Source organism: Thalassoroseus sp., assembly GCF_984380535.1.
Map to the genome: position 1 here is coordinate 115,344 of NZ_CFHRBF010000009.1, position 115,343 is coordinate 230,686.

General features: G+C 54.7%; 91 protein-coding genes and 1 pseudogene (2 of these 92 cut by a window edge). 55 read left to right on the forward strand and 37 right to left on the reverse strand.

The window, feature by feature from the left end; translation table 11 throughout:
* On the reverse strand, window positions 1–53 hold the 5' portion of the coding sequence (locus tag AC5DDB_RS14015) for a hypothetical protein (RefSeq protein WP_491740352.1). The gene continues 127 nt to the left of window position 1, outside the view; only the first 53 of its 180 coding nucleotides appear in the window; it begins with the start codon at window positions 51–53; its stop codon lies off the left edge, out of view.
* A gap of 85 nt (window positions 54–138) precedes the next feature.
* On the opposite strand from AC5DDB_RS14015, the gene AC5DDB_RS14020 reads away from it, so the two are divergent.
* The 3 genes from AC5DDB_RS14020 (at window position 139) to AC5DDB_RS14030 (ending at window position 2,963) form a co-directional block, all read left to right on the forward strand.
* A complete protein-coding gene (locus AC5DDB_RS14020; protein ID WP_491740353.1) occupies window positions 139–1,452 on the forward strand; it encodes a homoserine dehydrogenase in 1,314 nt (437 codons plus the stop codon).
* Window positions 1,452–2,297, forward strand: coding sequence for an SDR family oxidoreductase (locus AC5DDB_RS14025; protein ID WP_491740354.1), 846 nt, complete (start codon window positions 1,452–1,454; stop codon window positions 2,295–2,297). The genes AC5DDB_RS14020 and AC5DDB_RS14025 overlap by 1 nt, the downstream gene beginning before the upstream one ends.
* A 78-nt stretch (window positions 2,298–2,375) precedes the next feature.
* On the forward strand, window positions 2,376–2,963 hold the full coding sequence (locus tag AC5DDB_RS14030; protein ID WP_491740355.1) for a hypothetical protein: 588 nt from the start codon (window positions 2,376–2,378) through the stop codon (window positions 2,961–2,963).
* A 388-nt stretch (window positions 2,964–3,351) separates the two neighbouring features.
* On the opposite strand, the gene AC5DDB_RS14035 is transcribed toward AC5DDB_RS14030, so the two are convergent.
* Window positions 3,352–4,269: a YdjY domain-containing protein gene (locus AC5DDB_RS14035; protein ID WP_491740356.1), complete on the reverse strand. Its 918-nt coding sequence runs from the start codon at window positions 4,267–4,269 to the stop codon at window positions 3,352–3,354.
* A 177-nt stretch (window positions 4,270–4,446) separates the two neighbouring features.
* Between AC5DDB_RS14035 and AC5DDB_RS14040 the strand changes: the two genes are divergently transcribed.
* Window positions 4,447–5,175: a dioxygenase family protein gene (locus AC5DDB_RS14040; protein WP_491740357.1), complete on the forward strand. Its 729-nt coding sequence runs from the start codon at window positions 4,447–4,449 to the stop codon at window positions 5,173–5,175.
* A gap of 57 nt (window positions 5,176–5,232) precedes the next feature.
* Here AC5DDB_RS14040 and AC5DDB_RS14045 read toward each other — a convergent pair whose 3' ends face one another.
* From AC5DDB_RS14045 to AC5DDB_RS14060, 4 genes are all read right to left on the reverse strand, one after another.
* The gene (locus AC5DDB_RS14045) at window positions 5,233–6,093 is read right to left on the reverse strand and encodes an alpha/beta fold hydrolase (protein WP_491740358.1); all 861 of its coding nucleotides are present in this window, start codon (window positions 6,091–6,093) and stop codon (window positions 5,233–5,235) included.
* Window positions 6,090–6,629, reverse strand: coding sequence for an O-acetyl-ADP-ribose deacetylase (locus tag AC5DDB_RS14050; protein WP_491740359.1), 540 nt, complete (start codon window positions 6,627–6,629; stop codon window positions 6,090–6,092). Before AC5DDB_RS14050 ends, AC5DDB_RS14045 begins: the two co-directional genes overlap by 4 nt.
* A 77-nt stretch (window positions 6,630–6,706) precedes the next feature.
* Complete coding sequence (locus AC5DDB_RS14055; protein ID WP_491740360.1) at window positions 6,707–7,762, reverse strand: hypothetical protein; 1,056 nt, start codon at window positions 7,760–7,762, stop codon at window positions 6,707–6,709.
* 182 nt (window positions 7,763–7,944) lie between these two features.
* The gene (locus AC5DDB_RS14060; RefSeq protein WP_491740361.1) at window positions 7,945–9,270 is read right to left on the reverse strand and encodes a 3-keto-disaccharide hydrolase; all 1,326 of its coding nucleotides are present in this window, start codon (window positions 9,268–9,270) and stop codon (window positions 7,945–7,947) included.
* Window positions 9,271–9,460: 190 nt separating this feature from the next.
* On the opposite strand from AC5DDB_RS14060, the gene AC5DDB_RS14065 reads away from it, so the two are divergent.
* The 4 genes from AC5DDB_RS14065 (at window position 9,461) to AC5DDB_RS14080 (ending at window position 13,602) form a co-directional block, all read left to right on the forward strand.
* A complete protein-coding gene (locus AC5DDB_RS14065) occupies window positions 9,461–10,912 on the forward strand; it encodes a DUF1501 domain-containing protein (protein ID WP_491740362.1) in 1,452 nt (483 codons plus the stop codon).
* A gap of 244 nt (window positions 10,913–11,156) precedes the next feature.
* Window positions 11,157–12,173: a DUF1559 domain-containing protein gene (locus AC5DDB_RS14070; protein ID WP_491740363.1), complete on the forward strand. Its 1,017-nt coding sequence runs from the start codon at window positions 11,157–11,159 to the stop codon at window positions 12,171–12,173.
* A 100-nt stretch (window positions 12,174–12,273) separates the two neighbouring features.
* Entirely contained in the window at window positions 12,274–12,720 is a 447-nt protein-coding gene (locus tag AC5DDB_RS14075; protein ID WP_491740364.1) for a carboxypeptidase-like regulatory domain-containing protein, read from the forward strand.
* A 177-nt stretch (window positions 12,721–12,897) separates the two neighbouring features.
* Complete coding sequence (locus AC5DDB_RS14080) at window positions 12,898–13,602, forward strand: alpha/beta family hydrolase (RefSeq protein WP_491740365.1); 705 nt, start codon at window positions 12,898–12,900, stop codon at window positions 13,600–13,602.
* Here the strand turns inward: AC5DDB_RS14080 and AC5DDB_RS14085 are convergent.
* Window positions 13,591–14,244, reverse strand: coding sequence for a cyclic nucleotide-binding domain-containing protein (locus AC5DDB_RS14085; RefSeq protein WP_491740366.1), 654 nt, complete (start codon window positions 14,242–14,244; stop codon window positions 13,591–13,593). The two genes, AC5DDB_RS14080 and AC5DDB_RS14085, sit on opposite strands and share 12 nt — an antisense overlap.
* Window positions 14,245–14,428: 184 nt before the next feature.
* Between AC5DDB_RS14085 and AC5DDB_RS14090 the strand changes: the two genes are divergently transcribed.
* The 9 genes from AC5DDB_RS14090 (at window position 14,429) to AC5DDB_RS14130 (ending at window position 25,527) form a co-directional block, all read left to right on the forward strand.
* Window positions 14,429–15,853 carry a neutral/alkaline non-lysosomal ceramidase N-terminal domain-containing protein gene (locus tag AC5DDB_RS14090; protein ID WP_491740367.1) on the forward strand — a complete coding sequence of 475 codons (1,425 nt, stop codon included), beginning with the start codon at window positions 14,429–14,431 and terminating at the stop codon, window positions 15,851–15,853.
* Window positions 15,854–15,980: 127 nt separating this feature from the next.
* Window positions 15,981–16,454 (forward strand): SRPBCC family protein, encoded by a 474-nt coding sequence (locus AC5DDB_RS14095; protein WP_491740368.1) that lies wholly within the window; start codon window positions 15,981–15,983, stop codon window positions 16,452–16,454.
* A 113-nt stretch (window positions 16,455–16,567) separates the two neighbouring features.
* Window positions 16,568–18,301 carry a metal-binding protein gene (locus tag AC5DDB_RS14100; protein WP_491740369.1) on the forward strand — a complete coding sequence of 578 codons (1,734 nt, stop codon included), beginning with the start codon at window positions 16,568–16,570 and terminating at the stop codon, window positions 18,299–18,301.
* 132 nt (window positions 18,302–18,433) lie between these two features.
* The gene (gene mog / locus AC5DDB_RS14105; protein ID WP_491740370.1) at window positions 18,434–18,970 is read left to right on the forward strand and encodes a molybdopterin adenylyltransferase; all 537 of its coding nucleotides are present in this window, start codon (window positions 18,434–18,436) and stop codon (window positions 18,968–18,970) included.
* A 12-nt stretch (window positions 18,971–18,982) separates the two neighbouring features.
* Complete coding sequence (locus tag AC5DDB_RS14110; protein WP_491740371.1) at window positions 18,983–19,765, forward strand: SprT-like family protein; 783 nt, start codon at window positions 18,983–18,985, stop codon at window positions 19,763–19,765.
* A 135-nt stretch (window positions 19,766–19,900) separates the two neighbouring features.
* Window positions 19,901–21,217: a c-type cytochrome gene (locus AC5DDB_RS14115; RefSeq protein ID WP_491740372.1), complete on the forward strand. Its 1,317-nt coding sequence runs from the start codon at window positions 19,901–19,903 to the stop codon at window positions 21,215–21,217.
* Window positions 21,218–21,617: 400 nt separating this feature from the next.
* Window positions 21,618–23,528, forward strand: a complete 1,911-nt coding sequence (locus AC5DDB_RS14120; RefSeq protein ID WP_491740373.1) for a protein kinase domain-containing protein — start codon at window positions 21,618–21,620, stop codon at window positions 23,526–23,528.
* A gap of 514 nt (window positions 23,529–24,042) precedes the next feature.
* On the forward strand, window positions 24,043–25,005 hold the full coding sequence (locus AC5DDB_RS14125; protein ID WP_491740374.1) for a DUF1559 domain-containing protein: 963 nt from the start codon (window positions 24,043–24,045) through the stop codon (window positions 25,003–25,005).
* A gap of 60 nt (window positions 25,006–25,065) precedes the next feature.
* Complete coding sequence (locus AC5DDB_RS14130) at window positions 25,066–25,527, forward strand: carboxypeptidase-like regulatory domain-containing protein (protein ID WP_491740375.1); 462 nt, start codon at window positions 25,066–25,068, stop codon at window positions 25,525–25,527.
* A 255-nt stretch (window positions 25,528–25,782) separates the two neighbouring features.
* Here AC5DDB_RS14130 and AC5DDB_RS14135 read toward each other — a convergent pair whose 3' ends face one another.
* Entirely contained in the window at window positions 25,783–26,544 is a 762-nt protein-coding gene (locus tag AC5DDB_RS14135) for a hypothetical protein (RefSeq protein ID WP_491740376.1), read from the reverse strand.
* Window positions 26,545–26,758: 214 nt separating this feature from the next.
* Here AC5DDB_RS14135 and AC5DDB_RS14140 point away from each other — a divergent pair, with 214 nt between their 5' ends.
* The gene (locus AC5DDB_RS14140) at window positions 26,759–27,559 is read left to right on the forward strand and encodes a tetratricopeptide repeat protein (RefSeq protein WP_491740377.1); all 801 of its coding nucleotides are present in this window, start codon (window positions 26,759–26,761) and stop codon (window positions 27,557–27,559) included.
* A gap of 106 nt (window positions 27,560–27,665) precedes the next feature.
* Window positions 27,666–29,168 (forward strand): SDR family oxidoreductase, encoded by a 1,503-nt coding sequence (locus tag AC5DDB_RS14145; protein ID WP_491740378.1) that lies wholly within the window; start codon window positions 27,666–27,668, stop codon window positions 29,166–29,168.
* Window positions 29,169–29,325: 157 nt separating this feature from the next.
* Here AC5DDB_RS14145 and AC5DDB_RS14150 read toward each other — a convergent pair whose 3' ends face one another.
* Together AC5DDB_RS14150 and AC5DDB_RS14155 are read right to left on the reverse strand one after the other, a co-directional pair.
* Entirely contained in the window at window positions 29,326–30,114 is a 789-nt protein-coding gene (locus AC5DDB_RS14150; protein ID WP_491740379.1) for a hypothetical protein, read from the reverse strand.
* Window positions 30,115–30,296: 182 nt separating this feature from the next.
* A complete protein-coding gene (locus AC5DDB_RS14155) occupies window positions 30,297–31,787 on the reverse strand; it encodes an amidohydrolase (protein ID WP_491740380.1) in 1,491 nt (496 codons plus the stop codon).
* A gap of 284 nt (window positions 31,788–32,071) precedes the next feature.
* Between AC5DDB_RS14155 and glgP the strand changes: the two genes are divergently transcribed.
* Window positions 32,072–34,219 (forward strand): alpha-glucan family phosphorylase, encoded by a 2,148-nt coding sequence (gene glgP, locus AC5DDB_RS14160; protein ID WP_491740381.1) that lies wholly within the window; start codon window positions 32,072–32,074, stop codon window positions 34,217–34,219.
* A 92-nt stretch (window positions 34,220–34,311) separates the two neighbouring features.
* Window positions 34,312–35,496, forward strand: coding sequence for a HEAT repeat domain-containing protein (locus tag AC5DDB_RS14165; protein ID WP_491740382.1), 1,185 nt, complete (start codon window positions 34,312–34,314; stop codon window positions 35,494–35,496).
* On the opposite strand, the gene AC5DDB_RS14170 is transcribed toward AC5DDB_RS14165, so the two are convergent.
* On the reverse strand, window positions 35,487–36,734 hold the full coding sequence (locus tag AC5DDB_RS14170) for a TIGR02996 domain-containing protein (RefSeq protein ID WP_491740383.1): 1,248 nt from the start codon (window positions 36,732–36,734) through the stop codon (window positions 35,487–35,489). The two genes, AC5DDB_RS14165 and AC5DDB_RS14170, sit on opposite strands and share 10 nt — an antisense overlap.
* Before the next feature lie 323 nt (window positions 36,735–37,057).
* Between AC5DDB_RS14170 and AC5DDB_RS14175 the strand changes: the two genes are divergently transcribed.
* Window positions 37,058–39,001: a divalent metal cation transporter gene (locus AC5DDB_RS14175; protein WP_491740384.1), complete on the forward strand. Its 1,944-nt coding sequence runs from the start codon at window positions 37,058–37,060 to the stop codon at window positions 38,999–39,001.
* A 98-nt stretch (window positions 39,002–39,099) separates the two neighbouring features.
* Here the strand turns inward: AC5DDB_RS14175 and AC5DDB_RS14180 are convergent, their stop codons facing one another.
* On the reverse strand, window positions 39,100–39,894 hold the full coding sequence (locus AC5DDB_RS14180) for a Nif3-like dinuclear metal center hexameric protein (protein WP_491740385.1): 795 nt from the start codon (window positions 39,892–39,894) through the stop codon (window positions 39,100–39,102).
* A 232-nt stretch (window positions 39,895–40,126) separates the two neighbouring features.
* Between AC5DDB_RS14180 and AC5DDB_RS14185 the strand changes: the two genes are divergently transcribed.
* The 4 genes from AC5DDB_RS14185 (at window position 40,127) to mgtE (ending at window position 44,944) form a co-directional block, all read left to right on the forward strand.
* Window positions 40,127–41,995, forward strand: a complete 1,869-nt coding sequence (locus AC5DDB_RS14185; protein WP_491740386.1) for a polysaccharide biosynthesis protein — start codon at window positions 40,127–40,129, stop codon at window positions 41,993–41,995.
* A gap of 273 nt (window positions 41,996–42,268) precedes the next feature.
* Window positions 42,269–42,763 (forward strand): 50S ribosomal protein L13, encoded by a 495-nt coding sequence (rplM, locus tag AC5DDB_RS14190; protein WP_491740387.1) that lies wholly within the window; start codon window positions 42,269–42,271, stop codon window positions 42,761–42,763.
* A gap of 82 nt (window positions 42,764–42,845) precedes the next feature.
* The gene (gene rpsI / locus AC5DDB_RS14195; protein ID WP_491740388.1) at window positions 42,846–43,457 is read left to right on the forward strand and encodes a 30S ribosomal protein S9; all 612 of its coding nucleotides are present in this window, start codon (window positions 42,846–42,848) and stop codon (window positions 43,455–43,457) included.
* A 146-nt stretch (window positions 43,458–43,603) separates the two neighbouring features.
* Complete coding sequence (gene mgtE, locus AC5DDB_RS14200) at window positions 43,604–44,944, forward strand: magnesium transporter (protein WP_491740389.1); 1,341 nt, start codon at window positions 43,604–43,606, stop codon at window positions 44,942–44,944.
* A gap of 79 nt (window positions 44,945–45,023) precedes the next feature.
* Here the strand turns inward: mgtE and AC5DDB_RS14205 are convergent, their stop codons facing one another.
* Window positions 45,024–45,476 (reverse strand): hypothetical protein, encoded by a 453-nt coding sequence (locus AC5DDB_RS14205; RefSeq protein ID WP_491740390.1) that lies wholly within the window; start codon window positions 45,474–45,476, stop codon window positions 45,024–45,026.
* A 410-nt stretch (window positions 45,477–45,886) separates the two neighbouring features.
* Window positions 45,887–47,647 carry a hypothetical protein gene (locus tag AC5DDB_RS14210; RefSeq protein ID WP_491740391.1) on the reverse strand — a complete coding sequence of 587 codons (1,761 nt, stop codon included), beginning with the start codon at window positions 47,645–47,647 and terminating at the stop codon, window positions 45,887–45,889.
* A 344-nt stretch (window positions 47,648–47,991) separates the two neighbouring features.
* Between AC5DDB_RS14210 and AC5DDB_RS14215 the strand changes: the two genes are divergently transcribed.
* Window positions 47,992–49,935 carry a DNA gyrase/topoisomerase IV subunit B gene (locus AC5DDB_RS14215; protein WP_491740392.1) on the forward strand — a complete coding sequence of 648 codons (1,944 nt, stop codon included), beginning with the start codon at window positions 47,992–47,994 and terminating at the stop codon, window positions 49,933–49,935.
* An 8-nt stretch (window positions 49,936–49,943) separates the two neighbouring features.
* Here the strand turns inward: AC5DDB_RS14215 and AC5DDB_RS14220 are convergent, their stop codons facing one another.
* Together AC5DDB_RS14220 and AC5DDB_RS14225 are read right to left on the reverse strand one after the other, a co-directional pair.
* A complete protein-coding gene (locus tag AC5DDB_RS14220) occupies window positions 49,944–50,147 on the reverse strand; it encodes a hypothetical protein (RefSeq protein WP_491740393.1) in 204 nt (67 codons plus the stop codon).
* 144 nt (window positions 50,148–50,291) lie between these two features.
* Entirely contained in the window at window positions 50,292–50,693 is a 402-nt protein-coding gene (locus tag AC5DDB_RS14225; protein ID WP_491740394.1) for a VOC family protein, read from the reverse strand.
* Window positions 50,694–50,806: 113 nt separating this feature from the next.
* Here AC5DDB_RS14225 and AC5DDB_RS14230 point away from each other — a divergent pair, with 113 nt between their 5' ends.
* Window positions 50,807–51,556 carry a DUF4058 family protein gene (locus AC5DDB_RS14230; RefSeq protein ID WP_491740395.1) on the forward strand — a complete coding sequence of 250 codons (750 nt, stop codon included), beginning with the start codon at window positions 50,807–50,809 and terminating at the stop codon, window positions 51,554–51,556.
* A 10-nt stretch (window positions 51,557–51,566) separates the two neighbouring features.
* Here AC5DDB_RS14230 and mqnE read toward each other — a convergent pair whose 3' ends face one another.
* A complete protein-coding gene (gene mqnE / locus AC5DDB_RS14235; protein WP_491740396.1) occupies window positions 51,567–52,709 on the reverse strand; it encodes an aminofutalosine synthase MqnE in 1,143 nt (380 codons plus the stop codon).
* 160 nt (window positions 52,710–52,869) lie between these two features.
* Complete coding sequence (locus tag AC5DDB_RS14240) at window positions 52,870–54,402, reverse strand: RNA polymerase sigma factor (protein ID WP_491740397.1); 1,533 nt, start codon at window positions 54,400–54,402, stop codon at window positions 52,870–52,872.
* A 233-nt stretch (window positions 54,403–54,635) separates the two neighbouring features.
* Between AC5DDB_RS14240 and AC5DDB_RS14245 the strand changes: the two genes are divergently transcribed.
* Window positions 54,636–56,801, forward strand: a complete 2,166-nt coding sequence (locus AC5DDB_RS14245; RefSeq protein ID WP_491740398.1) for an arylsulfatase — start codon at window positions 54,636–54,638, stop codon at window positions 56,799–56,801.
* Between the two features lie 1,005 nt (window positions 56,802–57,806).
* Here the strand turns inward: AC5DDB_RS14245 and AC5DDB_RS14250 are convergent.
* The gene (locus tag AC5DDB_RS14250; RefSeq protein ID WP_491740399.1) at window positions 57,807–61,427 is read right to left on the reverse strand and encodes an acyl-[ACP]--phospholipid O-acyltransferase; all 3,621 of its coding nucleotides are present in this window, start codon (window positions 61,425–61,427) and stop codon (window positions 57,807–57,809) included.
* A 419-nt stretch (window positions 61,428–61,846) separates the two neighbouring features.
* On the opposite strand from AC5DDB_RS14250, the gene AC5DDB_RS14255 reads away from it, so the two are divergent.
* Window positions 61,847–62,305 carry an endonuclease domain-containing protein gene (locus AC5DDB_RS14255; RefSeq protein WP_491740400.1) on the forward strand — a complete coding sequence of 153 codons (459 nt, stop codon included), beginning with the start codon at window positions 61,847–61,849 and terminating at the stop codon, window positions 62,303–62,305.
* 133 nt (window positions 62,306–62,438) lie between these two features.
* Here AC5DDB_RS14255 and AC5DDB_RS14260 read toward each other — a convergent pair whose 3' ends face one another.
* Window positions 62,439–63,461, reverse strand: coding sequence for an ROK family protein (locus AC5DDB_RS14260; protein ID WP_491740401.1), 1,023 nt, complete (start codon window positions 63,459–63,461; stop codon window positions 62,439–62,441).
* 56 nt (window positions 63,462–63,517) lie between these two features.
* Entirely contained in the window at window positions 63,518–64,363 is an 846-nt protein-coding gene (locus AC5DDB_RS14265; protein WP_491740402.1) for a sensor histidine kinase, read from the reverse strand.
* Between the two features lie 413 nt (window positions 64,364–64,776).
* Between AC5DDB_RS14265 and AC5DDB_RS14270 the strand changes: the two genes are divergently transcribed.
* From AC5DDB_RS14270 to AC5DDB_RS14300, 7 genes are all read left to right on the forward strand, one after another.
* Window positions 64,777–66,204 (forward strand): phytoene desaturase family protein, encoded by a 1,428-nt coding sequence (locus AC5DDB_RS14270; protein WP_491740403.1) that lies wholly within the window; start codon window positions 64,777–64,779, stop codon window positions 66,202–66,204.
* A 150-nt stretch (window positions 66,205–66,354) separates the two neighbouring features.
* Window positions 66,355–66,789, forward strand: coding sequence for a 3-hydroxyacyl-ACP dehydratase FabZ family protein (locus AC5DDB_RS14275; RefSeq protein ID WP_491740404.1), 435 nt, complete (start codon window positions 66,355–66,357; stop codon window positions 66,787–66,789).
* A gap of 286 nt (window positions 66,790–67,075) precedes the next feature.
* Window positions 67,076–68,080, forward strand: coding sequence for a HEAT repeat domain-containing protein (locus tag AC5DDB_RS14280; protein WP_491740405.1), 1,005 nt, complete (start codon window positions 67,076–67,078; stop codon window positions 68,078–68,080).
* Between the two features lie 184 nt (window positions 68,081–68,264).
* The gene (locus tag AC5DDB_RS14285) at window positions 68,265–69,608 is read left to right on the forward strand and encodes a 6-phosphofructokinase (RefSeq protein ID WP_491740406.1); all 1,344 of its coding nucleotides are present in this window, start codon (window positions 68,265–68,267) and stop codon (window positions 69,606–69,608) included.
* Window positions 69,609–69,704: 96 nt separating this feature from the next.
* Window positions 69,705–69,998: a hypothetical protein gene (locus AC5DDB_RS14290; RefSeq protein WP_491740407.1), complete on the forward strand. Its 294-nt coding sequence runs from the start codon at window positions 69,705–69,707 to the stop codon at window positions 69,996–69,998.
* A gap of 71 nt (window positions 69,999–70,069) precedes the next feature.
* Window positions 70,070–70,525 carry a hypothetical protein gene (locus AC5DDB_RS14295; protein WP_491740408.1) on the forward strand — a complete coding sequence of 152 codons (456 nt, stop codon included), beginning with the start codon at window positions 70,070–70,072 and terminating at the stop codon, window positions 70,523–70,525.
* Between the two features lie 217 nt (window positions 70,526–70,742).
* The gene (locus tag AC5DDB_RS14300; RefSeq protein WP_491740409.1) at window positions 70,743–72,392 is read left to right on the forward strand and encodes an alpha-keto acid decarboxylase family protein; all 1,650 of its coding nucleotides are present in this window, start codon (window positions 70,743–70,745) and stop codon (window positions 72,390–72,392) included.
* 86 nt (window positions 72,393–72,478) lie between these two features.
* On the opposite strand, the gene AC5DDB_RS14305 is transcribed toward AC5DDB_RS14300, so the two are convergent.
* A complete protein-coding gene (locus AC5DDB_RS14305; protein ID WP_491740410.1) occupies window positions 72,479–72,748 on the reverse strand; it encodes a hypothetical protein in 270 nt (89 codons plus the stop codon).
* A gap of 226 nt (window positions 72,749–72,974) precedes the next feature.
* Window positions 72,975–73,577, reverse strand: coding sequence for an MT-A70 family methyltransferase (locus tag AC5DDB_RS14310; protein ID WP_491740411.1), 603 nt, complete (start codon window positions 73,575–73,577; stop codon window positions 72,975–72,977).
* Window positions 73,578–73,663: 86 nt separating this feature from the next.
* Here AC5DDB_RS14310 and AC5DDB_RS14315 point away from each other — a divergent pair, with 86 nt between their 5' ends.
* From AC5DDB_RS14315 to AC5DDB_RS14325, 3 genes are all read left to right on the forward strand, one after another.
* The gene (locus AC5DDB_RS14315; protein ID WP_491740412.1) at window positions 73,664–74,692 is read left to right on the forward strand and encodes a lysylphosphatidylglycerol synthase transmembrane domain-containing protein; all 1,029 of its coding nucleotides are present in this window, start codon (window positions 73,664–73,666) and stop codon (window positions 74,690–74,692) included.
* A gap of 1 nt (window position 74,693) precedes the next feature.
* Window positions 74,694–75,680 (forward strand): glycosyltransferase family 2 protein, encoded by a 987-nt coding sequence (locus AC5DDB_RS14320; protein WP_491740413.1) that lies wholly within the window; start codon window positions 74,694–74,696, stop codon window positions 75,678–75,680.
* Window positions 75,681–75,890: 210 nt separating this feature from the next.
* Window positions 75,891–77,240 carry a Gfo/Idh/MocA family protein gene (locus AC5DDB_RS14325; RefSeq protein WP_491740414.1) on the forward strand — a complete coding sequence of 450 codons (1,350 nt, stop codon included), beginning with the start codon at window positions 75,891–75,893 and terminating at the stop codon, window positions 77,238–77,240.
* A gap of 69 nt (window positions 77,241–77,309) precedes the next feature.
* Here the strand turns inward: AC5DDB_RS14325 and AC5DDB_RS14330 are convergent, their stop codons facing one another.
* Complete coding sequence (locus AC5DDB_RS14330) at window positions 77,310–78,338, reverse strand: AI-2E family transporter (protein WP_491740415.1); 1,029 nt, start codon at window positions 78,336–78,338, stop codon at window positions 77,310–77,312.
* 226 nt (window positions 78,339–78,564) lie between these two features.
* The gene (locus AC5DDB_RS14335) at window positions 78,565–79,608 is read right to left on the reverse strand and encodes a glucose 1-dehydrogenase (RefSeq protein WP_491740416.1); all 1,044 of its coding nucleotides are present in this window, start codon (window positions 79,606–79,608) and stop codon (window positions 78,565–78,567) included.
* Between the two features lie 355 nt (window positions 79,609–79,963).
* Here AC5DDB_RS14335 and AC5DDB_RS14340 point away from each other — a divergent pair.
* The 4 genes and pseudogenes from AC5DDB_RS14340 (at window position 79,964) to AC5DDB_RS14355 (ending at window position 85,181) form a co-directional block, all read left to right on the forward strand.
* A pseudogene (locus AC5DDB_RS14340) lies at window positions 79,964–81,288 on the forward strand (high affinity choline transporter 1).
* Between the two features lie 36 nt (window positions 81,289–81,324).
* Window positions 81,325–82,140, forward strand: a complete 816-nt coding sequence (locus AC5DDB_RS14345; protein ID WP_491740417.1) for a 2-keto-4-pentenoate hydratase — start codon at window positions 81,325–81,327, stop codon at window positions 82,138–82,140.
* A 227-nt stretch (window positions 82,141–82,367) separates the two neighbouring features.
* Window positions 82,368–83,666 (forward strand): tagaturonate epimerase family protein, encoded by a 1,299-nt coding sequence (locus tag AC5DDB_RS14350; protein WP_491740418.1) that lies wholly within the window; start codon window positions 82,368–82,370, stop codon window positions 83,664–83,666.
* Window positions 83,667–83,771: 105 nt separating this feature from the next.
* Window positions 83,772–85,181, forward strand: coding sequence for an arylsulfatase (locus tag AC5DDB_RS14355; RefSeq protein WP_491740419.1), 1,410 nt, complete (start codon window positions 83,772–83,774; stop codon window positions 85,179–85,181).
* Window positions 85,182–85,253: 72 nt separating this feature from the next.
* Here the strand turns inward: AC5DDB_RS14355 and AC5DDB_RS14360 are convergent, their stop codons facing one another.
* The 5 genes from AC5DDB_RS14360 to AC5DDB_RS14380 form a co-directional block, all read right to left on the reverse strand.
* Window positions 85,254–86,036 carry a 3-keto-disaccharide hydrolase gene (locus tag AC5DDB_RS14360; RefSeq protein WP_491740420.1) on the reverse strand — a complete coding sequence of 261 codons (783 nt, stop codon included), beginning with the start codon at window positions 86,034–86,036 and terminating at the stop codon, window positions 85,254–85,256.
* A 37-nt stretch (window positions 86,037–86,073) separates the two neighbouring features.
* Window positions 86,074–86,856 carry an NYN domain-containing protein gene (locus tag AC5DDB_RS14365; protein WP_491740421.1) on the reverse strand — a complete coding sequence of 261 codons (783 nt, stop codon included), beginning with the start codon at window positions 86,854–86,856 and terminating at the stop codon, window positions 86,074–86,076.
* Window positions 86,857–86,985: 129 nt separating this feature from the next.
* On the reverse strand, window positions 86,986–87,372 hold the full coding sequence (locus tag AC5DDB_RS14370; RefSeq protein ID WP_491740422.1) for a hypothetical protein: 387 nt from the start codon (window positions 87,370–87,372) through the stop codon (window positions 86,986–86,988).
* A gap of 32 nt (window positions 87,373–87,404) precedes the next feature.
* Complete coding sequence (locus tag AC5DDB_RS14375; protein WP_491740423.1) at window positions 87,405–88,790, reverse strand: DUF1552 domain-containing protein; 1,386 nt, start codon at window positions 88,788–88,790, stop codon at window positions 87,405–87,407.
* A 97-nt stretch (window positions 88,791–88,887) separates the two neighbouring features.
* Entirely contained in the window at window positions 88,888–91,191 is a 2,304-nt protein-coding gene (locus tag AC5DDB_RS14380) for a DUF1592 domain-containing protein (protein ID WP_491740424.1), read from the reverse strand.
* Window positions 91,192–91,433: 242 nt separating this feature from the next.
* Here AC5DDB_RS14380 and AC5DDB_RS14385 point away from each other — a divergent pair, with 242 nt between their 5' ends.
* From AC5DDB_RS14385 to AC5DDB_RS14435, 11 genes are all read left to right on the forward strand, one after another.
* Entirely contained in the window at window positions 91,434–92,564 is a 1,131-nt protein-coding gene (locus AC5DDB_RS14385) for a glycosyltransferase (protein WP_491740425.1), read from the forward strand.
* Window positions 92,564–94,519 (forward strand): asparagine synthase (glutamine-hydrolyzing), encoded by a 1,956-nt coding sequence (gene asnB, locus AC5DDB_RS14390; RefSeq protein WP_491740426.1) that lies wholly within the window; start codon window positions 92,564–92,566, stop codon window positions 94,517–94,519. Before AC5DDB_RS14385 ends, asnB begins: the two co-directional genes overlap by 1 nt.
* 13 nt (window positions 94,520–94,532) lie before the next feature.
* Window positions 94,533–96,863: an efflux RND transporter permease subunit gene (locus AC5DDB_RS14395; RefSeq protein WP_491740427.1), complete on the forward strand. Its 2,331-nt coding sequence runs from the start codon at window positions 94,533–94,535 to the stop codon at window positions 96,861–96,863.
* 8 nt (window positions 96,864–96,871) lie between these two features.
* Window positions 96,872–97,420: a bifunctional phosphopantothenoylcysteine decarboxylase/phosphopantothenate--cysteine ligase CoaBC gene (coaBC, locus tag AC5DDB_RS14400; protein ID WP_491740428.1), complete on the forward strand. Its 549-nt coding sequence runs from the start codon at window positions 96,872–96,874 to the stop codon at window positions 97,418–97,420.
* Between the two features lie 40 nt (window positions 97,421–97,460).
* Window positions 97,461–98,087, forward strand: a complete 627-nt coding sequence (locus AC5DDB_RS14405; RefSeq protein ID WP_491740429.1) for a phosphopantothenoylcysteine decarboxylase domain-containing protein — start codon at window positions 97,461–97,463, stop codon at window positions 98,085–98,087.
* 299 nt (window positions 98,088–98,386) lie between these two features.
* A complete protein-coding gene (locus AC5DDB_RS14410) occupies window positions 98,387–100,861 on the forward strand; it encodes a DNA translocase FtsK (protein ID WP_491740430.1) in 2,475 nt (824 codons plus the stop codon).
* 118 nt (window positions 100,862–100,979) lie between these two features.
* Window positions 100,980–101,855, forward strand: a complete 876-nt coding sequence (locus tag AC5DDB_RS14415; protein ID WP_491740431.1) for a DUF1559 domain-containing protein — start codon at window positions 100,980–100,982, stop codon at window positions 101,853–101,855.
* Between the two features lie 100 nt (window positions 101,856–101,955).
* Entirely contained in the window at window positions 101,956–102,417 is a 462-nt protein-coding gene (locus AC5DDB_RS14420; protein ID WP_491740432.1) for a hypothetical protein, read from the forward strand.
* 310 nt (window positions 102,418–102,727) lie between these two features.
* Window positions 102,728–104,380 (forward strand): citramalate synthase, encoded by a 1,653-nt coding sequence (gene cimA / locus AC5DDB_RS14425; protein WP_491740433.1) that lies wholly within the window; start codon window positions 102,728–102,730, stop codon window positions 104,378–104,380.
* Window positions 104,377–105,018 carry a Uma2 family endonuclease gene (locus tag AC5DDB_RS14430; protein ID WP_491740434.1) on the forward strand — a complete coding sequence of 214 codons (642 nt, stop codon included), beginning with the start codon at window positions 104,377–104,379 and terminating at the stop codon, window positions 105,016–105,018. Before cimA ends, AC5DDB_RS14430 begins: the two co-directional genes overlap by 4 nt.
* 27 nt (window positions 105,019–105,045) lie before the next feature.
* Complete coding sequence (locus AC5DDB_RS14435; RefSeq protein ID WP_491740435.1) at window positions 105,046–108,171, forward strand: valine--tRNA ligase; 3,126 nt, start codon at window positions 105,046–105,048, stop codon at window positions 108,169–108,171.
* Window positions 108,172–108,179: 8 nt separating this feature from the next.
* On the opposite strand, the gene AC5DDB_RS14440 is transcribed toward AC5DDB_RS14435, so the two are convergent.
* The 7 genes from AC5DDB_RS14440 to AC5DDB_RS14470 form a co-directional block, all read right to left on the reverse strand.
* Complete coding sequence (locus tag AC5DDB_RS14440) at window positions 108,180–108,443, reverse strand: MoaD/ThiS family protein (protein ID WP_491740436.1); 264 nt, start codon at window positions 108,441–108,443, stop codon at window positions 108,180–108,182.
* 57 nt (window positions 108,444–108,500) lie between these two features.
* Window positions 108,501–109,316: a hypothetical protein gene (locus tag AC5DDB_RS14445; protein ID WP_491740437.1), complete on the reverse strand. Its 816-nt coding sequence runs from the start codon at window positions 109,314–109,316 to the stop codon at window positions 108,501–108,503.
* 142 nt (window positions 109,317–109,458) lie between these two features.
* Entirely contained in the window at window positions 109,459–110,376 is a 918-nt protein-coding gene (locus AC5DDB_RS14450) for a TIGR02996 domain-containing protein (RefSeq protein WP_491740438.1), read from the reverse strand.
* 5 nt (window positions 110,377–110,381) lie between these two features.
* Window positions 110,382–112,700 carry a xanthine dehydrogenase family protein molybdopterin-binding subunit gene (locus AC5DDB_RS14455; protein ID WP_491740439.1) on the reverse strand — a complete coding sequence of 773 codons (2,319 nt, stop codon included), beginning with the start codon at window positions 112,698–112,700 and terminating at the stop codon, window positions 110,382–110,384.
* Between the two features lie 2 nt (window positions 112,701–112,702).
* Window positions 112,703–113,173 carry a (2Fe-2S)-binding protein gene (locus AC5DDB_RS14460; RefSeq protein ID WP_491740511.1) on the reverse strand — a complete coding sequence of 157 codons (471 nt, stop codon included), beginning with the start codon at window positions 113,171–113,173 and terminating at the stop codon, window positions 112,703–112,705.
* A 76-nt stretch (window positions 113,174–113,249) separates the two neighbouring features.
* Window positions 113,250–114,146 carry an FAD binding domain-containing protein gene (locus tag AC5DDB_RS14465; RefSeq protein WP_491740440.1) on the reverse strand — a complete coding sequence of 299 codons (897 nt, stop codon included), beginning with the start codon at window positions 114,144–114,146 and terminating at the stop codon, window positions 113,250–113,252.
* 125 nt (window positions 114,147–114,271) lie between these two features.
* Window positions 114,272–115,343, reverse strand: partial view of an outer membrane protein assembly factor BamB family protein gene (locus AC5DDB_RS14470; RefSeq protein ID WP_491740441.1) — the 3' portion only. 3,869 nt of this gene lie beyond the right edge of the window; the window shows 1,072 of its 4,941 coding nt (coding positions 3,870–4,941); the start codon falls outside the window, past its right edge; it ends in the stop codon at window positions 114,272–114,274.

Sequence of the window (115,343 nt, forward strand, 5' to 3'; positions counted from 1 at the left end):
GGGCGGTTCCGATCGCGTGGCAATCCGCTGTCCCAGCGATTACTATGCGTCACCAGTTAACCGTGTATTCTCCTCCGGATTAACAGGCTTCTTGGGAAAAAGCAGCCGACCGGATTTTTTTGAGCATTTCCAAAATTTATGACCAATCCCATCTCCGTTGCAATCGTCGGCTTGGGAACCGTTGGCACCGGTGTGGCGAAATTGCTGCTCCACAATGCGGATCGGTTGAAAACGCGGTCCGGGCGGGAAATTCATCTTCGCCGGGCAGTCTGCCGAGATCTCTCCAAACCGCGTGAAATCGATCTTCCCGAGGGTGTGCTGACCGACGATTGGCGGACCGTCTTAGATGACGAGGAAGTCTCGGTCGTCGTGCAATTGGTCGGCGGGACGACAATCGCCCGGGAAATGATGGCCGCTTTCCTGCAGGCCGGCAAAGACGTCGTCACAGCGAACAAAGCGCTCTTGTGTGAACATGGTGAAGAACTGTTCCAACTTGCGCGGGAACACAATTGCACTATCGCCTTTGAAGCCGCCGTCGCCGGTGGGATTCCGATTATCGCTGCGATCGGGCAATCGATGACGGCGAACCAGATTCGTTCGATTGAAGCCATTCTCAACGGCACGAGCAATTACATTCTGACCGAAATGCTTTCGCAGGGACGGTCGTACGAAGACGCACTGCGACAGGCCCAGGACCTCGGGTATGCCGAAGCCGATCCGACGATGGATGTCGACGGCACCGATGCCGCTCAAAAGTTGACGATTCTCGCTCGGTTGGCGTTCGGGACGACGGTTTCGCTCGATGAATTTCCCCGGCAAGGCATCGATTCGGTAGCGCTCGCCGATCTTCAATATGCGGCTGAATTGGGGTATCGGATCAAATTACTCGGTGTGGCGAAGGTCGTGGACGGGCATTTGGAGATGCACGTTCAACCCACGCTCGTGAAACAAGACCGACCGGTGGCGCAGGCGGACGGGGCGTTTAATATTATTGCGGTGGATGGCGATGCCGTCGGACGAACTTGGTACACCGGCCCGGGAGCCGGTCAAATGCCGACGGCTTCGGCAGTCGTGGCGGACTTGATTGACACCGTCGCCGGTCGCACACGGCTGACGTTCCCGTTGCTGGATCTGTGGGGCGAACGTCCACCGTTGCCGGTGCAGGCTTCCGATGACATTACCAGCCGATATTTCTTGCGGTTCAACATGGAAGACCGTCCGCACGTGTTCGCGGAGATCGCGGATATTCTCGGACGCAACGGCATCAGCTTGGCATCGATCATTCAACACGAAGCGCCGGAGTCTGAACCGCAAGCGGGTTCGCAGCCGATGGTTCCCGTGGTCGTGATGACACACCGCACGACACGCGGACGGATGCAGGCGGCCGAACGGGAGTTCTCAGAATTGAACACGTTGCAACCGCCGTGGATTCTGTTACCGGTTGCCGATTGATGGCTGCCCGTCGGATTCTCATCACCGGTGCGAACGCGGGCATCGGTTACGAGACGGCACTTGGGTTGGCTCGCACCGGGGCTGAGGTGGTGATGCTGTGTCGCAGCGAAGATCGCGGCATGGCGGCTCGGAATCGGATTCGCTGGGAAAGCCGGAACGAATCCGTTGAACTGATGCTCTGCGATTTGTCCTCGCAAGACTCGATTCGAAAGTTTGCTGCGGAGTTTCAGACGCGTTATTCGTCGTTGGATGTGCTGATCAACAATGCTGCCGTTTTGCCTGCGACCCGGCAACTCACGGTGGACGGCATCGAATTGCAGTGGGCGGTCAATCAGCTTGCACCGTTCTTGCTCACGCATTTGCTGCGGGAGAGTTTGCTCGCTGCGAAGTCTGCGCGAGTTCTAAACGTCTCTTCGGGAATGCATCGACGGGGAACGATCGACTTCGAAAACCTGCAAGGTGAGCGGAGGTATCATCCACGGACAATCTACGCCCAAACGAAACTGGCGAATGTGTTGTTCACCGTCGAGTTGGCAGAGCGTTGGCGAGAAACCGGAATCACGTGCAACGCACTTCATCCCGGCACGATTGCAACGGGCTTGTACCAAAAATTTCTCGGTTTGCCGAAGGCGTTGGGTTTTGTTTCTCGCTGGTGGGGCAGGAGTCCCAAGAATGGTGCGGAGACGTCAATTTACCTGGCGACCGCGGACGAAGTCGCTGGGCAAACCGGCCAGTATTTTCGGAACTGCCGACCGGCGGCGATGAATCCCATGGCAAGCGATCCCGATTTGCGGACGCGACTGTGGGACGTGTGTTTTTCGATGACCGGATTGGAATCGTCTTAGATACTGAAAGTTCTGGATTTTCAAGCGTCGCAAAGGATATGATTTGTAGGAACAACACCTCTGAAGCGAATCGCGATCATGTCCAACCGCATTCAACTAGGACACGCCGACCAACTTTACGTGCGGAATCTTTATTTGTGCGTCTATCTGTACGGTCGCAATACGGACGACGAACCGTGCTACGCTTATTTCGGCATCTTTCTAGACACCTTCTTGACGATGTGGGCGGACATCCAAGATGGGCAAGCGGTAAACCCGAAAGATCACCAAGCCTTGGTGCTTTCGCGTGGTATCGGTTTGCCATCGCCAGATGTGCAAGACTTCATGAGGCGGAAATTTAGTTTTCGCCACGCCCCTGAAGAGGTTGTGCTGGAAATCTCTCGTCCGGAGTCTCGGTTCTCGAGCCAACTCCCGCGGAAAGAGAAACTTGTGCCGAAGTCGTCCCATGCGGAAGCCGAAAAACGGGACGACGATTTCGATGAAGACGAGAACGACTTTCCCTTCGCTGCCGACTCAATCACCGAAACACGCATCGGCTCTGCCCATGCCGAAATTAGCACAAGTCAAGAAGACGCGATCTATAGCCTCATGCAGAAGCTCATCAACACCGTCAACGACTCCCTCGAGATTGCAACAGATTTCCAAATCCGAGTACTTCACAAGTGACTCAGAAAGCGATCCTCGCGACCGATCTGCTTGAAGCGTCGTCTCGTATGCAGGGTGTCCGGAATGTAGGGTGCGTGAAGCACGATTGCGCATCTGTGGGATTGCAGAGGAACACAACCCATTGGACGCCAGCAGGGCAGGAAATTGCATGTATTAGAGACAATATTACGTAACATTCAATGCAGTTTATACTTGGGTGGCATGCCCACTGTTTGGGGTGGGCATGGGCCAGCGATGTTTGAATGTCTAATCATGCCCACGTAAAACCGTGGGCATGCCACCCACGACGCTATATCGATGCAATTTCCTGCAGTGGCAGCCGTTAACGCTGACAAATGCGAAATCAGAGAAGCGAAGCGTAACGCACCGACACCAACCCTTACATCTTCTAATTCTTCTGAATTTCCAACTTGCCTTTGGGGATGATTTCCAAGGTTACGACGGTGTCTTTCGCGGGAATGCGTTCGGTCCAGGCTTCATAGAGTAAGCTGCTTGCGCCGCTGGCGGAACTTTCTTCGTTGATGTCGATCATGGCGGTGGCGAAGTTGGCGACACAGATGAAGTCGCCGCCCTCGGCCTGATAGATACGTTTGCCCTTGTCCGGGCCTTCCGGCACCACATAGAACCCACTGCCGCAGAACACCCATTCGGCGTCCATCTGTCGTGGTTGACTCTCTTCGTAGAACCGTCGAATGGCTGCTTGGAACGGTTTGTTGTCTGTCATTTTGAGAAACTCGTCACGTTGTTTCTCGGTCATTGGGCCGTACCAATAGAGTTCCTTAATCTTCGGGTCATACCGCAGTTCTCCGCCTTTTGGCAGCGTCACTCCCTTTGGCAGCGTTTCCATCTCAGCCACGTAGAACCGGTGAATGGCTCGACGAATCCAAGTTTTGACGTTCACCCGGTGAATCTTGTCTTTCTCGTCGGTCCAGGTGGCAAAGATGTCGAGTTTTTCGCCAGTCGGTGGATAGAACGTCTCGTTCTCGTACCGCACGGGTTTGCCAGCTTCGGCTCCCAATGCGAGGAGACCGGAGTGAATCATATAAGCGTCAGCATCGACGGAAAGAATCGACTCGTGTTCCTTCGTTTGCTGTTTACATAACAGCATTTCGAGCGTGCCTTCACGAAGGACAACTTTCGTTTTCACAATAATCTGCTTGTCATCGCGGTCGAGGAGGACCGTTTTCTGTTTGTTCAGCGGAACCGGCTTGGCGGCGGACGTTTTTAGCTTGTCGTCCGCACGACCAATGAGCGGGAAAAGCGATAACATCATCGAAAGAAAGCAGCAACCGAGCACGGGATTCATATCGAGTTTCCTTCTGAAGACGTGGTGTCGCCCGCAAGCTAAACGCGGGAAACCGCAACACGGTCGATCGATTTCGACGGAACTTTTTCCGGAATTCGGGGTTAGTACTCTCACGATACTACGTATCGTTTGATAGTCAGACGAATTGAGCGCTCGAATCCCACAGGAATCCTGGACATGACGAACAAATATCAATTCCACGTGAGCCGACGGCATTTCCTAGGCGGCTTGACGGCTCTAGGAGTGACCGCCTGGACCACGCCGGGTGCGTTCGCGGACGAATTGGCCCGTACACCCCGCATGACCGAAGGTCCATTCTACCCTGACAAGTTGCCGCTCGATACTGATAACGACCTGATTGTCCTCAACGACAAATTGACACCAGCAGTCGGAGAAATTACCCATCTTTCGGGGCGAATCTTGGGGCCGTCCGGCGAACCACTTCGCAATGCGGTCATCGAAATTTGGCAAGTCGACCACAACGGCGCCTACCTGCACTCTGGCACAAGCAACGCTGACAAACAGGACAAAAACTTCCAAGGGTTCGGGCGGTTCACAACTGGTAGCGATGGCCGTTATTACTTCCGCACCGTGAAACCCGTGCCATATCCTGGCCGTACGCCGCACATTCACTTTCTGGTACGCAAGGGGGAAAGTCGACTGTTGACGAGTCAGTTCTTCGTCAAAGGTCATGAGCAAAATCAACGCGACGGTATTTATCGCAGCATCGATCCCAAAGTGAAAAGCCTCGTCGACGTCGAATTCAAACCGATGCCAGACAGCAAGCATGGCGAATTGTTGGCTCAGGCTGATATCGTCGTCGGTTTGACGCCCGAAGAAACAGAACGTCGTAGACCGGGTGGTCGGCGTCCCGGTGGTCCGCCACCGCGTCGTCCGCGTCAGTAAACCGGCAGAAATGGAATTCGTTACCCGCGTGGCAATGTCGCTTTTGACCGGTCTTGTTCAAGCACGAGCTGCGCGGGCGACCTGCGTTTCGAGCCACTTCTGCCAATCTATGATAAAGGGGCAGTCGTGTTCAAATTCCAACGTGTGGGCGGCATTCGGGTATTCGATGAGTGTTTTCTCGTTGGTCGGCAGTCGCGTGAACCAATCTCGCGTTGCCGGGTTGTCGATGATGCGATCGGTTCCCGCGAGCATCAGGAGCGTCGGGACTTGAATCGAATCGGCCGCCGCCTGGGCCTCACGTTCGAGGATGATTCCGGCAACGACCAGGGAAGTCGTGATCTCCCGCAAAGTGTTTTCATCCGTGCGAATGAACTCTTGCTGGTCAGGTTCGTTGGTAAACAACGCGGGATCAGCCAGGGGAATCTTGACGCGATGGTGTATCTTGCCGACTGCCATCGCCGCTTTCAATGCTAGCCGTTGATACCACCGCGGACCGACGCGTCCGTAGATGCCGGGACAAAGCAGGGTGAGACCGGCGATCAAATCCGGTCGTCGTTTCGCAATCACCGCCGCTAGACGCGCTCCCCAACTGATGCCGGTTAGAAAGATCGGCTCGTCGCCTCGGATTGATGTCAGGAACTGCACGACATCGTTGACCAGACGCTCGGCGTGTACCGTGTGGCCGCGATCGCGTTTGTTCAAGCCGGAACCGCGACGGTCGAGAAATCGCACATCAAAACCGGCTTTGGCGAGTTCGGCACACGACTTCCCATACCAACCTGCATGGCTTTGAATGCCGTGTAGACACACCACGACTCCCAGCGGCAGGGTGTTTAGTTGCCAATGGTGAATGAAGAACGAATAACCGTCGGAAGCTGTGAACGTCTCGGTCGTCTGAACAATGGAAGAATCCGTCACGCGGTCATCGACTCCAGCACACGGGCGAAGGCACCGTAGGCACCGGCTCCGAAGAGAACAAACCGCACATGGGCCGGTTTTTGATGTTCGATGAGAAAATCTCGCACGGTCGTTAGCGAATGTTCGGCTGCAAGGTCCATTGGGTAACCGTAAACACCCGTGCTGATTGCAGGGAAGGCGATCGATCGGCAAGCCCGTTCGGTCGCTAATTCCAAGCACGAGCGGTATGCGGAGACGAGCAGTTCCGGCTCGCCGTTTTGACCGCCACTCCAGATCGGTCCGACGGCGTGGAAGATGTACGTCGCGGAGAGTTTCCCCGCACCGGTTGCCACCGCTTTTCCAGTCGGGCAACCGTTGGGGTGTTCTCGGTCCGTTTCTTCCATAATCTGCGGACCACCCGCACGGTGAATCGCGCCGTCGACACCACCCCCACCCGCAAGCGCCGAGTTAGCGGCATTCACAATAGCATCGACTTCCTGGGTCGTAATATCACCCTGAGCGAGTTCGATCCGACACGATCCGAATTGCACTTGCATGGAATACGATCCCGATACCGGAGTCAAAGCTTCAGCAAGATTCCGAAAATGCATTCTGACTCGGGGTTATCACTGCGTCATTTCGTATTAGCAGCAGCGTCTTTAGCTCGCTGCCTGGCTATCTCTTGCAATGTATTATAGATGTCTTCGATGCGGTCGACGGAAATCGGTACAAACCGTTCCTTTGAGTTGCGATACAACGTTTTTGCTGTTTTTGGATTCACACCATCATAGTATTGCGTCGAGTTTGGCAGTGAGATCGATAAGTCTTCCGGCGTTGGCTTGTACGACAGATCTAGTTCTTCGACTTTCATCTCGTGAACTTCTACATACGCAGTGTCATCCGCCGACGGAACCGGATCTATGAGCATCGCGTGGGTCGGGAAATAGGCGTTGTTCTCTTCGTGCACATCGAGTAGGTACATCTGACTGCTGAGTTCGCCTGTGCGGGGCCGGATATAGTCGGTCCGGAAACTTAAGTACCCTCGAGAAGGGTCGATCCAACGGACTACGTTGATTGAGTCATAATCGGCGGCCTGCGTCACGCGAATGTATGATCGATCGTCGAGCTTGACCTGGTCGATACGAAAATTTGCTCCTTCAAAGTTTCGTGCGGAGGCATAGTCAACCGAACTAGCCAACGACACGTCGGCATCTCTGGCCAAGTTGAAAGGATGGTACCTAACGTGCAGTTTGTCGTTCTTTGGCGAATACACGATAGCATTGTTGACTAGACCGTCATGGTGAATCGCGTAAGCGCCTTTGGCCGCAACCGTCTCTGGAACTAGGAGTCCGTCGTCCGACTGAAGTTCTTTTGCGAGCTTCTCTCTGTCTAGGTCGGTCTTGATTGTGAAGCTGTCTTTGTCGAAGAAGAATGTGTACTCGCGGTTGAGACGTGGTTTCTTGTCATTCCATTTGCTCGCGAGAGCATCAGCCTCGGAATCTGCACTCGTTCGGGTATACCGAAAGCGACACTTCCCATGCTCAAACGCGGATCGATTGGCTAGATAAGCTTCTTTCAACTCTTTCAACTGCGATCGCACGTCATTCGCTGTCGCCGGTTCAATTGGAATTAGCAACCCGCATAAACTGCAGATTGTCAAGCTAGTCGCGAATGCTTTACTGAGAGACATTTCGGACACTCCCTTGAACAGAAATATTAGTCAGTCCGGCTGTGTCTGACGACTTTGCAGATGTTAGGTGCAGCTTGGCCTGCATCGTCTAAGCATGAGTGCCCATCAGTACTGGTTGCAGAAGATGTGTAGTGGGACAGACATTCCTGTTTGCCCCACTACGTTGTCAGTGATATCACGAATTATTCTTCGCTAAGCGAACGGATGCGGATGTTGCGGAAGGCGACGGGGTCGGAGTGACCGGCGAAGCCGAAGTGTCCGCTTTTGAGATCTTTGCCAGGGTGCGGCGAGTTGGCCATGTACTCGGTGATTTTCGACAGATCGGTATCGAGAATCTTAGTACCGTTGAGCACAACTTTGATGGTGGAACCTTTCACGGTCACTTCTTGGAAATTCCACTCGCCGACAGGACGGAGGTATCCGCGGGTGGCAGCGGCCATTCCGTAGGCGGAACCGTGGTACTGACGTTTGTCGAGCTTAGCGTACTTCGCGGCGGTGTTATCGAGAACTTGAAGTTCCGTCATCCCTGCATAAGCCGGGTTGCCGTTTCCAGGGTAGCGGATCGCGAGACCGTTATTTCCACCAGGTGGCAAACGGAACTCGACTTGGGCGACGAAATCGCCGTATTCTGCTTCAGTGAATAGCGTGCCGCCTTTGCCAGGTTTACAGAGAATCGCACCGTTGGCCACTTCGTAGTTCTCTTTGGCACCGAACCAACCCTGGAGGTCTTTGCCATTGAAGACGGATTTGAATTCGCCTTCCGATTCCTGCTTGAGAATCTCGTTGGCCTCTTCGGCAGGGATTTCACGAACAAAAATGTTTCGCCAACGGATTTCACCACCGTGAGTTTGCAGTTGAATTTTGCCGGTCGCAAATAGTGGTTGGCTACGGTCCCAGTAGTTGTGCATCGGGGCGTTGTCGACGACTTTCTTGTCGTTGAACCACACGGTGGTTAATTCGCCAATTTGCCGAATTCGGAAGCTGTTCCATTCGCCGAACGGTTTGTCGGCGTGCACGAGTGGCAATTGGCCGGGGCTGCCTTTCTCGTTGTTGAACAGACCGCCGGAACCTTTGTCGGCATTGCGATCCCATTTGCCGCCTTCTTTGGTGGTGTCCCAAATTTGCACCTGTGGCGTGCCACGGAGATAGATGCCGCTGTCGGCTTTGGCGACGGTTTTGTACTCGATGAGCAATTCGATATCGCCGTAATCTTTATCGGTCGTCAAATAGGCACCGTGACCGTCATTGACGAGTTCACCTTTGTCGACAGACCAGTGTTCCCAGGCATCTTTGGTCCATTTTTCGATGTGTTCCTCGCGTTCTTCGTCGTCCATGGCGGCGAGTTTACGAGGGTCAAAGTGTGGCTGGCCGTGCCAACCGGAGAGGTCTTTGCCGTTGAAGAGGGCGGTGAACCCTTGAGGCGGAGTGTTGTGGTCGTCAGCTTGCAACGGTGTTGCAACGGAAACTGTCAGCAGGGCCAACAAACCAAGAACAGAACGACGTGTCATCGTGGTCTTTCTCTGAAATCTACGCAACAAACAAGTGAGTGAGGCTTTCCCAAAGATTAACCAATGCTGATGCTTTCGCAATGCTGTTCTAGAAATTAGACTTCGTTGATGTGTTGTCGGTGGTCAGTTGTGCGTTGCGTGAAACTGGTCACTTGCATCTGTTTGTGGAAGGTCGTCGGTAGAGGAGTCAATGATGCATGGGCCATTGCAGTGTTCTCAGCCGATTCATCCTCCAATAAGCCGCCGGACCGCCGTGCAAGCGGGGGCAATTGGGTTACTCGGGTTGGGAATGAATCACCAGACGGCTCTTGCGGAAGCAACCTCGAGTTCCGGGGGGACGGCGAAGTCGTGCATCTTTATTTTTCTTTCGGGTGGCTTGGCTCAGCATGAGAGTTTCGACATGAAACCGGATGCCCCCGACACCGTTCGCGGGGAATTCCAGCCGATTTTCACCGAGACACCCGGCGTTCAAATCTGTGAGCATCTACCGGAGTTAGCCAAGCGAAGTCGATTGTGGTCGCTGTGTCGTTCGATCACGCATCGGTCGAACGAGCACTCAGAAGGGCACCACATTATGTTGACTGGACGCTCGGATATCCCGCCCGGATTCCAAGCGAACAAACCGATGCCATCCGATCACCCCGCGATCGCCAGCATTGTCGGCGACTTGACGACTCCGCGAAACAATCTTCCCCCGGCTGTTGTGTTGCCGGAGCGGTTGGTGCATCGCACGGGGCGTGTGATTCCCGGTGCGTTCGGCGGACAAATGGGACCACAACGCGACCCATGGTTTGTGAACGCTTCGCCGTTTCATACAAAGTCCTACGGGGCGTTTCCCGAGTATGCGTTCGACCATCAGGAGCGGGGCGGAAACGACGAGCGGGTCTTTCAAGCACCGAATTTGACGCTGCCACACGGACTCACCCAGTCGAAGTTTGCCCGACGAACGGATTTGCTCGCGAGTTTGGAACAGCAACGCCGATCGTTGGAACAACACGCCGAGACCCAGGATTTCGACCGTTTTCGTCAGGGAGCGATTTCGCTGCTGAGTGAACCGTCCATTCAACACGCCTTCGATGTCACAAAGGCGGACGATCACACTCAAGATCGCTACGGTCGCAATGCGTTTGGGTGGTCGCTTTTGATGGCTCGGAGATTGGTGGAGTCGGGCGTCAATTTGGTGCAGGTCAATCTGGGTAACAACGAGACCTGGGACACACACGGAAATGCGTTTCCGCATCTGAAAGACAAGTTGTTTCCGCCGACCGATCGGGCCGTATCGGCGTTGTTGGATGATTTGAGTGAATCGGGTCAACTCGATGACACTCTCGTCGTGATGGCCAGCGAGTTCGGTCGGACCCCCAAGATTTCTCTGCTCGCGAACGCGTATGAACTTCCCGGTCGTGATCACTGGGGAGCCGTTCAGAGTGTGTTCTTCGCTGGGGGGGGTGTGCCCGGTGGTGCTGTGGTCGGTTCATCTGACGCTCACGGCGGATACCCGGAAGAATCCCCGCATACGCCGGAAGACTTCGCTGCCACCATCTACGAAGCCCTCGGTATTCCCCGTGTGGCGGCGTGGAAGGATGTCGTCGATCGCCCCCACCATGTCTACCATGGCGATCCGATTTTTACATCGACATAGTGATCGTTTGTCTGTGTCTTTCGGCTTGTCAACCTGGCGTGTGCACTTGTGTTTTTGTGTACAATATGGGGTCTACCAGGTTTGCGTGTTCACTTCGTCGATTCGAATATGAATTCTTTGTCCGACGCTAAGAACGCCCCTCGTCTTTTTTCAGGGAATCTCATACAATTGCCACCGTTATCGGGCCAGCCACTTTTCTTGTGGTGCCGTCAGTATTTCTACTTACAACTCTGTGAGGCAATTGATGAAACAAACGAAATCCCGAGGTTTTACTTTGATCGAATTGCTGGTGGTCATTGCCATCATTGCAATTTTGATCGCATTGCTTTTGCCTGCTGTACAGCAGGCCCGAGAGGCTGCTCGGCGAACGCAATGCAAGAACAATCTGAAGAACCTGGGTTTGGCTTTGCACAACTACCATGACGTTAATAACAGCTTCCCCGCGCGACAGTCAGGCACGGGAAGTAATACGGTTGGCGGAGCCCAACGCGGGCGAATTTCGGCTCATGTGCCGTTGGCACCGTTCTACGAACAACAGAACTTGCACGATCAAATCCAAGCTGCCAACAATGCGCCCTGGAGCAACGTGGCCCACTGGAATACCGAATTGAGCATTCTGATGTGCCCATCGGACGGTGGTGACGTTTCTCCAAGTGGAACCGCACGTGGTCTGAACAATTATGTTTACTGTGGTGGTGATGCTCTGCTCGATAGCGATCAGAACAATAGTCCGATTGCATCGCGTGGGTTGTTCGGTGTCTGGACGACTTACGGCTTTCGTGACATGACCGATGGTTCCAGCAACACGATTGCGATGTCGGAACGACTTCGCCCGGATGCCACGAACAAATTGGGAATGGTTTCGACCGCCGGCGGGAGTTCGCCAATTAACTGTCGAGCTCAATTTGCAAACAATACGCTCAACAGCCCGTATACGAGCGATACCTCACCTGGTTTTCGTTGGGGTGACGGGGCCGCTTACTTTGCAGGCTTCAACACCATTATGCCGCCGAATACGGCATCGTGTTTCAACGGTGGTGCGAACCACTGGGAAACCGGGTACTACACCGCCTCGAGCGCTCACCCAGGTGGCGTGCATGTCTTGATGGGCGACGGTGCAACCCGCTTCATCAGCGAGAACATCGATACCGGCGATCAAAGCGTTACACCACCGGCAGCAACCGCAGGTGGCCCGAGCCCGTATGGAGTTTGGGGAGGGATGGGGACCCGCGCCAGTGGCGAGGTTGTTCAAATCCAGTAAAGGATCAAACCGAGATTACTATCATCACGCTCCCGTTTCTGGATTTCAGAAGCGGGAGTGTTTTCGTTCAAGTCATTTCTGAAAAGTCGAAAGGAACAGAATGCGTATCTTGCTTGGATTGGCACTAGTTGGGTTGGCATTAGGATGTGGCGATAGCAGCGACGATCAATGGACGAAAGATCGGCCGGCAGTTGCCGACGCGGAAGGTGTCGTCCTCTACAACAACGAACCGGTCGAAGGAGCAACGGTGGTGTTTGCTCCGGCGGGCGGGAAGCATGCCGCTTCGGGACTAACCGATTCCAGCGGGCGGTTTTCCGTCAGTGCGTTTCCGAATTCGGAAGGAGCCGTGCCTGGTAGCTACAAAGTGACGGTGACAAAACTAGAGACGCCAGTCGCAGCCGGCGGAGGCGACGGTCATGGCGAGTCCGTCACGGCGCCCCCGAAAAATCTGCTTCCGTCGAAGTACGCCGAGACCTCACAAACTCCGCTCACGGCCGAAGTTCCCGAGTCCGGCAAAACTGATTTCGAGTTTCAATTGGCCGACTGATTCAACGTGAGGGAACAACGAAGATCGTTCCGAGCCGTCATTACCTCGTATATCGATCCATGCGAGGTATTGACGGCTTTCCCACGATTGATGTATTGGAACGGAATCCCGAACTCAATCATGCACATAATGTAGCTCTTAAGCGCAGCGGCGGTTTCTTCTTGGAAGGGATTCTAGTTGCAACCTTCAGCCACGGTCGTTTTAGTTGGTCGCGATAGCTCGCAACGAGATGAAGTTCTCAACCATGTGTTAGTTCGATTTCTGCAAGCTCAGGGTGTGCGAATTCTCTGGGAAGATCCGGCCGGAGCGTGGCTTTACGCTTTGCGGAGGTTTCAGTTCTCCTATGCATGGCTGCCAAGTTTGCTTCGCGTGTTAAGCCGTCGCGTCGTGCAGTTTGCTTTCATTTTGCTGCACCCGTCATACTTGAAGTACTTGTACCACCGTTCTCGCCTAGCTGTGGAACAACGGGCCGATTTGCTGAAATCTCGACTGAAATTTCTGAAACCCGATCCACCCTTGGTGTTGCTCGGTCGTTCTTCCGGAGCAAGAATCTCGACACTGTTGGCCGACGAACTAGCGGTGTCGAAAGTGATCTGTCTCGGTTATCCCTTTCAACACCCCGAGATCGGCGACGAACCGGCGCGGTATCGGCATCTCGAATCCCTACGCACACCAACGCTGATTATCCAAGGCACCGCCGACGAGTATGGCGGTCGCGACGTGATTACTCGTTACCCTGTCAGTGGTGAAGTCGAGTGGTGTTTCATCGAGACCGATCACAACTTCGACTTAGCCGAAGCGGAATCGCAGTTTGTGTTGCAGCGGATTCGCGACTTTATTCAGAAGTCCTCGACACACACAATTGCTAGTTCAGTTGGCTGATTTCGAGCTCAATTTGCGGGCCATGTCTTGGCCGAGTGTGTTCTGCAGTTTTTGCCCCACAACTGGCGAACGCTGGAACAACTCTTGCAAGTCGTTACGTCGCCAAACCGCAGTGACCGTTTCCGTGAGTGCGACGACATCCGCCGTTGTCGGTCCACCGGTCAGGTAGCTGATTTCCCCGATGAATTGCCCGTCCCGAAGCGTGGCGATTTCGTCGCCGTCGATGCGGACTCCCGCATGACCACGGTACAGCACGACCAATTCTTCCGAAATCACGCCGGCTCTGATGATCACATCACCTTCCGAAAACGATTTCCACTCGGCTTTTGAAAGCAAATGATGGGCTTCCCGCGGGGAGAGGTCTTGGAAGACGAGCAGCCGAAGTCGTTCTTGGTCTGCCGACAGGGGAATCACGCGGCGTTCACGCAAAAGCAGAAACAGATTCCAACCATTGATCAAAATGTAAACGACTTGCCAAAAAATCGGCGCGTTCTGACAACCCTTCGGTCCAATGAGAAAGTAAGGCAGCAACGAAAACCCGGCAATCACACTGAGCAATCGCAGCCACAAAATATCGCGGACTGCATAGCTCAGGCAAAACAGGACATTCGCCAGTTGAAAGAGACCGAGAGTCCAATTCATAAGTTGACCCAGTTGAACTGCGACACGGGCTCGTTCCCGTCTGCGCTTGACAGTCGCATCGAACCGTGTTTATCTAATCGGTGCGGGAATGGAACCAGCCGTTGCATTCAAATTCGGCGTTGTTTCTTCAAACACTTGTGAAAAAGTTACGTAGATTGTAGCACCGTCAAAATCGGATCGACGCATGAAATCGCCTACTCTGAGAATTGTCCTACTCGTCACGATCATCGCGTGGATGTGCGACGACGGTCGTGCCGACGATGCACGCACCTTTCGGGCAGGGGCCGCGATCGCGGACATCTCTCCGCCATTAGGGGAGATGGTCGTCGGCGGTTTTGCACCGTTTCCTGCGACGAACATTCACGATCCGCTACATGCTCGCAGTTTGGTCCTTGATGACGGACAACGGCAGATCGCCATCGTGATCTGCGATATCCTCTACATTCAGCGGGAGATTTGTGACGAAGCCCGCAAGCAGATCGCGGAAAAAACGTCGTTGCCTGCCGATCATATTTTGATCGCCGGCACGCATACGCACTCGGCCACACGAGCCTCGAGTGAGAAATACACGCCGATTCTGGTGGCCGGAATTGTCAAATCGGTGCAGTCTGCGCTGAAGAATCTTGAACCGGCTCGCATCGGTTGGAGTAGCGTGGACGAACCCCGCGAATTGTTCAATCGGCGTTGGTATGTGACCGATCCGAAAATGCGACGGAACCCGTTCGGCGGTGTCGATGCGGTCCGCATGAATCCGCCCCGTGGCAATGCGGCATTGGTGCGGCCGGCAGGACCGGTGGACCCGGAAGTGTCTTTCATCAGTGTGCAATCCAAAGACGGACGTCCGATTTCGTTGTTAGCGAACTATTCGCTGCACTACGTCGGCGGTGTGGATAAGGGGGACGTCTCGGCTGATTACTTCGCGATTTTCTCCAATCGGATCGGGGAGATGGTCAGCAAAGGGAATGACAATGGCGATCATCCATCGTTCGTTGGGATGCTCAGCAACGGCACCAGCGGTGATGTCAACAACATCAACTTTCAGGATCGCTCATCGAAACGCTACGAGAAGTACGAGAAAATGGCCGAAGTCGCCGAGAACGTCGCCAAGGCTGTGTATGCCAGCTATGACAAAGTGACGTACCATGATTGGGTTCCGGTCGCCGCCGCCATGAAAGACCTGACTTTGCAAGTCCGTAAACCTGACGAGAAAATGCAGGAATACATTGCGACTCTCGCCAAGAAACCCAAGGACGCCGAACCGTTTCATCGTTATGAGACGAACTACGCCGAACGTGTCACGAACCTGCTGAACGGGCCGGATACGTATACCGTCCCGCTGCAAGTCTTGCGGATCGGCGATCTGGGAATCGGTGCGATTCCGTTCGAGGTCTTCACCGAAATTGGTCTAGAGCTCAAAGAGCAAGCCCCGTTTCGCGATGCTTTCACAATCGAACTTGCCAACGGTGCTTACGGATATCTTCCGACACCCGCACAGCACAAACTCGGTGGCTACGAAACTTGGATGGGCACGAACCGTGTCCAACTCGACGCATCGGAACACATCACGAAAGTCGTGCTGGAACTCATGCAGGGACTGAAAACGGAATAGGGGTGAGGATTTGGGATTTAGGGATTAGGATTTAGGAGCAGGAGTTGGCAACGATTTACAAATACCAAAGTTTTCCCTCTAACCTCTAACCCCTAACCCCTAATCCCCTTTGTCATCAGGAAACACGATGCCCGACTATCGCAATAGCATCGAGATCGAACGACCGATCGACGAGGTTTTCTTTCTGACCTGCAACCATGTGCCGGAATGGAGCAGTGTGGTTGTCGAGGAGGAAGTTCTTCACGAGGAAGAGGGCGGTGTCGGCACACGGTTTCGCAGCATTACCGAGAGTCACGGGAAACGCATGGAGTTTGACGGCATCGTCACACACTACGATCCCCCGTACGCCAACACGGTGGAGTTGAAGGGCGAGCAGTTCGATCTGCATGTGGAATACGAATTCGAAGACCTCAATGGCAGCACCCGCGTCACACAGCGTAGCCAAGTGAAGGCGAAAGGGTTGTTCAAGTTGATTTTCATCTTTCTTGGCCCGATCCTTCGCAAATCTCAGTGCGACGCGACCTACAAAGAATTGCAGCGACTGAAAACATTCTGCGAGAACGCCCCCACGGAGTCGACGCAACCGTCTCCGGAATCCTGACGGGGTTGGGTTGACGAAATCGATGGACTCTGACAATTGTGGCCAGTGTCCGCGTGAGGTTTGGTTATGATGACCGAATCGCATGCCCCTGATTTCCCGATTTCAAGACCGTCATGAACCTGACCGTTTCTTACAAGTCGCCAAGCGGATTCCACTCAGCCGCTGGCAAACGCATCTTGTATTTCTCGCCGAACCAATTTCGCGAGCCCGTCGCCTTCGATGCCTCGCTCCGTGAACCACTTCGGTTTCGTGAGGCAATCTCGACGTTGCATGACGTGGTCATCAATGACTTACGCTACAAGCCGCGGGACAAATCCGCCTACGAAGCGTGGAAACTGCAGCAGCAAGAAAGCGCTCGGAAGCTCCGTCGAAATGCGATGGAACAAGCCCGCAGCGAATTGGCTGTGCGTGTTGGCGAGCCGATCCCCCCGGAACTCAGATGGGCTTTCAACGACGCACGTAAAGTCTACTGGAAGGCCCGCCAAGCGTATTCGAATTATCTGTGGCGACGCGATCACGAACTGTGGCGGCTACTCATGCCCTGTGATCCGATCGTGACGGTCGCCGATGATGTCGTGTTCTTCGAGTGCTTCTCCGCTGACGAATCGAGTTACGGTTGCCTGACCGTCAACCGTGACGAGGCCTTCGGCAAGTCGGATTCTTTTCAAATTGGAACGACGAATGTCGATTACTCCTGGGATTTGTATCACCACTTTCAATCGCTGCGGTCGTATCGGGAAACACGGTTCACAGTCGATCCAAGTGGGTTGGACGTTCAAACCGAAGCCGCTGCGGGGCATCGCGAGGAAAAAATCGATCTGCCCGACGGTTGGCTACGGGGGTTCTGTCAACTCCAGGCGGCGATGGCCTTGCCGATGCGGAAGGTGACACTCTCTCGCGATGCCGTTTATTCCCTCTTGGCATTTCTCAAGCGACACAAAGCCGACCGCAGCCCGCGAGCGGTGCGGTTTGAACTTGTCGATGGCCAACCGCCGAGCATCGTGCTGGAACCGTGGGAATTGAAAATCACTTCGCACGGCACCACGTATCACGGGCCGACAACCCAATCGAAACCGAGCGAGCCGATTCGCATTTGGGGACGGCGGCGGTTGTTGTCGTTGGCTCGTGTATTGCCTTTGGCGGAGCGGTTCGACGTGTACCTGCTCGGTAGCGGATTTCCAAGTTTCTGGGTCGCGGACATGGGCAGCATGCGACTCACACTCGGTCTCTCTGGTTGGACGACGAACGATTGGACACGCGGTTCCGCACTCGATGTGTTGAATCCGCCTGTCGAGATGAAAGGGTCGACGTTGTCCCTAGTGGCTGATCATTTACAATCGGTCCGGATGGGCACTCTCAAGGAAATCGCCATCGCCCAACAGATTTCCGTCCCGCAATGTGCTGCGGCTTTGAACAAACTGGCGAACACCGGCGAAGTCATTTTCGACCTACACGCGGGTGTTTACCGTTGGCGACGGATTCTCCCGAACGCACTCGGGCAAGCCGATCTTGGACCAGAGAACGAGGAACTCGTCGAGTCCCGTAACATTGTGGCTCGTGGCGTGGTCAGCATCCAAAGTGACACGGTTCAGGATGACGGTTTGCATCTGCTCAAAGGGATGGCCGCTACGAAACCGGTGGAATTGCTCGTCGAAGGCGATGGCACGATGAAACGCGGCAAATGTTTTTGCGGACATCATCAGAAAGCCGGCTTGCGGATGGGACCGTGTCGACACCTGCTCGCGTTGCGGGCCGTCTGGATGCGTGGCGGCAAACACCAATCGACCGCCGACCGCGTCGCCGCCCTGCAAACCTGGTTCGACCGCTTCCAAGCCTGGGCCAATTGAATTGCAGGATTGAGCCGGTTATTCGATAATCGGGAAACTGAAAACACATAAGGTGCGACGTGACGCACCACGAATTGCCCGTTGTCCTTCTTTCCATGGTGCGTCGCGACGCACCCTACCATTGACACAACTATGTCTGATACCGCTCGCATTGGCATTCTCACTGTTTCCGACCGCGCCAGCCGGGGTGAATATGAAGACCGCGGCGGACCGGCGATTCATGCCTATTTGCAGGAGGTGCTGTCCTGCGCGTGGGGGCCGGTGACGAAGATTGTGTCCGATGAGCAATCCGAAATTGAAGATGCGATGAAACAGATGGTCGATTTCGATCACTGTTGTCTGGTCATCACCACCGGCGGAACGGGACCGGCGACGCGGGATGTCACGCCGGAAGCCACCGAAGCGGTTTGCGACAAAATGATGCCGGGCTTCGGAGAACTCATGCGGCAAGTCTCATTAAAAGCGGTGCCGACGGCGATTCTCTCCCGTCAAACGGCTGGGATTCGCGGCGGGGCGTTGATCGTCAATTTGCCGGGGCAACCAAAGGCAATTGGCGAATGCCTGGATGCCGTCTTTCCCGCTATTCCGTACTGTATTGATCTCATCGGCGGACCATTTTTAACTACCGACGAAAACCGCCTCGTCGCTTTCCGTCCCAAGAAGAAGTGACAAGGCCGAGCGATGCCCCGAACGGATACCGACCGCCGTCGCTTGCAAGAAATCGTCGAGAGAACGGAACTCGCTGACGAGGATATCTTCCTTCGCGCGGGAGATGTCTATGATACGATTCTGTTGGAATCCGCACTCGTCGAAGACCCGAACTTCACGCGGATCGCCGAGTCGGATTTGGCTCGAATGTTCGAACTGTACGACGAAATCTTCTACGAGGGTACACTCGGCCGCCTGGCGCGATCGGATGGGAACAAGTTGTCGTTCCGCTTGTCTTCCCGGATGACCTCCGCGGCTGGGAAGACGTTCCAACGTCGTCGTCGGCGAAAAGGGCCGGCGGAGTACGAAATCGCAATTTCCACGGCCTTGTTGTTCGCGGCTTTTCGAGGAAGCGATCACCGAGCGATTTCCGTCAGCGGTGTGCCGTGTGTCGATCGGTTGGCAGCGATGCAACGCGTCTTCGAACACGAAACGCTGCATTTGGTCGAAATGCTGATTTGGGACGATTCGAGTTGCTTCCGCAAACGTTTCCGCTCGATGGCGACGCGTCTATTTGGACATCGAGAAAGCACGCATTCGCTGATCACACCTGTCGAACAAGCCCGCGAACAATTTGGGATTCAGACTGGCGATTTAGTAACGTTCACATTCGAAGGTCGCACGCTGACCGGGTACGTGAACCGAGTGACTAAACGCGCTACGATTTTGGTGCCCGATCCTAGAGGCGAACGATACTCCGACAACCGCCGCTACACGAAATTCTACGTACCGCTCTCGCAACTCCGACGGGCATGATTGCGTCCAAACGTGGCCGGGTTGGAGACGTTGGCGTATAATCTCGCATTATTCCGAAGGCTTCCACAGGGAACAGGCGACGTGCACGTGCAACAGACAATAGGGTACTTGGTTTGCATTGTCTTACTCGGGATAATGACGCCACGAATTCACGCCGAATCACCGGCGGATGCTGCGAAAGCTGGGTACGAGTTCATCCGCTCGACGCCGTTGTTGCCGATGGACTTTGATCAAGAAACGTTCGATGCCGTCTGGAGGGAATGGCCCGAACCGCTACGGTCCGAAGCGGAGGCGGCGACACCTAAACAGCGTCGACAAATGGCATTCGAGAGATACGGTTTGATCGAGCCATCCGATGGTGACGGCACGGGGCCGGCGCTGGGGTATGTCGATGATGGCCAGGGCGGTTGGGTGATGAACTGTCTGGCGTGTCATGGTGGTCAGGTGGCAGGGCGGGCGATTCCAGGTGTGCCGAATTCGAATTTCGCGTTGCAAACACTGACGGAAGAACTCCGGCTTGCCAAAGTCCGCTTGCAAAAACCGTTTGCCAGTAAAGACTTAGCGATTTTCAATCTTTCGCTCGGCAGCACGAACGGCACGACAAACGCAGTCGTGTTCGGGATTTTGCTCGGTGCACTTCGCGATGCCGACATGAACTTCATCAAGGGATCCGAGGCACCTCCGCGAACCGATCACGATATGGACGCTCCGCCGTTCTGGAATGTCAAAAAGAAGACTCGGTTATACTGCGATGGTCATTCCCCGAAGAATCATCGTGTGCTCGTGCAGTTTATGCTGATGCCGATGAATAGTCGGGAGTCGATCACTTCGAAGGAAGACGATTTCCGGAACGTGCTGGCATGGATTGAATCGTTGGAGGCTCCGAAGTACCCGTGGGCGATCGACACCGAACTTGCGAAACGCGGAGAAGCGGTGTTCAACGAAAATTGTCGTGAGTGTCACGGTTCATACGGAAACGAAGAAACCTACCCGGAACGTGTGGTGCCAATCGAGGTCGTAGGGACCGATCCGCTACGGCTGACCGCGTTGACACCGACCGACCGTCAGAAATTGGCGGAGAGTTGGATGTGTCATTACGGTGACGATGACGTCGATCTGGATCCGGCTGGGTATGTGGCGCCACCATTGGATGGCGTGTGGGCGTCGGCTCCTTACTTTCACAATGGGTCGGTGCCGACCTTGTGGCACGTTTTGCACCCCGATCAACGACCAACCGCGTGGCGACGCACCGCGACCGGGTATGACCAAAATCGCGTGGGTTTGGAAGTCGAATCGTTCGAAGACGAACCTTCAGATCCCTCGAACATTGCCGAACGCAGAAAGATTTTCGATACCCGGAAACCCGGCAAAAGCGCCGCAGGACATGATTTTCCCGCATCACTTAGCGAATCCGAAAAGACGGCCCTTCTGGAATATCTGAAGACGATATGACCGTGTAAGGTGCATGGAAATCGGCAATCTGCACTATCGTGCGGGTGTGAGTGTTGGTATCGTAAAAACAATGGACCTCTGCATCGCATGAAAGCCCGTTGCATGGGAGAGTTTTGGACTGACGATTCGTTTGCCAGGGATGGTCGTGCAATGGGCCGGGTGTGACCGACAACCTGCGTGTCGGATCGCACTTCTCGAGGCGAGTTCCTGATTCCCAATTTCGTGCACGCCAACTCACTTCATTCTGACGATGGCTGTCTGTCCGGACTGTGAATCTGAACTTGAATTATCGCAGCAGAGTGCGGAGCCGACCACGTGTCCCTTCTGCGGTGCGACCGTAACCATTCCGTCTGGCGATGAAGCGGCCTCTGAAGACAATGAGTCCGAAGTTCCAACGTTGGTGACGAAACAAGAACACGATTCCGTCTCGATTCCACCGGCGATTCCGGGTTTCGAGATGATTCGCCATGTCGGTCGTGGTGGAATGGGAAGCGTGTGGGAAGCCCGGCAAAACATTTTGGGGCGTCGGGTCGCCATCAAAATTCTGGCGTCGAAACTCGCTCAAAGTGCTCATTTCCAAGCCCGGTTTACTCGCGAGGCCCAAACTTTGGCCCGCCTGCAGCATCCGGGAATCGTCAGTATTTACGATTTTATTCTCCGCGACGATTACTGCTGCATCGTCATGGAGTACGTCGATGGTCCGAATCGCCAAGATCCCCAAACGGTCTTTCGGCTGATTCGCGAGCAGAAAGTGAGTGCCGATCAGGCTGAGGCCGTCATTCTGGAAGTTCTGGATGCACTTGCGTATGCCCACGAAGAAGGTGTGGTGCATCGTGATATCAAGCCCTCCAACATCCTGATCACGCGGCATGGACGTATCAAATTGGTCGATTTTGGTATCGCCGCCATTCGCAAAGATAACGACGACCAGACACAGCTCACACAGGCCGGTGGGCCGTTGGGCACGCTGGAGTATATGGCACCCGAACAGATCGATAACCCCACCACCGCCGGTCATCAAGCGGATTTGTATTCGGTCGGTGTCGTGTTATACGAGATGCTGACCGGGCAACGGCCACGCGGTGTTTTCCAATGGCCTTCGGAAATTGATCCGTCGTTATCGACCGGTTGGGATGATGTCGTGCGAACTGCGTTGCAACCTTCGCAGACGGATCGATACCAGAACGCCGCCGAAATGATGGCCGCCATCCAGCGATTGACGATGCAGCAACATCGTGCGGCCACTCCGAGTCATTCCGACCGGGCAAGCATGAGCACCATCCCCGACATTCAAGATCTCGGGAGTGGGGCACCATCGGAGACTGGCCAACCGAGCGGTCAAGGTGGCGAATCCGTCGAACACCACTGGAATCCGCCGTTGGCTTCCGACGATGATGACGATTCCGCAGAAGATTCGGATGTGTCGGGTCAGTCGGTCGAGTTCGAAGAAAACGGGACCAACGTTCTCCAAGAGAACATGGCCGCGACCAATGATCGGTCAGCGGTGCCAATCGCGGATGAATCCGTTGACGATTTGCCCACCCCGAAAGATGGCGAAGGCGAACCCACGTCTGATCCAACCGAGGGGGAAAACGAGTTACTCGACGGACCGTATGGGGTGGTGTTGGATCGGCATCCTCTGGTGCATCATCGCCCGCGTCGGTCGCAGGACACAGCTGTGGAGTACCGGCCGTTTAGCCGTCCGGCTACGCTCGTTGTTTGCCTGTTAGACGATGGCGAAACGAAAGAAGGTGAACAGTTCCGCATTCGGAAATCGAGTTTTGTGATCGGTCGGTCCGAAGGTGACATCGTGTTGCCATACGATCGAAGCATGTCGGCGAAGCACGTTGAAATCCGGTTGGTCCCGGCGGGTGACGGGCGTTTCGATTTTGAGATTCGCGATCTCAATACCACCAACGGGACTTTCGCGCGAGCTACAAAAGCGATCTTGCAGGACAAGCAGCAGTTTCTGCTCGGGTCTCGACGGTACGAACTTCGACGTGCAAAACCCAAATCGAAAGCGCTGGATACCATCGTTGAACTTTCACCGAAAGGGAAAGGGAAGACGTTTCAGCTACGACGCTCTTCCGTTTACGTGGGTCGTGACCCGCTGAAATGTGCGTTGGTGGTCCTTGGCGATCCGTTCATCAGCCCTGTGCATGCGAAACTCAAACGCGATTCGCAAAACCGTTGGACCATTCGCAATCTCGGCTCGAAAAACGGGGTCTGGATGCGAGTGGATGAACTCACGCTCACCAGTGGTGGCGTTTTTCAAGTCGGTAGCCAGCGTGTTTCTATCAAGATTCCCTAATTGGGATTTCGTCGAGACTCGCGTCCCAAGCTGCAGTGCATCTGCACGGCTAAACTAGCGTATCGAAGTCCGTGCATTAGTCCTCAACAGAAGTGCCTGACCGACAGGCATGTACCAATCGATGAAACAACCTCCGCGGGAAATCTTAGCCGACTTCTGAAAAAAAGTGAGCCAGACGGACCGTCGAAAGGTGAGTAATTGTAGCACGTTATATCGCGATTCGTGCTCTTTTGTACCGACAAGGCTACGGGGTTTTTCCCGTTCGCATTCTGCCAGCTTCTACGATGGCATGCCGGTTGCAGTTGTGTCTTGCTGTATTTTGAAGGCGGTCCTTGCGCCAAGAACAGCTTGCTGTCGACCGTAGCGGTTTTTGTCTAGTTCAGGCGAGAAACTAGAGTCTCCTCGCAGGCAACTAGAAGGACATAGAAAACCGTATCACGGCCTTGCCAAATACCTACCTGAATCTTCTTGCCGGTTGTTTTCTTTCTTGTAACGTCGAAAGGGGTATCTCGTAATGCCTAAGCGGTATCGGTCCGGATTTACACTCATTGAATTGCTGGTGGTGATCGCAATTATCGCCATCTTGATTGCGTTACTGCTTCCTGCCGTTCAGCAGGCTCGCGAAGCAGCTCGTCGAACTCAGTGCAAGAACAATCTGAAGCAGATCGGTCTTGCCTTGCACAACTACCATTCGACGTATCAAGTCTTTCCGTATGCGGTTGGCAATCCGAGTTACTGTGCAAGTAGCGGGATTTCGAACGTCACGAACCACACCGGGTGGCTGTCACTGTTGCCATTCGTCGAACAAAATAACTTGTTCGAACAGTTCGATATGACTCAGGCGACAGGCACATGGAATTCGCACGGTGGAACACTTGTGGGTGATCCGATTGCAAGTGGCAACTCGGCGCTCTCGACAAACATTTTGGACTTTTTGATTTGTCCGAGTGACAACGCGACTCCCTACTATAGTCCTGCGAGTTCGGCTTACGGGTGTGGAGTTGCTCGTTCGGCTCGCACGAGTTATGGATTCTCGATCACAGGGGGATCAGGCTGTAACTTGTGGTCGAATCAATCCTCTGCGACTCGCCCGTTGTTCGGCAGCAACTCGAATTCACGACTCCGCGATATTCTTGACGGCACGAGCAATACAGCCGCTGTTGTTGAGACGACACTCGATGTGGATGACGGCGAGACTGCATCTTGGGCATGTGCATCGCACGTTGGACTCGGGATCAATCTGGGAGCTTCACGAGGGATCAATAACTGGGTTTGTTGTGCATGGCGATCACCCCCAGATGCACAGAAGCAGATCGGCCGCAACGGCGAGTGGGGCGAACCTGGTAGTCTACACCCCGGTGGCTGTCATATTTTGCTAGCAGACGGCGCAGTCCGTTTTCTATCTGAATCACTCGACACGACAACACGTGTCAACTTGTCTCGGATTTCAGACGGCAATGTATTGCAAGAGTTCTAAAACTCTTGACGGTGTAGTTGTTACTTTCTCAGTACATCATGTTTGTTAGGACAAAATTCTATGAGGCTGCTAGGAGTTCAGTATTCCTGGTTCAAGTTGCTAGTCCCCGTCATTTGCGTCGGATTTCTAGGTTGTGGAGGAGCTGAAGAAGACGTTCCGGAATTAGTGCCGGCGACCGGTATTGTGACCTATAAGTCCGAGCCGCTTGCCGGAGCTGCCGTGAATTTTGTGCCTCGAGATGGCACGCCAGGAACGGGGGCTTATGGTGTTACCGATGCGGCTGGTAAGTTCACATTGAAGCATCGGTCGGAAGCGGAAGGTATTGAACCTGGAACCTACACGGTTGCAGTCACCAAAATGACTATGCCGGACGGAGGTCCCATTCCAGACGGTCAAGATGCAGCAGACGTAGGAGCAATTCAGATCATTCCGCCGAAGTACAGCGAGGCCTCGAACGAGATGAATCCGAATATTGTCACCATCCCCGCTTCTGGTGGCGAGTTTCCGATTGATTTGAAGTAGTTCCTAAACTTGGTCTTTAAACAAAACGCTCCCCAATTCCGCTGAATTGGGGAGCGTTTTGACGTTCGTTGGTCTCTACCAATGCTCTATGTTTCGTGCGATTGGTTTCTACAATCTTGAATTGCTAGTAGCGATATGAGAACTAGGGTGTAGAACGATACTCGATGTCAGTGAAGAACCTGAAAGTGCCGCCGATTCCTGACTCTCACCAGACTAAACCCGCTACATTCGAATACGAACAGTTTGAGACATCAACTAGAGACTTTGAACGACATGAGTTGTTGTCTGTTTAGAATGTAAGTTCGGTGCGACAAACTGAATGACGATTTCACCATCCAGGCAATGTACCGACTTAGGTTGTGGAATGTGGGTTTGGTGTTTCCATAGGTTCAAAGTCATGTGCGGCGTCGGCAGCGTGAGATCGATCTCTAGAGTTCCGTCTTGACGTCTAAGTTCTTTTGGTGAACACCGAATAAGTGTTTTCAACGGCATCGGTAAATGACCAATCCGAGCGGAGAGGATGTCTAGTTGAAGTCGGCCGTCATCTGTGAATGTCGGTCTTAAGACAGACGAAACGACACAGTGGAAACGAGACGACTTCAATTGAAATGCAACGGCTGCTTCGCCATCGCGAAATTGGAATCGTGGTTCGCTGATTACACCTTGTGAGCGTGTCTGGCTCGATGAGATTAGCGTATTGATATCTGCCTCAGTGATTCGCACGATGTGAATGTCTTCAGACGGTTTGTATCGTTCCTTTTGGGTATCCTTGTCGAACACTTGCGTCCGTTGACGAGAGATCGAATTCGCTAGCCATTGCTTGTGCGTGCGGACGGTCTGCTCCCAATGCGATTTCGCTGCGGCTTGCTTCTCGGCCGATGAAGTGGCATTGAGTCGTTCCGAGTAGAATCCTGGTGTCTGCATCACAAGTAGTCCCGTCGTGATCACGCAGAGAATCACGAAGCCCACGACCAGCACACTCGCGCCTAGAAATCGTCGAAGAAGTTTTCGCATCATTGTGGTTGCATCTCGATCAAACATAAGAAGTCGCCGCCGTATTCAAGGATAGCTTACGAATCGAGAGGGCTTGCGAGTTCCAACGGTGGCTGAAATGTGGGAACTGTCGATTCACCGCTTGAAATCGGTTCAGGCTAGAAACCTGATTTGAACGTTGGTTCAATAGGGGAAATCAATTCACGCCATTCTTGGATGCTCCCTGAAGGAAACAGCTATGATCATTTATGGTTCCCGGATGTATGGTAAGAGTCAGCAGGTCAAAACATTCGGAGCCTGTGATCATTGCGGTGCCTATGGGCAACAGACGAATTATTTTGGTCGGAAATTCGGGCACCTGTACTTTATCCCGCTGATTCCAATGGGGGGACGCGTGCGGGTTTTGTTTCAGTGCTCGAAATGTGATATGGGCTCGCATGTTCCCGAAGACGAGGTCCCCCGACTGACTCGGCGGTTGACCGAAGCGATGAAGCCTGCGATCGAAGCGGTCAATGATGGTAAAGACACCTTTGTCGATGCTGACGGTGATACCGTTCATACCGGTGCCCAACTTGCCGGCCCCGTGATTACTCTGCATGCTTGTGGAGTCGGAGACAGCGTACACGGAATCTTGGACGCCATTCCTGAAGACAGCCAGGCCTATCATCTGGTGGATGCCGCCGACTTGGCCGTGATCGGTCACGACGAAGAAGCCATCGCCGCTTACAAGAAAGCGATCAGTGTCAATCCCGAAGACCCCGTGCCGTTTCATTTGTTCGGGGACTTCTGCGTCAATACCGGCCGACTTCCGTTGGCCCGCGACATTTTCGAGAAAGTCTTGGAATTGACTCCCAACAGTGTTTCGGTGGTTGCCAGACTCGCAGATATTGCCGAAGGCATGAAAGATTATGAGGCAATCTGCGATTACTATGAACAACTTTTTGAGTTGCAACCTGAACTGCTGAAACAAAAGAAACTCGTCAAGACCTATAAAAAAGCCTGTAAAAAATCGGGTCGTGAGACAGTGGCATTAAATTGATTCATCAAAGTTGCCGAAATGGTCGCGCATGTTCGTTGAGCCAGTTGAATGATGTCCCGCGGGTTCTATGATTTCGAAGCGACTGCGGTTCAACTGGAGGTAAGGCGTGAAGAACGCAGATGATGTCCAAGGAAGTCGAGTCTTGTTGACCGGTGCCACCGGGTATGTCGGGGGACGGCTGCTTCCACGACTCGAAAGTGGCGATCGACACGTCCGTTGTTTGGCGCGACGGCCGGAGGAACTCCGTCCGCGTGTTGCTGAGAGCACGGAAGTGGTGAAGGGCGATTTGCTCGATCGGGAATCGTTGCATGCGGCGTTGGACGACGTCGACACGGCTTACTACCTTGTGCATTCGATGGGCAGTCGGGACGACTTTGAAGAACTCGATCGACAAGCGGCTCAGAACTTTGCGGCGGCGGCCAAGCAGGCCGGTGTGCAGCGAATTGTCTATCTTGGCGGGCTGGGAACTCCCGATCCGAATCTGTCCAAGCATCTTCGAAGTCGTCAAGAAGTCGGTGATTTACTACGAGAATCGAATGCCCAAGTCATCGAGTTTCGCGCGTCGATTGTGATTGGTTCCGGGAGTCTTTCGTTCGAGTTGATTCGTTCATTGACCGAGCGTTTGCCGATCATGATTTGCCCGAGTTGGGTTCGGACGTTGGCTCAGCCGATTTCTATCGAAGACCTGCTTGCGTATCTGCTAGCCGCTTTGGAACTGGAGACGCGGGCATCTCGAATCTATGAAGTTGGCGGCCCGCAGGTGATCTCCTATGCCGGCATCATCAAGGAATATGCCCGGCAACGGGGGCTAAGACGACTGATGGTTCCCGTGCCCGTGCTGACGCCGGGATTGTCGAGTCGATGGCTAGGGCTTGTCACGCCGTTGTATTCGCGGATCGGTCGTAAACTCATCGAAGGACTCCGCAATCCGACGCTGGTTTCGAGTAATCTGGCCGAGAAAGCATTCGCCGTCCGTCCTGTCGATCTTCCGACTGCGATCGAGCGAGCACTCATCAACGAAGATCAACAGTACGCAGAGACGCGGTGGTCTGATGCATTGTCGTCCAGCGGCAACGCTCCTTCTTGGGGTGGGAAACGATTTGGCAATCGGTTGCTCGATTCCCGAACGCGTCGGGTGAGCGTTCCGCCAAATCAAGCGTTTGTGCCTATTCGTCAAATCGGCGGAAAAACCGGTTGGTACTATGGCACATGGATGTGGAAAATTCGTGGTTGGCTCGATCTCTTAGTCGGCGGCATTGGACTACGACGCGGACGCCGGGACCCGGAAAACTTGCGGATCGGCGATACTCTCGATTTTTGGCGTGTCGAAACGTACGAGCCGGACCACTTGTTACGTCTGTGTGCAGAGATGAAAGTTCCCGGCCGTGCATGGCTAGAGTTTGAAGTCACGGAAGTTGACGAAGGCAGCGAAATTCGACAGACCGCCACCTTCGATCCTGTTGGTCTCTTCGGACTCGTCTATTGGTACTCCGTTTGGCCCCTGCATCAGCTCGTTTTTGCGGGCATGCTCCGTAACATCGCGCGTGCGGCCGAGAATCTAGCAGCGACGGCAAACACAGAACATAAGGCTAAGTCGACAGCCGTTTAAGCATGCTAGGGTCTTTGGTGTCCGTGAAGAACATAGAAAGACTACTGTTCTTAGTCTGCCATAAGTCCCTCAATTGTAGGCTGGGTCATGACCCAGCAATTCAGTGATCTTCGCGTATGTTGTAAGCGGTGTTAACCCAGCCTTTTGGCTGACAGAGTTAAGTTTTATGATCTGATACCTTCCAAACTCCTGAGAATGAATTTTGTGGCTTGTTGAAATGGGTCTTACCTATCTCGATAAAGAAACGAGATGCCAACTCCAATGCTGCACTTGCGGTTTTGTTATTGACGTCTTTGTCGATAGCTAGTTTCTCGCCAAGCCGTACGTCAGAGCGGTTGGAACGTTTAAGGTATTCCTCGCTGACACGACCACCATTATGTACAATTACATTCCGAAGAAGCTGAGACGATGCAATTCGCTCAATTGCATCGTCTGAAGACGTTATGTGTAGTCCTAGTTTCTCGTTCGCAAGTTTGACTGTGTCAGTGATGGGACCCCAGGTGCAATTAAAGACATACTGATCAATTAAATGGTCGATAATGTCTGATTGGCTACCAAGGTCAATAATCGTCTTCCAGGTTATTTTTCTATTGGACTTCAGAACCTCAGGGCGAATTACGCAAACAACACGGATGGAGTCTGCAAGAAATGCTTCGAGATGTGCAAAGGTCATTACTATTTGCTGCGAAAATATAGAAGTTCCAAAATCAAGCTGATCAGCTTCCTTACTGCCGTAAGGTGCTGATGTAATTGCCAGTAGGTTCTCAAATAGAAAGTCACTAGATTCGGGTGGGAAATTCGTCGAGAAATCAATTTCTTCGGTGACGCCGGGTTGGTCTTCAGGGGCTTTCTTAGCCCTTGTATTGTTTGCTCGTTGTATAGTCTTCACCATACATTTTAGACCATCGAGAAGAGAATCGATCTCGGTTAAATGTTGCTTTGGCAAATGGCTGTCACCGTTAGAGTTTGTCCTATTGCATTCACAAAATCGTGATACTGCTGGCTGTAACGGTTCCAGACTTCTTCGCTCATTTTTCTAGCCTTGATGTAGTCATTCTGTAGCGGCGTATCGGATGAAGGACAACCAGGTATGCCTATTATTCGGTGTCTGAAATTTTAGTTAGGTACCTACCGAATCGTCTTTGGTGGTTTTTGCCCCTCGGGGATTAGTGTGGTGTATTTGCGGTTTTTCATGCGGTGTTGGAAGTCGGCTTTGGCGGCTAGAATTTGGTCGGGTTTCTCGAAAAGTTCGATCGCGGTGACGGCGAGAGCTTTGGCTCCGTAGATGATGCCTTTCTCCCCAATGGGCGAGGCGATGGCGGCGACGTTTTGCCAACTGTGACCAGGGCTGCCGGCGGCAAAACAAGCGGTGCGAAGTCCGCCGGTCGGAACTCGCCAACTGATATCACCGACATCGGTCGAGCCTTTGCTGGGGCTGCTCGACTTCGAAAGTGGTTCGACCGTTTCCTCGATTGCAACGCTAAATTGCGAGCCAAACTGTTCCATTAGTGGGCCTTGGATTCGGCGGGCAAAGGCATGGTCACTTGCAGTGAATTTCGGCGGGCCGATAGCCTCGAGATTCTGGGTGATCATTTCCGCAAGCACGCGGTTTTCGATGATCTCATGACAGTCGGTGTCGATTTGCACGGAAACTTTAGTGCGGGTCATCTTGGCGGCACCGTCGCTGATGTCCTTGAGCCATTCGAAATTGCGAGTGACATCTTCATGGCTATCAGCGCGGACGAAATACCACACCGTCGCTTCCGGCGGTACGACATTCGGAGCACCACCACCGTTGGTGATGACGTAGTGCATGCGGGCATCTTCCTTGAGGTGTTCCCGCATGTAGTTGACACCGACATTCATGAGTTCGACGGCATCGAGGGCACTTCGTCCGCTTTCCGGGCTGCCAGAGGCATGAGCGGCGGTGCCGTTGAATGTGAACTTTGCGGAGATTAATGCCTTGCTGCTGCCGGCCCAGGCTTGGTTCTTTGTCGAGGGGTGCCAATGCAGGCAGATGTCTAAATCGTCGAACACCCCGGCGAGCGTCATATAAACTTTGCCGATGACGGTTTCTTCCGCGGGCGTGCCGTAGAGTCGGACAGTGCCTTTGATTCCATGGGCTTCCATCGCGGCTTTCGTGGCGAGCGCGGCTCCCAAGGCTCCCGAACCGAGACCGCTATGACCACAGCCATGTCCCGGGGCGTCTTTTTCGACCGGTTCTTGGTAAGGAGAGACCTTCTGCGAAAGGCCGGGCAGGGCGTCATACTCGGCGAGAATCCCGATGATGGGTTTTCCCGATCCGAATTCCGCCACGAAAGCGGTTGGCATGCCACCGAGTCCGGTTTTGACTGCGAATCCGGCCTCCTTGAGTTGCGAGACGAGCAATGCGGACGACTGATGTTCCTGCAAACCGACCTCAGCGAAACTCCAGATCTTGCGGTTCGTGTCCAGAATCTGCTCGCGATGGCTCTCCACAGTTTGAATGGCGGTTTGTTGAGCCTGCGTAAGTTCACCGGCCGCTTTGGCATCGTTCGCAACAGCGGATGGTTGACCGGAGGTGATCGAGAATAGACAGAGTGCGGTGGAAAAGTGATTGAAGAGAGCTGTCCGGTTCACGGGATTGGATTCCTAGTTCCTAACATGTCGAGAGGGCTTGATGTATCTGTTGCATGATACTGAATCGCAAGCGAGTGTGCGGAGTTTTTCGGAGGTCGCAACCTGCTGATGGAACTTGGCAATTGCGGTGTGAGGATTGTGTCTCCGGGATTTTCCAGCTAATTTTGCCTGACACTCGATCTATTTTACGTAATCGCTATACTTCCAACGGTTTTGCCGACTGGTAGCCGGTATGCGAAATGGCGTTCGCTCGTCAGATTTCATTCGAATGGGAACGAGACTTCATGGCAGATACAAAAACAGCATACGAAAAACTGACGGAATTGGCCGGTAATTACTGGTGGAGTTGGGAGCCGGAGGTCACGAACCTGTTCCGGGCGATTGACCCGCGACGGTGGTCGGCGTTGGCTCACAACCCTGTTTTGCTGTTGAAGGAGTATTCCCCCGAGAAACTCGAAGAGCGTTTGCGGGAACTGGTGCTGCACTCCAGCATCAACCGGGCGTATCGTCGTTGGAAAGAGTACATGGATTCCACGACATCCTGGGGAGCGACCCAGGGTGGGAATTTGGGCAGCCATCCGGTGGCTTACTTCTCCGCGGAATTTGGAATCCACGAATCGCTGCCGATTTACTCCGGCGGTTTGGGGGTGTTGGCGGGTGACCACCTCAAAAGTGCGTCGGACTTGGGCGTACCGTTGGTGGGAATTGGTCTGTTCTACGACGAAGGTTACTTCTCGCAGCAAATCGACAAAGACGGTTGGCAACAACAGTCTTACACTCCGCTGAATAGTCAAGAGTTGCCGATCACGCCGGTTCTGGATGCGTCCGGCGAACCGATCATGGTGTCTGTCGACACTCGGGCCGAAAAGATTTTTGCACGAATTTGGCATGTGGGTGTGGGGCGGATCAATCTGTATCTGCTCGACACTGACGTTCCTCAGAACGCTGAGGAAGACCGCAACCTCACCGCTCGTTTGTATGGCGGTGACAGCCGCACGCGGATTCGCCAAGAAATTATCTTGGGGATCGGTGGAGTTCGGGCGTTGAATGCGTTGGGCATCAAACCGTCTGTGGTTCACATGAACGAAGGCCACTCGGCATTTGCCGGTTTGGAAGTCGTCCGCAATCGGATGGAAGAAGACGGGCTGACGTTCGACGAAGCACTCCGTGATGTGGCTGCGATGGGAGTCTTCACTACGCACACGCCCGTGGCCGCCGGTCACGACCGCTTCGGTGCCGACCTCGTCGACGAACACGTCGGACCGTTGGCCGACCAGTTGGGTTTGAATCACGAAGGTCTGATGGGGTTGGGGCGGGTCGATCCGCAAAACACGGAAGAACCGTTCTGCATGACTGTGTTGGCGTTCAAGACGAGTCGCCGAGCGAATGCCGTTTCGAACCTGCACGGCGTTGTCAGTCGTCGCATGTGGCAAAGCTTGTGGCCGTGGAAAGCCGAACACGAGATTCCGATCGGTCACATCACGAACGGTGTGCACGTTCCTTCCTGGTTGGCCGGGCAAATGCGGGACATTTACGACCGCGTGTTGCCGGAAGGTTGGGAACTGCGAACCGGGGAAGCCGATGTGTGGGCCGGTTTCGAAAGTGTGACGCCTGCGGAACTTTGGGAGACTCACCAGTCGCTTAAGAACCGCATGATCAACTACGCTCGACGTCGGCTGGTGGCTCAGGCTCAGCGACGTGGTGATAGTGATGCCCGGATCGCTGAACTGCAAAACGTGCTCGATCCAACTTATCTCACGATCGGTTTTGCTCGACGATTCGCTCCGTACAAACGGGCCGACTTGGTGGCGGGCGATCTCGACAAGTTCCGGCAAATCATTTCAAACTCCGAACGTCCTGTGCAATTTGTCTACGCCGGGAAAGCTCACCCGCGTGACGAAAACGGGAAAAAGATTGTGCAAACGATCTACCGGCTCACACAGGAACCTGAGTTCAAAGGCCGGATTGTGTTGCTGGAAGACTACGACATCAACTTGGGTCGTCACTTGGTCCAAGGGGTCGATGTGTGGTTGAACAACCCGCGTCGTCCGTTGGAAGCTTCAGGAACCAGTGGTCAGAAAGTCGTGCTCAACGGTGGGCTTAACTGTTCGATTCTCGACGGTTGGTGGGCGGAAGCCTACGACGGTCGCAATGGTTTTGCGATCGGCCATGGTCGCAGCCACAAGAACGACGAGATTCAAGACGCTCGCGATTCGGATGCGTTGTACGATGTGCTGCTGAACGAAGTCATCCCGCTGTATTACCAACGCGATGCCGACGATTTGCCGCACAATTGGATCAGCCGAATGAAGCACGCCGTCCGCACGTTAGGGTGGCGATTCAACGCCGACCGCATGGTGATGGACTACGTGATGCACGCCTATGTGCCCGCAGCTGGTGGGATCTCGGTGGAGATGAACAGCCTGACCTAACGTGTCATTTCGCGAGTTGGAACGTACAATCAACACTTGGCAGCGGTTTGCGTTGCCAGGTGTTTTTTGTTGGAACAGCGAAAGGAGTTTCGATGCTGGTCGTGATTCTGATCTGTTTCGCGTTCCTCGACGATCCTTTGGCCACCTACGACGGTCTTACGCTCGACGAGTGGCGAGAGCGGATGAAGTCGCTCGAATTGGACAACCCCGAGAGTCGCTCTGCCGTTCCCGGTATGGTGGCGATCGTGAAAGACACGTCCGTCCCATGGTTCACCCGTCGCCAAGCTGCGTTGACACTGGGGCGGTTAGGACCGATCGCAACCGATGCCGTGCCGGTGCTCGCCGAGATCTTGAAGAACCCAGATGGAGAAGACTCCACTCGGATTTGGGTCGGCAAAGCCTTGGCATTGTTCGGTCCTGAGGCGGAAACGGTCACGCCGACCGCAGTCGAGATTTTGCAGGATGAGCAATCTCCGTTGGGCGACCGACAGGTGATGATCGAATTGCTCGGTCGAATTGGCGGTCGACACCCGCGAGCGATTCCGGCGTTGATCGAGACGATCCGAATGACACCGCCAGCCGACAAAACGGCTGCTCGCGATGTGAATACCCTTCGGGCGTTGGCGGGGGAATCGTTGGCGACAGTCGGGTCGGATGCAACCGCCGCGATTCCGGCCCTCACGCGAACTCTTTACGACGAGAACGAGTTGGTGCGTCGTCGGGCGGTCGAGGCGCTTGGAGCAATCGGTCCAGCAGCTGCGGTGGCGATGCCCACGTTGATGGAAGTCTTGGTCTTCGATGAATCGGCTGCCGTGCGGGACTCCGCCGAAGTGAGTCTCGCACAGTTCGGGCCAACCATTTTGGAGACGGTCATCGGTTTGACAGCCGATCCGGACCCAGAGGTTCGCACTCGGGCGGCAAGTATTCTTGGGCGGATGGGTCGCGTGGCACGTTCGGCGGCCAACTCGTTGCACGTTTTATTGACTGACGATATGGCCGGCGTTCGCGTTCGAGCAATGGAAGCGATCTGGCAGATCAATGGAACGGCAGAGGCTGGAATTCTCGTTCCGCATGCGATCAAGGCATTGGCCGAAGACGATCGGCAACTCCGCATTCGTGCTTATCGGCTGCTCGTCGAGATTGGGCAATCCGCTCCCAAGACGGTCCGAAATGCTCTAGAAAAAATCCCGGACGATGCGTCATCAGCGGTGCGTCAGGCGGCGAAGAAAATTCTGCGAACGCTCGATGCACCCCGTCGTCAACCGGTTCAGAATTGAACGCGGGGACCGAAGCGTTCGCTGAGTAGTAACTTCGTCCGGCTGTCGATGAGTGGGTTCTCGCGGACGTCTAAGAGTTCGATGGATTCGAACGCATCGCTCTTGGCAATTCCGCGTGCACTCACGTTGTCCAGCTGCGTGTGTCGCAAACTCAGGTGACGCACCCCGGAGAAAATCGCCGATTGCAGAATGTCCGGCGGCAATTCCCCGAGCGGATTGAAGTCCAACTCCAAACGGACGAGGCGTTTCAAGTACGGCGAGCGGACCAATCGCATGAGATCGGTGGCTTCCAAGCCCGAGTCGTTCAGCTTCAAATCACGGAGCCGGCCGAAATTCGAACCACTGGCAATCTCATGGACTCCTCCCCCATGTAGCGTGTTGCCCGAGAGGTTGAGCGATTCCAAGTCCACCATGTGTTCCGAGACCGACAACGTTTTCAGACCGACCGGACCGATGTCGTTGTAACTCAGATTGATCTCCCGCAGTGATCGCAACCGATCCCATTGCGACAGCAATCGCAGCCCATCATCGGCAATCGTGTTCTGACCCAAGTTGAGACTTGTCAGTTTCGCGAACTGTTCCGATTGCGTTAACGCCCGGACATCAAACGGAGAGAGCCCATTCTGCGAACAATCCAAACGTTCCAACGACCACAGCGATGCTCGCATTAAGTCCTGCATTCCCGGACCGGCTAACCGAGTTTGCGAGACATAAAGTGACCGGAGTTGCTCGGATCGGCGGGCGTTGGCAAGTTCGGGAATGCCGCTGCGTCCGATGGAATTGTCCGAGAGATCAAGTTCCGTGATCGCCGACAGAAACGGAGATCGCAACGCCTGTCGCACGGCGGTTCCGGCATCACGCGGCATACGTCGCCAATCGAGAGAGCGAAGTGCCGGTGCCCAACGGCTGAGAATCCGCCCATGTTGCAAGAACCGATCACCCTCGACAATCACCGCATCGACAAGTCCGCCGCGAAACCGCACCGCTCGGACGGCCAGAGTGTCGAGATCGGTCAGACATTGCGACTCTAGGTCGGCAATCAATTCCCGTTCGCGTGCTCGGAGTGCAAGGCTGAAATCCTCGGGGATGTCGTCGTGTGTTTCCAGCTCGCATTGCACACGGATCAGTTCCGCCCGGGAATCGCCACGTTCTTCGAGCCAGTCGGCGTAGATCAACCGCGGGACGGCATCGTCCGGTTGTCGTCGAATTTCGCGTAGGAATTCTTCCGCTTGCGGCATCTCGCCATCCGTTGAGGGTGTCGGGAATCGTTCGCACGGATTTTATCGGACAGGTGCAAACCGACAAGGGCAACCTGGAGATGGCGGAGAGCGGAGAGCCGAGCGCGGAGAGCCGGAGAGGGTAGCTGAAACCCTCAACGTAGGGAGTCAGAGGCTCAGGTCATTCGGGTGTCGATATTCGTCACCGACGTTCCGGAATCCGGCTCTCTGCTCTGAGTCTTTGGCTCTCCTCTAAGGAATGCTTGCGTTGGGTCGACGGTCCGGTTAGGTTGCACAATCCCGAAAATATTCAGAAGACGCGCCGTTGGCACGAGACACACCACATGAGCGAATCCCGCGAACAAGCCGAAATTGAAAACCCCGAACGCATCGAACGCGATCGGCAAATGATTCTCGATGCCAAGGCCCGAGGCCCGTTGGCAAAAATTTGGGCCTACACGAAACTATCCGGGCCCGGTTGGTTGCAGAGTGCCATCACCTTAGGTGGTGGTTCGCTGGGCGGAAGTTTGTATCTCGGGGTGCTCGCGGGTTTCGGGCTGCTGTGGTTGCAACCGATTGCCATGATCTTGGGCATCGTGATGCTCAGTGCGATTGGATACGTCGCCCTTTCCACAAGAGAGCGGCCATTTCAAGCCATCAATCGGCATGTCAATCCGGCATTGGGCTGGGGCTGGTTGTTAGCCACGATCATGGCGAACATGGTGTGGTGTATGCCCCAGTTCGGGCTGGGAACCGCCGCGATTCAACAGAACCTCGCCCCGGAGTATTTGGGGGACGAAGCGGTTCAAAAAGCCGTAGCGAGTGCCAGTGAGGGAGCAACCGCTAACGATATCGCGAAAATCGAAGCCGACGCGAAGTTAAAGCACAACCTCATCTGCGTGGCGATCCTGTTCATCGCCGGCGGGACCGTTGTTTGGTTCTACAACTCGGGTGGGTGGGGAATCAAACTGTTCGAAGTCATCCTGAAAGTGATGGTTGCGGTCGTCGTGCTCTGCTTCTTCGGTGTGGTGATCAAGATGTCATCCGAGGGCGTGCTCGACTGGAGCGCAATCGGCAAGGGCTTTATTCCCGATCTCAGTTTGCTCGACAAACCGGCTGCTGCCTTCGCGGAAACACTAGGGCAGACCGGAGATTTTCAGGCGTTCTGGACCGATTATATCGTCAACAATCAGCAAAAAGTCATGATTACCGCAGCTGCGACAGCCGTCGGGATCAACATGACCTTTCTGCTGCCGTACTCGATGCTCGCTCGTGGTTGGGACAAAGACTTCCGGGGCTTGGCGATCTTCGACTTGTCCACCGGTTTGCTGATTCCGTTTATGTTGGCGACCAGCTGCGTGGTGATTGCAGCGTCGAGCCAGTTCCACGGTCAACCGGCTCCCGGTTTCCTTGGGGAGACCGACACCGAAGGCAACGCGATCAAACCGGCGAGCAATCTTATCGGGGGGTACAAAGGCCTGCTCAACGAGCGGTTGGAGTCTGAACTTGGCAAAGACGACTTCAAAACCCTGAAAGAAGCCCAGGAATACTACGAACGCACTGGCGTCGTCATTACCGAAGCTGAAGCGATTCTGGCTCGGGACAACGACCCCCGAAGTGAATCCCTGAAATCACTGGCTACCCAGACTGTTGGGCTGAAAGACGCTCGTCCGGAGAAAGGCCCGTTGGATCAAGCTCGTGATGCGTTGCCGGAAGCCGACCGGAGGATGGCGGCCATGCTCGTCAAACGTGATGCGTTCAACTTGGCGAAGGCCTTGGAACCGCTCGCGGGCAAGGGGATTGCAAATTACGCCTTTGGTGTTGGCGTGCTCGGAATGGCAATTTCGACGATTATCATTCTAATGCTGATCAACGGTTTTGCCATCTGCGAAGCGATTCGTGTGGCTCCGAAGGGGGCACCGCACCGTGTGGGTGCGTTCTTGGCCGGTTTGAGTGGTTCGCTCGGGCCGTTCGTGTTTGCTGGGGATGCAAAATTCTGGCTGACGGTGCCAACGTCCATGTTCGGGATGATGCTGCTTCCGATCGCCTATCTGACGTTCTTCCTAATGATGAACTCCAAAGAACTGCTCGGTGATCGTCGTCCGACCGGATTCCGCCGACTTTGGTGGAACACGATTATGCTCGTGGCGCTCGCGTTGGCCAGTTTCGGGAGTTATTGGAGTATCAAGACCAGCGACTACCCAGTTGTCGGTTACTCCGCAATGGGGATCTTCCTGTTCATCATTCTACTGGCTCATCTCTCCCGCAAGAAGAACGCAGCCGAGTAACATAGGGTTGAATCAAAGCCAGCAGCTCAAGGTTGCTGGCTTCGATCATTTTCCGACTTCGCCACGACATTAGCCGCTACCGTTCGTGGCAAACTGTGCTAAGCAATCGACCATTGCAGCGGGTCGGTTTCCACATTGCTGGCCTGGACCGTCAGTTCAGAGAATTGGTCTGCGATCACGACTGCCAACTGTTCGACCGCGGGGCGTTCGGAGGCGTAATGCCCGATCAGAATTAAACCAATTCCCTCGGCTCGGGCTTCTAGAGCGGAGTGAAAACGGGCCTCGCCGGTGATGAATGCATCACAACCCGCTTTTCGGGCATCCCGAAGGAACTCCGCCGCCGATCCACACGCGATGCCCAATCGTCGGACATCCATTTTCGGATCTCCGACGAACTGCACGGCCGGCAGTTGAAATTCGTCGCGGACTTTCTCGACCAAGGTTTGAAACTCGTAAGTTACGGGAAGTTCGCCGTAACGTCCGCTGCCGATCATTTCATCGTCATCTGAGGGTCGGAATGGACGGATATCGGTCATTTCGAATCGTTCTGCGATCTGCTGATTGATGCCGTCTGCCGCGCTATCGAAAGCCGTGTGCGGACTATAAACGGCGATCTTATTCTCAACCAGCTGCAGCAACATTGCGCCTTCGCTAGTTGATGATGTGATTTTTTGGATCGGTCGGAACAGGATCGGGTGATGCGACACAATTATGTCCACACTGCTGTTCACTGCTTCCGCAGCTACGTCGGGGGTCAATGTCAGACAGGTCAGCACTCGGTCGACTTTTGATTGAGGATCTCCGATCAGAAGGCCGATGTTATCCCAATCCTCGGCCAATTCCGGCGGGTTTCGCTGATCGAGAAAATCGACAATATCGGCAACACAGGTCATTTGGGCGAACTCCAGGTGATCGGCAAAGTCAATGTTGGTCGGTGGTTGGGACGTGGTTTTGAAGTGACACTCAAAAAGTTGGAAGACGGCGATTCACACCCGGAATTGATCTAGACCCAAATCGACGATTGTCTTACAGAGATTCGAGTACCCACAGCGAATTGGCAACCAGTGGCGTTGGCTACTGTATCCAGGAGTGTGGTTGGTTTTGTGAGAGTAGCGGACGGAATCCATGAAACATCGAATGGCCGCCGTTTTGCCAACCTATTTGGCCATCTACGTGGCCAGTTATTATACCGCGTTCGTTCTACGTTGCGACTTCAACGTTCCGCCGGTCGTGTTTGATCTGTTTCGCTACACGTTGCCGATCATTCTGGCCGTCAAGTTCGTGACCTGTCTGGCAACGGGCGAATGGCGTCGGGCGTTCCGTTATGCATCCCTGCATGACGTGCAATGGGTCGGGATTGCCGCAACATTCGCTGCTGTCGCGATTTACATCACCAATCTCACGTTGTTGAAGTGGATGGGCATTCCCATTCCGCGTTCCGTGATTGTGATTGATTGGGGCTTCACGATCATGGCGTCCGCGTTACTGCGGATGTCCTTCCGGCTTTACGCCGAGAGTATCAAACCGCTCTTCCGTGGCAGTCCGTTTAATCCGGCGTTGATTTACGGTGCGAAGTCGGAAGGTGTCGGGATTCTCCGCGCTATTCAAACCGGCCAATCGAATTTCAACGTCGTCGGTCTGATCGGTGGGGGACCACGCAAACCACGTTCGATCATCGCCGGCGTTCGCGTGTACTCCAAGCACAGTTCCTTGGCGAAACTGGCCCGGAAAACCGGGGCCAAACACTTGCTCGTGCCAGGTTCCGTGCCCGGAAAAGAACTGCGTGAACTCACTCGGCAGTGCAGCAAGCTGGATATCAAAGTCCACGTGATTCCCGGTGTGCAGGAAATTGTGGGCGGACGTTATCGACTTTCGATTCGGGAAGTCACCATTAACGATTTGCTGCGACGTGATCCGGCGGAGTTGGATCTCGCGAGCATTCAGAACTGTCTCACGGGACGGCGGGTGCTCGTCACCGGAGCGGCGGGCAGTATTGGTTCCGAGTTGTGTCGTCAGATTCTCGATTTGGACCCGGCGTGTTTGGTACTCGTCGATCAATCGGAGTACGGCACTTTCCTGTTCGAGCAGGAACTCAAGAACCGCAAGAAGTACAGCGAGAAATACAGCAACAAGTTGCACTTCGTGATCGCTGATGTGACCGATCACGCGAGCATGTCGCAGGTGTTTGACCGGTTCCAACCGGAAATCGTCTTCCACGCAGCTGCTTACAAGCATGTGCCGTTGATGGAAGAAAACCCACGCGAGGCCGTGCGGAATAACATTGGCGGCACGAAGACCGTCGCAGACTTGGCAGCGGCGTTGCCTGTCGAACGGTTCGTGTTGATCTCCACCGACAAAGCGGTTCGACCCACGAGCGTTATGGGCTCGACGAAGTTGGTCGCTGAAAAATACGTGCAAACGATCGCTGCGGATACGTCGGCTCAGTTCGTCACGGTCCGCTTTGGCAACGTGTTGAACTCTGCCGGAAGTGTGGTTCCTACTTTCCGTCGACAAATCGAACGTGGCGGCCCGATCACGGTCACTCACCCAGAAATGACGCGGTTTTTCATGACGATTCCCGAGGCGGTGCAACTCGTGCTGCAGGCAGGTGCGATCGGCGATTCCGGGGATATTCTGATTCTCGAAATGGGCGAGCCAGTCAAGATTCTCGACTTGGCTCAGGATATGATCGCCCTCTCCGGGTTGAAACCGCACGAAGATATCGACATCGTCTTCACCGGCATTCGTCCCGGCGAGAAACTTTACGAGGAACTTTTCTATCTCTCCGAAGAGGGAACAAAGAAAGTTCACGATAAAATCTTCCGGGCTCAACGCGACCCATCGCGATTGGTGGGTGTTCGCGACGATATTGCCGCCCTCGAACGGGCCGTTCAAACCTACCAGACCGACATCGCTGCCGAGTTAAAACGCATTGTGCATAGTTATGTCGATGCGGAAACCTGGACAGACGATGAACTTCGGTCGGCTGCTTGACTTCGGACCGCTGCAAAAATCCGGATTCATGGCAGAAATCGGTCGCTCAGCGTTGAAACCAAATTCAGCGCCCGCTAAGATGTGTAATCTTCCCCGGAAAGTGCCGGGGACGGTCTATTCTGGATTGGCAGACTGACCCAACTTCGTGAGCATGTTGATACACGTGCCATGACACTCTTGGGCAGTTGAATCGGAGCGGTTGGACCGCTTGGTCCGGTTTAGTTCAAACTTTGTCCTCTTATTCGCCCGTCAGTGTGGCGGGAGACGATTGCTATGCCTTCGCGACCAATTTTGCCTCGCACCACAGTGGCCAAGAAAGAGACTTTCCAGCCGGAGTGGTACGTCGTCGACGGAACCGACCAAATCGTCGGTCGTTTTGCTACGAAGTTGGCGACCATTCTGATGGGCAAGCATAAGCCGACATACACGCCGCACGTTGATACGGGCGATTACGTGATCGTCACCAATGCTCATTTGGTGCGGTTCAGTGGGTCTTCGGTCAGCCATGACCAGCACCCGAGCTTCACAACCAAGTTTCTCCGTAAAGAATACGATCACTACACGGGTTATCCGAGTGGGCGTAAAGTTATTACGGCTGCTGAACTTTGGAAGCGACATCCCGAACGGATTCTCGAGGAAGCCGTTCGCCGAATGTTGCCCAAGAACAAGCTCGGCCGTCAAATGCTGAAGAAGCTGAAGCTGTTCTGCGGCCCGGAACACACGCACCAATCGCAGCAGCCAGTGGAATTGCCCGAGCACTTGCGATAGCCGGCCAAGTGCCTGGCAGTCGTTCTGCTTGGGTCACTTTCTAGGATACATTTTTTCTGATCGTTGATCTGGATGATTTGATATGTCGACCGACAACCCCGAAGACGACAAACCAGAAGTTCCCGAAGAAACTGTTACAGAGTCGGCCGTCGATCCGGAAGCCGCCGCTGCTCCAGCTCCGCCTGCTGCCGTTGGTGAAGAAACCGCTGACGAAGGTTTGGCCTCTGGTTTGACACTCGGTGAAGGGGCGGCAGCCAGCGAGATCGATCCCGATTACCAACCGGTGATTCGTGGTAAAATCGACCGCTTCGGTGTGTCGATCGGAACCGGACGTCGGAAGACGGCTGTGGCTCGTGTTCGTCTCAAAGATGGCGACGGCAAGTTCACCGTTAACGGCCGGACTCTTGCAGAGTACTTCACAGTCGAACGCGACCAAAAGTTCATCAAAGCGGTTTTGGAAGCTGCTGGAATGGACGGCAAAGTCGATGTTTGGGCCCGCGTGAGCGGCGGTGGAACAACGGGTCAAACCGGTGCTCTCATCCTTGGAATCGCCCGAGCCATCCAAGCCAAAGACCCCGCCCAACACCACACGCTTTCCGAACACGGATTCCTCACGCGGGACGGGCGGATGGTGGAACGGAAGAAGTACGGCCTCAAGAAAGCCCGCAAAAGCTTCCAATTCTCGAAACGATAATCCATCTGAATTGTTCCGCTACATACGGAACGCAATCAACCCGAGGGATCCCAACCCTCGGGTTTTTTTATACGCACTCGAAGTACGCCTATTGCTCGAATTACCCTTGGCTCTGCAACTTGGCAGGATCGATCGGTCGAACCGTTATGTACCGAGAATTGCTCCAACCTGATTTGCGGATCATGATCGACGAAAACGACGTCGAGGGTATGCGCGAATTCTGTGAGATTCTCCACCCAGCCGCGGTCGCGGAAGTTTTGGAGGACATTGAAAGCAAATCGGCGTGGCGGGTGTTGCGAACGTGCAGTCTCGATCGACAAATCGAGATTCTCGAATTTATGAGCCTGCCGAAACAGGTTGGGCTGACGGAAATCATCGATCGCGGTCGGCTGACTCGGCTGCTCGAAGAAATGGCACCGGATGACCGGGTCGACTTGCTCTCGCGGATGGACGCCGAGAAGGTCGAGAACATACTCCCGTCGATCGCCCAAGCCGAACGCAGCGACATTCGCAAGTTGCTGTCTTATCCAGAGTCGAGTGCCGGTTCGCTGATGACGACCGAGTACGCTTCGCTCCCGGAAGATATCACGGTCCGCGAAGCTCTTGATCGGCTGCGAAAACAAGCCCCGGACCGGGAAACCGTCTATTACATCTACATCCTCGATGAAGGTCGGCATCTGCACGGGTTCATTTCGCTTCGCGATTTGATTCTCGCTAAACCGCATCGGAAACTCGCCGACATCATGCGACACGACGTGATTTCGGTACGCGTGACCGACGACCAGGAAATCGTTGCACAGGAAATGGGTCGGTACGACTTCATCGCCATCCCGGTGGTCGACAATCAAAACCGGTTGGTGGGAATCGTCACGCACGACGACATTCTGGACGTTATCCATGAAGAAGCCACCGAAGACGTGCAACGTCTGGCGGCGATGGAACCACTCGAAGACGGTTATCTCACCACGCCGATCCGCATTCTGACATGGAAGCGTGGTGTGTGGTTAGTGTTGCTGTTGGGAGCGGCTCTCGGAACCGCGTCAGTCGTCAGCGGATACCAGCCGATTGCCGAGCAAGAACCTTGGATGATTTTGTTTCTGCCGATGGTGCTCGCTAGCGGAGGAAACGCGGGTTCGCAATCCGCCACGCTGGTGATTCGGGCCGTCTCGCTGGGGGAACTCGGCCGAAAAACCGCGTTCCGTATCTTCTGGCGGGAGGTGTTACTCGCGAGTCAACTCGGTGCTTGTCTCGGCGTCTTGGCGTTTCTGTGCGCTTTGATTTTCAACCCCCCGGTCCGCGCCTTGACGGTTGCGTTTACAGTGTTATTGGTGGTCGTGATGGGGGCAGTCACCGGGTCCATGTTGCCCTTGCTGTTCAAACGGCTTGGTATGGACCCGGCGTTGATGTCTAACCCGTTGATCGCCGCCATCGTCGACATGATGGGCGTCGTCATCTACTTCAATGTGGCGATCCTGTTGCTGCGTTAGTTGCCAGACGCAGGTAGCGGTTCGTCCCGTCCAATTCATTCACACCTATTTGAAATCGGACGGGCATCAACGGCGAGATCTACTCATACAACTCGATCTCTTTCTTCAAAATAAAGAACTGTTCAGCAAGCGATCTCAGTCGAACAGTTTGTGTGGTTTCTCCGGCAACTGCGACGGGTACCGAAAGGTTGTAACTCAAATTGATGACCTTCTTTTCAAGAACCCCATCTTCAAGAGAATCTTTCTTGAATTTGGCCGATGTGGAAGCGAGGTAAAAACTGAACCCGTCAGGCAACCGCTTCTCTGTTACGATTCGTTGGAGTGCTTTCACCACGGCTGCGTCCGATCCCTTGCTCTTTGCGAGTATCTCGATTTTCGCTTCGACCGCCTCGCGAAAACGCTCGACTGTAATTGGTGTCGGTTCGAACAACGCATATTTGGCCTCCAATTCCTTGTTGATCGGCTGAACGACTTTGTCCAACGATTTTTCGCCACCGACGATCACTGGGGCATCTGCCACCGCACTTTGCACCGCGGAGTTCTTCCCAAAACAGCAAAGCGAGAACATCAAGAAGGAGCACGCAATTTTGCAACATCGCAGCATGGTTGGACCTTCTGTCAAGAAATCCACTAACGCTCGATACCCAATTGCCGGCCGCCTGCGGAAGACGCGGCCCACCGACAAGAACACTCGACTCGCGAGCATCACTGCTCAGCGACAGCCGGCGGTGATTGGCGAGCCAGCCTCTTAGCCTACGCAAATCGGCGGAAATTTGAAACGGTCGTGGGTATCTGTTCGCGGATCTCCAGATCGACCGTAATCAATTGCTCAAGAAGGCGTCGGATGCTTCGCGTGGCACCATGGTTCCGTGCAAAATCGCAATGCATTCTACCGCATCCGGCGACTGTCAAATCATGATCACCTATGTTCTGGTCCCGGTCCTAACTCCCCTCGAAGAACTCATCGAATGTTTCGTTCGGTTGCGGCGAGGGTTCCGGTGCGGACGCCACGAGCCAAGCGATTAGGCTGGTTGGAATTCGGTTGGCTTTGTACATGCTTACGAGCAGCCCGAGGAGCAGGGCACCGACGCTCCATGCGAACGCCGACACCGCCGCCCAACCGATATGCTGGGCAACCAAGCGAAAGCCGAACGCGAAACCTTCGTAGACTCCGGTCACTATCATCAAGAGCGTCACGCCGAGATACCAACGATTGCGAGTCTGCCAGCCGATCAGCACAAACGCGAGGAACATTCCCCCCAAGTACGGCACGACCCATGCTCTCGGAAACGAAAGAAAGTTCGGGTTCAACACCAAACTTGCTGCCACGATCGGCAATGTCATTGCACCGAGAATTCGTAGTTGCCGGGCGAAGCCATCGTGAAACGCCAAACCGATAACGATCAAACCGAACCACAGTAGATGAGCTGCAATCAAACCGGCGTAGGCACTCCAAGTGGTTTGGTCGAGCAATTGCCAAGACGCAAACGAGGCGATCACGACCGCCACAGTACTTGTGAGTGAAGAAATCGATCGGATTCCGCGAATCGCGAACAGCAACGCGAGAATCAAAAGCACGTAGGGATTCGGTTCGGACAATGTCCGCAGGTTGACAGTCTGTGAGTTGACGAGCGCCGCCAGTGAAAGGGTGGCCAACACACCCAGATCCGCGTAAGCGGCTTTTCGCAACCAAGCGTATCCATAGAACACCAGCAAGATTCCCACGCACAGCCAAACTGGTGAGCCGATCTGAAAGGTCACGTGGTTATAGAACGACCAGAACACCTTGCCAGCACCGAACGGCATTGCGAATAGTAGCAGCACCGGAGCCGTCAGGAGAACATTTCGGGTCAGTCTTAGGTTGCCGCGTGATAACCCATTTTCAAGCAGCAACACCAAAATGGCGGCGATGATCGGCACGAGAAAATACGATCCCCAAACTGTCGCAAATGCGATCGCTCGACTACCCGATTTCAGATAAACCCAGATTGGTCCGGTCGGTCCGAATGTCAACGAGAGTGCGTAACTGCGGAGAATGGCTCCGAAGATCAGCAATCCGAAGATCGTCCATGGGAACAACGGCCATTTCCAGGGCGTGCCATTGTTCTCAACGGCTTTGGGGCCGCGACGCACTGCGGGGATTAACGTCAGCATGACGGCGGCAACAGCGGTTGGAAACAGCAACAGCATCCATTCCGTCGCTCGGGCATTGCGGGGGTGAAGTTCCGGCGACATCAACCAGGGTGTCACAAAGAACAACGCCAGAAACAGGTAATACGGAAGCCGGTAGAACCAGTCCAACCGCAACCGCGAGAGACGCAACACCGCTTCTGTCACCACGACGGTGAACAAATAGCCGAAGACCATTAGGGCCACGCCACCGCTGGTCGTTTCCATCGCCACGAACAGGTCGTCAGCACTGATGGAAATCCCCAGGAACATCAACAGAACCAGCAACAACACCGAACGCACGTCTTCCCAAACCTGTCCCAACCGAACCAGCATGACTCCGATTCCGGCTAACAACAGCGTGTAACCACCGAGTACGCCCATCATCAGCCAACAATTGATGGTCCCGATCTCTAACTCCCCATATGCGGCTCGCACCGAATACATTAGTAAGGCGGCACTGATGGCATAGAAGGGGTTGTGAGTGACGAGATAGCGAACCAACGACGTCGATCGACCCGTAGCACGCGACATGACTGTCTCCTCGAACGAGTGTGACCGTCAGCGAACGGATGATGTGGTTGGTCGCTGCGCGAAAACGGTTTGCCCAGACCGCAACATGCGAACGCGAACAGAAAAAGGTGGGGAGAACTTCCCCAATGAAATGAGGCTCGATTATCTACCGGCTTCGGCGGCTTGTCAAAACTTTCCGGTTACACCGATCTCACAGATTGTGTTTGAGAACATTGGCTTCACGTTTTCCTCACGTACGATAGTCACTAAAATGGCAGGGCTTGGAAGCACCCTAAGATAAAGAACGTCAGCCCACTGGCGAGATCAACGGATCATTCAATTTTTCACGGACGCGAGCATACGACATGACGACCACCGCCACCACAGGCGTCAAGAAGACCAATGGAAACTACACCGGGCAAGACATCACCGTTCTGAAAGGACTGGAAGCCGTTCGGCATCGCCCCGCGATGTACATTGGTGGCGTGGATTCCAAGGGCTTGCACCATTTGGTGTGGGAAATCGTCGATAACTCGGTCGACGAGTATCTCGCAGGGGAAGCCGACAAAATCACCGTCACCCTGCATAAAGACGGTTCTTCGATCACCGTCACCGACAATGGTCGCGGCATTCCGGTCGACAAGCATCCCGAAGAAAAGAAATCGACGCTGGAAGTGATTCTGACCACACTTCACGCCGGTGGAAAGTTCAGCAGCAAGAACTACGCCCGTAGTGGTGGTTTGCACGGTGTGGGTTCGTCGGTGGTCAATGCGTTGTCTTCCGAGATGATCGCCACCATCCGTCGCGACAAAGCCGAGTGGGAACAAGTCTACGAGTGCGGCGTGCCGACGGGGCGTGTCAAGAAGTTGCGTTCCTATCAAGGCACCAGCGGCACCACGATTTTCTTCCGACCGGATGCGTCAATCTTCTCCCGCACCACATTCAACGCCGACACGATCCGTCAACATTTGGAAGACATTTCCTACATTCACGGCGGATTGCAGATCACGTTCATCGACGAGGTCAAAAAGGAAAAATACGAACTGCATCACCCAGACGGCATCGCGGCGTATCTGGAAAAGATGACCGAAGAGGCCAAGAAGAAGCCGGTGCACGAATCGTTCTTTAGTGCCGAGAAAGACGAGGACGGGATCGGCGTGCAGGTCGTGTTGCGATGGACCGAAGCGACCGACGAGCAGATTCGCAGTTACGTTAACGGCATCCGCACACATGGCGGCGGCACGCACGAAAGTGGTTTGAAGGGCGGAGTCGCCAAGGCCGTGCGGAATTACATGGATGTGCACAACATCAAACCGAAGGGCGTGAACATCACCAATGACGATATCCGCGAAGGCATGGTGGTGATTCTCTCGACCTTCCATTCCGACCCGATGTTCCAAGGGCAGACGAAGGAAAAGCTCAATAACTCCGAGATGACCAGTGCTGTCGACAGTCTCGTGCGACCGACACTGGAAAACTGGCTCAACGGCAACCCGTCGATCGCCGATGCCGTTGTGGGGCGGATTGTGCTCTCCGCGCGGGCACGAGAGGCAAGTCGCGCTGCGGTCGCGGAAGTCACACGGAAGAAAGCCGGTGGCAAGAAAACGAATCTTCCAGGCAAACTCATCGACTGTTCCGGTCGCAACCCCGACGAGGCGGAGTTGTTTATCGTCGAAGGGGACTCTGCCGGTGGGACCGCCGCACTTGGACGAAACAGTCGATACCAGGCCGTCTTGCCGTTAAAGGGGAAGATTCTCAATACCGAAGGACTTGGGATCGGCAAGATTCTCAAGAATCAGGAAGTCAGCAATCTGGTCGAATCGCTTGGCACGGGCATCGGACCGAACTTTGATGTCCATCGGTTGCGGTACGGAAAAGTCATTCTGCTGACCGATGCCGACAGCGATGGCTATCATATTAGCACACTGCTACTGACATTCTTCTTCCGTCACATGCCGGAGCTGATTCGCCAAGAGAAACTCTTCATCGCCCAACCGCCGTTGTATCGAATTTCCGTCGGCCGGGAGAATTTTTACGCCCTCGACGATGCCCACAAGGAAGAACTATTAAGTGGTCTGCCGGCGAATCGGAAACCGGAAATCGTGCGGTTCAAAGGTCTCGGCGAGATGGATGCCAAGCAACTGAAAGAAACGACACTCGATCCCAACAACCGTATTCTGCTACGGGTGGATATCGAGAACCTTGTGGAAGCCGATGAAACGTTCCACCAACTGCTCGGCAAAGATGCATCCGAACGTTACCGCCTCATCATGGACGAAGCGACATTCGCTGACGACGTCGACCTGTAAGCAGCGACCTATTTCACGTCGCGCCAGGTATCCCAACAGAGATACAACGCAGCGATCGCCCCGAGAATTAGGGTGATATCAAACGTCATCCGTCGGTCGGGCGTGCCGAAGGAGAACGGAATGCCCATGAAAATATCCAGGATCGCCGCCAACGCTACGAGGAGCGAGACGATTCCTGAAACAATCACCATCCGTTTCGACAGATTCGACATCAAACGCTGTCCACTGGACGTTAAGATACAAAGGTTTGAGAGAATAAACGATTATACGCCACTCGTGCTAGCGCACGCCACTTAACTTGCGAAAACCATTGAGGATAATTCGGCATTCCGTTCCGGCTGGCCGGACTGAACCGGTTATGGCGTGGAGCAAAGTTCGATAATGTACCCATCCGGGTCAGTCACAAACGTTTGAACCGCACCATCGGGGCGTTCTTTCGGACCTGCAACGAACGGGACGCCGCAAGCTTTCAGATGTTCAGCGGCCGCTCTGGAGTCTTCGACGCGGAATGCGAAATGATGGGCCCGTGTCGATTTCACACCGGCATCACCTGCAGGACCGGAATCTTCGAATTCCAAAATCGTGTGAATCTGCGTGTCACCTGCCTGGAACCAACTGCCTTTGAACGAGAAGTTCGGGCGTTCCTGCTCTTCCATGCCGAGGATGTCACAATAGAACTGCCGACTGCGTTCGAGGTCTTTCACCACAATCGTCACGTGATCGAGCGTTTGCACGCGAATCGAAGAAGTTGCCGGCACGATCGTCTCCTCAAACGCAATCTAAGAACAGTCAATGAAGGGTGTTTCGACGATAACGAGCCATGTTAGAATGTCAACACAACGACCATGTGACAGCGAACAGGAACGCCACCATGCCGATCCATGATTGGTCCCGTGTCGACGCGGGCACGTTTCATGACTTTCACCATTCTTGGATCACACATCTTAAGGAGACTTTGAATGCTGGCGTGTTGCCTAGCCCGTTCTATGCGATGTCCCAACAACTGATCGGCTCCTTTGAAACGGATGTGCTCACACTCGATTTGGGTGAACCGGAACCGCAGTCGCCGATGCCTGAGGTGACTAGTGGCGTGTTATTGGCAGATTCTCCGCCGAAGGTTACTTACCGAACTGTGATCGAAGAGGCAGACGCATACACGCTTCGGCAACGGTCCGTGGTTATTCGACACCGCAGCAACCGTCGCATTGTGGCAGTCATTGAGGTTGTTTCTGCTGGCAACAAGAGTTCCACGCGACGATTTCAACAGTTCATCGAAAAAATCCAAGAGCTCATCGAGCGAGGTATTCACCTGTTGGTGATCGATCTACAACCGCGTGGTTCATTCGACCCGCATGGGATTCATGCTGCGATAGCGGACGCGTTTGGAATGTCTTCAGTCGAAGATGTTTCCGATCGACCGCTGACATTGGTTTCGTATCGAGCAGATCGGCCAATCGAAGCATTCGTGGAACCGACGGCCGTGGGTCTTCCATTGGCCCCAATGCCTCTTTTTCTGTCTGTTGATCGCTACGTCAGTGCGCCGCTCGAAGCGTCTTACAAAGCGGCTTGGGAAGGCACTGCCGCGGTGGTTCGTGAACAGCTTGCGGCAGACCTCAAGTAACGGAAAGCGGTTACGCCCCAAGCGGTTCGCCGATGCTCCATTCGGCTCCGTTGCGGTTGACGCGGCGGTAGAGGGTGTCGCGTTCGACGGGTTCACGCCCGGCTTCGCGGATTAATTCGTGGAGTTGCTGGACCGTTAGACCTTGCGGTGTCTCCGCACCGGCGTCGTGGTAAATGATTTCGTGGACGACGGTACCGTCGAGATCGTCCGCACCAAACGACAACGCGGTTTGGGCGATTTTCTCGCCGAGCATGATCCAATACGCTTTGATGTGATCGAAGTTGTCGAGCATTAGCCGGGCGATCGCGATCGTCTTCAAATCTTGTAACCCGCTGGCCTTCGGCAAATGATCCATGCCGGTATTTTCCGGGTGGAAGGCAAGGGGGATGAAGGTTTGAAAACCGTTGGTTTCGTCTTGCAAATCCCGCAGTCGGCAGAGATGGTCAATCCGATGTTTCGGTTCTTCGATGTGTCCATAAAGCATGGTCGCGTTGGATCGCAAACCGAGTTCATGAGCAGCACGGTGCACGTCGAACCACACATCTGCGTCGGCTTTGTGTTCGCAGATTTGGCTGCGGATTTCCGTATCGAAAATCTCTGCACCACCGCCGGGGAGACTGCCAAGACCGGCGTCGCGCATTTGTTCAAGGACCCAGCGGATCGATTGTTTCGTCTGTTTACAGAACCAGCCGATTTCGACCGGCGTCCAGGCTTTGATGTGAATCTTCGGCCACGTCTCGTGGATGACCCGGATGACGTTCAGGTACCAGTCGAACTTTTTGAGGTGATGTAACCCGCCAACAACGTGAATTTCCGTCGCACCGTTCGCTTTGGCTTCCAACACGCGGTCGCGGATCATTTCGTCGGTGAACGTGTAGGCCTTCTCGGCTCGTAAGTCCGCCCGAAAAGCACAGAATGTGCAGCGGTAGACGCACACATTGGTAGGGTTCAGGTGGATGTTGGTGTTGTAGTAAGCGAAGTTCCCGTTCTTCCGCTCACGCACCTGATTGGCTAACCGGCCGAGCGTGAAAAGGTCGGCTTCGGTTTCCAAGAACATGCCGTCCTCGAACGAAAGCCGTTCGCCGGAGGCGACTTTCTCGGTGATCGATGCGATTTCGGGAGAAGCAGTTGCGGGCGAAAGTGTTGGCGACATGAGACCGATTTCGTCGGTGAAAGTTGTTTCGAGCTAACTTGGTTCCGCTGTCACGCCCGATTGGAAATCGGCACGTGTCACGACGGATTCTAGGGAGAATCGCTCGTTTCGACCACCGTCGGAATTGGCTCAACGAAAAGAGATCGCGAACACGACGTGATCAACGCACAAATTGCTTGCGTTGCAAGATGTCCAGCGTTTGACCGAAGTCGGTTGCAGCATGGTCGATACCGTCGATATGGAAGACAGCGCGAAACTCCATGTCTTCGGACGGTGCCGGGAATTGCAACAAACGCTCGAGAAGTTTGTCCGCTTCTTCCGGTGTGTAGAAGCGGTAAGTCTTGCCGGCGAAATCGATCGCGCCTTTGAAGACTTTCTCGCCCGCCGGAACCCGAATTCGAGAAGCGGCCGAGTTCACGTGATCGTCGTGAAGTCGGCGTTTCTGGTTTTCCAGAACGGCTACGACATTTTGCACGACATTCGATTTGGCCGGCTTCGTCTTGGCGGTCGTTTGGACTTCGTCACCGACCGGTTCCTGAAGATCGAGCGCCGGCGGGGCGTCTGCATCTTCGACGGCTGCGGTGAGTTCGATCGGTTCCAAGTTCGGCGGTTCCGAGACGGGAATCAATTCATGCGTCCCGAACGTCGCCGGGTTTTCGAGCGAAACCATTTGCGTGGGGGCAGTGTTCAAATCGGGACTCACGAACCGATCCGTGAACGACTCCAGCGACTCCGTTTTCTCTTCGACGACCGTTTGCGGAGGACTGACTTGTGACGTTGTTGTCGTATCGACTTCTGTGACTGTCAGATCCGGTACGGGAACTGGACGCGCGGAAACACCATCTTGGACACGGTTCCAGTCAAAACTATTGGCCAGCAATCCTGCAGACAGACCCCCGATCAATGTGAGCCCGCACGCCACGACCGTTTTCCCGGATGACATCGCGGCCAGCGCTTTAGTCACCAGTGACTTTCCGCCCACCGCCGCGGTTGCAGCAATTTTGGTCGTTGCAGTCTGCGACATGGCTGCGTTGATTGCCTGTTGAACAACGACCGATGATGGTGCGACCGACGATTCGGCTGCTTTGATCAGCAACGGAACCACAAGTAGGGCACCCGTTTCCGGCATCCCACGACTGACCAATCGCTCTCGTAACAGAAGTTTCGCTTGCTGAAGCCGACGACGAATCGTGGCGTAGGTCAGGCCGAGTTCATCAGCGGCATCTTGCTGGGTGCGTCCTTCGAGATGACACAACACCAACGGAGATTGAAACCGGGTGGGCAATTGGCCAATCTCTTCATCCAAGATCGGCAGCCACTCTTCCCGAGCCTCTTTTTCGCGTTCTTCATTGTGCTTGTAGCTGGCGAATTGTGTCTCACAGCGACGTCGCGACTTTGCTTTCCGCTTGATTTGCAGTGCCGAATTGTACGAAACGCGATAGAGCCAACTCGAGAGCGAGTCGTGTGTCTGTTCGGTTTGGGTGAGAGTCAGGGCGTTCCGGGCCAGCGAAATAAATGTGGCTTGGAAGGCGTCGTCAGCACCCGCGGGATCACCTAAGACTCGATGAGCCACGCCGCGAACCATCCCTCCATGACGACGTACAATCATCGTGAACGCGTTTTGGTCGTGTTGATCGACAAACCGGTTCAACAATTCGAAGTCAGATGGTAGCGAGGCGACAGATGCACTCATGTCCGGCAATTTCCTCGAATCGGGTGACGAACTTCCCCCGTGTAGAATTCATCATAACGCTCGGCTTGCGCACATTTTCAAGATTTTGTCGGCGATTTCCGGAAAATCCTGGGACTTAGTGCTTCGAGGTGTTCGTTTGACGCGGACAAATGACCCGGGCACAATGGTGATCTCATCGATTTCTTCAACCCCATCCTCCCGAATCAGCCGCTCTGGTGTCGAGGTTTAGTGACATGTCTGGAAATATGCTCAATCGTTTGTTGTTGTTGTTACTTGTTGTCGGGTTTGGGTTTACGAGAAGTTCGGTCGCGGATGACCGGCCGAACATTATTGTGATTCTCTCCGACGACATGGGTTACAGCGACATCGGTTGCTATGGCGGCGAGATCGAAACGCCTACGCTGGATGGATTGGCTGAGAACGGCTTGCGGTTCACGCAATTCTACAATACGGGACGGTGTTGCCCGACACGTGCGTCGTTGTTGACCGGGTTGTATCCACATCAGGCGGGGATCGGTCACATGATGAACGATCGCGGTTCGGACGGATATCGGGGCAACTTGAACAAACAGTGCCGGACGATCGCAGAAGTTCTTAAGCCAGCAGGTTACGCAACGTATGGCGTTGGAAAGTGGCATGTCACGTTACATACCGATCCGGAAGGTCCGAAACACAATTGGCCGTTGCAACGCGGATTCGATCGATTCTATGGCACGATCACGGGGGCCGGAAGTTTCTTCGATCCCGGCACGCTCACGCGGGACAACACTATGGTCTCGCCGTTCGCCGATCCGGAGTATCAACCGGAGCAATACTACTATACCGACGCCATCAGCGATCACGCCTCGCGGTTTATCAATGAGCATTCGAGCACCGATGGCAAACGGTCGCCGTTCTTCATGTATGTTGCCTACACGGCGGCACACTGGCCGATGCACGCGTTGCCAGAAGATATCGCCAAGTACAAAGGCCGATTCGATCAAGGCTACGAAGCCTACCGCCAAGCCCGACTCGAACGGTTGCGGAAATTGGGTTTGATCGATGCGTCGTGGGAGATGTCGCCGACGGTCGGGGATTGGGCGAAGGTTGAACACTCCGAGTGGGAGCAGCGATGCATGGAAGTCTACGCGGCGATGATTGACCGCATGGACCACGGCATCGGACGGATTGTGCACACGCTGAAAGAACAGGATCAGTTCGAGAACACGCTCATCTTCTTCATGCAGGACAACGGGGGTTGTCAGGAAGGTGTCGGACGAAAAGGGGATTGGCAACGTCCAGTGGAGGCTTCCTTGCCAAAGATTGCGCAAGATGCAATCCGACTCGATGTTATCCCGAAACAGAACCGAGCCGGTGTGCCAACGCTGCAAGGTCCGCACATCATGCCAGGGCCGGAGGACACCTACATTGCTTATGGCATTGATTGGGCGAACGTCTCAAACACGCCGTTCCGCGAGTACAAACACTTCGTGCACGAGGGGGGAATCAGTACGCCATTGATCGCTCATTGGCCGAAGGGAATCGCCCGGCATGGCGAGTTGGAACATCAACCGGGGCACTTGATCGACATCATGGCGACGTGTGTCGATGTGGCGAAGGCCAAGTATCCCACGCAACACGATGGTCAGAAGATTAAACCGTTAGAGGGAAAATCGTTGCGTCCCACGTTCGACGGGGGAAAAATTTCCCGGTCGGAGCCGCTGTTTTGGGAACACGAAGGGAACCGGGCCATCCGCGATGGGAACTGGAAACTCGTCGCGAAGAAAAGTCGCGATTGGGAACTCTATGACCTTGCCAAGGATCGGACCGAATTGCATGACCTAAGCCAAGAGCGGCCAGAACTGGTTCGCAAGCTCGCTGAAAAGTGGGAAACCTATGCGAAGCGGGCGAATGTGTTGCCGTTGGATGGTCGGGAAACGAAACCGAAATTCAATAAGACAAAGAAACGCTATCAGCTCAAAGCCGATGCGGATCTCTCACGCGAGAAGTCACCGTTTGTCGAGAATCGTGCGTTTACCGTGACCGTCAAAATTCTGGAACTAGGTTCGGATGGCGTATTGGTGGCGCAGGGCGGCAATTCCGTGGGGTTTGCGGTCTATATGCAAGACGGTCATTTGTCATTCGCGACACGTCATGATGGCAAACTCAACGTGGTGACGAGCACCGAAAAGTTGCCGAGTGATGCGAAGACCGTCCGAGTTTCGCTCGCTGCTGATGGAACCGTCGAAGCAATCGTCAACCAGAAGCTATTCATGAAAGGAACGACTGCGGGGCCATTGACGCGGATGCCTCTCGACGGTCTGCAGGTAGGGCGAGATCTGCAGGGAGCCGTTGGTAATTATGAGTCTCCGTTTGAGTACTCGGGTCGGATTGAGCGTGTGGTCGTGACTTTTCCGTGATCTTGCCGCCCAACGCAGACTTCGCGGGCTCCGCCTGCAACTTAGCCCCCTCCATCGTCAAAAAGGGTTTCTTGAAAATCCGGCAGGTGGTCAGGGATTCCCGAAGTGACTTCGCATCATAGGGGTTTTCGCAAACGGTCCGTGTGAGGTCCAACAATACATCAAGCGAGTAGACGAGGGTTTGCTCGATCCAATGAACATCTTGCCGACCCCAGCCGAATCGCCAGATTTCGACGGTCGGGGTCGGGTCGTCTGGACTGATCAGAATCTTCAGCGGTCCCCACGCTGAGATCTCTCGCAGCGGTGCCAACGCACGCCACACGTTCGCGTTTGGTGCATGTCGTTCCTGCATGAGGATGCCGCGAAATGCCGAAGCCTGCAGGCCCGGAACTTCCAACGCCACTCGTGTCCAGGGCAGGGGAGTGGACTTCTTGGTGACACCTTTCGTGGTGCGGTAGCCAACAACGAGGGTGGCACCATAGAACGGGACCCGCCACTGCGGTTGACCTTCGTCGTTCATGACGACGGTTCCCCCCTGACGTTTCGCCAAATCGCGAAGCGCGCGCAGACCGGCAAAAGTCTCTCGACGACGTCTTGACCAAGCCAGGGTGACAAACAAAACCACAACCAGCAGACCACCCAGAGCGAGGATCGTCGCATCCGCGACGTCTTGGGAAATCCAGTGTGCCATCACCACCAACTCCGCTGGACGGGATAACAAAGCAACCGGTCAAGTCCCTCGAACGGAACCTCACCGCTATTCTCGTCTCCCGCGAAGGAAATTTCAAATGTCAATTGATGGTCGAATTCGAAAGAGTTCGACTGGAAATCATTCCGGATCAATCCTTCCCAAAGATGAGAGCGTTGAAGGATTGGATGTATGATCGGTGGCCCGCGTGCTCTATAGGATCAACGTTTTTTGTCGACCGCGGACAACAGAACTCGGGAGATTTCCAGAAAAACTTGGGGAAACCAGATTGCAGACCGACTCGTTTGCCTGGTTGGTCAGGTTGAACTCGAAGCGGCTGTTCCGACGGAGAAACGCTGGATCGCGACATCACGAATGCCCTTGAGATCGAGCTTGCCCGTGCCGAGAACCGGAATCGACTCCACTTCGAGAAAACTGTCGCGGGAGGGCAACCAAAGATTGGGGATGTCGCTTTCAGAGAGTTCCCGCAGAATCTCTTCGACAGACTGTTCGAGCGGACGGTGCAATACCACGAGGCGTTCGCCGCGTTTTTCGTCGGGGATTGCAGAGACCACCAACGGCACTTCGCCGTCGGAACCGGCATCGTTGCCCACGATGCGGAGGAGTTCTTCCTCGATGCGTCCGTGGGGAACCATCTCGCCACCAATTTTCGAGAACCGGTTCAACCGTCCCGCCAGGGTGACGAATCCGTCTTCATCCATGGTGGCGATGTCGCCCGTGTTGTACCAACCGTCGTGCAACACTTCGGCAGTTTTCTCGGGTTCGTCGAGGTAACCCTGCATCACATTGGCACCCCGGACGAGCATCAAACCTTCTTCATCAAAATCGCGGGGCTCGTGGGTGTCCGGATCGACAATTTTGACGCTGACCCCTGGAATCGGACGACCAATGCTGCCGATCTTGCGGGCGGTGTCCTCTTCAAAACCCGTCCGAGAATTGGGAATGTTCGCGGTCGCGAGCGGGGCCAATTCGGTGGCTCCATAACCTTCTGTCGGGAGCACGCCAAACTTTTGTCGAAACTCCTCCGCCAACTCCGGCGAAAGTCGCTCCGCACCGACGACGGCCAAATCGAGGTGCTTCATTTGTTCTGGCGTACAACGCTTCAGATACGCACGTAGGAACGTCGGCGTTCCCATAAGAATTGTTGCTTTGTATTCCTCGCAGAGTTTGCCGACGGTGCGACCGTCGATCGGGTTGTAATGGTAAACCGCCCGCAGCGGAGTCGTTGCGGTGAGCCACAGACCGAGTGTGTGCCCGAAAGCGTGGAAGAACGGCATCACGCCCACTTGGGTGTCACTACTTTTCAAGTGGAACAAATCATCGATCGAATCGATATTCGCCTGGACATTATGATGACTCAGCATCACACCCTTCGGCCGTCCTGTCGAACCGGAGGTAAACAAGATCGAGAATAAATCATCCGGGCGAATTTTCCGCAGACCGTGTAACCGTTCGAGGAGGAACGTCGGAACTGCGAATGCTTGAATGGCCGCCGCGATCCGTCGACCTTTCGAAATCGATGCGACCAAATCTTCGAGGTAAACCACCTCGGCATTGAGTTGGATATTGAGTTTGTCGATCACTTTCCGACTGGTGATGACATGCGTGAGCCCGCTTTTCTCGATGCAGTAATTCAAATCGTTCGGGGAGAGCGTATAATTCAAATTGACGGTGACATCGCGACTCATCGCAACTGCCGTGTTCGCTAAAAAACCGCCGACCGACGGTGGCAACATAATGCCCACGGTTCGCGAGTCGCCGCCTTTGCCGGTGATTCCCGCCTCGCGAAGTTGCTTCTTCAATGCCAATGCACCGGCAAGCAGTTTCCCGCCGGTGAGCGATTGACCGGTGCCGTCGGCCACTTTGGTTTGGAACTTGGCTTGTTTGCAATATCGCACGAATCGACGGGTCGGCCCCATTTTGCGTTCCCGGCGATGCATGGCAGATTCGGCACTCAAGTCGAGAACGGCTTGCCGAACTTCGCAGAGGCTCTTCGGATTCTGCAGCGGTTCACCGAAGTTAATGGAAATATGATGCGGCCATTGTCGCGGCCATTTGTAGATGATTTTTCCACCGTAGTAGCTAAAGATACTGCCCCAAATTTTGTCCAGATACATTGGAATAACCGGGCAGTTCGTGCCATCGACGACGCGTAACAAACCGCGTTGGAACTTCTCGATTTGTCCAGTGCGGGTGAGTTTGCCTTCGGCAAAGATGCAGACCAACTCACCGTTCGACACCGCTTGATTGGCCTCTTTCAGAGCTTTGACCAACCCTTTCGGACCCATGCTGGGATTGATGGAAATCACTTTGAACAGGTTCGACATTCCAGTGATGATGCGACTTCCTTTGTAGAAGTCAGCATCGGCCATCAGCCGAATTTGTCGTGTGGCGGACAAGGTGACGAGCCAACCATCCACGTAACTCACGTGATTCGCCACCAGCAACGCACCGCCACGTTTCGGGATGTGCTCTTGTCCGCGAATCCGGATGCGATAGTTTGTCGCGAGCAGCAACCACACCAAAAACCGCACCGTCGCCATCGGGAGTAAATACAAAGCGTACAGCAGCACCGGTACGGTTGCGATTCCACAAAAGAGGAAGATCGTCGAGGACGACATCCCCAGCAGATCCCGTTCGATGAAGAAAACCCCCGAGCTCATGATGACCAAAGCGAAAGCCAGGAAGTTGGTGCCCGCGATCACCGTGCCCCGAACTTGGGCTTCCGACTCTTCCTGTAAGAATGCTTCCAGTGGGACTAAAAATAATCCCGCCCCGAAGCCAAGCAAGAACAGGAACCCACAGCAGAGCCAGAAGCTCGGGTAACTCATGACGAACGACGTGGCCAGTTTCGCGGTGGTATCGTGGGCGACCGGCATCCCGGCGTTCCAGCCAACGATGCACAACCCGACCGTTCCGACGATAATCGTCACCGCACCCAACGGCACAATTCCCAATTCCACACGTCCGTGAGACAACCAGCCAGCCAGGACACTGCCGATCGCCACGCCGCCGACGAGGACGACCATCAAAATACCCACGCCACTTTTACTCAAACCGAAAACGTGTTCGCCGTACAAGTTGACGTTGCACTGAGCGAGTGAGGCCATCATCCAGAAGAACGAGATGCCCAAGGCGACCCGCAGAATCGTCGGGCGGGCGAACAGCACTCGTAAGTCGTTCACGGTTTCCCGAAACGGATTCTTCGCCATTTTCCGATGCGGATCGGCGGGAGTCAGACGTCGAATCATCAAGCTAGACATCACCCCGACCACCGCCATGCCGAGCAACGACAATATCACGGGCCACAAATTCCACACCGTGATCGTCGCGTTCGGATCGGACCGGTAGCCCACGAACTGGCTGATCGCTGTCTCGTTGAACTGGTAAAGCGACAACCCGCCTAATGTGCCCAATGCCGAGGCAATCACGCTGATCATGCCCATCAGTCCATTGGCGGCGGAAATGTGTTCGCTACGGACTAACTCGGGAATGCTGCCGAACTTCGAAGGTCCGAACAGTGCACTCTGACAACCCATCAAGAACACCGTCAGAAACATCAGTCCCAAGCTGCCATTCACGCCTAAAACGCCGCCGGCAAGAATGGAAAGCACCAGCATTGATGCCAACGCCAATTCGGCGACTTTGCACCAGACTATGACCGCGCGTTTGTCGAACCGGTCCGCCAAAAAACCGGCAATGTTGGCCAATAGAAGATAGGGGACGGTAAACAGCACGGTTCCCAATGCCAACGCGCGTCCTTCGCCGGTTGTTCCCATCACGCCAATGGCGATCGACACCGCCAGCCAGCGGAATGCATTGTCGTTGGCGGCTCCGAGGAACTGCGTCAACAACAGGGCAAGGAAACTCTTCGAGGACAGCCCATGTTGGACTTCGGACTGTGAGGCACTGGACATCGGCGACCGCCTGGCTCGTCTTCAAGTTCGCGAAAAGTTTTTAGTTCGTTGGCTGTTCGGTGAGGACGATCAACCCAGAACTCTGGAGGTCACATCCGCAACTAGCAACGCACAGTCACGCACCATGTGCTCTCCGAGGCGATTTTCCGCGGAGAATATCACACGAAATTCAGGAAGAACATAGCGAATAGCGAAAACACGTTGAATTTGCAGGCCAGTTCAGTGGGCATCCACTTTCCCAATGACCCAGCTCCCTAGGAACGAGTTGTGATTGATACAGCGCAGGTGTCTCCCAAATCTTGCAAAGATTGTATTCGTGTGTACATTGTTGAAGGTTAGTGCGACTGATCGACTTTATCAAAAATCACCTCTCCCATTGGGAGAGGTCGGACGCCTCGCGTCCGGGAGAGGGAGATCCCATGACCAGCCGACGAACTCCACGGGCACGGCAACTCCGTCAACAACAAACGGAAGCCGAATCCCGGTTGTGGTCTGTTCTCCGTGCCTCTCAACTTTCCAATCTGAAATTCCGTCGCCAATACGCCATTCGAGGATTCTTCGTCGATTTTGCGTGTGTCTCCCATCGATTGGTTGTTGAAGTCGACGGCGAGTATCACGATTTTATTTCGCACGCCGACATCGCACGACAAAAAATTCTGGAGCAAGCCGGATGGACGGTCATGCGTTTCACGAACGATGAGGTACTTCAAGATACTGATGCAGTTTTGATCGCAATGACTCGTACTCTTAATGTGTGCATGAATTTTGAGCGACGTCGCGGTGGGAAGTCTGGAATGTGTAAGGAGTCCCCGAAACCGCCATGGCCCTCTCCCGAGCCTTCGGCTCGATCTCTCCCTGAGGGAGAGGTGAAACAGTAATACGTTGAAGGGGGAAAACGATCATTCGAGAATCTAACACTCGCTGTTGTTCAGAAGGTACGGTCTGATCCGTTCAGAAGCAGGGCAACGGCGTTCGCAGTTTCGTTTCATGTTCAGGATGAAAAATCTTCGGTTACCACTCCGGCACTTCGTTCAATCGGATGGCGCGACGGATGCAGCCGGCGGCTCCGATGTAACCTGCGGAACCGCCGAGGGTGGCGTAATCGATGAGGGTTCTTTCGGCGGGCACGGGGAATGCACGTTCTCGGACTTCCATCTTGACGCGTTCGAGAAACCGTCGGCCAAGTTCTGTGCTGTGACGGCCAAATGTCATCGCGCCGCCGATCAAAATGACGGCCGGGTTGATCGCGTGCATCAGCGTGACCGTGCCCACCCCGAGACAACGCCCCATTTCCATAATCAATTCGTTTGCCAAGACGTCCTGGGACTCAGCCGCTTGAGCAATCAGGAGCGGCGTCAGAATCTGACCGGCCGCAATCCATTCCGACAACACCGATTCCCGGCCCTCAGCTAATTTCTCTTGGCAGATTTCCACGAGTGCCGTTGCACTGACATACGCTTCGAGCGTCCCACGTTGACCACTGCGACAGAGACGACCGTTATCCATTTCAATGATGATATGACCGCACTCGGAACCGCAAGAGTGGACGCCCTCAAGGATCAGGTCGTTGATGATCAAGCCGCTCCCGCAACCCGTGCCGAGCGTCCAAAACGCTAGACTTTCCGCGTGTCGACCGGCTCCCACCCAATACTCACCGTAGGCGGCGGCGGAGGCATCGTTTTGGAGAATCGCCGGTTTGTTGAACCGCTGGGCGATCCGCTGGCGAATGGGCACATCTTGCCAACCTGGCAAATTATGGGGTTTGAGCAGCATACCGGCGGGAATATCCATCGTCCCAGGAGCCGCCACTCCGATACCGGCGATATCGTCCCAACTCAGGGCACACGCGGTAACGGCCTGATCAGAAACTTGAAAGATGTTATCGAGTCCAAAGTCCGACCCGCGATCGGCTTGCGTCGGACGACTGGCATGAGCTAACGACTCGCCCGCGTTACTCACCACTCCCGCACGGACATTCGTTCCGCCAAGATCGATCCCGAGATAGTACGGGCCTTCATGTTCATCAAGAGGCATAATCGCGTTCGGTCGTAAGAAACTCTAAGGACGCTCAATTCGATTTAGCGCAGAGTTTACTTCGTCCAGGCGGGTTTTGTCGATTCGACCGGAGCAGCGAGGGGAAGTTTCAGCGTAAACGTTGTGCCGCGACCGACCGTGCTTTCGACGCGAATCCGTCCACGATGACGTTCAATAATCTGCCGACAAACGGACAATCCCAACCCGGTTCCGCCTTGGCCTTGGGAATCGGCTTCCTTCGTGGAGAAGAAGGGATCGAAGATTTTCGGCAGCTTCTCCGAAGGAATTCCGCTGCCGGTGTCTTGCACGGAGATTTCGCCGAAACCGTTGTCCGTATCGCGTCGCACACCGATCCGCAAACTTCCACCCTCGTCCATCGCTTGTCGAGCGTTGATCACCAAATTCAACAACACTTGTTGAATTTGGCTCGGGTTGACCATCACCATCACGGATTCGGGGAAGTTCGTATCCAGTGAAATTCGGTGGCTCTGTAAGTCCTTCTCGACCAGAACCAACACATCCTGGGCAAGGACAACCAAGTCCATCGGTTCCTGCCGATCCGCCCGATTCCGGGCGTACGACAGCATTCCCGTCGTAATTTTGGACGCTCGTTGTCCGGCGGCCAGAATTTTATCGAAGGCTTTGTCGCGAGTGGCATCGTCTTTGTGACGTAGCCCCATCTTCGAGTAATTGATGACCGTCGTCAGAATGTTGTTGAACTCATGCGTGATCGAGGCTGCAATCGCACCTACGGAACTGAGCCGCTGCGCCTGCATGAGTTCCGATTGTAACGCGGCCACTTGGCTTTTGAGTTGTTCAATTTCCCGGGCATCCCCAGACGCCAGGGAATCCGCGTGGGTGTCTGTGGCTTCGTCGGTCGGAGTCATCGAGTTCGTAGCCATGAGCGAACAGGCCTTTCCGTGGCTGGACCGCATCGGTGTGGGTAAGAAGCCGAAACAGCAGGCCAACCCCTCCCGTTTGGGTATCGGTGTAACTCGCAATGCGTCTCCAATCTAGCATTGCCGACACAAGACGCAAGACGATCTGCCCTGACTTTCTCAAACCGTTACGCAATCGACCGAAAGCAGGGAAACGAGGTAAAATAGGCTGTTTTCATTGTTAGGGACATGTGAAGTTTCATGGCTTTTTGGCCGTCATCTGGAGTCCATTGCTCATCGTCGTACGCCGTCGAGCGCTAATAACAACTGACCACGGACTCTGGACAACTGACCGAGCACACTCGAATTTCGCCGCCCGGGTGCCTACACTGTCTCGGTGATTGACGTATTGCCTCTCGAATTGTCTGCTGAACACTATGCCCAAAGATTTTCTCAAAGGTGCGAAGGACCACTATGACGTGGTGGTCATCGGTAGCGGTCTCGCTGGTTTGACGTCGGCGAATCTCCTGGCTCGTCAGGGACATTCCGTGTTGTTGTTGGAACACCATTACCAACTTGGCGGAATGGCGACTTGGTTCAAACGGGCCGGCGGGCACATCTTTGACATCTCGCTCCACGGCTTTCCGCACGGCATGATCAAGAGTTGCCGAAAGTATTGGACCCGGGAAATCGCCGATTCCATCGTGCAACTCAAAGGCGTCCGCTTCGAGAACCCGCAATTCTCGTTGCAAACCACCTTTGACCGTGAGGACTTCACGCGGATCATCACCGAGAAATTCCAGGTGCCGATGGAAACCGTACAGCGGTTCTTCGACACCGCTCGCAGCATGAATTTCTACGATGATCAATCGAAAACCACGCGGGAACTCTTCGAGGAATTCTTCCCCGGTCGCGATGATGTCGTGCGATTGTTAATGGAGCCGATCACCTATGCGAATGGTTCCACACTGGAAGACCCCGCGATCACCTACGGCATTGTGTTTTCGAACTTCATGCACAAAGGCGTGTTCACGTTCGAGGGTGGCACCGACAAACTCGTCTCGCAAATGAAAGAGGAGTTGCTCAAGAATGGCGTCGATTTGCGAATTCGCTGTCTGGTCGAGAAGATCGAAATCACGCCCGATCGCCAAGTGAAAGCCGTCGTGGTGAATGGCCGCCGCATTACCTGTGGAGCGGTACTCTCGAACGCGAACATCAAAACGACCGTGCTGAAACTCGTCGGCAAAGAACATCTCGATCCTGATTTCGTCGAAGAGACCGAAGCCGTCCGACTAAACAACAGCAGTTGTCAGGTTTACATCGCCCTCAAACCCGGCGAAGGGTTCGACGAAGTTGGCGATTTGCTGTTCCACTCCGAACACAAAGGGTTCGACATCGAAGCGATGCTCAGTCGCGATGTGAGCAGCCGGACGTTTTCGTTCTACTATCCGCGAACACGCCCGGGAAGTGATCGTTGGTTGGTCGTCTCCTCCACCAACGCGAACTACAAAGATTGGGCGGACCTGTCCGAAGAGGACTACAAAGCCGCCAAGAAAGAACTCGCCGAAACCACGCTCGATTGTCTTGAACAATACGTGCCCGACGTGCGGGAGAAGCTGGACCACATCGAAGTCTCCACGCCGCGAACCTTCAAACACTACACCCGGCATCAACAAGGAGCGTCCTTCGGTACCAAGTTCGAAGGGTTGGCCGTGAGTAAATCGCTGCCGGAACAAGTCAGCGGCCTCTATCACGCCGGCAGCGTGGGCATCATCATGTCGGGTTGGTTGGGAGCGGTGAACTACGGCGTGATTGTGGCCAACGATGTCGACAAGTACCTCACACCCGCCGCCGCGAGTTTGTGATCAAAGTGCTTTGGTGACTTGATGTCTTCCGTGTATTCATCGTGAGGATGGAAGATAGAGGATAGAAGATGGCAGAAGCGCGAATGCTGATATCTGACTCTCTATTCGCTATCCTCGATCCTCCATTTTCTATCTACTCAGAACAAAACCATGTCGCTCAATCGCGAACAAATTGAAGCTCTCATCCCACATCGTCCGCCATTCTTGTGGATTGATGAAGTCGTCGAGATGACGGACGAGTCCATTCACGCTCGAAAATTTCTCGATCCGGCGATTGACGTCTTCCAAGGACATTACCCGGACTTTCCGGTGATGCCGGGGGTGTTGCAGTGTGAGGCGTGTATGCAGGCGTCGGCGATTTTAATCGCCACCATTCAACCCGTCGAAGGTGACGCGGTACCCGTCGCCACGCGGATGAACAACGTGCAATTCCGCAAGATGGTGCACCCCGGCGACACGATCGACATTGAAGTGAAGATCACCGAACGACTGTCGAATGCGTTTTTTCTCGCGGGCAAAGTGACGGTGAACGGGAAAGTCTCGACTCGCTTGGAATTCGCCTGCACCGCCGCCGCTCCGAAATAGAGAACACGATGAACGTCAAACCAAGACCCGAACCGGTCCCGTCTCCCACACCGGACCCGGCCCCCCATCCGCTGCCAGACCCACCAATGCCGAAGCCAAACCCCGATCCACCCAGACCACGACCGTCTTGACGGAGTGGAGTGTAGAGGGTTGAGAGTAGCGAGTAGAAGCAACGGAATACTCTCTACTCTCCACGCTCGACTCTCTACATTCGTTGACCGTGGAAAAATCACTCCTACACTTAACAGATACAACCACACCAAACCGCTCGCGATCGGTGCCAACCATGTCCGATGAAACCTCGGAACCGAATTTCCAAGACGAACTCGAAGAACTCCCGCCGGTGGAGCCGCCGTCGGCGCGGTTTATCGTGCAGTTGTTCGTGATTCCGGCGATCATTGTGATTGCGATTGTCGGGGTTTACACGTTGTTCGGACGGTTGGCGGCGGGAGAGCAGGATTGGCGAGAGTTGGTCACCGAACTCCGCAGCGCGAACGAACATCGACGTTGGCGAGCCGCCTTGGGGTTGGCTCAGATGTTGCGAAACGACCAGGCGAACGAAGCCGACAGCGAACTCAGCAACAACCCGGAAATCGGCAAAGCGCTCGTGGAACTGTTCGAAGAGCAACTCGCCGCCGGCAAAACCGATCCGGTGATCAAGCAGCAAGTCTATTTGGCGACGACGCTGGCGTATCTCAATCAGCCTCGACGTGTGTTTCCGCCGTTGCAAAAGGCGGCGTTGTCGGAGGATTACGATCGCGAAACTCGTAAGGCGGCGGCCCAATCGTTAGCTGTTTTGTGTGGGCGGGCGAACGAAATCCCGCAGTTCCGCACCGAGTTGCTATCCATGCCTGATGTCCACGAAGGCATCATCGACCTGACCCGCGACGAAGACCCGCTTTTCCGTCAAACCGGAGCGTTCATCCTCGGTCTGATTTCGGAGAAAGCCGCCCGTGAACGGCTGAAAGTTTTGCTCAACGACAGCGATTCGGAAGTTCGCGTGAATGCCGCCATCGCATTAGCCCGGCAACACAAAACCGATGGTTGGCCGGTCTTTCAGGAAGTGCTCAACAAGACAGCAAACACCACGGAAGCGGAATCCGTCGAGCGTCAGCAGATCGATTTAGTTGTGCTCAAGAACACGCTCAAGGCCGTTGGCGACTTGGAAAATCAATGGAGTGAGGAGCAGAAGCAGCAACTCATTGGCTGGATTGAACCCATCGCTGACAGTCATCCCGAAGCCCGCATCCGCACCGACGCCGAACTCTCCCTGCAAGCGCTTCGCGGTTGATGGAGAGCAGGGAGTGCTGAGGTGGCTCAGGCATTCTACTCTCAACGCTCCACCATCTACCTCTGCACCCGCAGACACTGGCAAGCCATCGACCGACCCGCTAGGATGACCGGCACACACGCCAGGGCGAGGGTTCCGCTGGCGGTCCGTACAGATAACCTCTAGGTATCCAACTTTAATTGCCATGACGACCACACCCGACGGCAATCCGTCCCAACCAGAATCCGTGATCGGCCCACCTGCCAAGGCGGAGCACAATTTCCGCCGAGCGGCCATTTTGTTCTCCGGCGGACCCGCACCCGCCGCCAACGCCGTGATCTCCACCGCTGCCATTTCGTTCATGAACAACGGCATCGAAGTCGTCGGTGTGCGTTACGGTTATTCCCGTCTGATGCAGTACTCCGCCGACCGTCCGATGGTCGAAGATCAGGACTATTACCTGCTCGACGAACGGCATCTCAAGCGGTCGCGGAATTCGCAAGGAATCATGATCGGCACCGCACGGGCCAACCCGGGGGCACACGTCAGCTCACCGGAGCACCTGCAGGAACCCGAACGCATCGCACCGCTGAAAACCGTTGATGAAGCTCTGCGGTCGTTGGATGTCGATTTGCTGGTTTCGATCGGCGGTGACGACACCCTCAAGACGGCCAACAAGTTCAAGCTGTACCAGGATCAACTTCCTGAAGGCACACAGCGAATTCCCGTTGTGCACGTGCCCAAAACGATCGACAACGATTACATGGGCATCGACTTCACCTTCGGTTACTTCACCGCGGTGGAAACGCTCGCCGGTGAAATTCGCAACCTCCTCGCCGACGCCGAAGCCGACGGCAGTTACTTCATCGTGGAAACAATGGGCCGCAGTGCCGGTTGGTTGGCCTACGGTGCCGCGATCGCCGGCGAAGCGAGCTTGGTGATCAGTGTCGAAGACATTCGTGGTAAATACCGCGAGGAAGAAGAAGTCGAAGTCGATGGTGTGAAGAGCACCCGTGCGGTGATGAATATCGATGCCGTTGTCAAACGGATCGTGAGCACCATCCGGGCTCGTGAGGCTTCCGAGGACAAACCGTTCGGCGCCATCGTGTTGGCCGAAGGTTTGGCGGAATATCTCTCTGCCAAAGCACTCGACGGTGTGCCACGTGACCCGCACGGACACATTTCGGTGGCCCACGTCGATCTCGGTAAAATGATCGCCAAACTCGTCGCCGAAGAGTACCAACGACAAACCGGCGAAAAGAAACGCGTGCGGGGCATTCAACTCGGGTATGAATCCCGCTGTGCCCGTCCGCAAGCGTTCGACGTGATGCTCGGCAGCCAACTTGGTGTGGGTGCGTATCGGGCACTCGTCGAGGAACAACTCAACGGCGTGATGGTTTCCGTCACCGGCCAACTCGACTTGCACTACGTGCCGTTCGAAAAACTGGTCAACCCGGAAAACCTCGTCACAATGGTCCGCTACATCCAACCCGGCAGCGACTTCCACAAACTCGCCCGGTTCCTGGAAACACACGTCAACGACCGATGATAATGTGCAGGCGAGCGAACATGCATTCCTGCTCAAACAATTAAACAACTCTGAAAGCCTCGGCGTCACCGTCGAGGCTTTTTTCATGGAGTAATGATGCGGTGGTGCATTTACATCCAGTTAACATTAGCCGCTCTGGGGGCGGGGTTCTCCCAGGCAACTTGCCGGTTGTGGCGGTACGATGTGCCGGAATTCTGGAAGGAATTCATCTGGAGCGGCTACGAATTCGTCATGTTTCTGTCGATGTTGGCAATCCTCATTGGCCCAATCGTTTTTCTGGAAATCTCACGTCGACGACTGCGGAAACAGCAACGGATCGGCTGGGGTTGGCTCGCGGAACCTCTCTTGGTCTACGCTCATTTCATTACGGCGTTGCCTGGTGTACAGTAGCTGGGGGTATGCGTGAGGTGTCATCCATCGATCACCAGCTGCGTAGTCTTTTTTGCGATGAGGTTATCCAGGTGGCGATCACAAAACGAGATGAATACTGGTATGGCGAAAATCACGCCGACATTCGGACGGAGTTGACTCGATATAGTGAATTACATCACTACCCGATTGATCACTTTACTAATGTCCGTTGTGAATGCGGGGCGGATATATTCTTGTTTGCGACCGATGAACAGGCCGGCGTTGCGGAGCGATTCTGCCCGAACTGTGAACACGAACATCTCATGGGCGACAGTTCGGAGTATGTCGAGGAAGCCGAATTGAGTCAGCACACGTGCTTATGCGACGGGGGACAATTTCAATTGGTCGCAGGCGTGCATTGTTATCGAGAATCCGATGACAGCCCTTCCAATGATGTGCGGTGGTTGTATCTGGGGGCGCGTTGCATTGCGTGTGGTCTCGTTGGTTGTTTTGCCGACTGGAAGAATGAGTACATTGGATTCGAAAATCTGCTAGCGGGTATGTGACGGTAGCCACAATGGCATGAATTCATGCCTGCACGGAGGTGTTGGTAAATGATTGATTGACGCTGGATTTTTCCCGGCAGAAAGCTGAATTGCACGCACCCATCCTTTGTTCTCCCTTCAATCTTCAGTGAAAAATTGTCCGTCATTGCGGGTTCGTTGCGTACAATGGAATAAACGCACAGGAACGGAATCCCAGCACAAATGAAGGGGGGCGGTGATGGCCAAGAAGAAAACGGCGCAACCGGATTCGATTGGGCAGTATTTGATTCGGCGGTTGCAGGACTATGGACTGCAGGATCTGTTCGGCATTCCGGGCGACTTTGTGTTGAACTTCTACGGGATGCTTGAGGAAAGCCCGATTCGTGTGATTGGCATGACGCGGGAAGATTGCGTCGGGTATGCGGCGGACGGGTATGCTCGCGTAAATGGGTTGGGTGCGGTTTGTGTGACGTATTGCGTGGGTGGACTGAGTTTGTGTAACTCCGTCGCGGGGGCGTATGCGGAGAAATCGCCGGTGGTTGTGATCAGCGGGGCACCGGGGATCGAGGAACGCCGGACCGATCCGCTGTTGCATCACCGAGTGCGTGACTTCAACACTCAACGCGAAGTCTTCGAAAAAATCACCGTCGCCACCGCATCCCTTGATGATCCGCTGACCGCGTTTCGAGAAATCGATCGCTGTCTCGAAGCGGCCGTACGGTATCGGCGACCGGTGTATTTGGAACTTCCGCGAGACCGCGTCCGCACGAAACCGCTGTTCCCGCATGAACCGAGTTCGCACGTCGCTCAAAGCAATCCCGATGCGCTTCGCGAAGCCATCGAAGAGGCGGGGCAACTGATCGACAAGTGCAAGAAACCGGTCATCTTAGCGGGCGTCGAGATTCATCGCTTTGGGTTACGCGAGGAAGTCCTCAAGCTTGCCGAGACCCACGAAATTCCGATGGCGGCCACGCTACTCGGGAAGTCCGTCGTCAGCGAGAAACATCCGCTGTATCTCGGTGTGTATGAAGGTGCAATGGGGAAGGAGTCGGTCTGCAAGTACGTCGAAGACAGCGATTGCGTGATTCTCCTTGGCACATTCATGACGGACATCAACCTGGGAATTTTCACCGCTCACCTGGATCCCGGGAAGTGCATCTATGCGACGAGCGAACAACTCCGCATCCGTCATCACCACTTCCATGAGGTGATGCTGTCCGACTTCGTCGAAGGTCTCGCGAAAGCGTCGCTCAAACCGCCTAAGCGAGAAATGCCCAAAGAGAAGATTGAAATCGAACCGTTCCAAGTGAAGTCGTCCGAACCGCTGACGATCAAGCGCTTGTTCCAACGGATCAATGGGTTGCTGGATGAGTCGATGTGCGTCATCGCCGACGTCGGGGATTCGCTGTTCGCTGCGAGCGATCTCACGATTTACCGACACACCGAATTCATTAGCCCCGCGTATTACACGTCGATGGGGTTTGCGGTGCCGGCATCGGTGGGGGTGCAAGTCGCCAAGCCGGATCTCCGACCGTTGGTTTTGGTTGGCGATGGTGCGTTTCAGATGACGGGCATGGAGTTGTCGACGTCATTGAAACTGGGATTCAACCCGATCGTGATGGTGCTCAACAACAAGGGATATACGACGGAACGGTTCCTGCAAGAAGGACCGTTCAACGATATTCCCAATTGGAACTACCATCGTCTGCCGGATGTGCTCGGCGGCGGATGGGGTTTCGAAGTTCGCACGGAAGGCGAATTGGAAAAAGCCATTCAAGCGGCTTTGGCAAATACCGATAGCTTCAGTTTGCTCAATATCCACTTGGATTCACACGACACCAGCCCCGCGTTGCAACGGCTTGCAGCGCGGATGTCGGAGCAACTGTGAGGCATCGGGAGTTCGGTATGTGAGGCGAAAGATTGGAATTCCACGCCTCACATCATCACCCCAGACTTCATCACATCATCATCCGGTCAAGGTGCGATGTCGGTATCGAGGCTTTCCTCGATAGCTTGTTGTTGCAAGCGGTATTCTTCGTGTGCTTGGACTTCGTTGGTCAGCTGGAACTCTGGTCCCGCTGGGAAGTACTGCACGTCGTCCCGCAAGTAGTAGGCCGACGGCAAAGTTTGCCCGCCGACGGTTGTTTGCGTCATTGGAGGAATCATGGGGCATCCGCTCGTGCAAGCCACGACGGCCAACACGCTGGGGAGCTGCCAAAACCGCATTTGGAGCAATCGGCTCATTGATGTTTCCTCGCACTTTGCCCTTGCAGCCGATCACGGCTGAGTCACACGATTCACCAGTCCCCGTTTGCCCATGAGGCCGGTTGTTACCCCTATCATCGACCAGCCACGTCCGGATCTTCGGAAGAATCCGCAATTTCGGACGAATTCCTACAAACCGATCTTGGTGACGATGCGAGGAAAACGAGTCGATGGCTTTCTCATCACATCAGACCTCATCACATCATCATTGGTCCCCTCGATATCCCGGTGCGACACGGCGGGTTTCCATGTAGGTGTCCAACTCGTCACCCCATTGTTGCCAACCAGGGACGGCTTCTCGGGCGAATAGTTCCAAGTACGGGCCGGGACTGCATTCTTGAATTAACTCGTGAAATGCTTTCGGTTTGCGAGAATGTTCCTGCTTGCGATGTGGGATAAGATTGACTTGTCGACGACCGGGGGCTTCCGTCCGCATGCGTCCGCGAACGCCGAATAACAACAGCTCGGTCACATTGCGAAAGTAAAACCCCACGCCGCGGCCGTCCGGTCCGCCGTCCTTACGCGTTTTGTACCAGACGAGATTGGTTTTGTACTCAAACCCCCACGCAGCCAGGACTTGCAACCCCTCCGGCAACAGTGCGTTGGGAACCCATAAATAGAGGTGAGCCGGGTGAGTCGCGTGTTGAGCGATAGGAAGATCACAGATCTCCTCAAGCGACATGGTTTGATAGCGGTTCAGTCGACCGTGTTCCGGAGCGACTTTGCCGGTTCGATTGCGAAATCGCCAAGGCGGGTCGGCCAGAATCGTGGAAAACTGTCCTTCAATTCCCGGCAAACCGACTGACATAGACTCACTCTCCCAAAGTCGTCATGATTCGATGAACTGACTATTGGAGCGAATCTTCACGGAAAGTGCCATTCGGCCATCGAGTTATGACTACCGACGCGAGCGAACCTACGGAATCTCCGAGCCCGACGAAAGTTTGGGCATGGCGGATCGTGAAATGGTTGCTATGTGGTCTTGTGGTGGCGTTTGTTGGTCGGCGAGCCGTCCGCATGTTCCAAGAAAGCGGGACGCAGGACCTCGAATTCTCCTGGTCATGGGCAATTGCCGCAGGAGCTGTGTACGGTCTGGGTTGGATTCCCTCGGTGTGGTTCTGGCGACGGATGTTGATGTCTTGCGGGGAAACCGTGCCGGTATGGGATGCCATGCGGGCTTATTTCTGCGGGCATCTTGGGAAGTACGTACCCGGCAAAGCGACGGTGCTTGTGATTCGTTCAGGTCTGCTGCGACCGTGCGGCGTGCCGATTCGATTGTCCGCACTTACGGCGACTTTCGAGACGCTGATCATGATGGGGGTGGGAGCCGCTTTGGCAACGGCGTTGGCTCCTTTGCTCTTTTCACCGGAATGGTTGGTGAAGTCACCGACATGGCTGCAATGGTTCGTCGCTCGCCCGTGGTTAATGGCCGGGCTCGTCACCATCGGTTGTATCGGATTATTGCCGGTGCTGGCGAAACTTCTGACGACAGTTGTCTACAAACTCACACCATTGGAGATGCGGGGCGAAGGCCGATCGATGCATCTTTCCGCCTGGTTGCTCGCCGAGGCGTTCGGCGTGCTGATTATCGGTTGGGTGCTGTTGGCAATTAGTTTGGGGCTGACCATCCGAGCTGTCGGGGGCAGTGTGTCTCCGCTGGATCTTCCGGTCCTCACCGGTTCAGTTTCCGCTGCCACCGTTCTTGGTTTCGTCGCAATCTTCGCCCCTGGAGGACTTGGTGTCCGTGAGGGGATTCTTATCGTCACGCTGCAGACCCTCCGCCCGGACGTCGCGGAATCCCAGGCCATCGCTGCCTCCGTGCTATTGCGGCTGGTTTGGTTTATTGTGGAAGTGACCATCGCCGGTGCTCTGTACTTCCTGGGCTCGACAAGCAGCAACGGACAACTCAAAACGGACGACTAACATGCTTTCCATCATCATTCCGGTGCTCAACGAAGACAAAAGTCTCCAGGAACTTTACAGCGAAATCGTGACCGCGTGCGATGAACACGAGATTTCGTTTGAAGTGGTCTTTATCGACGATGGTTCCACGGATCGGTCGTGGTCTGTCGTTGATGAACTTTCGGCCAAAGACGACCGCATCAGCGGGATTCGCTTCCGTCGCAACTTCGGAAAAGCCGCTGCGTTGACCGCAGGCATGCGAGCGGCCCGTGGCCAAGTCATCATGATGATGGATGCGGACCTGCAAGACGACCCCGCCGAAATTCCTAAGTTCCTTGCGAAGTTGGATGAAGGGTACGATGTCGTCAACGGCTGGAAACAACGTCGTCTCGATCCGTGGCACAAGGTGTACCCGAGCAAAGTTTTCAACTGGATGGTCAGCCGTTTGACGAAACTCAAACTCCATGACCACAACTGTGGTTTGAAACTCTTCCGCACCGAAGTCGCTCGTGAAATTCGCATCTACGGTGAGTTACACCGTTTTATCGCCGTGCTTGCCCATGCTCGTGGTTTTCGAGTGGCCGAGTTGCCGGTGCATCACCGCGAGCGTCAGTTCGGCCACTCCAAATACGGGGTGAAACGCTTCATGCGTGGGTTTCTCGACTTGCTCACCGTCAAGTTCCTAACGGGGTTTGGGCAGCGTCCCCAGCACATGCTCGGAGCGTTCGGTTTGCTGTTTTTCGGGCTGGGATTGGTCGGGCTGGGGATTCTCAGTGTGTGCTGGATGTTGACGAACATCGCTGGCTTGAACTTTGATCCGATCGGCACCCGTCCGTTGCTTGCGTATTCGGTGGCCTCGACACTGCTCGGAGCTCAGGCGATCTCGCTCGGACTACTTGCAGAGCTGATTGTGTCCAATACCGGTCGCGACGCCGACACCTACAGCGTTGCCGAACGTACATCGCCGTCAAAGAGCGATGAGGTAATGAGGTCGGATGCAATGAAGTGAGGTTGGCGAAGTGATGCGTCGAGCAATGTCTGTCGTGACATGACGTTGGAATTTCTTTCGACTCTCCACGCCCAACTTACAGCATCATCCATTTCAGAAAACGGCCAATACACTTTCGTCGACTGCCTGGGGCAGTTACAGTGAAAGGATTCGGGAATCTCCCCACTCTGGGATTCCCCATTTTTTCGTTGATTCCTGCCCGAGGAGAGTATGATGAACCGTCGTGAAATGCTGACCAATACGGGACGTGCCGCCGCAGCCGGTGCAATCCTGGCCGCCGCCGCTCCGCATGCGTTCGCGGGCGAGGACGACACGATTCAAATCGCGTTGGTCGGGTGTGGTGGACGCGGCACGGGCGCGGCTGCGAATGCATTGTCCGTCCAGAACGGCTCGATCAAACTCGTCGCGATGGCCGACGTCTTCGCCGACCGCTTGGAGCCAAGCCACAAAACGCTGACGACGCAATTCCCCGATCGCTGCGATGTTCCCAAAGATCGACAGTTCCTTGGCTTCGATGCTTACAAGAGTGCGATGGATTGCCTGAAACCCGGCGATGTCGTCATTCTGACAACTCCACCTGCGTTCCGTTGGGTGATGTTCAGCTATGCGATCGAAAAAGGTCTGAACGTTTTCATGGAAAAACCCGTCACCGTCGACGGGCCGTCCACACGCAAAATTCTCGCGCTCAACGAGAAAGCCCAAGAAAAGAATCTCAAAGTCGGCGTTGGGTTGATGTGCCGACACTGTGAGATTCGCGGCGAACTGTTCAATCGCATTCAAGATGGCGAAATCGGGGACGTGTTGTTCCTGCAAGCTTATCGGATGCTAGGCCCAGTTGCCTCAGCGTTCTCGAAGCGTAAACCGGATGACATGGACGAACTGGAATACCAAATTCGGCGGTTCCATTCGTTCCTGTGGGCGAGCGGTGGCGCGTACAGCGATTTCTTGATCCACAACATCGACGAATGTTGCTGGATGAAAGATGCATGGCCGGTTGAAGCCAAAGGCTCCGGCGGTCGGCATTATCGCGATGACTATATCGATCAAAACTTCGATACCTACTCCGTCGAGTACACCTTTGAAGACGGCACCAAGTTGTTCCTCAACGGACGCAATATGGTGGGCTGTCACAATGAGTTTGCCAGTTACGCACACGGATCGAAAGGCTCGGCCATTATCTCCGCGTCGTCGCACTCACCAGCTCGCAGCCGAATCTTCGAAGGCCACAAGTTCGATCGTAGCAAGATCAAATGGCAAGGACCGCGACGTGAGCCGAATCCTTACCAACTCGAGTGGAATAATTTGATCGCTGCAATTCGTGAGAATAAAACCTACAACGAAGTGGAACGGGGTGCGAAAGCTAGCCTCGTGACTTCAATGGGACGAATGGCCGCTCACACGGGAACGGTCGTCACGTTCGACGAAATGCTCAACTGCGAACACGAGTTCGCCCCGACTGTTGATCAACTCTCGATGAACTCACCGGCTCCGGTTCAAGCCGGCCCTGATGGAACCTATCCTGTTCCAATGCCTGGTCTGGAAACCAAACGCGAATACTAGGCCAACTGCGTTTCGTTCAATTTCAAGAAGCCCATGGTGTCAGCCGTGGGCTTCTTTGATTGTGGCTCACTAGGTTCTCGCTTCAGACGGGTCTCGACCGAGAGTGTCAATGAGATAGATCTCCTGCACAAGTAGCATCGTGACGACAGCTAACGGTTCGGCAAGTAATACGCCTAAGACGCCAGCAAGCGTCCCAAAAACAAGTTGGCAAGATAGCGTAATCACGGGCGGCAAAGCGACTTGGTGTTCGGCGACAAACGGAGTCAGAAAGTAGCTTTCCACAAACTGCAGGCCTGTGTAATAGATGGCCACATAGAGCGCGACATCGACTCCTTGCTGCAGTCCGATTAGCATCGGTGGAATGGCAGCAATCACTGGCCCAAAGTTAGGGATGAATGTTAATAATCCTGCGATCACACCCAATGTAATCGGAACGGGAATATTGAGGAAATAAAGACCGATGATCGACCCAATGGTGATGATGACCATACTAAAAAGTCGGCCCAACATCCATTTCCATAGCGAGTTATAAAGTCGATCACAGATCTCGTCAAAACGCTCGTGAAGTTGGTCCGGAAATAGTAAGCGAACACCATCTCGATAAAGCTGACTCTGATATGCGAAGTAGAACCCAAGAAACAGAAAGAGAATGAAGCCACCAAATGCGGAAAGCGTGAATGAGATCGTCGTTTGAACCGTCGAGAAAAGTCGTTTTGTGATATCGGACGACTTTCCATTTCCTTGAATAACATTTTGATAGATTTGATTGTTCTCAAGACGGTTGAGCAGGCTATCGCTGGACGACTGCAGTTCTTTAGTCAATTTGCCGATCTGCTCGACAATTTGATTTCCCATTAGGTAGCCGCCACCAATCATCAAAGTGAGAAGTGTAATGACTACCAGCGTAAATGCAGTCTCGTATTTCAACGAAGTCAATTCTGCAAGTAGGTGACTTAGTTGCGTCAGGAATACTGCGAGTATGATCCCTGCAAAGAGGATGAGTATCGCTTGAAACAATGAGGTAAACAGCCATAGTCCGACGACTGTTACTGCAACAATACCGGCTGCAATCCAAACCCGTTTTGGATACGAATTCACAAGAGGTGCCTCGAAATTATTGATTGAGTTTGATCGCGAACAACAACACGTCTGTTACCGACTTCATGACTGGTGGTCGACAAGGGAATGTCTCTAGTATTTAGCAAATATTAGTTCGGGCGAATGACACGAATAGAGGTGGCTCAAAAGGTGTGAGGTTATCATGGTTGAGGCCCTGTCTGATGAACTGTTAAAAGACTGTTAGCCAAGACTGCGTTGTGGCAGTTTAGTCGAAGGTGATCACGGTTTTGATATCATCTTGCTGACGGTCTAGCATTTTGTGCCAATTGTCGATGGCGATTTTGCGAGTAATCAGTTGTTCGAGCCATTTCTGGTCGGCTTTCATGAGTGCATCAGCGGCTAGTTCGTAGTGATCGCGGTTGGCATTTACAGTGCCGAATATGACATCGTTCTCTAACACGATCCGTCGATTGAGTTCGGCCCAATCGACGCGAATTTCTCGTTGCCCGGATGAAATTCCTGTGAGGCAAACGATTCCGCCGCGTGCGTTGCATTGTGTCGCTTCGTAGACGAGTTGGGCTACGCCGGTGCATTCTACGACAATGTCGGCTCCACAGCAGGCTTCCTCGACACCATTATGGTGATACGTTGCACCGAGTTCACGAACAAGTTTCGGTTTGAGACCATCTTCCGCAAGATCTAAGACGTGAACATCGAATCCGCGTTGTACACCCAGCAAGGCGGCTAGCAATCCGATTGGTCCGGCACCGGTCACTAGTACACGGTTCGGTGACCAATGAGCCCGGTTGCCTATTCGCTCGATGTGTTGCCAAGCTTTGGCAACGACGCTTGCCGGCTCAACAAGTACGCCGACACTCTCTAGACTAGGATCGAGTTTGACGGCATGTGTTGAAACCACACGGAACCGCTCGGAACAAAAACCGTGAAGGCCTTTGATTCCATGTTCCGTATACTTTTCGTTGGTGCACATATCCCACTCGCCGACGGCACAACTCGGGCAGGGGACTGGATCGGGACGCCTTACAACTCCGGCAACAAGATCACCCGGCATCAGCTCACTAGTCTCTGGCGCTTCAAGCACGCGTCCAAGTGATTCATGGCCGAGAATGAGATAGTTCTCGTTATTCGGAGCGGTTCCGTACTCTCCGGAGATGATTTCCCGATCCGTCCCGCAAACTCCGACCATGAGTGTTTCGACTAACACATCACCTGTCTGAGGATCGGGTTCGGGGACATCGAGCAGCTTGGCGGAGTTCGGCACGCCGGGATAGACAACAAGTGCTTTCATGATCGATCCTGCGTTAAAGCTTCGAACGGTCTGAAACCTTCGATGTAGGTTATGTGATCCGATTCTCAATTCGTACCCAATTATCACCACCAATGTTGGAAAGGGTAGCTGTTTGGCGTGATGCTTTTCTGCACGAACGTCGCCGGATATAGTTCGATCAAATTTTTCGGTCGTCCATAATTTCGGGGGCGGGCATCCTGTGAACGTCGATCCTTCATTGAAATGGTTGCTCGCGATTGCATTGGTCATCTACTTGATCGTCATGTACGTGATCGGGTGGTTGGCTCAGCGGAAGATTCAAACGTCGGAAGATTTTCTGGTCGCCGGACGCAAGTTGCCTTTGTCTCTGGCGTGGATGACGCTCTTAGCCACTTGGTTTGGTGCAGGAACGCTCCTTGCGGCTGCGGATGAAGTCCGCAACGAGGGGCTTCGGGCTGCTGCGCTCGACCCGTTCGGTGCCGGTTTCTGTCTGTTGTTTACCGCTGCGTTTGTTGCTGGGCCGATGTGGCGGATGCAACTGTTGACCGTTCCCGACCTCTTCCGACGCAAGTTTGGAGCCCGAGCGGAACTCCTTGCCGCATTAGTACTGGTGCCGAGCTACTTCGGTTGGATCGCGGCTCAGTTTACGGCTCTCGCGGGCGTTTTGGAGCTGTTCTTCGGCATTCCGATGACGTGGGGGCTACCCATTGTAGCCGTTGTGGGAACGGGCTACACGCTCTTGGGGGCATGTGGTCGGTTACGTTGACCGATGCCGTTCAAATTTTATTGGTCATTGGTGGTCTGATCGTGCTAGCGGTCGTCACCTTGACTCAACTTGGCGACGGAAGTCTGACGCACGGAATTCATCGTCTCGGGACGGAAACAGACCCGGAGAAACGCATTTTGATTCCCACAAACGAACTTGCGGCATTCTTCGGTTGGTTGGGAGTTTTCCTGACCGGAGCATTGGGGAATGTGCCAGGCCAAGACTTGATGCAACGCGTGTTCGCTTCAAACTCTGCGACCACTGCACGTCGCGCCTGCGGCATCGCGGGAGTGATGTATTTGAGTGTCGGTTCAATACCGTTGTTGTTGGCACTCAGCGGCGATTTATTATTCCCCGACAGTGTGAACTCCGAAATTCTCCCTGCGATGGCCCACGCGTTTCTCAGTCCGGCCGTGGCAACAATTTTTCTGGTGGCATTGTTGTCGGCGATTTTATCAACGATCGACAGTGCCATTCTCGCCCCAGCCAGTATTCTGGCTCAGAACGTGTTTCCCACCGAGAACAACGAGGCGGCTTTGCGACGGAACCGTTGGTCGGTGCTGTGTGTGGCGGTACTCAGTCTTGGTATGGCCTACCGGGGGGAAGACGCTTATGCATTATTAGAAGAGGCCTACGCGTTTACGCTCGTGGGGCTGTTTGTCCCAATGATGATTGGTCTGTATTCCCGCCCGCGAACGGCGGCCAGCGGTATCGCCAGTATTCTGACCGGAGTTGTCGTCTGGTGTGTTCATTTTGCCTTCGGTTGGGAGACGGCATTCGGCCCGAACGTAGGTTGGGAATTTCCCGTTTCACTGTTCGCTACCCTGATGGCGGCGGTCGCGTATTTTCTCTGCGAACCGCCCTGGAAAACTTCTTGGACGACGACCACGGATGTCGAACAGCCTGGCAGTTCGACTGCGAAGGTGGGAGAATGAAGATTTGCGTTCCTCATTTTCACTGCAGCGAGCCCAATGACACAATTGTCTCCGGTTGAAATCGAACAAGCCGCCCGGCAACTTCTGCAAGCTCGCTCGAATTCGCCGAGACCGATTTCCCACTTGCCTGCGGAATGCCGACCGAACAGCGTAACGGACGCAATGGCGATCCAAGATCGTCTGCATGACTTGCTGACCGAATCAGGACGGGGCGAAGTTGTGGGGACGAAAATTGGTTGCACCACTCCCGTCATGCAGTCGTATCTTGGGATGTCGCATCCCTGTGCCGGGGGGATTTTCGCATCAACAGTGCTGCACGGCGGTGGCGAAGTGAAGTTCGACCAGTATTTGCATGTCGGCGTGGAATGCGAAATCGCCGTCCGAGTGGGAAAGACAATTCCGCCACGAGAACAACCCTACCAGCGTGACGAATTGGTCGACCATGTCGATGCCGTCTTTGCGGCCATCGAAATTGTTGACGACCGCTACGTCGATTTTCACAATCGTGAACCGGATTGGAAAACGTGGGTGGCGGACGATTTCTTCGGTGCCGGTTTGGTGTTGGGGCCACCCATCGTCAATTGGCAGTCGTTGGATTTGGCTGCGGTCGGTGGAGAGATGCGAATCAACCAGAACTCGGTCGGACGCGGAGTCGGTCGCGAGATCATCGACGGGCATCCCCTCGAAGCACTTGTATGGCTTGCCAACACGCAGTCCGTTCGAGAACGGGAAATTCCTGCAGGGTGGTTGGTCACTCTTGGGAGTGTGGTTCAGACGCAATGGGTTGCCCGGGAGGACCTTGTTACTGTGACGCTGACGGGGCTTGGCGAGACATCCGTGCGATTTCGATAGAACCGCGACAAGAAACCGCAGGCTTTCATTCGTCAAGAAGACCGATTATTTTCGATCGAGGTCTGTTACGGTTTTCGATGTTCGTTGCGACCGCTGGTTGGCTCGACTCGGAAAGTGTCACGGTGAATCGTAAACGTCTCGAAATATCCCACATCGCCAAGTAATCTCTATCGGATGTCACTGCAAGATTCTGTGCACGTGATGTCACTCCTTCGATCGGAAATTTCATGAGCGCTTCAAACACCGCCTGTGTTCCGCTTGGGCTGAGTCCAAGTTTCGGTTTCGGCGACCGGATTGGACTTGCAACGCCGGGGCATGTCGCGGCCATGCGTCGTGCGGGGGCCGGCATTCGTGCCATTTATCCGCAACAATCGATTCGAGAAATGACGCGGACCGCACGGACTCCACAAGCTGTCATGGATGATGCAATGCATGCCGCCATGCAGTGCCGTTGGACGGATCCCATCGGTGCCGACGCTGATCACCTGAAAACCGAGAACGATGTCGATGTGACTGCTGCCGTCGGATTCACGTTTTTCACGATCGATCCGTCCGGACATGTCGACCAACACGCCGACGATTACGATGAAGCCACACTTTCGGAGAACTTCAGCCAGGTCCGCGACGAAATGGCCTGGTTGGAAGACTATCTCGAAAAGTCCGTCACGCTGGCCAATGGTACGACCATCGAGTTTACGCCGGAGGCCTGCCAACGAGCGGCCGTCAAATATGGACGAGCCATCCAACATACGTTGAGTCTGGCGAAATACATTGACCAGGTTCATCAGAGCAACGGTCGTGAGTACGAAATCGAACTTTCCGTCGACGAAACCGAGCAGCCGACAACATTGGCCGAGCATTACATTATTGCCGATCAATGTCTGCGTCATGAAATGAAGTTGGTTAGCCTGGCGCCGCGGTTTATCGGTGACTTTGAAAAGGGCGTCGATTTCAAGGGCGACTTGGCCGCGCTGGAAGTGTCACTCAAGGATCATGCCGCCATTGCAGACAAGCTAGGACCGTACAAACTCAGTTTGCATTCCGGATCGGACAAACTTTCGATGTACCCCGCTTTGGCCCGTGCTACCCAAGGGCGGTTTCACGTTAAAACGGCGGGGACGAGTTACTTGGAGGCACTCCGCGTTGTGGCACGACACGATGAAGCCCTCTTCCGTCGGCTAATCGAGTTTGCCCGTTCGCGATACGAAGAAGACAAAGCGACCTACCATGTGTCTGCGACTCTCGAATGTGCTCCACCGCCGACCGAATTGAACTCCGCTGAGGAACTCGAACGCGAGTACCTCGAACTCTGGTCGGAAGTGCCGGAGGGCAAAGGTTTCACGAAACCAGGCCGTCAAATTCTGCATTGCACGTTTGGTTCTACGCTCACGCACCCTGAGTTTGGTCCTGCCTTGCGGAAGATTCTCGAGGCTCATCCCGACACCTATACCGAAGTGCTCGCAGACCACTTCGCCCGCCACCTGCAAGCACTGTCGGAAGGGTTAGAAGTCCCGATGAAAGTTTGACGCCAGACTGTCATGGTCGAGTGCGTCGCGACGCATTGGACTTGTGAGTTTATTCAGGTGCGTCGCGAAGCATCCGAATTGTCTTCAGAAAAGGAATACTCCCACATGTTGCCAAGAGTTGTTACCAGTTTTCTACTGACGTTATTCGTCGCCTGCGGAGTGAATCCGTTGTTCGCGAAAGACTCGAAGGAGAAAACGTCCCGACCGAATATTGTCTATATCCTCCTCGATGACGCCGGCTATGGAGATCTTTCCTGCTATGGCCAGTCGCATTTTCAAACTCCGAATATCGATCGTCTGAGTCGAGAGGGAATGAAATTTACCCAACACTATGCCGGTTGTACGGTGTGTGCTCCGACGCGGTGTGTTCTGATGACCGGCCAACACACCGGGCACTGCTATATACGAGGTAACAAAGAAGCCAAACCCGAAGGGCAGGAACCCATTCCTAGTGAAACAGTCACACTTCCAGAACTGTTGAAAACAGCGGGATATGTCACTGGTGGCTTTGGGAAATGGGGACTCGGTTCACCCGGGTCGGAAGGTGACCCTGTCAATCAAGGCTTTGATGAGTTCTATGGTTATAACTGTCAACGCGAGGCACATAACTACTATCCGAAACATCTCTGGCACAACACTGAAAAAGTGATGCTCGACGGTAAGACATACTCGCACGATCTGATCATGAATCAGGCTTTAGACTTTGTGCGAGAGCATCAGGATCAGTCGTTCTTCTGTTACCTACCCGTAACTATTCCCCATGCCGCTATGCATGTGCCGGGGTCGTACTCCGATCCGTTCCGGAAGAAGTTTTCGCAGTTTAATGGCAAAATTGGTCGGTATTCCGGACCGGAAGTCGACAACCCAGTTGCTGCGTTTGCCGGGATGATGACTAAACTCGATGAAGACGTCGGTCGACTGCTCGATCTGCTCGTCGAACTCGATATCGATGAGAACACGATTGTCATGCTGACATCCGATAACGGCCCACACTTAGAGGGTGGACACGATCCAAAGTTTTTCGATAGCAATGGACCGCTCAAAGGGTTTAAACGTGACCTGTATGAAGGCGGGATTCGTGCACCGTTTCTTGTGCGATGGCCAGGACATGTGCCCGAGAATACTACAAGTGATTTGATATCCGCTCATTGGGATATTTTGCCGACTTGCTGTGAACTTGCCGGCGTGGATGTCCCCAAAGATACCGATGGGGTTTCACTCGTGCCAACACTCCTCGGTCACGCAAACGAACAAACGCCACATGAGTATCTCTATTGGGAATTTCATGAACGCGGCGGTAAACGGGCGGTCCGATTCGGGAAGTGGAAAGCCGTTCAACTCAATCTCAATAAGAAGAAAAGCTCGCCGATTGAACTCTATGATTTGTCGAAAGATATCGACGAGTCCGACGACATCGCGACTAAGCATCCCGATATTGTCAGTCAAGCGCAGACAATGTTTGAACAGGCTCATACGCCATCAAGTATTTGGCTGTTCCCATTCGATAAAGAATAGACCGCTTCCATTTTGGTTGACGTAAAAAAAGCCCGTCGATTGGAATCGGCGGGCTTTTTCTGTTTCAGGGGTCTATTCTTTAAGTAGCATGATTTCGATCTTCCGAAATTCACAGGGGTGACTTTCGGATTGTAGGGAAATCGTGCCGCCCGTTAGCATGACAGTGCCCGCTTTCTCGGCTAGCATTTTCGAGTGAGCTTCGCCTTCATCGAGTTGCGGTTTCGAATAAGTCAGCACTTCCTCACCATTGATGAAGTGTTTGATGACGCCGTCGCCATGAGCTTCAACTTCCGCTGTGACCCATTGTTCGCCCCGGTAGGTTTTTGAAGTTGAACTTGTGCAGTGACGTTTGAGGAGTTTGCCGTCCATCACGACGTGCGTGTACGGCGTGCAAAGATTACCAGTAGTGCGTTTGCCGGTTTCAGCGCCGCCGAGAAGTTGAACTTCAATCGAAGCGGGGAAGTCTTGGTCGACTTCCATTTGTTCCGGTGATTCGCCGTGAATCATAATGCCGCTGTTGCGAATCGCCCATCCGGGGCCGCCTGAACACTGTTCGCCGACAAAACGATATTCAAGTCGCAATCGATAATGCGAGAACGGCTTGTTATAGAAAATGTGCCCGAAGGTTTCGTTGAATTGATCGTAGCCTTCATAGCCAACTTTCATCACACCATCTTCCACGCGGAAGGTGTTCTTGTAGTTGTCGCCGGCTTTATGGTGTCGGATTTTAGGCGTCCAGCCGTCTAGGTTTTTTCCGTTGAACAGCGAATACCATTCACCGACTTTCGGGCCACCATCGGCATTCGCTATGGTTGCGAATGAGAGTAGACAGAGCGCTGCGAACGCGAATTTCATCGAGTCTCTCCATTGAGATGTCATGGGGTATGTCTAGTTATTTCATGCGACCGCGACGCACTTTGTAGTTGCCGCGACTTTCGTCATAGTCGAGAACGACGAGGTGTTGGTCTTCTAAGTCTTCCAGTAGATCGGAAAAACTTTCATAACCATAGTAGCCTTCGTTGAAACCAGGGTAGACGCGTCGAATGGCTTGTTTCAACATGGAGCCCCAAAGCGTGTCGTAGTCTTGATCCATCGATAGCAAGACTTCCATGACGCGGTCGCTGGCTTCTTGCTTTTTGTCTTTGTCGGAGAGCTCTTTTTTGGGCTGGGTCGTTTTCGGAGGAGTCGGTTTCTTTTGGGCAGTACGGATGAGGTCATCGTAATAGATAAACTCATCAGAGTTACTAATCAGCAAGTCCGATGTCGAACTTTTAACACCACAACCGATGACTCGTTTGTTGTTTTCTTTGAGTTTCGAAACTAGCGGCGAGAAGTCGCTGTCACCCGAAATCAGAGCGAACATGTCGATGTGGTCTTTGGAATAACACAGGTCCAAAGCGTCGACGACCATCCGAATGTCGGCACTGTTTTTGCCGCTCATTTTCGTTTGGGGAATGTCGATGAGTTCGATGCCTTGGCCGTGGAACTCGCGGACGGCATCTCCGTAATTCCGCCAATCACAATAGGCTCGCTTGTAAACGATGCGGCCTTTCTTGAGCAGCCGTTTGAGGACGAGTTCAATTTGAAAACGCCCCGCTTTCATATCTCGCACACCGAGCGCGAGGTTCTCAAAGTCAATGAAGACCGCAATGAGCGGTTCAATCGATTCACTCATCCTGAATTCCGCAGTGTCAAAAAGCCATAGGGTTGGTTCGCCGGTCGACTCCATCGCGGCGTCGCAACCAAGATAACAAATTGCGTCACGAAAAGTGACTGTGACACGGGGAATTGGAAAAGCGGGGGATCAGGCCTGCGTCAAACGGCGAATTCGGAGTTCCGCGATACCAATGAGAATGAGGTCACAAACGCTCGTGAGTACCGTGAGCCGAAAGCACGAAAATGTGGGGGCATAAGCCTGCGGATGTCCTTCCGGGAAAAACGTGGGCGAGTATTCGTATGCGAGGGCCAGGCCGATCAAACAATACACCAGACACGCGAGAAACTGGGCTCGCGGGGCAATCAACCAGCAACCCAGGAGACCCACGAGAGGCATCACCACGGCGGCCACGTATTCGAACGGAAACGGGACGTCCAACCGGATCGCCGGTTCCGTCACCAGGGAAATGAACATGCCGCCAAGCACAGACACCGGTAGATAAACGAACAAGCATATCCAGCGGAAAGCAACCATTCCACCGCTCCGTTGGTGTTCGATCAGCAGCTTTAACTCAATCCTGAAAGTGCCGCCGTGCTGTCACCGAACGAATCGGCTTCGATGCCCATGTGATGCAGCATCGTGAGATACAAGTTGCACAGCGGGGTGTCGGTTTTGGCTCTCACACGACGACCGGGGCGGATGAGTCCGGTACCGCGACCGGCGAGAATGATCGGCAAATTGTGTGGATCGTGCCGGTTGCCGTCGCGAAGCGTGGAACCGAAGACAACCTGACTATTGTCGAGCAGTGAGGAGCCGGCTTCGTCGAGACTCTTCATTTTCTCGAGGATGTAGGCAACTTGTTCGATATGCCAAGTGCCGATTTTCTCGTATTGGGCGAGCATCTTCGGTTCGTCGCGGTGGTGCGAAATACCGTGAAAACTGCCACGAACACCATCGAGGAACGAGAAATTCCGCCCCGTTTGGGCGTTGCCGAACATGAAAGTCGCGACGCGGGTCGAGTCGGTCCACAGTGAAAGCACGAGGATATCGAGCATCAGTCGCACGTGCTCGATGTGTGTTTCCGGGATGCCGGGTTTGGGGCGGGAAAGATCGAACTTACCCTCATTGATCCAACGCTTCTGCGGTTTCAGGGCGTTTTCAATTCGGCGTTCGACGCTTCGTACGGACTCGAGATATTCATCGATTTTGACTTTGTCTTCGCTGCCAACGCGGTTGCTGAGTCGTTTGGCATCTTCGAGAACAAGATCAAGCACGCTGGTATCGTCACGGGCCAACGATTTCACCACGGCTGGTTGACGCGGCGTGAAACCAGAAACGACGGGTTCTGCCGGACCAGTGCGGAACAGGCGATCGAAGGCCAACCGTGGGACGATTTCTTTCGGGACCGGCGTATGGGGATCACGCCAAGCGATGTGCGATCCATAGATTCGGGTGAAGCCGCCGCCGATGTTGTCGACACCGGTATATGCTTCGTCCACGCCAAGTTCGAACGACGGCAGCGGTGTGCGATCGCCGATTTTCGCCGCCATCAGCTGATCGACGGACGTCCCGCCGGTGTCCATATCGCGACCAGACGTGCGGACGACGAACCCGCCGGAGAGAAATGCCGGCACCTTCGGCCAGTGACCGTTCCGCCCGACGGTTTTTTCGTTCCACAAATTCTCTAGCAGCAGGATTTCGTCCTTCACGTTCGCCAAGGGTTTGAGCATCGGGGTGATTTCCCACGATTCCTCATCGCCGGGCGGCGTCCAATGGTCTGGCCGAACCCCATTCGGCATAAACAGAAAGACGCTTCGCAACGGCGGTTTTTCCAGGGACTCCGCGGCCGATGCACGGGGGGCCATCGCGTTCAGCCAAGGCAAGGCCAACGCAGCACCGGTTCCACGTAGCACAGTTCGACGAGAAATTGGTCGCGAAAGTCGCAGATTCATGGAAATTCCTTGGGTGTCATGAAATCGCTGGATGAATTCGGTTCCGCTGTTTCAAGATGGATTTGATTCTAACACATGGTTCGGTCCAAAAGCATCGTTAGTGTTCGGATTGTTGCGGGCGAGATCGCATGCGGAACGGCGTGCTGAGAACGATCTCGCGGACCAGGGTTCGCGATTGGTAGTTATCTTCTGCGACCGTCGTGGTGATTTGACTGATCGTGCAGTCATCGGCATCGGTCAGGCTGCGACCCAACGCGTAGCCAAGCATCTTTCGTGTTAATTGTCGTAGGAAGTCGTCTTTTCGATTTAGAAGTGCTTTTCGCAACCCGGTTGGTCCGTCGATGTGCTCTCCTGTCGGTAACGTGGCGGTGGCATCGATCGGTTGTTTGCCGTCTTTGTCACGCCAACGTCCAAGAACATCGAAGTTTTCCAGGGCAAAACCGAGAGGGTCCATCAGATTGTGACATGCCGCACACGCTGAGTGATCACGGTGCATCGCGAGTTGTTCGCGGAGCGTCTTTTTCTCTTTGCTGCCACGCTTGAGTTCAGGCACATCGGGCGGCGGCGACGGGACATGCACGCCGAGCAGCGTTTCTAACACCCAACCGCCTCGCAGGACGGGACTCGTTCGGTTGGGATACGACGTGAGCATGTGCACGCCTGCCGTTCCCAACACGCCACCGCGTCGTTGATCTGGCAGTTTCACCAGTTCCCACGGTCCGCCATCGTTTTCGCGATATTGGTTGAGCAACCACTTTGAACTGGCATTTTCGGGCGGTTTCACGAATCCGTAATGCACCTGCATGCGACGATTGAGGACCGTGTAATCGGATTCGATCAATTCCAGTAAACTGCGGTTGTTCCGCAGGATGTAGTCGAACAATTTGAACGGTTCGGCTTGCATGTCGAACACGAGTTTGAAGGTAAATTGGTCGCGAAACGTGCTGGTGTCCGGGGCGTGTCCATTGCCGACTTTCTGCGTGCCTAGCCATTGCCCGATAAATTGCTCCGCGAAGATTTCCGCTTTCTGATCGTTCAACATGCGGTCGACTTGCGAGATGAGCACGTCACGTTCGTGGAGTTTTCCGGCGTCTGCGAGCCGGTTTAGTTCGTCGTCCGGCATCGAAGACCACAGGAAGTACGAAAGCCGCACTGCCAGTTCGTGATCGGTGATGGGTTCGATCTTGTCTCCTTTGGGGTCGTTCTCGACGCGAAACAGAAAATGTGGGGAGACCAGAACGGCTTTCAACGCCAGTTTCACCGCCTCGGGATAGGGGTCTTCCCGCTCGGCGGCTCGATCGTACAGTGAGAGGTACGGTTCGATTTCGTCATCTGTCACCGGGCGACGGAATGCTTGACGAGTGAAGTTCCTCAGAATCTTGCGTGCGTCTTCGCGGGGGGCTTTCGGCTCTTCGTTGAAAGAGCGGCCAAAAATCCGGCGGTGGTTTTCCTGTTGGCTTCTTTTGGGGTCCTGCCGGTTCTCGGCAATTTCAATCCGATGAATTGTCAGCGGTGTTTCTTGTGTCTGGAGAGTCACGGCGTGCACACCGCGTGACAGCCGCACGACGGCGGTCTGTTGGATCGGCTTGTTCCGCTCACCAGTGAATTCGAAACGGTTCGCAGCGATGCCATCAATCTTGAGAGCGGTTTTGGCGGGGTGATCGCCGGCGGTTGCTGCAGTCACACGGATCGTGTAGTCCCCGGCGACATAGATGGTCAGAAAAGCATGAGCCGACGCTTTTGCGGGCAAATCTCGATTGGAACTCGGTTCGGATTTCGAAACGATGTCGAGATCATCGGGGCCGAACGTTTTCTTGATTCGCGGTGTTACGATGGCGGCATCGAGGGCGGTTGTGGCGGCTTCGAGGTAGCGTTCCATCAGAATGGGGGGAAGAAACAACGTCTCGCCGTTGTTGTTGAAGCCTTCGCCGCCGGAACCGTCCACGGGGAACGTGTCGGAGACATCGAGATCGACACCAAGCAAATCGCGGATGGTGTTGTCGTATTCGACGCGGTTCAATCGGCGACTCACCACTTGACCGGCGTACTCGCCAAGTTGGCAGGCGGTCTCTCGGAGTGTGTTGTCGATCCAATTGGCGATCCGTAGGCGATCTTCTTCACGCGGTTGGGGGGCGTCCGCGGGGGGCATTGTGCGGTTGCGGAGTTGCTCGGCGACGTTCTTCCACAAGCCTCGATGCTTCGCCACCGCGTTTGCGTCTGTAGCTTTCAGAAACGGCACCACGTTTTCCGAGTCGTCTGGATCGTGACAATCGCCGCACGACTCCACCAAGACCGGCCGCAACGACTCCGCGAAATACGTCGCCGATTCCGGTTTGAGTTCCGCCGCAATCGTCGTGGAATTTGCGAGGACTGTGATCACAAAAAATTGAACGCAGCGCATAGGGGGCATGCTTCAGGAAAGAAATTCGGGCGGGATTCGTCTCTGGCAGTTTACCAGGAAACATCGCCACGAACACCCCGGATTAGCAGATGATCAGACGTAAACAGTACGGCAACCGATGTTCGTGGCGGGCGGAATTACCGGGGTGATCTCTTGTGAGAGGAATTGCGTGGCGTTGCAAATTCGTGGTAGGTGTTCGATGATTCGCCGATTAGGATTCTTTCGTACCGATCAGCCACAGGATGTCTGCTGCCGTGATTCGTGTGTTGTCCGTCATCGCCACTCTGGACCGCTCCGGAGCGGAAAAACAATTTGCACTGCTGGCGAAAGGGTTGCCCAAGGAGGAGTTCGATGTACACGCCGTCGCACTCACGCGAGGCGGTCCGTACGCCGACTGGTTGGAAACCGCGAACATCCCGCTCACGATTCTCCACAAACGGCTGAAAGCCGACCCTGTGGCGTTATGGCGGCTGCGTCGGTTAGTGCGGAGTTTACAACCGGATATTGTCCACACATGGTTATTCACCGCGAACACCTATGGCCGATTGGCGGTGGGGAAGAATCCACAGTCGAAGGTCATCGTGAGCGAGCGATGCGTGGATTCTTGGAAAGCCGGTTGGCAATTGAAGACCGATCAGAAATTACAACCGCGAACCGATCGTTGGGTCGTCAACGGGGAAAGCGTGGCGGATTTCTATCGAGAGCAGGGGGTGCCTGGCGAACGAATCAGCGTGATTCCAAACGGTGTCGAAACGACCGACTCGGAACCCTTATCGCAAGATGAACGCAACCGGATGTTGGCAGAGTTCGATCTCCCGCCGAATGCGAGCGTCGTCGGTTACGTCGGTCGACTGGCTTCCCAGAAACGTGTGAAGGATTTGATTTGGAGCATTCAGATCCTTCGGCAACTCCGCGAAAATGTGTTCTTTCTGATCATCGGTGACGGCCCGGAACGCGATGCCCTTGGCGAGTTCGCACGGGAAATGACGTGTGCACCGTTCGTGCGGTTCGCCGGGCATCGGAACGACTCGGCGAAGTTAATGCGGACGTTCGATGTCTTTTGGTTGGCCAGCGAATTCGAGGGAATGTCAAACAGTTTGATGGAAGCGATGGCCGCCGGTGTGCCCTCGGTGGTGAGTGATATCCCGCCGAATCGCGAATTGGTTGTGGACGATGAAACGGGGTACGTCGTCAATCTCGGAGACAGTGCGGCGTATGCCCAATTTGCGGACCGAATCTTGGCCGATACCGAATTGAAAGCTCGACTCGGAAACGCGGCACGAACGCGGATGTCAGAAAACTTTCGCATTGAGCAAATGGTCGATCGCCATGCCGATCTGTTCCGTAAGATTGCACAGGAGCGAACCGGCTGATGTGCGGCATTGCGGGTGCGTTTTGGAACGGAAATAGCGAACCGTTCCCAGAAGAACTTTTGCGGCGAATGACCGGTACGCTGCGGCATCGCGGACCGGACGCGGACGGGTTTCATCTCACGCACGCTGACCACCACGGTGGGGCGGCGCTGGGGCATCGGCGGTTGTCGATCATCGATATCGGCGGCGGAAAACAGCCGCTTGCGAATGAAGATGAAACCGTCTGGGTCAGCTTCAACGGCGAGATTTATAACTACCGAGAGCTGCGAACCGAACTGAAATCCCGCGGGCATCGCTTCCAGACCGACAGCGACACCGAAGTCATCGTGCACGCCTACGAGGAGTACGGCGACGATTGTGTTCATCATTTTCGCGGCATGTTTGTGTTCGCGATTTGGGATTCGCGGAAGCATCGAGGATTGATCGCCCGCGACCGCATCGGTCAGAAGCCGTTGTTCTATCGGGAGCAATCCGAACGCGTGGTGTTTGCCAGCGAATTGAAAGCGTTGTTGCAACTCCCGGACGCAACACGCGAGTTGAACCCGGCGGCGGTCGATGCATTTTTGCAATACCAATATGTGCCACACCCGATGTGCATTCTCAAAGGGTACGCCAAACTTCCGCCGGCTCATCGGATGGTTTTCGAGCAGGGGAAACTCACTGTCGAAAGTTATTGGTCGCCGCCGTATGACCAGCCAACGGATCGAAAACTTCAAACAAATTGGTCCGAGAACCTGCGAAACACGTTGACCGAAGCAGTGCGGTTACGGTTGCGGAGTGATGTGCCGTTGGGAGCGTTTCTTTCCGGCGGGATCGACTCCACACTCATCGCGGGGTTGATGCAGCAGGAGTCGGATCGGCAAGTGCAAACATATTCGATCGGGTTTCCCGTCAAACAATTTGACGAACGCCAATACGCCCGCATGGCGGCGGAACATCTCGGCACAGATCATCATGAGTACGTCGTCGAACCGAAGGCGTTGGAAACGTTGCCGCGTTTGATTTGGCACTACGACGAACCCTTCGCCGACAGTTCTGCGATTCCGACGATGGCACTCTGCCAAGTCACTCGGCAAGCCGTCACTGTGGCGTTGTCGGGAGATGGCGGGGACGAATTGTTCGCCGGTTACGATCGGTATCGGGCAGTGGCGTTCGGTGCCAAATTCGATCGGTTGCCGAAACCGCTCAGGCAGTTGATGACTGCGAAACTCTGGCAACGCATGCCGGCGTCATCGAAACAAAAATCGTTCCGGAGACGTTTGAAACGATTGCTCGCCGGGTTGCGGTTGCCTCCGGAGTTGCGGTATCTCAACTGGGTAGGCATCTTCGACGAACAGCGCCGCCGCGATCTGTATTCCGAAGCGTTTCTCACTCAGTTACGCGATGTGCACAGCGAAGAATTCCTGCTGTCTGCATATCAGTTGTGTCCCAATCGGGATATTGTGACTCGCACGACGGCGGCCGACGTGTTGACGTATTTGCCTTGTGATATCCTGACGAAAGTTGACATCGCGAGTATGGCGGTTGGGCTGGAATGTCGGAGTCCGTTTTTGGATCATCACGTCGTCGAACTTGCCGCTCGCATGCCGATGGAAATCAAAATGTCCGGCGGGCGTGGGAAACAAATCCTGACAGAGACTTTCGCAGAACTGATCCCACAGCCAATTCGCGAACGGGCAAAAATGGGGTTTGGTGTGCCGTTGGATACCTGGTTCCGCGACGAACTTCGACCGTTGCTCGAAGATGTGCTGCTATCACAGACGGCTCTCGAACGCGGCCTGTTCCGTCCAGATATGGTACGTGAATTGGTGCGGGAACACGTCTCCGGTCAGTGGGATCATAGTGCCCGGTTGTGGGCGTTGGTTTGCTTGGAAGGTTGGCAACGCGTGTATCTCGATCACCCCGCACCCGCGGAGTGCCCCACGGAATTTTCCGTAATTGCTTCACCGTCATGATGAAAGAATCGTTTTGCTAGAATCCTTACTGAATGGGATGGCTCGGCATCGCGTGGTCACGTTGACGGTCGCGGTGTTGGCGTTCTGCGGGTTGGCGTGGTTCTTGCCGAATCTTTCGGTCAACGATTCCCCCGAAAGATGGTTTCCCGATAGCACCATCCGTGCATGGGAGCGGTACGCCGAGCATTACGAATACGGCGATTCCGTCATCATCGGCGTGCAATTCTTCCGACCGATTCGTGACGACGACTTGGATATCATGCGTTCGCTGCGGAATGAACTGCTGCAAATCGAGGGCGTCCGCAGTGTGACCGATGCGTCGCTGATCGCCGAGGTGATCGAAAAAACCACGCTGACCGATCTCGTCGCGGTCCCGGAACCTGGCGAACCGGACCCGTACGAAATTTATCGTGGTTCGCTCTTCGACGATCCGACCGTGTGGCGGACGGACGACGATCCCGACGACGGTCGCACGCTGTTGATGGTTGTCGAAATGGCTGACGAGTACGACGTCGAAACTCAGAAGGAACAACTCGATAATCAACGGCGAGCGGTTTCTGCCGGTATTTATGAAGCGATGCAACATACCGAGCAGAAGACCGACGAGATCACGATTCATGCGGCTGGCCCGATCATCATTCAATTCGAGTTGGAGAAAGTCGCCCGTCGGATCGCGTACACACTTTTGCCTCCGGCGATTCTTTTGGCCTTGCTGACCTTGGGAGTTGGCTTTCGATCTTGGGCCGCGGTTTTGACGGCCGTGGTCGGCGGAGGATGGGCCATCGGAATCATGCTCTCCGGTGTCGCGGTCCAAGGATGGACGCTCAACGTCTTGACCGTTGATGGGCCCGTACTGATGGCGGTCGTCGTGATTACCACGACGGTCCACTTCGCGCATTACCATTCGGTGCCGAGTCACTCGCATGACGTGTTGCCGGATGCGCATGAAATGGAAGCTCAGGCGGTCGATCAACACGTCTCTCGCGAGAAGCGTCGGCATTTCATTCGTTGGGTCGGGGTGCCGTGTTTGGGGGCGGCGATCACGACCGGCTTTGGCTTCTTGATGTTGACATTCAACGAACTCACACCGGCACGGGAATTGGGAGTCGAGTTGTTCGTCGGTTCGGTCCTGGCGTTTCTGGGGGCGTTTTTCGTGTGGTTGGCGTTGCCGACGTTTTCGGCTCGTCATGGCGTCTACTTGTCGGCCGCGAAACTGGAACGCTTGGAACGATTTGTGACCGGGTCGCCTTGGAAAACGTCCGCCGTGCTATGCGTATTGCTCTTGGGGTTGGCGTGGGCTTCGAGTTGGGTCCGGTTGGATGCTGATCCGTTTTCGTTTTTTCCGTCGACCTCGCGGACAGCGATTGCCCTCAATCATTTCAGCGAACGAAAGTTCGGGCATTATCTGCTTGATGTCGTTCTCGAACCGCACCAATTGCCGAGCGATCCCGATGCCCGCGTTGTCGAGGAACGACGACTCCGAAAACTGGCACTCGAGTTCGAACGATCCATTGCCGGACGACCGGAAGTCCGCAAGACGATTTCCACAGCCGCGATGCAGGAAAAGATCGAGGGTTGGGATCGATTGGGTGCGGAGGCCTTATCGGATGGGAAGTACCGCGAATGGGCTAGCTATCTGGGGCGGAGCGCCGTGTTTCGTCGCATCTTCAACAACTGGCTGATCGACCGAGCCGACAGCGGAGCCATGCGGGTGACGTTCATGTCGCACGATGCCGGCGAAGGTTTCCGACCGTTGATGAATGCCGCCCGGGAAGCGGTGCCGGACGAATCGTTCGATGCGTTCTATTCCGGAACAGCAGCGAGTGTCGCGGTGCTTTCGGAGCAACTTCTCGGCGGGATTACCAAGAGTTTGCTGGTCGCAATGGTCGCAATGGCGATGGTCTGCGTGGCATTGTTTCGATCGTTCCGACTGACGGCGATCGCATTTTTGCCGAATGCATTTCCGGTGCTGGTGGTGTTCGGGGTCATGGGGATTTGCGATATCCCGCTCAACTGTGGATCGGCGATGGTGACAACGATTGCCCTCGGAGTCGGGCTGAACGACACGGTGCACTTCGTGATGCATTACCTGGGGCGTCGGAGTGAGGGAGCCGATGTCGACACGGCTCTCGTCGGCACTTTTGGGGAAATCGGCCGACCGATCGTGCTGACGTCGGTCGTCAACTGTGCCGGGTTTGGTATTCTGTTTCTATCGGATTTCCTGCCGATGTCGCATTTCGGACTTTTGTCATCGGTCGCAATGGTGGCGGCGTTGATCGGGGATTTGGTGCTGTTACCTAACCTATTGAGGCTGTTTGACGGTGCCCGGTTACAAAAGTTGTAGGTGAATTTGTGAAAAAACGTGAAATCTTGCTCGGCGTGACCGGTGGCATTGCGGCGTACAAGACGGCAGATTTGTGTAGCAAACTTGTGCAAGCCGGGGCAGGGGTGTCGGTTGTGATGACCGAAGCCGCCACCCGCTTCGTTGGGCCGACTACTTTCGAAGCCCTGACTGGCCGGCCGGTATTGCGGGACTTGTGGACGCCGCAGGATCACTTTCAAGGCGAGCATATCGGTTTGGCTCGTCATGCGGAGTTGTTCGTGGTCGCCCCCGCGACGGCGGATTTTCTTGGCAAAGTCGCAAATGGCTTGGCGGACGATTTACTCTCGACACTCGCCATGACGACCATCTGCCCGTTCCTGTTCGCGCCCGCGATGAACACTGCAATGTGGGAAAAACCCGCCGTCCAGCGGAACGTTTCGCAACTCCAAGCCGATGGCGTGCACATCGCGGAACCCGGTTCGGGCTGGCTTTCCTGCGGCCAGGTCGGAGCCGGACGCATGGCGGAACCCAACGCAATTTTCGATCACATCGCAGAAATCTTGGCAATGACCGATTGAAGTCCGGTATTGCAAATCTCACCAAATTGAATCTTTCTCTATGCGAATTCTTATCACCGCTGGGCCGACCCGGGAATATTTGGATGATGTGCGTTACCTTTCGAACGCGAGTAGCGGGCGGATGGGGTATGCGGTGGCGGAGGCGGCCATCGCGGCTGGGTATGACGTGGTGTTGGTGAGCGGGCCCGTCGAGTTGCCGCCACCAACGCGATGTGAATACCATGCTGTCGAGACCACTTCCGAGATGCTCGAAGCTTGCAAAGAGGTCTTTCCGAAATGTGATGGTGTGATCGCAGCCGCTGCGGTGTGTGACTACAAACCGAAAGAACGAATTTCGGGCAAGATCGCCAAAACCGGAGCACCAGTCTCGATTGAGATGATCGAAACCGACGACGTGTTGGCTGAGTTGGGGCGAACGAAGACGAATCAGTGGGTCGTTGGGTTCGCGTTGGAGGCCCACAATCCGCGGGAGAACGCGTTGCAGAAACTGCGGGCGAAGAACTGCGACGTAGTTGTGTTGAATGCGCCGACGGCGATTGGGTCGGAATTCAACTCCGTCGAGCTGCTGGACGGCTCCGGAAAAACACTTTCGGAGTGGTCGGGACCGAAAAGTGAAATCGCGCGCGACCTGATTAGCTGGGTGGCGACGCATCTTCATTCGGCGTGAGGGCGCTTCTCCGAATTGCCTAGCCCGTACCGTCGGCACACCTCGCCCGGGAAACCTAGACTGCGTGTTGTTTTTTCGCAACGCGGATGTCCAGGCGTGATAAGTTTGGGATGCGAATCGTAGGGAGTCGGGTTTCGCATTCCAATAAGGAGATGGTTTCTAGGAGTCGGCGGCGGATTCTTCGGGTGAGATGAGTGACAGGGATCAACGGAGTCGAAACGGTTGTTCGGCTTCGCGGTTGGCTGTCTTTGTTCTCGCTTGACGATGCGACGCCAAACGGATGCCAACGGTAGGTTGTCATGATCAAGATCCGACGGATTCGGGACGATGTCTTTGCGCTCGTCTTGCTAGCGGCGGCGGGGTTTGTTGCGCTCAGTCTTATCAGTTACTCGCCAGCCGATCCCCCGGCAAAACTGATTTGGCCACACTCGAGTACCATCCGCAATGTGGGTGGCGAATGGGGCGCGCAGGTCGCGTTTCATCTCAACGAGTTTTGCGGTCTCGGGGCATGGTTCGTGTTGGCTTGCATGCTGACATCCGACGCCCGTCTCTTTTCCAATGAAGGTGTCTCTGGTTGGATCTCCCGACTGGTCGGCACCGCGTTGGCATTGGCTGCGGTGTGTGTCTTGCTGCAGATGTACGTTCCGAATTGGTCGCTGGGGCCATTGGTGGGAAGTGGCGGTCGCGTGGGGGCTTGGGGGCAAATTCTGCTCTCTGAGCAGTTCAATACGATTGGTGTCTCCATTTTACTTGGCAGCACGTTTCTCGCTGGAATGTTGCTCACGGGGGATCTTAGCATTCTTCGCAGCTTACTCTACGCGTTGACGGCACCACTTCGATTGTTGCGTTGGCTCAATCCGTTCCGCTTGCGAAAGCCGAAGAATCAACAGGTAGAAGAAGACCCGAAATCGTCCTGGGAGGCCGACCGTATTCCAGTGAATTTTCCTCCAGTGACATCCGCTTCGACGAGCGAAACGTCACTCCCTGAGACAGCCGCCGCGGTCCGGGCACCGGTTCCGGTCAACGCGCCGCCGACGTTCGAAATTGCCGACGGTTGGAATGTCAGTGCGTCTGCACGCCCCGAATTTCAATTGAAGTCCGATGTTGCCTTTGAGACGGAACCAAAGTCCGAACCGGATCCGGAACCTGAGGCAATCCCTCTGGCCAAAGAGGAACTCACGCCTCGACAACCAATCCGCATCAATCGCCCGAAGTCAGCTCCCGCGGTTGCGACTCCTACGCCGCGACCAAAACCACAGTTGCAAACGATTGAGTTGCCCACGACCGATCTACTCGAACAACCCGAAGCGTTCCCGTATGAACTGCTGGCCAGCAAAGCCCAGGCGGCGGCTCAGACGTTGGAGCAATGTTTTCAGGAGTTCGGGCTGAATATCCAAGTCGTGGAGATCGATACCGGGCCTGTGGTCACGCAGTTCGAACTGCAACTCGAGGCCGGTCTGCGGTTGTCGAAAGTTACTGCGCTCGCGGATGACATTGCGATCGCGTTGCGCGTGCCGTCGGTGCGGGTGGTGGCTCCAATTCCCGGCAAAAATACGGTGGGCGTGGAAGTTCCAAACGAAAAGCAAGTGATGGTCCGTCTGCGGGAACTCATCGAATGCTGTGACAAGGAACGCGATTCCTACCGTGTGCCGGTGTTCCTAGGCAAAGACGTGAGCGGCCATCCGATGACCGTCGATCTCACAAAGTTGCCTCACTTGCTGATCGCCGGTCGAACCGGAACAGGGAAGAGTGTGTGTCTCAACACACTGATCCTGTCCATGTTGATGACCCGTACACCAGAAGACGTCAAGCTGCTGATGATCGACCCGAAGATGGTCGAACTCAGCCCGTACAAACGGGTCCCGCACCTGATGCACCCGGTCATCACGGATATGAAAAAAGCCGAGGCAATGCTCGCGTGGGCCGTCGACAAAATGGAAGAACGTTACGATCTGCTGGCCCGCACGGGTGTTCGGCATCTCGATAGTTATAACAAGCTCGGCAAAGATGAAATTCTCGACCGCATGGGTCTCGATCCCGATGATCCTGAAGATATGCTCGAATGCGAAGAAATTCCCGAGCGGATGCCGTACATCATCATCATCGCCGACGAAATGGCGGACATGATCATGACGAGCGGGAAAGATGTCGAAGGGCACATCATTCGGTTGGCTCAGAAGTCGCGGGCGGTGGGGATTCACCTGGTGCTCGCCACCCAGAAACCGACTGTTGACGTGCTGACCGGGCTTATCAAATCCAACTTGCCTGCAAGAATTAGTTTCCAAGTCGCCAGTCGTACCGACAGCCGTGTCGTACTGGATGAAATGGGAGCGGAGCGATTGTTGGGCAACGGCGACATGCTGTTCCTCGCGCCGGGCACGAGTACCGTCACCCGGGCACAAGGGGCGTTCGTGTCTGATGAGGAAGTCAACGCGATTATCGATTTCTACTCCCAGTACGAACCGCAATACAGCCAAGAACTGGCGAAATTGAAAGCACCTGCCGGCGCAGGAAACGGCACACCATCCGGCACCGATGACCGCGACGAACTGTACGCGGAAGCGGTCGAAGTAGTGATTCGCGAGCAACTCGGCAGTGTGTCACGACTGCAGCGATTCCTGGGCATCGGTTACGGTCGCGCAGCAAGACTCGTCGACTACATGGCCGAAGACGGCATCGTCGGCGATTACAACGGCTCCAAAGCCCGCGAAGTCCTCTACACCATGGAAGAATGGGAAGCCCTGAAAGCCGGTCGCGAAGAGGTTCCGGCGTAGTTTTGCTATCGTGCTTCCTCTTGCTATTCCTTGCAGTTTGGCAGTTGTCCTGGTACTTTAAATATCTCTTTTTTCCTATCTGTCGGGCCGATCGGTCTACCATTTTGAAAGGTAACTTATGAATCAGTCGAATTCTCGACGGGGGTTTACGCTCATCGAGTTGTTGGTCGTGATCGCGATCATCGCCATCTTGATTGCACTGCTCCTGCCGGCCGTTCAACAAGCCCGTGAGGCGGCTCGGCGAACCGAGTGCAAGAACAAGCTGAAGCAAATTGGGATCGCGTTGCACAACTATCATGATGTGAATTCCTCATTCCCACCCGGTTGCACGAATGTTGCCAACGGACTGAGTTGGTTGGTGTCCATCCTTCCATTTATGGAACAGGACAATTTGTTCGACCAATTTGACTTTAGTCTTGCTCACAACACGGGGGTCAACAATCCCTTCCGGCAACATAAAAACGTCGCCTACCTTTGCCCGAGTGGTTCGGAAGAACGCGCCGACGACAACAATTCGGACTTCACCACGCACTACTACGGTGTCATGGGACCAACGGGGACCAACCCAGCGTCCGGTACAGCCTACTCGGAAAATACGTCGGGTTCCCACGGCGGGTTTTCGCGTGAAGGGTTGTTCTACTTCGGCTTGAGTGGCGTTCATAAGTTCCGCGACATTACCGATGGAACATCGAACACAGCCGTCGTTGGCGAGATCTCTTGGAGCGACCGAAACGGAAACGCGACTCGATATCGTCCCTGGACCCGTGGCGGACAAAGCGGCCAATATATGGCTCCGGCGAAGAATTTTGCTCAGCAGATCAACGCGGACTACACCGCGCTCTTCAATGACATGAGCTTCGGCAGTAATCACCCCGGCGGTGCTCAGTTCTTGTATGGCGATGGTACTGTGGCATTGATTTCCGAGAATGTCGACTACGGTGTTTATCTTTCGACCGGCAGTATCGCTGGCCAAGAAACGGAAGTCGCACACTAAAATCAAACGCCTCGGTTACACGGTAGCCGAGGCGTTTTCCCGTTTATTCTCTTTGCTATTCACCTTTGATTCCCCTCAAATCTCAAGGTAGCTACTCCTAATGTCGCTCATTGTTCGCTCGGTTTGTATTCTGAGTTTGCCACTCGTTTGTGTGTTCGCTGGTTGTGGTGGTTCAGACGATTCTCCTGATCGCTACACGCTTGAAGGGAGTATCACATTCGATGGGCAGCCAATCCCCGCAGGGACGATCACGTTGATTCCCGATAGTAAAAAGGGAAATCAAGGTCCCGCCGGAAGTGGGAAAATCAAAGATGGCAAATACACCACGGCCGATGGCGGCACCGGCATTATTGGTGGTCCACATATCGTTCGGGTGAGTGGTTTCGACGGAAATGCGAAACCTGAAGAAGAGTTGCCAATGGGGTCGCCTCTTTTTCCAGAGTACGAATATCAGTACGACTTTCCGGCATTCGAGAATGAAGGACCGGTTTCTGTCGACCTGAAAGTGCCGAAGGAAGCCGCTACGAGAAAGCCACAACAGCGACCTCAGGATGCGGTTTAGCCAATACCTGCAGACTAGTACCGGTTCGCACGTTGGTGATTATTCCAAGTTTGATTTGACAGAGACTAGGTTGGCATCTAATATGCTAGCCATCAAGGGATTTTCCATGTCAGTGGACACCATTACAATTCAAGCCGAAATTATGGGCATCGTCATTATGGGCGATGATCCTTGCGGCTCGAAGTGTAGGTGAATCTTCGGATAGACTTCACCCCCTCAGGTCGCAGGACCTGCGGGGGTTTTTTTGTGGGTGTCCGCCGACGCTCGTTCACTACCGACTACGCACCACAAACAACGGACAAACCGTTCCATGGCTCGCATTCAACTTTACGATACGACCCTCCGCGATGGTAGCCAGGGCGAAGGCGTGAACTTCTCGCTGCAGGACAAGCTGCAAATTACGCTGAAGTTGGACGAGTTGGGCTTCGATTTTATCGAAGGTGGCTACCCACTCTCAAACCAGAAAGACGCGGAATACTTTCAACGCGTGCGTGATCTCGACTTGAAACACGCCCAGGTGGCGGCGTTCGGGATGACACGTCGCAAGGGCATCGGTCCGGAAGACGATATCGGTTTGAAGGCCCTGCGGGATTCGCTCGCACCTGTGGTCACGGTCGTCGGCAAAACGTGGGACTTGCACGTCACCGAGATTTTGCGGGTCGATCTGGAAGAGAATCTCGCCATGATTCGCGATTCCGTCGGGTTCCTTGCGTCCGAAGGGCGACGGGTCGTTTACGACGCGGAACACTATTTCGACGGCACCGAAGCCAATCGCGATTACGCACTCGCCACGCTGAAAGCCGCCGAGGAAGCCGGTGCGGAAATCGCCGTCCTCTGCGACACGAACGGCGGCAGTCTGCCGGAACGCATCGCGGAATTCGTGGAAGCTGCGCGAAACGAGCTTTCGATCCCCGTCGGCATTCACTGTCACAACGATTCCGATGTCGCGATCGCCAACTCACTGGCGGCGGTCGATCACGGTGCGATTCAAGTGCAGGGGACGATCAATGGCATCGGCGAACGCTGTGGAAACGCGGACCTGATCAGCGTCGCGGCGAATTTATCGCTGAAAAAGGGCCACGACGTTCTCCATCCCGGCGGAGCACGACGGCTGACCGAACTCTCCCGGTATGTCTACGAACTCGCCAACATGAACTTTCGCAACGGGCAACCGTTTGTCGGGGCGAGTGCGTTCGCACACAAAGGCGGCATGCACGTGCACGCGGTGAACCGGTTGGCATCCAGCTACGAACACATCGAACCCGAAGAGGTTGGGAACGAACGCCGAGTGCTGGTGAGCGAACTTTCCGGCCGTTCCAACATTGTCGCCAAGACGACCAAGTACCAACTCGACCATGACGGCGAGTTGATGAAACGCATCATGGAGAAAGTGCAGGAACTCGAATATATCGGCTATCAATTCGAAGCGGCGGAAGCTTCGTTCGATTTGCTCGTCAAAAAATTGGCCGGCAATTATGAGCCGAAGTTTGAACGAATCCACTACCGCGTGAATGTCGAAACCGGCCAACGACCGGCGATGCCCGACCAGCCGCTCGACGAAGCTCTAACCGAAGCGACGATCAAGCTCAGCGTGAACAACGGGATCGAACACGTCGTCGCCGAGGGGGACGGCCCGGTGAACGCCCTCGACAATGCACTTCGAAAGGCATTGGTGCCGAACTATCCGAACCTCGCGGAGATGAAGCTCGTCGACTATAAAGTCCGCGTGATCAATTCCGCCGGCGGCACTGCGGCAAGTGTGCGGGTGGTGATTGAAAGTCGTGATGCTGACGACGTTTGGAGCACTGTCGGTGTGAGTGAAAACGTGATCGAAGCGAGTTGGCTCGCACTTGTTGACAGCGTGGAGTACAAACTGCTCAAAGACGAAGGGCAAGTCGGTGAGAACGGAACTGCCGAATCAACGCCGCAACCCGAATCACTCGCCGAGCAAGTGATGCCATGAACACACAACTCCTCGAGCAAATCGTTCGCGGCGAAGCCCCCGGCTTGATGCCGTTGAACGTCGACCAATACCACCGCATGATCGAAACCGGCATCCTCCCCGAAGGGGCAAACGTCGAGTTACTCGACGGCCTCCTCGTGCTGAAAGACCGCCGCGATGCTGGAGGAGACATCATGAACGTGGGACCCAGACATTCCGGTTTGGTGACGGCATTATTCAAGTTCCTCGACCAGTTAGTTGAGAATCGTGGTTTTCATGTCCGGTGCCAACAGCCGATTACACTTCCTCCGGGGAATGAGCCCGAGCCGGATGTATCCGTCGCGATCGGCGATTGGCAGCGATATTTTGATCGACATCCGACCGCGTCCGAACTTGCGGTTGTGATTGAAATCGCGGATAGCTCCCTGCAACAAGACCGGGATATGAAACAGCGAATCTACGCATCCGCAGGCATTCCCACATACTGGATCGTCAACGTTGTTGAGCAGCAGATCGAATGTTTCACCCAGCCAACGCAAGACACGAGTCGCTATCAAGATCAACAAGTGTTGCAACGGGGCGATTCCATTTCGTTGGCATTGCAACCTGGCGAGACTGTATCCTTCGCACTTGCCGAACTCTTTCCAAACGCCAATTAATCTCTACGGATATCTGAATCGATCACCATGAATACGGAAATTCCTAAGCAGTACGATCCGCACGCCGCCCGGGAGCAATGGTATCCGGTGTGGGAGAGTCGCGGCTATTTCAATGCGGACCCGAACCCCGCGAAGCCGCCGCATACTATTATGATTCCGCTGCCCAACGTGACCGGTGCGTTGCATATGGGGCATGCCCTCAACGGGACCTTGCAGGATTTGATCACCCGCTGGCGTCGCATGCAGGGTTACGAAGCCCTGTGGATGCCCGGCACCGATCACGCGGGCATCGCCACGCAAGCGGTTGTCGAACGGCGGATGCTCGAAGAGGAGGGCATCACCCGACATGACATCGGCCGGGAAGCGCTCGTCAATCGCATTTGGCGGTGGAAAGACGCCTACGAAGGCCGCATCATCGGACAATTGAAATCGATCGGTGCCAGCTGCGATTGGCGACGGGTGCGGTTCACGTTGGACGAAGTGTGTTCCCAAGCGGTCCGCCGGACGTTCTTTAAGTTCTTCAAGGACGGTCTCATCTACCGGGGCAAACGTCTCGTCAATTGGGACACGTATCTCCAAACTGCCGTCGCCGATGACGAAGTGTTCGACGAAGACGTTCAAGGACACTTCTGGACGTTTACATATCCGGTTGTTGACGGTGACGGCAAGGAAACCGGCGAAAAGATTGCGTTCTCGACGACTCGCCCGGAAACGATGCTCGGCGATACCGCGGTGTGTGTGCACCCCAGCGATGAGCGGTATCAAAAACTCGTCGGTCAACGCGTGCGGTTGCCGCTCTCGGACCGGTTGATTCCGATTATCGCAGACGCATTGCTCGCCAAACCGGATATGGGAACCGGAGCGGTAAAAGTTACGCCGGCTCACGATCCGAATGACTACGCCTGTTACGGCCGCAAACTCGGTCAGCCGGATGAGATCGAGCTGATCAACATCCTCAATCCCGACGGGACACTCAACGAAAACGGCGGTCGATTCGAAGGCCGGACCATGCCCGAAGCGCGTGAGGGCGTGATCGAGGCAATGGAGGAACTCGGACACTTCAAGGAAGTGGAAGACCGGGTCATTCCGCTCAAACACAGCGACCGCTCGAAAACACCGATCGAGCCGTATCTCTCGGACCAATGGTTCGTGAAGATGGACGACCTCGCCCAGAATGCGATGGATGCCGTCACCGATGGCCGCGTGAAATTCCATCCGCAACGGTATCAAAAAACGTACCTCGACTGGCTCGGCGAAAAACGCGATTGGTGCATCAGCCGCCAACTCTGGTGGGGTCACCGAATACCGGTTTGGAGCAAAGAGATCACCGGCGACGGTTCCGCAGAAGCCGCGGTTTTGAAACCGGAGTGGGGGGAAGCCACGGCGAGCGTAATCGCCGATGGTGTCGAACCGGGTACGAAAGTGTTTCTTATCTGCGTTGATGGCGGACATGAGGATATTGAGGAGGAACTGAACGAAGCCGGTTTCGTGCAAGACGAAGATGTGCTCGACACCTGGTTCAGTTCCGCGCTTTGGCCACATGCGACGCTGGGCTGGCCAGATGAAAACCACAATCCACCGCTTGCGGACACAGAACAACCCACAACGGACAACGGACAACGAACAACGGACAACGGACAACGAACAACGGACAACGGACAACGAACAAAGAACGAAGTCCTCGATTACTTCTACCCAGGCAACGTGCTCGTCACGAGTCGTGACATTATCACGCTGTGGGTCGCGCGGATGGTGCTGACGGGGCTCTATAATATGGGCGATATCCCGTTCGGTGATGTGTGCATTCACCCCAAGATTCTCGACGGCTTCGGGCAAACAATGTCCAAGTCGAAGGGCAACGGCGTCGATCCGGTGGACTTGATCAACAAGTACGGGACCGATGCGGTGCGGTTCACGATTGCTTCTCTGGCTGGGGAAACGCAAGACGTGCGGCTGCCGGTCGGGTACGAATGCCCGCACTGTGGGGAGACAATCGATCAGAAGCAGTTAAAAACGCCGGAAGCCGTCCATTCTGTCCCGGAAACGCTGAAGGGTGACTTCCCTCCGAAACAAGACGGTGAACCGCCACGCATGCGGTGTACGAGTTGCAAGCAGGAAAGCCAGTTTTCGCATCCGTATCTCGATCCGATCGCTGGCGAACCGTTGGCTCGTGTGGTCAGCGAACGCTTCGAGTATGGCCAAAAGTTCTGCAATAAGTTGTGGAACGCGTGTCGATTTGCATTGTTGAACTTGGAAGGTTACACGCCCGGCGAAGTTGCTGAGGCGGACTTGCAACTCGAAGACCGTTGGATTCTCAGCCGACTGGCGACCACATGCGATGAACTGACAACATGTCTTGGACGGTATCAGTTTGATGTCGCCACGCGAACACTCCGCGATTTTACGTGGAACGAGTTCTGCGACTGGTACCTGGAGATGATCAAACCGCGATTGCGGGACGAGGCCAAACGTCCGGTCGCACAGCGGGTGTTGGTCGGTGTGTTGGATACGTTATTGCGAATGTTGCAACCTTTCACGCCGTTCGTGACCGAGGAACTTTGGCAACGACTGCAAGACATTGCACCCGAACGCGGTCTGTTCAAACCGGAACCCGCCGCCGAAAGTGTGGTCATTGCCGCTTGGCCGGAAGTGCCCAAAGATTGGCAAGACAAATCGCTCGAAAGCCGATTCGAGCGGCTGCAAGATACCATCGTTTCCGTACGGAACGTGCGGGCGGTTTATGGCATTCCACCGAACAAACCGATCGAACTCTACGTGCGTTGCGAAGCGGATGTTGCGGACGATCTGCAAGGTGTCGCGAGTCAATTCGACAATCTCGCGAAAGCCGTGCTAGCGGCTGCCGGTGCGGAAGTCACCCGGCCACCGGCGTCGGCAAACTTCACGATCGAAGACGCTGACGGCTTCATTCCGCTCGAAGGTTTGATCGACCGCAAAGCCGAACTCAAACGCCAAGAGAAAGAAGCGGAGAAACTCCGCAAATTCATCATGGGGAGCGAGAAGAAACTCGCGAACGAAGGCTTTTTGAACAACGCCCCGGAACACGTGGTTGCCGGCATCCGCGAAACACTCGCCGGACACCAAAGCCAACTCCAAAGCGTCGAAGAAATTATCCAAGCGTTGCGTGACGATTAGACAGAATCTCACCCGCCGCCGATTGCAGGGAGGAAATGCACTTCGCAGTCGGCGGTGAGTTTTTGCCGGAGGCCGCGTGGGCTGATTTTGCCATCGATCGCGACCGCGATTTCCGGACGGAGATTGTCATCAAGACAGAGCCGACTGGCAAAACCGGGAAACTGGGTGTCCAAGTCGGCGATGGCTTCGCGAACGGTCTGGGCGTCGGTCTCGATGCGTTCGCGGTTGTCCGTCAGAGGGCGAAGCATCGGTGGAATGAAAACTTGGGGCATGGGCGAACCTTCGATGATGCGAGTTTTCTCGAATTATCGAAGGTCAGCCGGGCAACATCAATTCGGGGACGGTTGGGCATGGGAAATCGTGTTCGTGACCAACTCGGGATTGGGGAACACTAACATGACCACAGCGATGGCAACGCCGCCTGCCAAGTATAGAAACGGCGCGTCCCAAGAATGGGGGGCGATCGCTTCAATCAACGTCATTAGTGGTGGCAATAGCAGCAGCAAACACACCAGCTGAACCGTGGTCAGCAGCGATGCGGTGCAGAGCAGGATGACAATGCTCGAAATCAAGACGCAGGCACTGCCTTCCCAGGATCGAACGTATTCCCGTCCACTCACCCACGACGTAACGCGGTAGCGATGTCGCCCGAATCGCACACCGACGGGTTCGGCTAAACCATCGCCGATTGCGGTAATCAGAAGTGGAATTGTAATCAATCGTGGATCGCCGGTTGCCCGCAAGATGAAGAAAATGGCCACCAAAGTTGCATAGGCAGCGAGTGCCTGCGTGACAATCCAGCACAGCGTGTATGGCTGATCTTCGGGGCGGTCGACACTGGCAAACGCCGTGCGAACCAGCGAAAACCGCTCGCGAATGGGTTTCATGAAGATCGATGTGGTGAGCAAGAAAACGACTGCACTCGCCGTGATTGTCCACACGTTCGGTTCGTAAGGCAGCAGCGGAGCCAAGCCGATCGGAAGCATAAACAGGACAAAATGATTGAGCTTACGAGTGTAATTGACTTTCACACCAGCCTTGAGAACCGCCACACCGAGAATCCAACACCACGCCGCCAAAACGACATTGTGGATTGAAAGCGTCAGCAAGTAATTAGTCGGGAAGATGTGTTGAAGTTGATCCATCAAACTTCTTTGGCGGCATCGAGGTCAAGAAACGAATCGCTCACGGATGCCGATACAGCAGTACCCTGGCATCGCATCGAGCGAACGATACTTGAAATCAATTTCGGAGCCGAGACCAATTTGGGGCAACTTCACAAATTGGCTAGAGCAGAATGGAATCTGGAATGTCCGGCAACTGGGTGCGAACCCGTCGCAATTCACGGATATTTCGCAAATCGATGTACTCCAAGCGTTCGGCCAGGGGGGAGTTGACCAAACGCCAAAAGCCTGTTTCTGTAATTTCGTTAGACTGCAAGTTAAGAAATCGCAATTCCGGAAACGCTTTGCTACGAATGAGTTCCGTAATGCCATCGTCTCCGATTTGGTTACGTTGCAGATCCAGCAACTCCAGGTTCTTGAGATATTTGGCTCGACACAGGTGAGTCAGTCCAATGTCGCGGATGTCGTTCTCGCGGAGCCGAATTTCTGTGAGATTCACCAGATGCGGCGTATTGGCCAAGCTAGCCGCATCTTCGGGACCCATGGTAAGCGGACTGTCGGTCGAGAAACCTTGAAAGTAACCCTCGAGCGTGAGGCGGCGAATATGTTGCAGTGTTTCGAGTTCTGCAACGATCGGCATTCGCGATTCGAAACCTCGTAAGTCCAAACTATCGAGCAGGGGGGCTTGCCGGAGAACTTCTTCACCGTGATTCTGCCAGTCTCGCACGGAAAACCAACCGTGCTGAATAAAACCGCGAAAGAAGTAAAATTGCTTCCAGTCCCGGGTCTTGATGGCTTTTAGCGGCCGAATCCATTCCGCTTCATGTGCCGAGAGCAATTCACGCTCGCGATTTTTCAACGCTTTCCAATGATCATCGTCGTTCTTCCGCTTCGGCAAACGCCAGATCTCGTTCTGGAGAAACGGGACATCCTCCGAACGTTGGAAGAGTTCACATTGCACCCGGATGAACTCGCCGCGTGGGTCGCCTTGTTCGTCCAACCAGTCGGCATAGATCAGCCGAGGCAAATCTTCATCCGGCTCGGCTTGAATGGCTTCCAAAAACGCGGCATCCTGGGGCATCAATTTTAACCGTTCTTGGTTTCAACCGGTGACTTGAGAATCTCATGAAGCACATGCGGCGGTGACATGGGCAGATGTCGCATACGCACACCGATCGCATCGTAAACCGCGTTCGCGATGGCAGCTGGCGGCGGAACAATCGGGACCTCACCCACACCGCGGACTCCATACGGGTGCCCTGGGTTCGGCACTTCGACGATGATGGTGTCGATCATCGGCAAGTCGAAACACGTCGGCATCCGGTAGTCGAGCAGGCTGCTATTTTTCATCGTGCCTGTCTCGTCGTACCAGTATTCCTCGTTAAGTGCCCAACCGATGCCTTGTACCGCTCCACCCTGCATCTGCCCTTCGACATAGCTCGGATGAATCGCCGTGCCGACATCTTGCGTCGCGGTGTAGCGGACGACTTGGACCTTGCCGGTTTCAATGTCGACTTCCACATCGACCACGTGCGTGGCAAATGCTCCGCCCGGTTCGTCGTGGTCCGACGTGCCATGCCCGATCACTGGTCCGCCGGTCGAGTTGAGTTGAGCCGCGATTTCTTGGAAAGTCAGCGATTGATTTTTCGGCCCCTGCCAAGTGCCGTCAACGTACTCCACCTGATCCGTCGACACATCCCAAATGATGGCCGCCCGTTCGGCGAATTGACGACGAATATCCAGCCCGGCTTCGTACGCAGCCCAGCCCGTGGCATAGGTGACGCGACTGCCGCCGGTGACATCGGTGTAGCCAACGGAATCGGTATCGACCACCGCTGGCCGAATATCATCCGCTTGCAAGCCGATGGTTTCGGCCAATTGCATTGCGATACTGGCCCGTGAACCACCGATGTCGGTCGAACCTTCGACAAGCGAAACGGACCCATCCGAATTCACACTCGCCGACACGGCCGACTTCAAACCGGCGTTGAACCAGAATCCCGATGCGACTCCACGTCCACGGCGAATCTCCGACGATGACTCCCCACGATCGAGCGGTGATTTCCAGTGGTCGGATGTCTGAACCGCTTGCACACTTTCCATCATTCCGATCCGCGAGTAAACCGGTCCATCGACGCGACGTGTACTTTCTTTCGCGGAGTTGGCAATCCGAAACTCGACCGGATCGACGCCGATTTCCCGGCAGATTTCGTCGATCACTGTTTCCGTCGCGAACGCCACTTGGGTTGAACCCGGTGCTCGGTAGGCTTTTGTCGCCGGTTTGTTGACACAGACGTCATACCCGACAACTCGGCCATGTGGTAAGTCGTAACACGCGAAAACGCACATCGCACCTGCACCAACCGGCGAACCGGGGAAGGCACCGGCTTCGAAATAAATCTCGGCTTCACCGGCAGTGAGACGTCCGTCGCGAGTGGCTCCGAGTTTGACTTTCATCCATGATCCGGGTGTCGGACCGGTCGCTTCGAGGACTTCAATGCGATCCATCGTGATCTGCACGGGGCGACCGGTTTTGCGGGACAGAACCGCAGCCACCGGTTGCAGATACACGGAGATTTTTCCGCCAAATCCACCGCCGATTTCCATCGGCACGACTTTGATCTTCGCGAGCGGCACCTCCAACAAACCGGCGAGTTGAGCACGAACTGTGAACGATCCTTGTGTGCTCGTCCAACAGGTGAGGTTGCCGTCGGCGTTCCACATTGCAGTGGCGGTGTGCGGTTCGATGTAACCTTGATGCACCGTCGAGGTCGTGAATTCCCGTTCAATGACGACATCCGCTTCCGCGAAACCGGCTTCTATATCGCCTTTCTCATGAAGGAATTTCTTGGCGATGTTGGTGGGACGGTCTTCCGGTTCGGCGGCATCTGCAAAACCGCTCGTCCGCAAGTTCTCGTGCAGAATGGGCGCATCAGGTTTGCAGGCTTTGCGGACATCGAGTACCGGAGGCAGCGGTTCGTAGTCGACTTTGATTAGCTTGATCGCCTCTTGGGCGATGTGAATGTTCTCGGCAGCAACGGCGGCAACAGCGTGACCGCGGTACAGAACTTTGTCTGTCGCCAGCACGTTCCGCGAGAGGTCCTGCAGGTCGAACATGCCTTCACCCAAATCTTCGACTTTGTGCTCGATCGTGGGAAGATCGGCGGAAGTCATCACGGCATGCACACCGGGAAGTTGCTCCGCGGCGGACGTGTCGATGGAACGGATCTTCGCGTGAGCGTGCGGACTTCGCAAAATCGCTCCTCGCAGCGTGCCCTGCAGACGCAAGTCCGCCCCGTACTGAGCACGTCCCGTCACTTTGTCGACACCATCGTGCCGAATCGGACGGGTCCCGATGACCTTGTATTTTCCGTTGCTGGTCTGTGGTAGTTCGGCGGTCGACATGGTCACTGATCCTGTGCTAACAACTGATTTCGTGCTTCGGCGGCGTGTTGGACGGCTTTGACAATCTTGTCGTAACCGGTACAGCGGCAAAGGTTTCCGGCTAGGCCGAAACGGATTTGATCTTCGGTCGGTTTGGGAACCTCGTCGAGCAACGCCTTGGCGGTCATGATGAAACCGGGGGTGCAGATGCCGCATTGTAGGGCAGCATCTTCGAGAAACGCCTGCTGAAGCGGATGCAATTCCCCTGACTTCGCGACACCTTCGATCGTCTCAACGTTGGCCCCTTCAGCTTCGACAGCGAGAACCAAGCAGCTATCGACCGGACGACCATCGAGCAACACGGTACATGCACCGCAGTTGCCGTTCGAACAGCCTTCCTTCGTGCCGGTTTGGTTGAGATTGTCGCGAAGAACTTCCAACAGCGTTTGTCGGGGGCGGCAGAGAAACTCCTGTTCTCGGCCATTCAATGTCATGCTAACGATTCGTGTTTTTGCCACGAGAGTTCCTTTGTGATGGGAACGGTCTTGCTGATTCGGGAATAAGCGACGATCAACCGGGAAGATGGAATTGCACCGTTCCGGTGCGTGCCCGTGTGATCGCTTCATTGAGAACGCGTTTGGTGAGGACGCCACTGACGTGTTTGCGGAATTCGATGGTCCCTCGCATGTCGTCAATCGGCTTAGCAGCATCGGCCGCTAATTGAGCGGCTTTCGCGACTGCTTCTTCTGATACGGTTTGTCCTGCGAGTTCGTCGCCGATCTCCGTCACGAAAAGCGGCGTGGCTGCAACGGCACCAAGTGCAACGCGAACAGCATCGAACCGCTCGCCGGAATCGTCGAGTTGCACCCAGGCACCGACGCTGACACTGGCGATATCCATCTCGTTCCGCGGAATGAACCGTCGGTAATGCGAACCGGAGTTCGGGACAGGCTTGGGGAACCGAATCTCCACCAGAATTTCACCCGGTTCGAGGACATTCTTTCCGGGACCGGTGCAGAAATTCTCGACGGCAACTTCACGACGACCTTTCACGCCGTCGATCACGCACACCCCACCCAGCGCGATGAGCGAAGGCGTACTGTCGGCAGCGGGGCCGGAGTTACACAAGTTCCCACCGACCGAGGCGCGATTCTGAATCTGCACACCGCCGATGATGCTGCAGCTTTCCGCGATGGCGGAGTAGTTCGTGCGGATGGTGTCGTCTTGCTTGATCTTCCAACACGGAACAGCGGCCCCGAGATGGAAACCGGCATCGTCCGCTTCGAACCGATTGAGTTCCGGGATGGACTTGATGTCGATCACCCAATCGGGGGTGAGTCGTTCCATGCGAATGTGGTCGATCAGGTCGGTGCCGCCGGCAAGGACTCGGGAGTGGCCATTATGTTCGGCAATCAAACTGAGTGCGTCGGCCAGCGTCGTCGGGCGGGCGTATTCAAAGTCACGCATAATTCGTGGCGGGTTCGTCTGGTGTGGCGAAAGAAGAATGAAGCGGAGTGAGCGATGTCCGCTTCGATCATTCAGAGCATACCCGAATTGCTGGATTCTTTGCCAGCATGCAGCACGACGTGTTGTTAATCGCCTGTACCGACGTCTTCAGCTTTGGCGGGGGGACGCGGAGTCGCCTGCAATTGAATCCGCATGTTATACGTAACAAGCTCGATTCGTTTGTCACGCAGATCGACTTCCATCGAACGGAAACCGGAGGAATTCGTGGCCCAGTCGTGGTCGGCAACCTTCCAACCAGTGTGCTTGTCGAAGGCGGTGAGTTTCGTCGAGTAAAACCCGAAGTTGCCCTTCTGCTGATATTTTGCCGAGAAGAACATCAATAGCGGCAAGTTAGAAAGTTCCTCCACGATGCACACGGTATCGGTCACGCTCGAGTCCCATTTTCGTTTGCCGGTTTGACGGTCGAAGACGATGAACCGGCCGTTCATACGGAACTGTTTAAGTTGCGACGAAAAATAGACGTGGTTGCGGCTGCGTTCGTTAAGGAACAAATAAACCTGGTGCGAGTCGACCAGCAAGAATCGTTCGGTCAGGTTCTGTAGCCATTCGGCCGGGAACGATTCGAACTTCTGCACGAAGCCGGTTTCCATGTCGATCATGCTGAGATCACCCGTCGCTTGTACCGCCGCGAGGTAACCATCTTCTGTGGTCGAGAAATAGGTGGATTCCGGGAAGCTGCGTTGCCAACTCACTTTCATTGTTCGCGGATCGACAGCTTTAATCGCAGCCTTTGCACCGCTCAATCCCAAAAGACTGGCAGAGGATCGTCGTTCCGACAGAATCAAATGTCGACCGGTTGTGTGAACCAACTTCTGCACGAGTGACGAGGCGTTCTTGAGATCGATTTTGCGACCGTCAAACGCGGAATACGCTTGGATTTCCGACATGTTCTGCGGGACAAGCAATAAGACATCATCAGTGCCGTAGACTACGGACCGTGACGGAACACGGTCTCGCACCCAGCGGACTTCTCCGGTGAGGGCATCGAGGACGGAAATTGAACGACGACCGTAAACGCAAACATATTCACTGTTCGCGACCGCCAACATGCCGTCGTTGTAAGCGCGTTGTCGAGTGCTTGAGCTATTCGAAAAGGAACTACCGGTTTGCATCGCTTGCATGTTCGTGCGACTCACC

Coding starts and splice junctions, on each gene's coding strand:
- asnB (WP_491740426.1), top strand. CDS start 92,564: ATGTGCGGCATTGCGGGTGCGTTTTGGAACGGAAATAGCGAACCGTTC.
- rpsI (WP_491740388.1), top strand. CDS start 42,846: ATGTCGACCGACAACCCCGAAGACGACAAACCAGAAGTTCCCGAAGAA.
- AC5DDB_RS14035 (WP_491740356.1), bottom strand. CDS start 4,269: ATGAATCCCGTGCTCGGTTGCTGCTTTCTTTCGATGATGTTATCGCTT.
- AC5DDB_RS14370 (WP_491740422.1), bottom strand. CDS start 87,372: ATGGTTGCTTTCCGCTGGATATGCTTGTTCGTTTATCTACCGGTGTCT.
- AC5DDB_RS14245 (WP_491740398.1), top strand. CDS start 54,636: ATGTCTGGAAATATGCTCAATCGTTTGTTGTTGTTGTTACTTGTTGTC.
- AC5DDB_RS14365 (WP_491740421.1), bottom strand. CDS start 86,856: ATGAGTGAATCGATTGAACCGCTCATTGCGGTCTTCATTGACTTTGAG.
- AC5DDB_RS14215 (WP_491740392.1), top strand. CDS start 47,992: ATGACGACCACCGCCACCACAGGCGTCAAGAAGACCAATGGAAACTAC.
- AC5DDB_RS14465 (WP_491740440.1), bottom strand. CDS start 114,146: ATGCGTGACTTTGAATACGCCCGCCCGACGACGCTGGCCGACGCACTC.
- AC5DDB_RS14325 (WP_491740414.1), top strand. CDS start 75,891: ATGATGAACCGTCGTGAAATGCTGACCAATACGGGACGTGCCGCCGCA.
- AC5DDB_RS14345 (WP_491740417.1), top strand. CDS start 81,325: ATGACACAATTGTCTCCGGTTGAAATCGAACAAGCCGCCCGGCAACTT.
- AC5DDB_RS14180 (WP_491740385.1), bottom strand. CDS start 39,894: ATGACCTGTGTTGCCGATATTGTCGATTTTCTCGATCAGCGAAACCCG.
- AC5DDB_RS14055 (WP_491740360.1), bottom strand. CDS start 7,762: ATGTCTCTCAGTAAAGCATTCGCGACTAGCTTGACAATCTGCAGTTTA.
- cimA (WP_491740433.1), top strand. CDS start 102,728: ATGGCTCGCATTCAACTTTACGATACGACCCTCCGCGATGGTAGCCAG.
- AC5DDB_RS14175 (WP_491740384.1), top strand. CDS start 37,058: ATGAGCGAATCCCGCGAACAAGCCGAAATTGAAAACCCCGAACGCATC.
- AC5DDB_RS14335 (WP_491740416.1), bottom strand. CDS start 79,608: ATGAAAGCACTTGTTGTCTATCCCGGCGTGCCGAACTCCGCCAAGCTG.
- AC5DDB_RS14020 (WP_491740353.1), top strand. CDS start 139: ATGACCAATCCCATCTCCGTTGCAATCGTCGGCTTGGGAACCGTTGGC.
- AC5DDB_RS14300 (WP_491740409.1), top strand. CDS start 70,743: ATGGCCAAGAAGAAAACGGCGCAACCGGATTCGATTGGGCAGTATTTG.
- AC5DDB_RS14220 (WP_491740393.1), bottom strand. CDS start 50,147: ATGTCGAATCTGTCGAAACGGATGGTGATTGTTTCAGGAATCGTCTCG.
- AC5DDB_RS14110 (WP_491740371.1), top strand. CDS start 18,983: ATGCCCCGAACGGATACCGACCGCCGTCGCTTGCAAGAAATCGTCGAG.
- AC5DDB_RS14255 (WP_491740400.1), top strand. CDS start 61,847: ATGACCAGCCGACGAACTCCACGGGCACGGCAACTCCGTCAACAACAA.
- glgP (WP_491740381.1), top strand. CDS start 32,072: ATGGCAGATACAAAAACAGCATACGAAAAACTGACGGAATTGGCCGGT.
- AC5DDB_RS14170 (WP_491740383.1), bottom strand. CDS start 36,734: ATGCCGCAAGCGGAAGAATTCCTACGCGAAATTCGACGACAACCGGAC.
- AC5DDB_RS14455 (WP_491740439.1), bottom strand. CDS start 112,700: ATGTCGACCGCCGAACTACCACAGACCAGCAACGGAAAATACAAGGTC.
- AC5DDB_RS14415 (WP_491740431.1), top strand. CDS start 100,980: ATGAATCAGTCGAATTCTCGACGGGGGTTTACGCTCATCGAGTTGTTG.
- AC5DDB_RS14165 (WP_491740382.1), top strand. CDS start 34,312: ATGCTGGTCGTGATTCTGATCTGTTTCGCGTTCCTCGACGATCCTTTG.
- AC5DDB_RS14270 (WP_491740403.1), top strand. CDS start 64,777: ATGCCCAAAGATTTTCTCAAAGGTGCGAAGGACCACTATGACGTGGTG.
- AC5DDB_RS14085 (WP_491740366.1), bottom strand. CDS start 14,244: ATGAATTGGACTCTCGGTCTCTTTCAACTGGCGAATGTCCTGTTTTGC.
- AC5DDB_RS14230 (WP_491740395.1), top strand. CDS start 50,807: ATGCCGATCCATGATTGGTCCCGTGTCGACGCGGGCACGTTTCATGAC.
- AC5DDB_RS14065 (WP_491740362.1), top strand. CDS start 9,461: ATGATGCATGGGCCATTGCAGTGTTCTCAGCCGATTCATCCTCCAATA.
- AC5DDB_RS14250 (WP_491740399.1), bottom strand. CDS start 61,427: ATGTCCAGTGCCTCACAGTCCGAAGTCCAACATGGGCTGTCCTCGAAG.
- AC5DDB_RS14385 (WP_491740425.1), top strand. CDS start 91,434: ATGTCTGCTGCCGTGATTCGTGTGTTGTCCGTCATCGCCACTCTGGAC.
- mgtE (WP_491740389.1), top strand. CDS start 43,604: ATGTACCGAGAATTGCTCCAACCTGATTTGCGGATCATGATCGACGAA.
- AC5DDB_RS14095 (WP_491740368.1), top strand. CDS start 15,981: ATGCCCGACTATCGCAATAGCATCGAGATCGAACGACCGATCGACGAG.
- AC5DDB_RS14025 (WP_491740354.1), top strand. CDS start 1,452: ATGGCTGCCCGTCGGATTCTCATCACCGGTGCGAACGCGGGCATCGGT.
- AC5DDB_RS14240 (WP_491740397.1), bottom strand. CDS start 54,402: ATGAGTGCATCTGTCGCCTCGCTACCATCTGACTTCGAATTGTTGAAC.
- AC5DDB_RS14185 (WP_491740386.1), top strand. CDS start 40,127: ATGAAACATCGAATGGCCGCCGTTTTGCCAACCTATTTGGCCATCTAC.
- AC5DDB_RS14030 (WP_491740355.1), top strand. CDS start 2,376: ATGTCCAACCGCATTCAACTAGGACACGCCGACCAACTTTACGTGCGG.
- AC5DDB_RS14050 (WP_491740359.1), bottom strand. CDS start 6,629: ATGCAAGTGCAATTCGGATCGTGTCGGATCGAACTCGCTCAGGGTGAT.
- AC5DDB_RS14075 (WP_491740364.1), top strand. CDS start 12,274: ATGCGTATCTTGCTTGGATTGGCACTAGTTGGGTTGGCATTAGGATGT.
- rplM (WP_491740387.1), top strand. CDS start 42,269: ATGCCTTCGCGACCAATTTTGCCTCGCACCACAGTGGCCAAGAAAGAG.
- AC5DDB_RS14305 (WP_491740410.1), bottom strand. CDS start 72,748: ATGAGCCGATTGCTCCAAATGCGGTTTTGGCAGCTCCCCAGCGTGTTG.
- AC5DDB_RS14125 (WP_491740374.1), top strand. CDS start 24,043: ATGCCTAAGCGGTATCGGTCCGGATTTACACTCATTGAATTGCTGGTG.
- AC5DDB_RS14285 (WP_491740406.1), top strand. CDS start 68,265: ATGACGACCACACCCGACGGCAATCCGTCCCAACCAGAATCCGTGATC.
- AC5DDB_RS14375 (WP_491740423.1), bottom strand. CDS start 88,790: ATGAATCTGCGACTTTCGCGACCAATTTCTCGTCGAACTGTGCTACGT.
- AC5DDB_RS14130 (WP_491740375.1), top strand. CDS start 25,066: ATGAGGCTGCTAGGAGTTCAGTATTCCTGGTTCAAGTTGCTAGTCCCC.
- AC5DDB_RS14060 (WP_491740361.1), bottom strand. CDS start 9,270: ATGACACGTCGTTCTGTTCTTGGTTTGTTGGCCCTGCTGACAGTTTCC.
- AC5DDB_RS14070 (WP_491740363.1), top strand. CDS start 11,157: ATGAAACAAACGAAATCCCGAGGTTTTACTTTGATCGAATTGCTGGTG.
- AC5DDB_RS14405 (WP_491740429.1), top strand. CDS start 97,461: ATGCGAATTCTTATCACCGCTGGGCCGACCCGGGAATATTTGGATGAT.
- AC5DDB_RS14410 (WP_491740430.1), top strand. CDS start 98,387: ATGATCAAGATCCGACGGATTCGGGACGATGTCTTTGCGCTCGTCTTG.
- AC5DDB_RS14440 (WP_491740436.1), bottom strand. CDS start 108,443: ATGCCCCAAGTTTTCATTCCACCGATGCTTCGCCCTCTGACGGACAAC.
- AC5DDB_RS14355 (WP_491740419.1), top strand. CDS start 83,772: ATGTTGCCAAGAGTTGTTACCAGTTTTCTACTGACGTTATTCGTCGCC.
- AC5DDB_RS14435 (WP_491740435.1), top strand. CDS start 105,046: ATGAATACGGAAATTCCTAAGCAGTACGATCCGCACGCCGCCCGGGAG.
- AC5DDB_RS14115 (WP_491740372.1), top strand. CDS start 19,901: ATGACGCCACGAATTCACGCCGAATCACCGGCGGATGCTGCGAAAGCT.
- AC5DDB_RS14260 (WP_491740401.1), bottom strand. CDS start 63,461: ATGCCTCTTGATGAACATGAAGGCCCGTACTATCTCGGGATCGATCTT.
- AC5DDB_RS14380 (WP_491740424.1), bottom strand. CDS start 91,191: ATGCGCTGCGTTCAATTTTTTGTGATCACAGTCCTCGCAAATTCCACG.
- AC5DDB_RS14420 (WP_491740432.1), top strand. CDS start 101,956: ATGTCGCTCATTGTTCGCTCGGTTTGTATTCTGAGTTTGCCACTCGTT.
- AC5DDB_RS14040 (WP_491740357.1), top strand. CDS start 4,447: ATGACGAACAAATATCAATTCCACGTGAGCCGACGGCATTTCCTAGGC.
- AC5DDB_RS14275 (WP_491740404.1), top strand. CDS start 66,355: ATGTCGCTCAATCGCGAACAAATTGAAGCTCTCATCCCACATCGTCCG.
- AC5DDB_RS14280 (WP_491740405.1), top strand. CDS start 67,076: ATGTCCGATGAAACCTCGGAACCGAATTTCCAAGACGAACTCGAAGAA.
- AC5DDB_RS14460 (WP_491740511.1), bottom strand. CDS start 113,173: ATGACATTGAATGGCCGAGAACAGGAGTTTCTCTGCCGCCCCCGACAA.
- mqnE (WP_491740396.1), bottom strand. CDS start 52,709: ATGTCGCCAACACTTTCGCCCGCAACTGCTTCTCCCGAAATCGCATCG.
- AC5DDB_RS14265 (WP_491740402.1), bottom strand. CDS start 64,363: ATGGCTACGAACTCGATGACTCCGACCGACGAAGCCACAGACACCCAC.
- AC5DDB_RS14310 (WP_491740411.1), bottom strand. CDS start 73,577: ATGTCAGTCGGTTTGCCGGGAATTGAAGGACAGTTTTCCACGATTCTG.
- AC5DDB_RS14090 (WP_491740367.1), top strand. CDS start 14,429: ATGAAATCGCCTACTCTGAGAATTGTCCTACTCGTCACGATCATCGCG.
- AC5DDB_RS14450 (WP_491740438.1), bottom strand. CDS start 110,376: ATGCCCCAGGATGCCGCGTTTTTGGAAGCCATTCAAGCCGAGCCGGAT.
- AC5DDB_RS14140 (WP_491740377.1), top strand. CDS start 26,759: ATGATCATTTATGGTTCCCGGATGTATGGTAAGAGTCAGCAGGTCAAA.
- AC5DDB_RS14100 (WP_491740369.1), top strand. CDS start 16,568: ATGAACCTGACCGTTTCTTACAAGTCGCCAAGCGGATTCCACTCAGCC.
- AC5DDB_RS14350 (WP_491740418.1), top strand. CDS start 82,368: ATGAGCGCTTCAAACACCGCCTGTGTTCCGCTTGGGCTGAGTCCAAGT.
- AC5DDB_RS14445 (WP_491740437.1), bottom strand. CDS start 109,316: ATGGATCAACTTCAACACATCTTCCCGACTAATTACTTGCTGACGCTT.
- AC5DDB_RS14320 (WP_491740413.1), top strand. CDS start 74,694: ATGCTTTCCATCATCATTCCGGTGCTCAACGAAGACAAAAGTCTCCAG.
- AC5DDB_RS14290 (WP_491740407.1), top strand. CDS start 69,705: ATGCGGTGGTGCATTTACATCCAGTTAACATTAGCCGCTCTGGGGGCG.
- AC5DDB_RS14430 (WP_491740434.1), top strand. CDS start 104,377: ATGAACACACAACTCCTCGAGCAAATCGTTCGCGGCGAAGCCCCCGGC.
- mog (WP_491740370.1), top strand. CDS start 18,434: ATGTCTGATACCGCTCGCATTGGCATTCTCACTGTTTCCGACCGCGCC.
- AC5DDB_RS14315 (WP_491740412.1), top strand. CDS start 73,664: ATGACTACCGACGCGAGCGAACCTACGGAATCTCCGAGCCCGACGAAA.
- AC5DDB_RS14210 (WP_491740391.1), bottom strand. CDS start 47,647: ATGTCGCGTGCTACGGGTCGATCGACGTCGTTGGTTCGCTATCTCGTC.
- AC5DDB_RS14135 (WP_491740376.1), bottom strand. CDS start 26,544: ATGATGCGAAAACTTCTTCGACGATTTCTAGGCGCGAGTGTGCTGGTC.
- AC5DDB_RS14360 (WP_491740420.1), bottom strand. CDS start 86,036: ATGAAATTCGCGTTCGCAGCGCTCTGTCTACTCTCATTCGCAACCATA.